107 protein-coding genes and 2 pseudogenes are annotated in these 114,254 nt (G+C 50.3%); 64 read left to right on the forward strand and 45 right to left on the reverse strand.

Annotated features, from left to right (window positions below):
• Positions 1-140: 140 nt before the first annotated feature.
• From I2G69_RS04200 to gdhA, 4 genes are all read right to left on the reverse strand, one after another.
• The gene (locus I2G69_RS04200; protein ID WP_087232477.1) at positions 141-1,703 is read right to left on the reverse strand and encodes an acyl CoA:acetate/3-ketoacid CoA transferase; all 1,563 of its coding nucleotides are present in this window, start codon (positions 1,701-1,703) and stop codon (positions 141-143) included.
• A gap of 148 nt (positions 1,704-1,851) precedes the next feature.
• Positions 1,852-2,439: a manganese efflux pump MntP gene (locus tag I2G69_RS04205; protein ID WP_087232474.1), complete on the reverse strand. Its 588-nt coding sequence runs from the start codon at positions 2,437-2,439 to the stop codon at positions 1,852-1,854.
• A gap of 128 nt (positions 2,440-2,567) precedes the next feature.
• Complete coding sequence (locus tag I2G69_RS04210; RefSeq protein ID WP_191395813.1) at positions 2,568-3,602, reverse strand: PTS transporter subunit IIC; 1,035 nt, start codon at positions 3,600-3,602, stop codon at positions 2,568-2,570.
• A gap of 235 nt (positions 3,603-3,837) precedes the next feature.
• Positions 3,838-5,169, reverse strand: coding sequence for an NADP-specific glutamate dehydrogenase (gdhA, locus tag I2G69_RS04215; RefSeq protein WP_087232468.1), 1,332 nt, complete (start codon positions 5,167-5,169; stop codon positions 3,838-3,840).
• Between the two features lie 463 nt (positions 5,170-5,632).
• Between gdhA and I2G69_RS04220 the strand changes: the two genes are divergently transcribed.
• From I2G69_RS04220 to I2G69_RS04280, 13 genes are all read left to right on the forward strand, one after another.
• Positions 5,633-6,964, forward strand: coding sequence for a glutamine synthetase family protein (locus I2G69_RS04220; RefSeq protein WP_087232465.1), 1,332 nt, complete (start codon positions 5,633-5,635; stop codon positions 6,962-6,964).
• Between the two features lie 330 nt (positions 6,965-7,294).
• Positions 7,295-8,131, forward strand: coding sequence for a diaminopimelate epimerase (gene dapF, locus I2G69_RS04225; RefSeq protein WP_195560269.1), 837 nt, complete (start codon positions 7,295-7,297; stop codon positions 8,129-8,131).
• A 56-nt stretch (positions 8,132-8,187) separates the two neighbouring features.
• Positions 8,188-9,408: an LL-diaminopimelate aminotransferase gene (locus I2G69_RS04230; protein WP_087232459.1), complete on the forward strand. Its 1,221-nt coding sequence runs from the start codon at positions 8,188-8,190 to the stop codon at positions 9,406-9,408.
• Between the two features lie 113 nt (positions 9,409-9,521).
• Complete coding sequence (locus I2G69_RS04235) at positions 9,522-10,598, forward strand: carbamoyl phosphate synthase small subunit (RefSeq protein ID WP_087232456.1); 1,077 nt, start codon at positions 9,522-9,524, stop codon at positions 10,596-10,598.
• Positions 10,595-13,813: a carbamoyl-phosphate synthase large subunit gene (carB, locus tag I2G69_RS04240; protein ID WP_191405575.1), complete on the forward strand. Its 3,219-nt coding sequence runs from the start codon at positions 10,595-10,597 to the stop codon at positions 13,811-13,813. Before I2G69_RS04235 ends, carB begins: the two co-directional genes overlap by 4 nt.
• Positions 13,814-13,897: 84 nt before the next feature.
• Positions 13,898-14,605: a phosphoribosylaminoimidazolesuccinocarboxamide synthase gene (purC, locus tag I2G69_RS04245; RefSeq protein WP_087232450.1), complete on the forward strand. Its 708-nt coding sequence runs from the start codon at positions 13,898-13,900 to the stop codon at positions 14,603-14,605.
• Positions 14,606-14,676: 71 nt separating this feature from the next.
• Positions 14,677-16,122 carry an amidophosphoribosyltransferase gene (purF, locus tag I2G69_RS04250; RefSeq protein WP_195560344.1) on the forward strand — a complete coding sequence of 482 codons (1,446 nt, stop codon included), beginning with the start codon at positions 14,677-14,679 and terminating at the stop codon, positions 16,120-16,122.
• A gap of 14 nt (positions 16,123-16,136) precedes the next feature.
• Positions 16,137-17,567 (forward strand): adenylosuccinate lyase, encoded by a 1,431-nt coding sequence (purB, locus tag I2G69_RS04255; protein WP_191362884.1) that lies wholly within the window; start codon positions 16,137-16,139, stop codon positions 17,565-17,567.
• A 110-nt stretch (positions 17,568-17,677) separates the two neighbouring features.
• Positions 17,678-18,955, forward strand: a complete 1,278-nt coding sequence (locus tag I2G69_RS04260; RefSeq protein ID WP_191521287.1) for an adenylosuccinate synthase — start codon at positions 17,678-17,680, stop codon at positions 18,953-18,955.
• 44 nt (positions 18,956-18,999) lie between these two features.
• Positions 19,000-20,826, forward strand: a complete 1,827-nt coding sequence (gene glmS / locus I2G69_RS04265) for a glutamine--fructose-6-phosphate transaminase (isomerizing) (protein WP_087232443.1) — start codon at positions 19,000-19,002, stop codon at positions 20,824-20,826.
• A gap of 33 nt (positions 20,827-20,859) precedes the next feature.
• Positions 20,860-22,395, forward strand: coding sequence for a glutamine-hydrolyzing GMP synthase (gene guaA / locus I2G69_RS04270; RefSeq protein WP_087232634.1), 1,536 nt, complete (start codon positions 20,860-20,862; stop codon positions 22,393-22,395).
• Positions 22,396-22,638: 243 nt separating this feature from the next.
• Positions 22,639-23,937: a glutamine-hydrolyzing GMP synthase gene (gene guaA, locus I2G69_RS04275; protein WP_191405574.1), complete on the forward strand. Its 1,299-nt coding sequence runs from the start codon at positions 22,639-22,641 to the stop codon at positions 23,935-23,937.
• Positions 23,938-24,493: 556 nt separating this feature from the next.
• Complete coding sequence (locus tag I2G69_RS04280; protein ID WP_195560270.1) at positions 24,494-25,492, forward strand: helix-turn-helix transcriptional regulator; 999 nt, start codon at positions 24,494-24,496, stop codon at positions 25,490-25,492.
• A gap of 92 nt (positions 25,493-25,584) precedes the next feature.
• Here I2G69_RS04280 and I2G69_RS04285 read toward each other — a convergent pair whose 3' ends face one another.
• Positions 25,585-25,920, reverse strand: coding sequence for a winged helix-turn-helix transcriptional regulator (locus I2G69_RS04285; protein ID WP_087235207.1), 336 nt, complete (start codon positions 25,918-25,920; stop codon positions 25,585-25,587).
• A gap of 311 nt (positions 25,921-26,231) precedes the next feature.
• Here I2G69_RS04285 and I2G69_RS04290 point away from each other — a divergent pair, with 311 nt between their 5' ends.
• The 3 genes from I2G69_RS04290 (at position 26,232) to I2G69_RS04300 (ending at position 28,499) form a co-directional block, all read left to right on the forward strand.
• On the forward strand, positions 26,232-26,861 hold the full coding sequence (locus I2G69_RS04290) for an NAD(P)-dependent oxidoreductase (RefSeq protein ID WP_087235208.1): 630 nt from the start codon (positions 26,232-26,234) through the stop codon (positions 26,859-26,861).
• Positions 26,862-26,889: 28 nt separating this feature from the next.
• Complete coding sequence (locus tag I2G69_RS04295; RefSeq protein WP_191395505.1) at positions 26,890-27,681, forward strand: hypothetical protein; 792 nt, start codon at positions 26,890-26,892, stop codon at positions 27,679-27,681.
• 203 nt (positions 27,682-27,884) lie between these two features.
• The gene (locus I2G69_RS04300) at positions 27,885-28,499 is read left to right on the forward strand and encodes a pyridoxamine 5'-phosphate oxidase family protein (protein WP_195560271.1); all 615 of its coding nucleotides are present in this window, start codon (positions 27,885-27,887) and stop codon (positions 28,497-28,499) included.
• 23 nt (positions 28,500-28,522) lie between these two features.
• Here the strand turns inward: I2G69_RS04300 and I2G69_RS04305 are convergent, their stop codons facing one another.
• The 6 genes from I2G69_RS04305 to I2G69_RS04330 all read right to left on the reverse strand — a co-directional run bounded on the left by I2G69_RS04305 (position 28,523) and on the right by I2G69_RS04330 (position 31,465).
• Positions 28,523-28,888, reverse strand: a complete 366-nt coding sequence (locus I2G69_RS04305) for a hypothetical protein (RefSeq protein ID WP_050006185.1) — start codon at positions 28,886-28,888, stop codon at positions 28,523-28,525.
• Between the two features lie 77 nt (positions 28,889-28,965).
• A complete protein-coding gene (locus tag I2G69_RS04310) occupies positions 28,966-29,136 on the reverse strand; it encodes a transposon-encoded TnpW family protein (RefSeq protein WP_430651171.1) in 171 nt (56 codons plus the stop codon).
• Positions 29,137-29,201: 65 nt separating this feature from the next.
• Positions 29,202-30,065 carry an ATP-binding protein gene (locus tag I2G69_RS04315; RefSeq protein ID WP_195560272.1) on the reverse strand — a complete coding sequence of 288 codons (864 nt, stop codon included), beginning with the start codon at positions 30,063-30,065 and terminating at the stop codon, positions 29,202-29,204.
• Entirely contained in the window at positions 30,062-30,796 is a 735-nt protein-coding gene (locus I2G69_RS04320) for a phage replisome organizer N-terminal domain-containing protein (protein ID WP_087989415.1), read from the reverse strand. The genes I2G69_RS04315 and I2G69_RS04320 overlap by 4 nt, the downstream gene beginning before the upstream one ends.
• Positions 30,797-30,909: 113 nt before the next feature.
• Positions 30,910-31,308, reverse strand: coding sequence for a cysteine-rich VLP domain-containing protein (locus I2G69_RS04325; RefSeq protein ID WP_087221679.1), 399 nt, complete (start codon positions 31,306-31,308; stop codon positions 30,910-30,912).
• A complete protein-coding gene (locus tag I2G69_RS04330; RefSeq protein ID WP_186278418.1) occupies positions 31,289-31,465 on the reverse strand; it encodes a hypothetical protein in 177 nt (58 codons plus the stop codon). The genes I2G69_RS04325 and I2G69_RS04330 overlap by 20 nt, the downstream gene beginning before the upstream one ends.
• A 106-nt stretch (positions 31,466-31,571) precedes the next feature.
• On the opposite strand from I2G69_RS04330, the gene I2G69_RS04335 reads away from it, so the two are divergent.
• Both I2G69_RS04335 and I2G69_RS04340 read left to right on the forward strand, forming a co-directional pair.
• Positions 31,572-31,850 (forward strand): type II toxin-antitoxin system RelB/DinJ family antitoxin, encoded by a 279-nt coding sequence (locus I2G69_RS04335; RefSeq protein WP_003509354.1) that lies wholly within the window; start codon positions 31,572-31,574, stop codon positions 31,848-31,850.
• Positions 31,847-32,137, forward strand: coding sequence for a type II toxin-antitoxin system YafQ family toxin (locus tag I2G69_RS04340; RefSeq protein WP_027642579.1), 291 nt, complete (start codon positions 31,847-31,849; stop codon positions 32,135-32,137). Before I2G69_RS04335 ends, I2G69_RS04340 begins: the two co-directional genes overlap by 4 nt.
• 107 nt (positions 32,138-32,244) lie before the next feature.
• On the opposite strand, the gene mobQ is transcribed toward I2G69_RS04340, so the two are convergent.
• The 10 genes from mobQ to I2G69_RS04390 all read right to left on the reverse strand — a co-directional run bounded on the left by mobQ (position 32,245) and on the right by I2G69_RS04390 (position 39,499).
• On the reverse strand, positions 32,245-33,690 hold the full coding sequence (gene mobQ, locus I2G69_RS04345) for a MobQ family relaxase (protein ID WP_195560273.1): 1,446 nt from the start codon (positions 33,688-33,690) through the stop codon (positions 32,245-32,247).
• 187 nt (positions 33,691-33,877) lie between these two features.
• A complete protein-coding gene (locus I2G69_RS04350) occupies positions 33,878-34,174 on the reverse strand; it encodes a DUF3847 domain-containing protein (RefSeq protein WP_148320268.1) in 297 nt (98 codons plus the stop codon).
• Positions 34,114-34,656, reverse strand: a complete 543-nt coding sequence (locus I2G69_RS04355; protein ID WP_195560274.1) for an RNA polymerase sigma factor — start codon at positions 34,654-34,656, stop codon at positions 34,114-34,116. The genes I2G69_RS04350 and I2G69_RS04355 overlap by 61 nt, the downstream gene beginning before the upstream one ends.
• Positions 34,653-35,114, reverse strand: coding sequence for an RNA polymerase sigma factor (locus tag I2G69_RS04360; RefSeq protein WP_195560275.1), 462 nt, complete (start codon positions 35,112-35,114; stop codon positions 34,653-34,655). Before I2G69_RS04360 ends, I2G69_RS04355 begins: the two co-directional genes overlap by 4 nt.
• Positions 35,115-35,124: 10 nt before the next feature.
• Positions 35,125-35,577 (reverse strand): RNA polymerase subunit sigma-24, encoded by a 453-nt coding sequence (locus I2G69_RS04365; RefSeq protein ID WP_195560276.1) that lies wholly within the window; start codon positions 35,575-35,577, stop codon positions 35,125-35,127.
• Between the two features lie 103 nt (positions 35,578-35,680).
• On the reverse strand, positions 35,681-36,094 hold the full coding sequence (locus I2G69_RS04370; protein WP_195560277.1) for an RNA polymerase sigma factor: 414 nt from the start codon (positions 36,092-36,094) through the stop codon (positions 35,681-35,683).
• 478 nt (positions 36,095-36,572) lie between these two features.
• The gene (locus I2G69_RS04375; protein WP_195560278.1) at positions 36,573-36,944 is read right to left on the reverse strand and encodes a metal-dependent transcriptional regulator; all 372 of its coding nucleotides are present in this window, start codon (positions 36,942-36,944) and stop codon (positions 36,573-36,575) included.
• Between the two features lie 20 nt (positions 36,945-36,964).
• Positions 36,965-38,194, reverse strand: coding sequence for an ABC transporter ATP-binding protein (locus I2G69_RS04380; RefSeq protein ID WP_330610125.1), 1,230 nt, complete (start codon positions 38,192-38,194; stop codon positions 36,965-36,967).
• 316 nt (positions 38,195-38,510) lie between these two features.
• Positions 38,511-39,242 carry an ImmA/IrrE family metallo-endopeptidase gene (locus I2G69_RS04385; protein ID WP_195560279.1) on the reverse strand — a complete coding sequence of 244 codons (732 nt, stop codon included), beginning with the start codon at positions 39,240-39,242 and terminating at the stop codon, positions 38,511-38,513.
• On the reverse strand, positions 39,239-39,499 hold the full coding sequence (locus tag I2G69_RS04390; RefSeq protein WP_004611994.1) for a hypothetical protein: 261 nt from the start codon (positions 39,497-39,499) through the stop codon (positions 39,239-39,241). Before I2G69_RS04390 ends, I2G69_RS04385 begins: the two co-directional genes overlap by 4 nt.
• 206 nt (positions 39,500-39,705) lie before the next feature.
• Between I2G69_RS04390 and I2G69_RS04395 the strand changes: the two genes are divergently transcribed.
• From I2G69_RS04395 to I2G69_RS04515, 25 genes are all read left to right on the forward strand, one after another.
• On the forward strand, positions 39,706-40,125 hold the full coding sequence (locus tag I2G69_RS04395) for a helix-turn-helix domain-containing protein (protein WP_195560280.1): 420 nt from the start codon (positions 39,706-39,708) through the stop codon (positions 40,123-40,125).
• Positions 40,126-40,170: 45 nt separating this feature from the next.
• Positions 40,171-40,680, forward strand: coding sequence for an ImmA/IrrE family metallo-endopeptidase (locus I2G69_RS04400; protein ID WP_195560281.1), 510 nt, complete (start codon positions 40,171-40,173; stop codon positions 40,678-40,680).
• A 10-nt stretch (positions 40,681-40,690) separates the two neighbouring features.
• Positions 40,691-41,515 (forward strand): hypothetical protein, encoded by an 825-nt coding sequence (locus I2G69_RS04405; protein ID WP_243254826.1) that lies wholly within the window; start codon positions 40,691-40,693, stop codon positions 41,513-41,515.
• Positions 41,516-41,543: 28 nt separating this feature from the next.
• Entirely contained in the window at positions 41,544-42,257 is a 714-nt protein-coding gene (locus I2G69_RS04410) for a hypothetical protein (protein ID WP_195560282.1), read from the forward strand.
• Between the two features lie 4 nt (positions 42,258-42,261).
• Positions 42,262-42,567, forward strand: coding sequence for a carboxylate--amine ligase (locus tag I2G69_RS04415; protein WP_195560283.1), 306 nt, complete (start codon positions 42,262-42,264; stop codon positions 42,565-42,567).
• 72 nt (positions 42,568-42,639) lie between these two features.
• Positions 42,640-43,158, forward strand: a complete 519-nt coding sequence (locus I2G69_RS04420; RefSeq protein ID WP_195560284.1) for a zeta toxin family protein — start codon at positions 42,640-42,642, stop codon at positions 43,156-43,158.
• Between the two features lie 67 nt (positions 43,159-43,225).
• Positions 43,226-44,212 carry an O-acetyl-ADP-ribose deacetylase gene (locus I2G69_RS04425; RefSeq protein WP_195560285.1) on the forward strand — a complete coding sequence of 329 codons (987 nt, stop codon included), beginning with the start codon at positions 43,226-43,228 and terminating at the stop codon, positions 44,210-44,212.
• Positions 44,213-44,221: 9 nt separating this feature from the next.
• Positions 44,222-44,746: a WapI family immunity protein gene (locus tag I2G69_RS04430; RefSeq protein ID WP_195560286.1), complete on the forward strand. Its 525-nt coding sequence runs from the start codon at positions 44,222-44,224 to the stop codon at positions 44,744-44,746.
• A gap of 24 nt (positions 44,747-44,770) precedes the next feature.
• Positions 44,771-45,154, forward strand: coding sequence for an MmcQ/YjbR family DNA-binding protein (locus I2G69_RS04435; protein WP_195560287.1), 384 nt, complete (start codon positions 44,771-44,773; stop codon positions 45,152-45,154).
• 26 nt (positions 45,155-45,180) lie between these two features.
• Positions 45,181-46,689 carry a Y-family DNA polymerase gene (locus I2G69_RS04440; protein WP_195560288.1) on the forward strand — a complete coding sequence of 503 codons (1,509 nt, stop codon included), beginning with the start codon at positions 45,181-45,183 and terminating at the stop codon, positions 46,687-46,689.
• Entirely contained in the window at positions 46,686-47,108 is a 423-nt protein-coding gene (locus I2G69_RS04445) for a hypothetical protein (RefSeq protein ID WP_004611981.1), read from the forward strand. Before I2G69_RS04440 ends, I2G69_RS04445 begins: the two co-directional genes overlap by 4 nt.
• A 96-nt stretch (positions 47,109-47,204) precedes the next feature.
• Positions 47,205-47,864: a vWA domain-containing protein gene (locus I2G69_RS04450; protein ID WP_044986821.1), complete on the forward strand. Its 660-nt coding sequence runs from the start codon at positions 47,205-47,207 to the stop codon at positions 47,862-47,864.
• Between the two features lie 261 nt (positions 47,865-48,125).
• Positions 48,126-48,455 (forward strand): plasmid mobilization protein, encoded by a 330-nt coding sequence (locus I2G69_RS04455; RefSeq protein ID WP_195560289.1) that lies wholly within the window; start codon positions 48,126-48,128, stop codon positions 48,453-48,455.
• Positions 48,416-49,783 (forward strand): relaxase/mobilization nuclease domain-containing protein, encoded by a 1,368-nt coding sequence (locus I2G69_RS04460; protein WP_195560290.1) that lies wholly within the window; start codon positions 48,416-48,418, stop codon positions 49,781-49,783. Before I2G69_RS04455 ends, I2G69_RS04460 begins: the two co-directional genes overlap by 40 nt.
• Positions 49,784-50,036: 253 nt before the next feature.
• A complete protein-coding gene (locus I2G69_RS04465) occupies positions 50,037-50,249 on the forward strand; it encodes a helix-turn-helix domain-containing protein (protein ID WP_113998538.1) in 213 nt (70 codons plus the stop codon).
• A gap of 80 nt (positions 50,250-50,329) precedes the next feature.
• The gene (locus I2G69_RS04470; protein ID WP_113998537.1) at positions 50,330-52,045 is read left to right on the forward strand and encodes a phosphoadenosine phosphosulfate reductase domain-containing protein; all 1,716 of its coding nucleotides are present in this window, start codon (positions 50,330-50,332) and stop codon (positions 52,043-52,045) included.
• Positions 52,046-52,062: 17 nt separating this feature from the next.
• Positions 52,063-52,956: a DUF4007 family protein gene (locus I2G69_RS04475; RefSeq protein WP_113998536.1), complete on the forward strand. Its 894-nt coding sequence runs from the start codon at positions 52,063-52,065 to the stop codon at positions 52,954-52,956.
• 14 nt (positions 52,957-52,970) lie between these two features.
• A complete protein-coding gene (locus I2G69_RS04480) occupies positions 52,971-56,576 on the forward strand; it encodes a restriction endonuclease subunit S (protein ID WP_113998535.1) in 3,606 nt (1,201 codons plus the stop codon).
• 12 nt (positions 56,577-56,588) lie between these two features.
• Entirely contained in the window at positions 56,589-57,734 is a 1,146-nt protein-coding gene (locus tag I2G69_RS04485; RefSeq protein WP_195560291.1) for an aminotransferase class V-fold PLP-dependent enzyme, read from the forward strand.
• A 12-nt stretch (positions 57,735-57,746) separates the two neighbouring features.
• Positions 57,747-59,969, forward strand: coding sequence for a DEAD/DEAH box helicase family protein (locus tag I2G69_RS04490; RefSeq protein ID WP_195560292.1), 2,223 nt, complete (start codon positions 57,747-57,749; stop codon positions 59,967-59,969).
• Positions 59,956-60,120 (forward strand): hypothetical protein, encoded by a 165-nt coding sequence (locus tag I2G69_RS04495; protein WP_195560293.1) that lies wholly within the window; start codon positions 59,956-59,958, stop codon positions 60,118-60,120. Before I2G69_RS04490 ends, I2G69_RS04495 begins: the two co-directional genes overlap by 14 nt.
• Positions 60,102-62,096 (forward strand): AAA family ATPase, encoded by a 1,995-nt coding sequence (locus tag I2G69_RS04500; protein WP_195560294.1) that lies wholly within the window; start codon positions 60,102-60,104, stop codon positions 62,094-62,096. The genes I2G69_RS04495 and I2G69_RS04500 overlap by 19 nt, the downstream gene beginning before the upstream one ends.
• Positions 62,097-62,108: 12 nt before the next feature.
• Entirely contained in the window at positions 62,109-62,642 is a 534-nt protein-coding gene (locus I2G69_RS04505) for a hypothetical protein (RefSeq protein WP_195560295.1), read from the forward strand.
• Positions 62,643-62,658: 16 nt separating this feature from the next.
• Entirely contained in the window at positions 62,659-63,801 is a 1,143-nt protein-coding gene (locus I2G69_RS04510; RefSeq protein ID WP_195560296.1) for a sigma-70 family RNA polymerase sigma factor, read from the forward strand.
• A 25-nt stretch (positions 63,802-63,826) separates the two neighbouring features.
• Positions 63,827-64,465, forward strand: a complete 639-nt coding sequence (locus I2G69_RS04515) for a hypothetical protein (protein ID WP_195560297.1) — start codon at positions 63,827-63,829, stop codon at positions 64,463-64,465.
• Between the two features lie 72 nt (positions 64,466-64,537).
• Here I2G69_RS04515 and I2G69_RS04520 read toward each other — a convergent pair whose 3' ends face one another.
• The 16 genes and pseudogenes from I2G69_RS04520 to I2G69_RS04595 form a co-directional block, all read right to left on the reverse strand.
• Positions 64,538-65,053: an SLOG family protein gene (locus I2G69_RS04520; protein WP_195560298.1), complete on the reverse strand. Its 516-nt coding sequence runs from the start codon at positions 65,051-65,053 to the stop codon at positions 64,538-64,540.
• A gap of 138 nt (positions 65,054-65,191) precedes the next feature.
• Positions 65,192-65,527, reverse strand: coding sequence for a helix-turn-helix domain-containing protein (locus tag I2G69_RS04525; protein WP_195560299.1), 336 nt, complete (start codon positions 65,525-65,527; stop codon positions 65,192-65,194).
• A gap of 494 nt (positions 65,528-66,021) precedes the next feature.
• Positions 66,022-67,779, reverse strand: a complete 1,758-nt coding sequence (locus I2G69_RS04530) for an antirestriction protein ArdA (protein WP_195560300.1) — start codon at positions 67,777-67,779, stop codon at positions 66,022-66,024.
• A gap of 13 nt (positions 67,780-67,792) precedes the next feature.
• Entirely contained in the window at positions 67,793-68,005 is a 213-nt protein-coding gene (locus tag I2G69_RS04535) for a transposon-transfer assisting family protein (protein WP_207740538.1), read from the reverse strand.
• Between the two features lie 2 nt (positions 68,006-68,007).
• Entirely contained in the window at positions 68,008-69,279 is a 1,272-nt protein-coding gene (locus I2G69_RS04540) for a hypothetical protein (RefSeq protein ID WP_195560301.1), read from the reverse strand.
• A gap of 5 nt (positions 69,280-69,284) precedes the next feature.
• Positions 69,285-71,114 (reverse strand): DUF3849 domain-containing protein, encoded by a 1,830-nt coding sequence (locus tag I2G69_RS14425; protein ID WP_195560302.1) that lies wholly within the window; start codon positions 71,112-71,114, stop codon positions 69,285-69,287.
• 15 nt (positions 71,115-71,129) lie between these two features.
• On the reverse strand, positions 71,130-71,885 hold the full coding sequence (locus I2G69_RS04550; RefSeq protein ID WP_195560303.1) for a phosphoadenosine phosphosulfate reductase: 756 nt from the start codon (positions 71,883-71,885) through the stop codon (positions 71,130-71,132).
• Entirely contained in the window at positions 71,882-73,951 is a 2,070-nt protein-coding gene (locus I2G69_RS04555; RefSeq protein WP_195560304.1) for a DNA topoisomerase 3, read from the reverse strand. Before I2G69_RS04555 ends, I2G69_RS04550 begins: the two co-directional genes overlap by 4 nt.
• On the reverse strand, positions 73,948-74,757 hold the full coding sequence (locus tag I2G69_RS04560) for a DUF4366 domain-containing protein (protein WP_195560305.1): 810 nt from the start codon (positions 74,755-74,757) through the stop codon (positions 73,948-73,950). The genes I2G69_RS04555 and I2G69_RS04560 overlap by 4 nt, the downstream gene beginning before the upstream one ends.
• Positions 74,750-74,995 (reverse strand): DUF4315 family protein, encoded by a 246-nt coding sequence (locus I2G69_RS04565; protein ID WP_004611956.1) that lies wholly within the window; start codon positions 74,993-74,995, stop codon positions 74,750-74,752. The genes I2G69_RS04560 and I2G69_RS04565 overlap by 8 nt, the downstream gene beginning before the upstream one ends.
• A gap of 17 nt (positions 74,996-75,012) precedes the next feature.
• Positions 75,013-77,217 carry a C40 family peptidase gene (locus I2G69_RS04570; protein ID WP_195560306.1) on the reverse strand — a complete coding sequence of 735 codons (2,205 nt, stop codon included), beginning with the start codon at positions 77,215-77,217 and terminating at the stop codon, positions 75,013-75,015.
• Complete coding sequence (locus I2G69_RS14170) at positions 77,217-78,137, reverse strand: DNA-methyltransferase (RefSeq protein ID WP_243254827.1); 921 nt, start codon at positions 78,135-78,137, stop codon at positions 77,217-77,219. Before I2G69_RS14170 ends, I2G69_RS04570 begins: the two co-directional genes overlap by 1 nt.
• Before the next feature lie 14 nt (positions 78,138-78,151).
• Positions 78,152-79,060, reverse strand: a pseudogene (locus I2G69_RS04580) (VirB4-like conjugal transfer ATPase, CD1110 family); the annotation flags it as partial.
• 314 nt (positions 79,061-79,374) lie between these two features.
• Positions 79,375-79,674, reverse strand: a complete 300-nt coding sequence (locus I2G69_RS04585) for a DUF6050 family protein (RefSeq protein ID WP_330610120.1) — start codon at positions 79,672-79,674, stop codon at positions 79,375-79,377.
• Positions 79,671-79,883, reverse strand: a complete 213-nt coding sequence (locus I2G69_RS04590) for a DUF5348 domain-containing protein (protein WP_195560307.1) — start codon at positions 79,881-79,883, stop codon at positions 79,671-79,673. The genes I2G69_RS04585 and I2G69_RS04590 overlap by 4 nt, the downstream gene beginning before the upstream one ends.
• Before the next feature lie 196 nt (positions 79,884-80,079).
• Positions 80,080-80,325, reverse strand: a pseudogene (locus I2G69_RS04595) (recombinase family protein); the annotation flags it as partial.
• Between the two features lie 101 nt (positions 80,326-80,426).
• Between I2G69_RS04595 and I2G69_RS04600 the strand changes: the two are divergent.
• Complete coding sequence (locus I2G69_RS04600) at positions 80,427-80,501, forward strand: 4Fe-4S binding protein (protein WP_442858883.1); 75 nt, start codon at positions 80,427-80,429, stop codon at positions 80,499-80,501.
• A gap of 820 nt (positions 80,502-81,321) precedes the next feature.
• Here I2G69_RS04600 and I2G69_RS04605 read toward each other — a convergent pair.
• A complete protein-coding gene (locus tag I2G69_RS04605) occupies positions 81,322-82,125 on the reverse strand; it encodes a LysR family transcriptional regulator (protein ID WP_195560309.1) in 804 nt (267 codons plus the stop codon).
• A 144-nt stretch (positions 82,126-82,269) separates the two neighbouring features.
• Here I2G69_RS04605 and I2G69_RS04610 point away from each other — a divergent pair, with 144 nt between their 5' ends.
• The 10 genes from I2G69_RS04610 (at position 82,270) to I2G69_RS04655 (ending at position 91,880) form a co-directional block, all read left to right on the forward strand.
• Positions 82,270-83,406, forward strand: coding sequence for a linear amide C-N hydrolase (locus I2G69_RS04610; protein WP_191395501.1), 1,137 nt, complete (start codon positions 82,270-82,272; stop codon positions 83,404-83,406).
• A gap of 18 nt (positions 83,407-83,424) precedes the next feature.
• A complete protein-coding gene (locus I2G69_RS04615) occupies positions 83,425-84,792 on the forward strand; it encodes a phenylacetate--CoA ligase family protein (RefSeq protein ID WP_195560310.1) in 1,368 nt (455 codons plus the stop codon).
• Entirely contained in the window at positions 84,789-85,544 is a 756-nt protein-coding gene (locus I2G69_RS04620; RefSeq protein ID WP_087233109.1) for an ABC transporter ATP-binding protein, read from the forward strand. The genes I2G69_RS04615 and I2G69_RS04620 overlap by 4 nt, the downstream gene beginning before the upstream one ends.
• Before the next feature lie 13 nt (positions 85,545-85,557).
• Positions 85,558-87,909, forward strand: a complete 2,352-nt coding sequence (locus I2G69_RS04625; protein ID WP_195560311.1) for an FtsX-like permease family protein — start codon at positions 85,558-85,560, stop codon at positions 87,907-87,909.
• 119 nt (positions 87,910-88,028) lie between these two features.
• A complete protein-coding gene (locus I2G69_RS04630; protein WP_087233112.1) occupies positions 88,029-88,799 on the forward strand; it encodes an SDR family NAD(P)-dependent oxidoreductase in 771 nt (256 codons plus the stop codon).
• A gap of 45 nt (positions 88,800-88,844) precedes the next feature.
• Positions 88,845-89,426 carry a cyclophilin-like fold protein gene (locus I2G69_RS04635; RefSeq protein ID WP_191405732.1) on the forward strand — a complete coding sequence of 194 codons (582 nt, stop codon included), beginning with the start codon at positions 88,845-88,847 and terminating at the stop codon, positions 89,424-89,426.
• A gap of 1 nt (position 89,427) precedes the next feature.
• Positions 89,428-89,676 carry a hypothetical protein gene (locus tag I2G69_RS04640; protein ID WP_191363060.1) on the forward strand — a complete coding sequence of 83 codons (249 nt, stop codon included), beginning with the start codon at positions 89,428-89,430 and terminating at the stop codon, positions 89,674-89,676.
• A gap of 20 nt (positions 89,677-89,696) precedes the next feature.
• The gene (locus tag I2G69_RS04645) at positions 89,697-90,563 is read left to right on the forward strand and encodes a DUF3737 family protein (RefSeq protein ID WP_087233118.1); all 867 of its coding nucleotides are present in this window, start codon (positions 89,697-89,699) and stop codon (positions 90,561-90,563) included.
• Positions 90,564-90,618: 55 nt separating this feature from the next.
• Entirely contained in the window at positions 90,619-91,224 is a 606-nt protein-coding gene (locus I2G69_RS04650) for a LysE family translocator (RefSeq protein ID WP_087233121.1), read from the forward strand.
• A 26-nt stretch (positions 91,225-91,250) separates the two neighbouring features.
• Complete coding sequence (locus I2G69_RS04655; protein WP_237966529.1) at positions 91,251-91,880, forward strand: cyclophilin-like fold protein; 630 nt, start codon at positions 91,251-91,253, stop codon at positions 91,878-91,880.
• On the opposite strand, the gene I2G69_RS04660 is transcribed toward I2G69_RS04655, so the two are convergent.
• From I2G69_RS04660 to I2G69_RS04670, 3 genes are read right to left on the reverse strand one after another with little or no spacing between them, the layout of a single operon-like run.
• Positions 91,877-92,956: a CotH kinase family protein gene (locus tag I2G69_RS04660; protein ID WP_195560312.1), complete on the reverse strand. Its 1,080-nt coding sequence runs from the start codon at positions 92,954-92,956 to the stop codon at positions 91,877-91,879. The genes I2G69_RS04655 and I2G69_RS04660 overlap by 4 nt on opposite strands.
• A 10-nt stretch (positions 92,957-92,966) precedes the next feature.
• Positions 92,967-93,638, reverse strand: coding sequence for a DUF4956 domain-containing protein (locus tag I2G69_RS04665; RefSeq protein ID WP_195560313.1), 672 nt, complete (start codon positions 93,636-93,638; stop codon positions 92,967-92,969).
• Between the two features lie 31 nt (positions 93,639-93,669).
• Positions 93,670-94,347: a polyphosphate polymerase domain-containing protein gene (locus I2G69_RS04670; RefSeq protein ID WP_195560314.1), complete on the reverse strand. Its 678-nt coding sequence runs from the start codon at positions 94,345-94,347 to the stop codon at positions 93,670-93,672.
• A 700-nt stretch (positions 94,348-95,047) separates the two neighbouring features.
• Between I2G69_RS04670 and glgB the strand changes: the two genes are divergently transcribed.
• Entirely contained in the window at positions 95,048-96,970 is a 1,923-nt protein-coding gene (gene glgB, locus I2G69_RS04675; RefSeq protein WP_195560315.1) for a 1,4-alpha-glucan branching protein GlgB, read from the forward strand.
• Positions 96,971-97,030: 60 nt separating this feature from the next.
• Here glgB and asnA read toward each other — a convergent pair whose 3' ends face one another.
• Together asnA and I2G69_RS04685 are read right to left on the reverse strand one after the other, a co-directional pair.
• Positions 97,031-98,044, reverse strand: coding sequence for an aspartate--ammonia ligase (gene asnA, locus I2G69_RS04680; RefSeq protein ID WP_087233136.1), 1,014 nt, complete (start codon positions 98,042-98,044; stop codon positions 97,031-97,033).
• A 115-nt stretch (positions 98,045-98,159) separates the two neighbouring features.
• Positions 98,160-98,342, reverse strand: a complete 183-nt coding sequence (locus I2G69_RS04685; RefSeq protein ID WP_195560316.1) for a hypothetical protein — start codon at positions 98,340-98,342, stop codon at positions 98,160-98,162.
• A 325-nt stretch (positions 98,343-98,667) separates the two neighbouring features.
• Here I2G69_RS04685 and I2G69_RS04690 point away from each other — a divergent pair, with 325 nt between their 5' ends.
• From I2G69_RS04690 to I2G69_RS04720, 7 genes are all read left to right on the forward strand, one after another.
• The gene (locus I2G69_RS04690) at positions 98,668-99,855 is read left to right on the forward strand and encodes an acetyl-CoA C-acetyltransferase (RefSeq protein ID WP_087233142.1); all 1,188 of its coding nucleotides are present in this window, start codon (positions 98,668-98,670) and stop codon (positions 99,853-99,855) included.
• Between the two features lie 20 nt (positions 99,856-99,875).
• On the forward strand, positions 99,876-100,652 hold the full coding sequence (locus I2G69_RS04695; protein WP_087233145.1) for an enoyl-CoA hydratase-related protein: 777 nt from the start codon (positions 99,876-99,878) through the stop codon (positions 100,650-100,652).
• Between the two features lie 91 nt (positions 100,653-100,743).
• Positions 100,744-101,583 carry a 3-hydroxyacyl-CoA dehydrogenase family protein gene (locus I2G69_RS04700; RefSeq protein WP_087233148.1) on the forward strand — a complete coding sequence of 280 codons (840 nt, stop codon included), beginning with the start codon at positions 100,744-100,746 and terminating at the stop codon, positions 101,581-101,583.
• Positions 101,584-101,622: 39 nt separating this feature from the next.
• Positions 101,623-102,762: an acyl-CoA dehydrogenase gene (locus I2G69_RS04705; RefSeq protein WP_087233151.1), complete on the forward strand. Its 1,140-nt coding sequence runs from the start codon at positions 101,623-101,625 to the stop codon at positions 102,760-102,762.
• 29 nt (positions 102,763-102,791) lie between these two features.
• Positions 102,792-103,574, forward strand: coding sequence for an electron transfer flavoprotein subunit beta/FixA family protein (locus tag I2G69_RS04710; protein ID WP_087233154.1), 783 nt, complete (start codon positions 102,792-102,794; stop codon positions 103,572-103,574).
• A 49-nt stretch (positions 103,575-103,623) separates the two neighbouring features.
• A complete protein-coding gene (locus tag I2G69_RS04715; RefSeq protein WP_087233467.1) occupies positions 103,624-104,640 on the forward strand; it encodes an electron transfer flavoprotein subunit alpha/FixB family protein in 1,017 nt (338 codons plus the stop codon).
• A gap of 96 nt (positions 104,641-104,736) precedes the next feature.
• A complete protein-coding gene (locus I2G69_RS04720) occupies positions 104,737-105,444 on the forward strand; it encodes a GNAT family N-acetyltransferase (RefSeq protein WP_087233157.1) in 708 nt (235 codons plus the stop codon).
• Here the strand turns inward: I2G69_RS04720 and I2G69_RS04725 are convergent.
• Together I2G69_RS04725 and I2G69_RS04730 are read right to left on the reverse strand one after the other, a co-directional pair.
• On the reverse strand, positions 105,429-107,168 hold the full coding sequence (locus tag I2G69_RS04725; RefSeq protein ID WP_195560317.1) for a sensor histidine kinase: 1,740 nt from the start codon (positions 107,166-107,168) through the stop codon (positions 105,429-105,431). The two genes, I2G69_RS04720 and I2G69_RS04725, sit on opposite strands and share 16 nt — an antisense overlap.
• A 1-nt stretch (position 107,169) precedes the next feature.
• Positions 107,170-108,678 carry a response regulator gene (locus tag I2G69_RS04730; RefSeq protein WP_191363054.1) on the reverse strand — a complete coding sequence of 503 codons (1,509 nt, stop codon included), beginning with the start codon at positions 108,676-108,678 and terminating at the stop codon, positions 107,170-107,172.
• Between the two features lie 164 nt (positions 108,679-108,842).
• Here I2G69_RS04730 and I2G69_RS04735 point away from each other — a divergent pair, with 164 nt between their 5' ends.
• Together I2G69_RS04735 and I2G69_RS04740 are read left to right on the forward strand one after the other, a co-directional pair.
• The gene (locus I2G69_RS04735) at positions 108,843-110,534 is read left to right on the forward strand and encodes an extracellular solute-binding protein (protein ID WP_195560318.1); all 1,692 of its coding nucleotides are present in this window, start codon (positions 108,843-108,845) and stop codon (positions 110,532-110,534) included.
• Between the two features lie 307 nt (positions 110,535-110,841).
• On the forward strand, positions 110,842-114,254 hold a 3,413-nt coding region (locus tag I2G69_RS04740), incomplete at its 3' end, for an alpha-amylase family glycosyl hydrolase (protein WP_195560319.1).

Here is a 114,254-nt window from a genome sequence, read left to right on the forward strand (position 1 = left end):
CAGCGCCACTTCACTTAATACAAAATATTTCCTACATAGGGGCTTTTTGTACTGTCCGCACTAATTGGGGCAGTTCATAAACGGCAATGCGTCTACCAGAGGGATTTTTTACTTGCTATTTTAATACATTCTAATGCAGTTTATTCGTTGACCAAGCCCATCTTTTCTTCGCGGAAAATGCGCGCGTCCATCTCTTTCAGATCCGGGGATACCAGCGGCTTCTTCGGCATATGGGCAAAAATGTCCTTTTCCAGATCGACGCCCGGTGCATATTCGGTCAAGACCAAGCCCTTGTCGGTCAGCTGGAATACAGCGCGCTCGGTGATGTACATGACCGGCTGCTGGTTCTTTTTGGCGGTCTCAGCGCTGAAGGTGATGTGCTCCAAGCCCGTCTTAAATTTATTGATGCTTCCATCCGACAAAATGTGCAGCTTACCGTCGGAAACTTCCGTCTTTAGCCCCTTAGCCGTGAAGGTGCCGCAGAAGAACACCTGCTTGGCGTTTTGCGAGATATCGATGAATCCGCCACAACCGGGCAGCTTTACACCAAATTTGGACACGTTTACGTTGCCCTCTTCATCGCCCTCTGCAAACCCAAGGAAGGCCTGGTCCAGTCCGCCGCCCTGGTAGAAGTCAAACATCGAAGGCTGGGACATGATGCACTGGGGATTTAAGCTTGCGCCGAAATCCAGACCGCTTTGCGGGCTGCCGCCGGTCAGTCCGGATTCCACCGTCAATGTGAAGCGATCCAAGATGCCCTCTTCCGTTGCAACCGAGGAGATGTACTCCGGAATACCGATACCGAGGTTCACAATCCCATTCTTTTTCAGTTCCATCGCCGCACGGCGGGCAATGATCTTTTTCGGGGACATGGGGGCCGGCGTGAACTCCGCAGCGCCCATACGGTGCTCGCCGGAGAAGCCGGGATTGTACTGCGTGCCGAAGGTCTGCATATGATTCTTCATGTCGCTGACAACAACCACTGCGTCCACGAGGATGCCGGGGACCTCTACTTTCTGCGGATCGAGAGAGCCGGATGCAACCACGCGTTCTACCTGTGCGACCACGGTACCGCCGGAGTTCTTGCACGCCTGCGCCACGACCAGCGCTTCTGCCTTAACGCCCAGATGCTCCATGGAGATATTGCCGTCTTCATCGGCATATGTGCCGGAAATGATAGCGAAGTTGACCGGCTGGTTTTTATAGAAGAGATACTCTTTGCCGCCGATCTCCATCAGCTCCACCAGATCTTCCTGCTGGCGGGTCAGCTCGTTCAGCTTGCCGCCCATTAGACGGGGGTCCACAAACGTACCGAGGCCCACATGGGTCAAGGTACCGGGCTTGTGAGCCGCCGCATCACGGAACATATGCGCGGTAACACCCTGAGGGAAATCATACGCGATGATCTTATTGTCGGCAACCATCTTGCCGAGTTTCGGGGCAAGGCCCCAGTGGCCACCGATGGCGCGGCGGACCATGCCGTCGTGTGCGAAGTGGTTGAGCCCTTTATCCTTAGAATCGCCCTGTGCGGCGCAGAAAAGCAGGGTTAAATCGTTCGGTGCGCCGGTCTCTAAAAAACGCTGCTCGATTGCAATTGCGATCTCTTCCGGAAAGGAAGCGCCGATGAAACCATTTGTTGCAAGGTTGACGCCGTTCGGAATCAGATCCGCAGCCTCTCTTGCAGTTAATACTTTTACAGACATGAGCAATCCTCCAATTTATATACATGATACTGAATTGTTAATATTATATCATACCCATGGGAAATTTCAAGTCCGTGAGGTGCAACAAAGAAGGCAGTGCTTTTCCGTCAAAACGGAGAAACACCGCCTTTTATATAGCAGCCACTTTTTAAGAAAAAAAGGTATGTTCCAAAAAGATTTTAAGCCCAATCCCGATGAGAACAATCCCACCGACAATTTCTGCTTTGCCGCAGCAAAGGGAACCAAATTTTTTGCCGATGCCTACGCCCACCAAGGAAAACAAAAAGGTGATCATCCCGATCGAAACGACGGAAGCCAGCATTAAGGGAAGTGTGGACGCTCCCACGGCGGTTGGTAAGATGATGCCGGTTGCCAGCGCGTCAATACTGGTGGCTACCGCGAAGGCCAAAATCGTTTTGAATCCTGGAGGTTCCTTTTGGCAATCCACAATGCCCTCATTGCGCTTCTTTTTCGCTTCCCGAAGCATTTGGATACCGATGTAACTCAGAAGGAGCAGGGCAATCCAATGGTCAATCTTACTGATAAACCCCTCGCCTGCCTTACCGACGGCCCACCCAATCATGGGCATGGCCGCTTGGAATAACCCAAAGCTTGCCGCAAGCTTTGTTGCAAATCCAAACGTCACATTGCGCGTTACAGCGCCATTTGTAATGGAAACGGCAAATGCGTCCATCGAAAGCCCAATGGCAATGCCGATCAAAGAAATAACGTCCATGCGCAACCCCTCAATATGTATAAAATACAGAATTTGACAAGAAGTTAGATTATTCTATATCCTTTTTAGCTGCTTGTCAATCCTCCTAAAAGGGTATGTGAAGGGAAGAGGAAAGATGCCGCTTGGCGTTAAATATTGATTTTCATATCGCCGTCTTTGACCCATCCAATTTTGCGCAGGACAAAATCAAAGAGGAGAGTGAGGGCGGCAGGAGCGATAAAATGTAGCAGAACAATTTCCAGGAGGATTTGCCACTGTGGTACGGTTCCAGACATAGCTGCAAAAGCGCCAAATTGCCCGACAAGGCCGCTGGTTCCCATGCCCGCGCCGGTGGCGGTATTGGTCATCTGGAACACGCAGGTGGAGATCGGGCCGAGGACCGCGCTGGCCAAAGTGGGAGCAATCCAGATCTGTGGCTTTTTCATGATGTTACTGAATTGCAACATGGAGGTACCGATTCCCTGAGAGAGCAGGCCGCCCCAACGGTTTTCCCGGAAGCTGGCGACAGCAAAACCGATCATTTGGGCGGAGCATCCGACCGCGGCCGCCCCGGCAGCCAAACCGCTCAGATCCAACATGATACAGAGTGCGGCGGAGCTAATTGGTGCGGTGAGCACCATGCCGACGATGACGGATACCAGGATACCCATGGGAAGCGGGGAGAGTTCCGTCGCTTGGTTGATGATAGCGCCGAGCCCATTCATAAATTCCTGGATATAGGGGCCAACAAACTGCCCGGCCACGCTGCCGGTAATGATGGTGACCATCGGCGTCACGACAATATCCACTTTGGTTTTGCCGCTTACAAGGCGCCCAAATTCAGCCCCAACGACAGCGGCCACATAAGCGCCCACCGGCCCGCCTGCCTGGTATCCGAAGGCGCCGCATACGACACAGGAGAACACCACCAGCGGCTTTGCCTTTAAGCCCCAAGCGATTGCCGCACCAATCGCAGAGCCGACCACCGGGGAAGAGGCGGCCGCCATTTCCGAATAAGGGGCCAAAAAGGTCAGGAAGGGAACTTGGCTCAATTGGGACATAATCAGCCCAATGATAAGGGAAGAGAAAAGGCCGAGCGCCATTGCGCTCATGGCATCTACGAAGTACCGTTGGAAGAGCTTTTTCAAAAGGGAACGGACGTTGTTTCCGGTTACTTTTTCCATATTCTACACCTACTCTATCTATTTTCGCATCAGACAAGCGGCAACGCCGCTCAGGGAGACAAAAAAATAGCGGCTGTGAGGAGGGGAGCGGTACTGCAATCCCAGTACCTATTTCCTAACCCACAAACCGCTATTTCTTCTTCAATATCGGATATTGTTGGCCAATCAAACCACACCGCCTCGCCAGCAGTGTGGCAATGTCCTATTTAAATCAGAGCTTGTTGCAAGCCGTCGATTAGATGACGCCTTCTGCCAGCATCGCGTCTGCAACCTTGACAAAGCCTGCGATGTTCGCGCCCATCACATAGTTCTTTGCGTGGCCATACTTCTCAGCCGCGTCAGCTGCATTCTTGAAGATGTTCTCCATGATGCCTTTGAGCTTTGCGTCGACCTCTTCGAAGCTCCAGGAGAGACGCATGCTGTTCTGGCTCATTTCAAGAGCGGAGGTTGCTACGCCGCCTGCGTTGCTGGCCTTGCCCGGTGCGAACAGAACGCCGTTTGCCTGGAAATACTCGGTTGCCTCGATGGAGGTCGGCATGTTTGCGCCCTCCGCAACAGCGAAGACGCCGTTTGCAACGAGTGCCTTTGCGTCGTCGATCAGCAGCTCATTCTGCGTTGCGCACGGCAGAGCAATGTCGCACTTGACACTCCAAACACCCTTGCCCTCGTGGTACTCAGAGTTCGGACGATAGTTCTTGTACTCGGTCAGGCGTGCACGCTTGACTTCCTTGATCTCCTTGATTGCAGCCAGGTCGATGCCTTCCGGATCATAGATCCAGCCGGTGGAATCGCTCATGGTGACAACCTTGCCGCCCATCTGCTGTGCTTTCTCACATGCATAGATGGCCACGTTGCCAGCGCCGGAAATCGCGATGGTGGAGCCAGCGATGCTCTTGCCGTTTGCCTTCAGCATCGCGTCTGTGAAATACAGCAGGCCGTAGCCGGTAGCTTCCGTACGAGCCAGGGAACCGCCGAAGTTCAGGCCCTTGCCGGTGAGCACGCCCTCATAAGCATTGCGGATTCTCTTATACTGGCCGAACAGGTAGCCGATTTCACGGCCGCCTACGCCAATGTCACCAGCCGGAACGTCGGTGTCCGGGCCAATGTGACGGTACAGCTCCGTCATAAAGCTCTGGCAGAACGCCATGATCTCGCGGTCAGACTTGCCCTTCGGGTCGAAGTCGGAGCCGCCCTTGCCGCCGCCGATCGGCAGGCCAGTCAGGGAGTTCTTGAAGATCTGCTCAAAGCCGAGGAACTTGATGATGCCAAGGTTTACGGACGGATGGAAACGCAAGCCGCCCTTGTAGGGTCCGATTGCGGAATTGAACTGTACGCGGTAGCCGCGGTTGACCTGCACCTTGCCGTTGTCGTCTACCCAAGCGACGCGGAATTTGATCTGGCGCTCCGGTTCGGTAATGCGCTCAAGGATACCGGCCTTCTCATACTGCGGGTTCTGCTCGATCACAGGCTCCAGGGAGTTGAGCACTTCTGTGACGGCCTGGATGAATTCCGGCTCGCTCTGGTTGAGGCGGACGACTTTTTCCAACTGTTCACTGACATAGGACATAATGATGAAGCCTCCTATACAAAATAGATTCTGTAAGCGTTTGCAACTGCGCGGCGGGCAACGGTCAAGGTATATATTCATACCGCTTTGGAACCGCTTCGGATGACGGAAAACGGCGCCAGCCTGCACACACAATTTTTTTACTTCAACAGTTTAGCATAGGAATACCAATATTTCAAGATTTTATGGCCGAAAAAATCAAATTTTTTGATTGTTTTGCAGGAACGGAAGATGAATATTGCAAAATCACTGCCGTTTCACCGGAAAACGACCGATTCCATCCGGAAATTTGTGCATAAATATGAATCGGGGACATCACGATGAAAATGATTGACACGACTTTGCAAATAGAATAAAATAAAGACAATAATTGTATGGCCGGGTGCGGCCAAATAAAGATGGGACAAGGAGGTTCTGTAAACAGGAACAGCCTTGTTATTTTTATTTTTAGGGGGATATGGTTTTGAGCAAATACACCAAGGAGGACATCATCCGGATTATCCGGGAAAATGACGTGAAATTTGTCAGGCTGCAATTTACGGACATTTTCGGCACCTTGAAGAATGTGGCCATTACGACCAGCCAGGTGGAAAAAGCACTGGATAACAAGTGTATGTTCGACGGCTCTTCCATCGAGGGCTTTGTGCGTATTGAGGAGTCCGATATGTATCTCTGGCCGGATCTGGACACCTTTGTCATCTTGCCCTGGCACACCCGGCACGGGAAGATTGCCCGGCTGATCTGCGACGTCTACAAGCCGGACGGCACGCCGTTTGAAGGGGACCCGCGCTACATCCTGCGCAAAGCGATCCAAGATGCGGCGGACATGGGATACAGCTTCAACGTGGGGCCGGAGTGCGAATTCTTCCTGTTCAACACCGACGAGTATGGCCATCCCACCACCATCACTCATGACACGGCGGGTTATTTTGATATGGGGCCGTCCGATTTGGGTGAGAGCTGCCGCCGCGATATTTGCCTGACCCTCGAGGACATGGGATTTGAGATTGAGGCTTCCCACCATGAGGTGGCGATCGCACAGCACGAGATCGACTTTAAATACAGCGAAGCGCTCTCTGCGGCAGACAACATCCTCACCTTTAAGATGGTGGTAAAATCGGCAGCCGATTCCCACGGCCTGTGCGCGACGTTTATGCCAAAGCCGGTCTATGGCCAGTGCGGTTCCGGTATGCATACCAACATGTCCCTTTTTAAAGATGGAAAGAACGCGTTCTACGACCCGGATTCGGAATCCGGCCTGAGCGAAATCGCCCATCAGTTCATCGCTGGCATCTGCAAGCATGTCAAGAGCATCAGCGCGATCACCAATCCGCTGGTCAATTCCTATAAGCGCTTGGTCCCCGGCTATGAAGCGCCCTGCTATATCGCCTGGACGACCTGCAACCGCAGCGCCCTGATCCGCGTTCCGGACACCCGCGGGGTGGGGACACGCGTGGAATTGCGTTCCCCGGACCCGGCGTGCAACCCGTACCTCGTCTTTGCCGTGCTGCTGCAAGCGGGCCTGGAGGGGATCCGCGAAGGGATGACCCCGCCCCCGCCGGTCAGTGCGAACATTTACGACATGAAAGAAGAGGACCGTAAGAAGCTGGGCATTGAGAACCTGCCCGCCGATCTGATCGACGCAGTGGAGTGCATGGAGGCCGATCCCTTTATCCGTGAGGTATTGGGCGATCATGTTTATACAAAATATGTGGAGGCCAAACGGCAGGAGTGGAAAGAATATACCACGCGTGTGTCCCAGTGGGAAATCGAGCGGTATTTGAACAAATTTTAATGTTTTGTAGCGGACGGCTTGGAAACGGGACGCAGTGAGCCATATAATGGTTGGAAATTTGAACCATGCCGGAAGGAGCAGTGGACCTGAGCCTGCGGCCCACTGGTTTCTGTAAATGCGGAGCATGTGCTCTGGAAATATTATCTGAGACAGCGATGACGGTGTTTGATGCATTGAATACGTGCTTCCAATTTGCATAAATATGTCTTAGTAAGAGAATGTGTCTCCAACGGTTTCTGATGAAGCTGCGCGGTGTTCCTGAAGAGAAGCGTCGTTCTGGAACGCAGTATCTTGAGTAATTGAAACTTTTCTTGCCAGGAGGACAGTCCCATGAAATTTACAAAAATGCACGGCACCGGAAACGACTATATCTATGTCAACGGCTTTGAGGAGAAGCTGGAAAACCCTTCAGAAGCGGCGGTTAAACTGAGCGACCGCCGGTTTGGAATCGGCTCCGATGGGCTGATCTTGATTTTGCCATCCGACGTGGCAGACTGCCGCATGGAGATGTTCAACGCGGACGGTTCCATAGGGAAGATGTGTGGAAACGGCATCCGCTGTGTGGCGAAATATGTCTACGACCGCGGGCTTGTGAAAAAGGACGTCCTGCGTGTGGAAACCCGCAGTGGTGTGAAAACCTTGCAGCTGCGTGTGGAGGATGGAAAGGTCGCTTCGGTGCGCGTCAATATGGGGCAGCCAGAGCTGGACCCGGAAAAAATTCCGGTCTTGTTTTCAAAGGACCGCATGGTGGACGAAGAGGTGTATACGCCCTCTGGAAACGTGTGGAGGGTCACCTGTGTTTCGATGGGAAACCCGCACGCAGTGATCTTTGTTGACGATGTGGAGGGATTGGATCTGCCCGCAATTGGCCCAGAGATGGAAAAGCACGCGATGTTCCCGGAGCGTGCCAATATCGAATTTGCACAGGTGACCGGTCCGCATGAAGTGCAGATGCGCGTCTGGGAGCGCGGGTCCGGCGAGACCCTCGCCTGCGGAACGGGCGCGTGTGCCTGTGCGGTGGCCTCTGTGTTGACCGGAAAGGCGGACCGTGATGTGACGGTGCATTTGCGCGGCGGCGATCTGCATGTTTTCTGGGATCCGGATACGGACGACGTTTATATGGAAGGCCCTGCCGCTTTTGTCTTTGACGGAACTGTCGAAATCTGATATAATATCGTATTGGACATTCTGTACGCTAAAACGAATTTTAGGAGGTTTTCGATTTGCTGAAAGTCAATGAGAATTTTGTCAAGCTTCCTGCCAGCTATCTGTTTGTGGACATCAACAATAAGGTGAACGCCTTTATGAAGGAGCACCCGGAGCAGGAGATCATCCGTCTGGGGATCGGCGACGTGACCCGTCCGCTGCCAAAGGCAGTCGTCGAGGCGATGTGTGCCGCTGCGAAGGAGATGGGCGAAGCGGAGACGTTCCGCGGCTATGGCCCCGAAGCGGGTTATGCGTTCCTCCGTGAGGCAATCGCAAAAAATGATTTTCAGGCCCGCGGGATTGATATTTCTGCGGATGAGATTTTTGTCAGCGACGGCGCGAAGAGCGACACCGGCAGCATCGGCGACATCTTTGGCGTGGACAATGTCGTCGCGGTGTGCGACCCAGTCTACCCGGTCTATGTGGACACCAACGTCATGGCCGGACGTGCGGGCGACTACGTAGAGGGCAAGGGTTGGAGCAAGATTGTGTACATGCCCTGCAAGGAGGAAAACGGCTTCTTGCCGGAGATCCCGCAGCAGCCGGTGGACATGATCTATCTGTGTTTCCCAAACAATCCCTCCGGAGTGGGAATTACAAAGGAAGCTTTGAAAAAATGGGTGGATTATGCGTTGGAGAATCAATCCATCCTTCTCTATGACGCGGCATATGAAGCATTTATCACCGATCCGGACATGCCCCACAGCATTTTTGAGATCGAAGGGGCCAAGAAGTGCGCAATCGAATTCCGCAGCTTTTCCAAGACGGCGGGCTTTACCGGCACACGCTGCGCATTTAGCGTGATCCCGAAGGAGCTCGAATACGACGGCGTATCTTTGAATAAGCTCTGGGACCGCCGCCAGTCCACCAAGATGAACGGCGTTTCGTATGTCGTCCAGCGCGGCGCAGAGGCGGTTTATTCCGAGGAAGGCAAGAAGGAAGTCCGTGAGAACATCGCCTATTACCTCAACAATGCAAAGATCATCCGCGAGGGCTTGAAAAAGGCGGGCTTCACAGTCTATGGCGGCGAGCACTCCCCCTATGTATGGCTCAAGACGCCGCAGGGGGTTTCCTCCTGGGAATTCTTTGACATGCTGCTGGAGAAGTGCGGCGTGGTCGGTACGCCGGGCTCCGGATTTGGTGCGAATGGGGAAGGCTTCTTCCGCCTGACCTCCTTTAATACAAAAGAAAATACGGAGAAGGCGCTGGCGAAGATCGTAGCAGCCTTTGCCGGCTAAATTATTGCTTTGTGGTCGAGCGCCCCGCTTAAATGTAAGTCGGGGCTGCTTGACTGTAAATATACAAGATAGGGATTTGGGAATTTATTATTTTAGAAACGGTTGGTGATTGAATGAAAGCACTCCTTATGCTCGAAAATGGCATGACATTTGAGGGCACGGGTTTCGGCTATGAGCACGACGTCCTGTGCGAAGTTGTGTTCAACTCGGCCATGTGTGGCTACACCGAGCTGCTCACAGACCCATCGTACGCTGGCCAAGGCGTTGTGATGACCTTCCCGCTGATCGGAAACTACGGCATCTGCTACGACGATGCGGAGTCCACAAAGCCGTGGCTGGGCGCGTTTATCGTTCGCTCCGTCTCCGGCATTGCCAGCAATTTCCGCTGTGATGTGGATCTGGACACCTATTTAAAGCAGAATAAAGTGCCCGGCATGTGCGGCATTGATACCCGCGCGCTCACCCGTGTTCTGCGTGAAAGCGGTACGATGCGTGGCATGATCTCTTATGGCGAGGCGATCGACCTGGCTGCGATGAAGAAGCAGATCGACGCGTTTGTGCTGAAGTCCTACGTGCCGGAGGTCAGCGACCGGGAGGGAAAGGTCTATGGCGACGGCCCCATCCGTGTGGCCCTGGCCGACTACGGCGTCAAACACAACATCATCCGCTGTTTGGTCAAGCGCGGCTGTACAGTTAAATGCTTCCCTTATGACGCCTCGATGGAGGAGATTCTGGCATTCTCCCCGGATGGCGTTATGCTGAGCAACGGCCCTGGCGACCCGCAGGCGTGTGTCAAATCCATTGAGGAGCTCAAGCGGTTGTATAACCACGGCCTCCCGATTTTCGGCATCTGCCTCGGCCACCAGCTGATGGCGCTGGCGCAGGGCTTCGACACCTATAAATTGAAATATGGCCACAGAGGGATCAACCATCCGGTGAAAGACCTCGAAGCCAACCGTGTATACATCACTTCCCAAAACCACGGCTTTGTCGTCAATGCGGACACCGTCGATCCCGCTGTTGCGGACGTCAGCTTTGTCAGCATGAACGACGGCAGCGTGGAAGGCCTGCGTTATAAAAACGGCCGGGTCTTTACGGTACAGTTCCATCCGGAAGCTTCTTCCGGCCCGCTGGACACCGGGTTCCTGTTTGACAAATTTATCGATCTGATGGGAGGGAGCCGTATATGAGCAAGAATCCAAATATCAAAAAGGTTGTCATCATCGGCTCCGGCCCGATTATCATCGGCCAGGCGGCGGAATTCGACTATGCGGGCACGCAGGCGTGCCGCGCGATCCGGGAAGAGGGCGTGGAAGTCGTCCTGATCAACTCCAACCCGGCGACGATCATGACGGACAAGCAGATCGCCGATAAAGTGTACATCGAACCGCTGACCGTGGAGACCATCAAAAAGGTCATTATCAAAGAAAAGCCGGACAGCATCCTGCCGACCCTGGGCGGCCAGAACGCGCTGAACCTGGCGGTAGAGCTGGAGGAATCCGGCTTCCTGAAGGAGCACAATGTCACGATGATCGGCACCAGCGCCGATACGATCCGCATGGCGGAGGACCGCGAGCTCTTCAAAGAGGCGATGGAGCGCATCCACCAGCCCTGTGCGGAGAGTGAAATCGCGGAGGACCTGGATCGCGCCTTGCAGGTGGCGGAGCGCATCGGTTACCCGGTGGTGGTTCGCCCGGCGTATACCCTCGGCGGCAGCGGCGGCGGCATTGCGTATGACCGCGAACAGCTGATTTCTATCGCGTCCTTGGGCCTGCACCGCAGCCGCGTGCATCAGGTTCTGATCGAGCGCTGCATCTCCGGCTGGAAAGAGATTGAATACGAAGTGATGCGGGATAAGAACGGCAACTGCATCACCGTTTGTAATATGGAAAACTTCGACCCGGTGGGCGTGCACACCGGCGACTCGATCGTAGTGGCGCCCTGCCAGACGCTGGCGGATAAGGAAACCCAGATGCTGCGCAGCGCGGCGCTGGATATTATCACGGAGCTGGGCGTCGAAGGCGGCTGCAACGTGCAGTTTGCCCTGAACCCCAATAGCTTTGAATACTGCGTCATCGAGGTCAACCCGCGTGTGAGCCGCTCCTCGGCGTTGGCTTCCAAAGCGACGGGCTATCCGATCGCAAAGGTGGCCTCCAAGATTGCGCTGGGATACACGCTGGACGAAATCCCCAATGCGATCACCAAGAAAACCTACGCCTGCTTCGAGCCGACGCTGGACTATTGCGTCGTGAAAATCCCGAAGTGGCCGTTCGATAAATTCCAAAATGCTAAGCGCCTGCTGGGCACCCAGATGAAGGCGACCGGCGAGGTCATGGGCATTGCCCCGACGTTCGAGGGCGCGCTGATGAAGTCCGTGCGCTGCTTGGAAGTCAACATGATGAGCCTGATCGATAAGAACCTCAAGGGCTTGAGCGACGATGCGATCGGTGAGCGCCTGCACGTCGTAGACGACCGCCGCCTGTTCGTCTTGGCGGAGGCACTGCGCCGTGGCTTTACGGCGAAGGAGATCCACGACATCACAAAGATCGACCTGTGGTTCCTGGACAAGCTGGTTTCCATCGTCAATGTGGAAAAAGCGCTCGCTTCCGAAGAGCTTGACCGGGCGTTGCTGTTCAGGGCGAAGGACTACGGCTTCTTGGATGAGACGATTTCGGAACTCAGCGGGAAGAGCATCGAAGAGATCCGCAAGTTGGAAGATGAATGGAACATCAAGCCCGTCTATAAGATGGTCGATACCTGCGCGGCGGAATTCGATGCTGCAACGCCTTACTATTATTCCAGCTACGGTTCGGAGAACGAGTCCATCTGCCAGAAGGACCGCAAGAAGGTGCTGGTCATCGGTTCCGGCCCGATCCGCATCGGGCAGGGCATCGAGTTTGACTTCTGCTCCGTCCACAGCGTTTGGGCGCTGCGCGACCTCGGCTATGAGACCATCATCATGAACAACAACCCGGAGACCGTCAGCACGGACTTCGACATTGCGGACAAGCTCTATTTTGAACCGCTGACCCCTGAAGATGTGCTCCATGTCGTGCAGTTGGAGAAGCCCGACGGCGCGGTGGTGCAGTTTGGCGGCCAGACGGCGATTAAACTGGCCGGCGCCATCGAAAAGATGGGAATCCCGATTTTGGGCACCTCGTTTGACAGCATCGACGCAGCGGAGGACCGCGAGCGTTTTGATGCGATCTTGAACGAGTGCGAGATCCCGCGCGCCGCAGGCCGCACGGTATTCACCTGTGCGGAGGCGCTTGCCGCTGCGAATGAGCTGGGATACCCGGTCCTGGTGCGCCCGTCCTATGTGCTCGGCGGCCAGGGGATGCACATCGCCTACAGCGACGAGGATGTGATCGAAGACATCGGCGCCATCAACCAGATTGCACAGGAGCACCCGATTCTGGTCGATAAATATATCATGGGCACGGAAGTGGAAGTCGATGCGGTGTGCGACGGAATCGACTCGGTGATCCCGGGTATCATGCAGCACATCGAACGCGCTGGCGTACACTCCGGCGACAGCATTTCGGTCTATCCCGCGGTGGATGTGAGCAAGGAAATGCAGGACATCATCGTCGAGTACACCCGCCGCCTGGCGAAGGCGCTCAAGGTCAAGGGCCTGCTGAATATTCAGTTTATTGTGAAGGACAACCAGGTCTATGTGATCGAGGCCAATCCGCGTTCGTCCCGTACGGTCCCCTACATCAGCAAGGTGACCGATATCCCAATCGTCCCGCTGGCGGTCGGAACCTTCTTCGGGAAGACCTTGCCGGAGATGGGCTATGAATATGGATTGCAGCCCGAAAAAGAGCTCATTGCCATCAAGATGCCGGTGTTCTCTTTCGAAAAGCTGTATGGAGCGGATGTCAACCTCGGGCCGGAGATGAAATCCACCGGCGAGGTCCTGGGCGTGGCCCGGACCTTTGACGAGGCGATGATCAAAGCATTCTACGGCGCGGGCACCCACATGATTAAAAAGGGCCGTGTCATTATCACGGTTAAGAACAGCGATAAACAGGAAGTCCTGCCGATTGCACGTGGCTTGTATGAGCTGGGCTGGACGATCTATGCCACGGCGGGCACGTCCGATTTCCTGAATGACAATGGCATTCCCACCATCCGTACCAATAAGATCGGCGCCGGGAAGCCGGACATTCTGGATGTGATCCTGTCCGGAAAGATCGACCTGGTCATCAACACGCCTTCGAAGGGCGTAGCGCATAACCGCGACGGCTATCTCATCCGCCGCAATGCAGTAGAGGCCGGCATCCCGTGCTTGACCTCGTTGGACACCGCGAATGCATTCCTGACCTGCGCGCAGCACGTGGAGACGACGCAACTGTCGGTCATCGATATTACGACGGTATCCAGCTTCTTAAACTTTATCTAAACCGGTCTGCGCCGGGGGCTTTTACCCCCGGCAATGCCTGTTTCCCGACTTTTTAAATTGAATCGAACTAGGAGGATTTTCATCATGAAAAAGTGTGAGCAGATTTATGAGGGAAAAGCAAAAAAGGTGTTTGCAACAGATGATCCGAATCTGTGCATTGTTGATTATAAGGATGACGCAACTGCGTTTAATGGCCAGAAAAAGGGCACGATTGTCGGCAAGGGCGTGGTAAACAACCGCATGTCCAACTTCATGTTCCAGCTGTTGGAAAAACACGGTGTTAAGACCCACTTTGTTGAGGAACTGAGCGACCGCGAGACCTTGGTGAAAAAGGTTTCGATCGTCCCGCTGGAAGTGATTATCCGCAACCTTTCCGCTGGTTCTTTTGCAAAGCGTTACGGCGTGGAGGAGGGCATCGAGTTTGCCCAGCCGACCATCGAGTTTTCCTATAAGAACGACGACCTCGGCGACCCGCTGATCAATGATTATCACGCTTTGGCGCTCGGCCTGGCCACCCAGGAAGAGATCGACACCATCAAGGCGATGGCGTTCAAGGTCAACGAGGTGATGAAGGAATACTTCAAGAAGCTCGATGTTATTTTGGTCGACTTTAAGCTGGAATTCGGAAAGACGGCAGATGGCGAAATTGTCCTTGCCGATGAGATTTCCCCGGACACCTGCCGCTTCTGGGATGTCCATACCCATGAGAAGCTGGATAAGGACCGCTTCCGCAGAGATTTGGGCGGCGTAGAAGAGGCGTATGCCGAGATGATGAAGCGCATCGGGCTTTAAGCGCTTGCCCGGCCGGTTCGTTTGACAATCCATAATTTGATTAGGACGGTGAGCTTTTGAACGGTTCTGTAATGGAGTTTGATTATTCGAAACCGCATGAGGAGTGCGGTGTATTCGGCGTCTATTCGATGGATGGCGCATTGAACCCTGCATATGCCACATACAACGGGCTCTTGGCCCTCCAGCACAGAGGGCAAGAGAGCTGCGGCATTGCCGTAAACGACCAGGGGGTCATTTCCTGTTATAAAGATATGGGATTGGTGACGGAGACCTTCAATGATAAAATTCTGCGGGAATTGAAGGGCCAGATCGCTGTCGGCCATGTGCGGTATTCCACCGCGGGCGCGAGCGTCCGGGAAAACTCCCAGCCGCTTGTCATGCGATACATCAAGGGAACGTTGGCGATTGCACACAATGGAAACCTGAGCAATGCCTATGAGCTCCGGCATGAACTGGAGCATCGCGGCTGCATTTTTCAAACCACGATTGATTCAGAAGTGATTGCCTACCTCATCGCGCGGGAGCGCGTGAAGGCCCCCTCCATAGAGGAGGCGGTCTACCGTGCGATGCCGAAGGTTCAGGGGTCCTATTCCATGATTGTGATGAGCCCCCAAAAATTGATTGCCGTACGCGACCCGAACGGGTTCCGTCCGCTCTGCATTGGCCGCGTGGAGAACAGCTATGTGTTTGCTTCGGAGACCTGTGCGCTTGATGCGTGTGGGGCAGAGTTCGTGCGTGATGTGGAGCCCGGTGAAATTGTCGTGGCGGATAAAGACGGCCTCCGCTCGATGACGCTCCCCAATAAAGCTGCAAAATCCCTTTGCGTGTTTGAATACATTTATTTTGCCCGTACGGACAGCGTGGTGGATGGCATCAGCGTCTACGAGGCACGCAAAGAGGCCGGGCGCCTGTTGGCTCGCCAGCATCCCGTGGAAGCCGATATGGTGATCGGCGTGCCCGAGTCCGGTATCGACGCAGCGATTGGATATAGCGAGGAGTCCGGCATCCCCTACCAGAAGGGCATTGTCAAAAACAGCTATATCGGGCGTACCTTCATCAAGCCGGATCAGGCTTCGCGGGAACGCAGCGTGCGCATCAAACTGAACGCCCTGGGCACGGCAGTCAAAGGGAAACGCGTCGTAATGCTGGACGACTCCATTGTGCGTGGTACGACATGCGCGCGGATTGTGTCCATGCTCAAGGATGCCGGTGCAAAGGAAGTCCATCTGCGCATCAGTTCCCCGCCGTTCCTTTGGCCCTGCTATTACGGGACGGACATCCCCTCCAAAGATGAGCTGATCGCCTGTAAGCATACGATTGAGGAGATCGGCAAGATGAGCTTTGCAGACTCCATTGAGTTCCTGGCGTTGGAAAATCTGCCGAAGATGTTGGGGGTAGAGAGCGATTGTGGGCATTACTGTGATGCCTGCTTCTCTGGGCGTTATCCGGCTGCTGTTCCAAGCCATTCCATGGCATCGAAAGAAAATAAATATTGTGTGCCGATCAGAAGAGATTGATGGAGGTTGTCAATTTGAAGAATACGTATGAGTCGCCGCTGTCCGCGCGGTATGCGGATGCCGAGATGAAGTTCCTATTTTCTCCCGATAAAAAGTTCCGCACGTGGCGGAAACTCTGGATTGCTTTGGCGGAAACGGAAAAAGAGCTGGGACTTCCCATCACCCAGGAGCAGATCGACGAACTGAAGGCCCACGCGGAGGACATCAACTATGAGGTAGCGGAAGCGCGTGAAAAAGTGGTGCGCCACGACGTGATGTCCCATGTCTATGCATATGGCGAGCAATGCCCGAAGGCGCGCGCGATCATCCATTTGGGCGCAACCTCCTGCTATGTGGGGGACAATACGGACGTCATCATCATGACCGAGGCATTGCAGTTGGTCCGTCAGAAGTTGGTGGGCGTGATCCGCGTGCTTTCGGATTTCGCAATGCAGTATAAGTATCTGCCAACCCTGGCGTTCACCCATTTCCAGCCTGCCCAGCCGACCACGGTGGGCAAGCGCGCTACGCTCTGGATCCAGGATCTGCTGATGGATCTGGAGGATGTGGAATACCAGCTGAGCAAGGCGAAGCTGTTGGGCTCGAAAGGGACCACCGGCACGCAGGCCAGCTTCTTGGAGCTGTTTGACGGCGACTATGAAAAGGTAAAGCAGCTGGATCAGAAGATCGCGGAGAAGATGGGCTATCGCGCATGTTTTGCCGTCTCCGGGCAGACGTATTCCCGTAAGCTGGACAGCCAGATCTTGTCCATCCTGAGCGGAATTGCACAGAGCGCGGCAAAATTCTCCAACGATATCCGCCTGTTGCAGCATTTGAAAGAGGTGGAAGAGCCGTTTGAAAAGAACCAGATCGGTTCTTCTGCCATGGCGTATAAGCGCAACCCGATGCGTTCCGAGCGCATCGCTTCCCTGGCGCGCTATGTGATTACGGACAGCTTGAATCCGGCGATCACGGAGGCAACCCAGTGGTTTGAGCGTACGTTGGACGATTCCGCGAACAAGCGCCTCAGCGTCCCGGAGGGATTCCTGGCGGTGGACGGTATCTTGAATTTGTACAACAATGTGGCGGACGGCCTGGTCGTATATCCAAAGGTGATCGAGCAGCATTTGCGCCGGGAATTGCCCTTTATGGCGACGGAGAACATCATGATGGACGCCGTCAAGCGCGGCGCCGACCGCCAGCAGCTGCATGAGCACATCCGTGTGCACTCCATGGCCGCTTCCAAGGTTGTGAAAGAAGAGGGCGGGGAGAACGACTTGCTTGCGCGCATCGCCGGGGACCCGATCTTTGGCGTTACGCTCGACGAACTGCATACGATTGTCAGCCCGGAGAAATATGTGGGCTGTGCGCCGATGCAGACGGAGGAGTTTATTCAGAATACAGTCCGTCCTATTTTGGACAAATATGCGTTTGTGCCAACGGAAAAGGCAGAGATTAACGTATAAACCACCGATGTGCGGAGTTTGGCCGCCGCCCCCTTGCGGGAATTTCCCGGGAGGCGGCGGACTTGGTTTTGCACGGATGTTTTTAGATTGAAAAGGCAGGTGTATTATTTATGGTAACAGCAATTGTGGGCGCCAATTGGGGCGACGAAGGTAAGGGGAAAATTACCGATGTAAAGGCAGCGGAATCCGATATTGTGGTTCGTTTTCAGGGCGGCAGCAATGCGGGCCATACCATCATCAACAACTATGGGAAATTTGCGCTGCACCAGCTCCCGTCCGGCGTGTTTTATGATCACATCACAAACATCATCGGCAACGGCGTGGCATTGAGTGTGGAGAATTTCATCAAAGAACTCCAGTCTTTGGAGGAACGCGGTGTTCCGAAGCCGAAGATTTTGGTTTCCGACCGGGCCCAGGTGGTCATGCCGTACCATGTGGAACTCGATTCCATGGAGGAAGCGCGTCTTTCGTCGAAGTCCTTTGGTTCCACGAAATCCGGAATCGCGCCGTTCTATTCCGATAAGTTTGCAAAAATCGGTTTTCAGGTCAGTGAGCTCTATGATGATAAAGCCAGTATCATGGAGAAAATCGCGCATGTTCTCGATCTGAAAAACGTATTATATAGGGATTTGTACCATCAGCCCGAGTTAAAGGCAGAGGACCTGTATGAGAAACTGATGGAGTATAAAGAGATGCTGGCGCCCTATGTGGCGGACACCTTCACGCTTCTGCACCAGGCGGTCAAGGATGGGAAGCACATCTTGCTGGAAGGACAGCTTGGCGCATTGAAGGACCCGGACTTCGGCATCTATCCGATGGTGACCTCCAGTTCCACGCTGGCCGGCTATGGGGCTGTGGGCGCGGGCGTGCCACCTTATTCCATCCAGGAAGTCATCACCGTGGTAAAAGCGTATTCCAGCGCCGTGGGCGCAGGCGAATTTGTCAGCGAGATCTTTGGCGAAGAGGCCGATGAGCTGCGCCGCAGAGGAGGAGACGGCGGCGAATACGGCGCGACGACTGGCCGCCCGCGCCGGATGGGATGGCTCGATCTGGTTGCGACCCGCTACGGCTGCCAGGCGCAGGGAGCCACCTGCATTGCGTTTACCGTGCTGGATGCGTTGGGATATTTAGATGAGATCCCCGTGTGCGTGGCCTATGAATTGGACGGCAAGCGGATCGATACCTTCCCGCCGACGGCGCAGCTGAAGCGCTGCAAGCCGATCCTGGAGACGCTGCCCGGTTGGAAATGCGATATCCGCGGCATCAAGAAGTATGAAGACCTCCCGGAGAATACCCGCAGATATATTGAGTTTGCGGAAAAAGCAATCGGTGTGCCGGTCAAGATCGTTTCCAATGGCCCGGCCCGTGAGGACATTATCTATCGGTAATTCCGCAGACGGCGGGGAGTTCCCGCGCATAAGGAGGTAACAGTATGTGTGGAATTGTAGGATACATCGGCGGCGATCCTGCTGCACCGTTCCTTTTGCAGGGGTTGGAAAAGTTGGAGTACCGCGGTTACGACTCCGCTGGGGTTGCTGTTTATGACGGTACATCCCTTCGGGTCGTCAAGGCAAAAGGGCGCCTCCAGGTCCTCAAAGGCTTGATTCATGACGGCAAAGATGTCCCGGGTACCGTGGGAATCGGCCATACCCGTTGGGCGACGCACGGCGCGCCTTCGGATATCAATTCCCATCCTCAGGTGAGCGATTCAGGGAAATTTGCAGTGGTACACAATGGGATCATTGAAAATTATCTCGCATTAAAGCAACATTTAATCCGCCGCGGTGTCTCCTTTGTGTCAGAAACAGACACAGAGGTGGTGGCGCAGCTATTGGAGTATTATTATAAGGGCGACATCATGGATGCGGTCATCAAAGTACTGCAAAAGGTAGAAGGCTCTTATGCGTTGGGAATCATTTGTGCGGATAAACCGGATCAACTCGTGGCGGTGCGCAAAGACAGCCCGCTGATCATCGGCCTTGGGCAGGGGGAAAATTTTATCGCCTCAGACGTCCCAGCAATCCTGAGTAGAACGCGCGACATTTACCGTTTGAATGACAACGAGATTGCGATCATCCAGCGCGAAGGGGTGCGCATCTATGACATGGATAAGGAGCTGATCCCCAAAGAACCAGTCCATGTGGAGTGGGATGTCACCGCCGCTGAAAAGGGCGGCTATGAGCACTTTATGGCAAAGGAGATCATGGAACAGCCCAAAGCGGTGCGCGATACCATTTCGCCGCGCATCAAGGATGGGCGGATTGTTTTGGACAACATCACGCTGACAGCGGACCAGCTCAAGACGTTTCGAAAGATCTTTATTGTGGCCTGTGGTTCCGCCTACCATGTGGGAATGGTGGCGAAATATGTATTGGAGAAGATGACCCGGATTCCCGTGGAAGTGGATGTCGCATCCGAATTCCGTTACAGGGAGCCGATCATCGACGAAAAGGTGCTGGTGCTGGTGATCAGCCAGTCCGGGGAAACCGCCGATACATTGGCTGCCATGCGTGAGGCAAAGCGCCTGGGCGCGCGAACTCTTTCGATCGTCAACGTGGTGGGGAGCTCCATCGCAAACGAGTCCGACGATGTGATCTATACATGGGCTGGCCCGGAAATCGCGGTAGCGACGACAAAGGCGTACAGTACACAGCTGGCTGTCGTATACTTGCTGGCCATTTACATGGCGGATCTGTTGGGGTGCCTTACCGCCGAAGAATATGCAGCCTATCTCACAGAGCTGCAGGCTCTGCCGGATAAAATTGAAAAGATCCTTCAAAATCGGGAAAACATCCAGTATTTGGCTTCCCAGCATTTTAACGCAAAGGATGTATTCTTTATCGGACGCAACCTAGACTATGCAATGTCCCTGGAGGGCTCCTTGAAGCTCAAGGAAATCTCCTACATCCATTCGGACGCCTATGCCGCAGGGGAGCTCAAACATGGCACCATCTCCCTTGTGGAGGATGGAACCCTGGTGATCGCGTTGGCCACTCATCAGAATTTGTTTGACAAGATGATGAGCAATGTGAAGGAAGTCAAGGCGCGCGGTGCGGTTGTGCTGGGAATGACGACGGAGAACAACACGCAGATCGAGCAGGTGACGGACCATGTGTTCTATATTCCGCAGACTTGTGATGTGATGTTACCGTCGTTGACCGTCATCCCGTTGCAGCTATTTGCCTACTATGTGGCGTCCATGAAGGGCTGCGACATCGATAAGCCGCGCAACCTGGCAAAGTCTGTAACAGTGGAATAGTTCTCAAAGACAAGGAAGGGAAAAGAAATCATGCTGAAAAACGAAGCGGTTCTCATTTTGGACTTCGGCGGACAGTACAGCCAGCTAATCGCACGCCGGGTGCGCGATTGCAACGTGTACTGTGAAATCAAATCCTATAAAACCCCGGCGGAGCAGATTGCCGGGGCGGGATATAAGGGGATTATCTTTTCCGGAGGGCCCAATTCCGTCTATGCAGAGGATGCTCCGGTTTGCGATAAAAAGGTGTTCGACCTGGGAATTCCTGTTCTGGGGATTTGTTATGGAGCGCAGCTGATGGCATACCTGTTGGGAGGAAAGGTCAGCAGCTCTGAGGTGCGCGAATATGGGAAGACGCCAGTACGGGCACAGGCCAATGCAGCGTTGTTTCAAAAGGTACCGGAAGAGTCCGTCTGCTGGATGAGCCATACAGATTATATTGCAGAACCGCCAGCAGGATTTACCATCACCGCGGTGAGCGATGCCTGCCCGGTTGCGGCAATGGCAAACGAGGCCCGGCGTCTTTATGCGTTCCAGTTCCATCCGGAGGTTGAGCATACTGTATATGGAACGGATATGTTAAAAAATTTCTTGTTCCAGGTGTGCGGCTGTTCCGGTAGTTGGAAGATGGATTCCTTTGCCGAGGAGACCATCCGTCAGATCCGCGAAAAAGTAGGGGATAAGCGCGTCTTGTGCGCGTTGTCCGGAGGTGTGGATTCTTCGGTTGCAGCTGTTTTGGTGCACAAAGCGATTGGAAAAAGTCTGACTTGCATCTTTGTGGACCATGGTATGCTGCGCAAGAACGAAGGAGACGAAGTGGAGCGCGTATTCCGCCAGCAGTTTGATATGAATCTGATCCGCATCAATGCGCAGGACCGCTTTTTAAGCAAATTGGCTGGAGTGACAGAACCGGAACAGAAACGGAAGATCATTGGGGAAGAATTTATCCGTGTGTTTGAGGAAGAGTCCCGTAAGCTGGGAAAGATTGAGTTCCTCTGCCAAGGGACGATTTACCCCGATGTGGTGGAGAGCGGCACCGGAGAAGCAGCGACCATTAAAAGCCATCACAATGTGGGCGGTCTCCCAGAAGATGTAGGATTTGAAGGGATTATAGAGCCTTTGCGCGACCTCTTTAAGGATGAAGTACGCAGGGTGGGCATCGAGCTGGGCATCCCCGCAAATTTGGTTTGGCGGCAGCCGTTCCCTGGCCCGGGCCTTGGAATCCGCATTATGGGCGAAGTGACGCCGGAAAAATTGGAGATTTTAAAGGATGCGGACGCTATCTTCCGCGAGGAAGTCGCAAAAGCGGGCCTTGACCGCGATATTAACCAGTATTTTGCGGTGCTGACCGGTATGAAGAGTGTTGGCGTTATGGGGGACGGCCGTACGTACGACAATACCATTGCTTTGCGCGCTGTCACAACGACCGACTTTATGACCGCCGATTGGGCGCGTATTCCCTATGAAGTATTGGAAACCGTCAGCACACGAATTGTCAATGAGGTCGAAAATGTGAACCGGGTAGTTTATGATATAACGAGTAAACCGCCTGCCACCATTGAATACGAATAAGGTGTAATCGATTCTGCTTTTATAAAGAACCTCATCATACTATCAAGAGAAAGTATACCGTTTTCTTGATAGTGCGGTGAGGTTCTTTCTTTGAAAAGGTAAAGGGAATTTTTCAAGGCGTGTTTGTATGACTGTACCGAAAGTCGCAAAATCTGACGAATGTCCAGAAAAAATGTCCAATCCGGTTGACGCGCTCCTTTTAAATATGATACGATGAAATTACTATAAGAAGGAGGGCTTGTGATGAGACAAGATATGCTTTTGGTTGTGGATATGGGCAGCACCCGTAACACCGATGTGGCGAGGGCGATCCGTGCATTAGGCGTGTATAGTGAAATCTGCAACTACGATGTTACAGCGGAAGAGATTGCGAAAATGCCAAACGTAAAGGGCATTGTAGCAAACGGCGGGCCAAACGATGTGGTAGACGGCCAGAAGATCGGCCTATCGGATGAAATTAAGAACTGCGGATTGCCGGTTTTCACGTTTGATTACGAAGATAATGGAACGGTTCATCCGATGCCAAAAGAGGATGAGGCGATCCAAGAAGACTTGCGCAGCTTTGTATTTGATACCTGCAAGGCGCAGGCTAACTGGAATATGGAAAACTTTATTGCGGACCAAATTGAACTCATTCGCAAACAAGTAGGCGATAAAAAGGTCCTCTTGGCTTTGTCCGGCGGCGTGGATTCCTCTGTGGTTGCGGCTCTTTTGCTCAAAGCAATTGGAAGCCAGTTGACCTGTGTACATGTGAACCATGGACTATTGCGCAAGGGAGAACCAGAGCAGGTCGTTCGCGTCTTTAAGGACGAGCTTTCCGCAAATTTGATCTATGTGGATGCGACAGAGCGTTTCCTCAGCAAATTGGAGGGAGTCGCTGATCCGGAGCAGAAAAGAAAGATCATTGGGGCGGAATTTATCCGTGTGTTTGAGGAAGAGGCCCGGAAGCTCGATGGTATCGAATTCCTTGCACAGGGCACGATTTACCCGGACATTGTGGAGAGCGGAACAAAAACGGCTAAGATGGTAAAAAGCCACCACAATGTTGGGGGATTGCCCGAAGACTTGCAGTTTGAACTGGTAGAGCCGTTGAAAATGCTGTTTAAGGACGAGGTGCGCGCCTGCGGTGTAGCATTGGGATTGCCAGCCAGTATGGTATATCGCCAGCCGTTCCCAGGCCCCGGCTTGGGAGTGCGTTGCTTGGGAGCAATCACACGCGACCGCTTGGAAGCCGTACGGGAATCCGATGCGATTTTGCGTGAAGAGTTTGCCAAGGCAGGGCTAGAAGGAAAAGTATGGCAGTATTTTACAATCGTACCAGATTTTAAATCTGTTGGTGTGCGGGACAATGCGCGTTGCTTCGATTGGCCAGTCATCATCCGTGCGGTGAACACCATCGATGCCATGACCGCTCAGGTGCCTCAGTTGGATTGGGCCGTCTTGCAGACGATTACTGCTCGTATTCTACAAGAAGTAAAAGGCGTAAATCGTGTGTGCTTTGACTTATCGCCGAAACCGACCGCCACAATCGAGTGGGAATAAGCAAAAAGTGGATATGAGGGCCTGCAAAGCCGCATAAACACTGGGCTTTTGATTTTTAAATTTCCCGTTTGATAGCAGATTGATAGCACTCGCGAAATCCCGATTTATTGAGTTTGAAAAGAAAAATCGAGTGGCTTGCGAGTAGCCTGAAAATCCTCATCTTTTTATTCATAGGTAAAAGGTCTAACTGATTTTTGCTGATCAGTTAGACCCTTTTTGTCATAAAGGAAACCACTCGCTGGGCGAGTGGTTGGTAGTGTCAAGGATTTTTCGCATAAGCGTATGTAGACTCTGGGATGAATGAAGTCAGCCAGCAATGGAGGCATCCTCCAAGTTCGCCTACAGGTGCTTCATGTTCATGTACTTCTTGTTGTATGATCGATTATATACTCTATGACTTTAGAATTTATATAAATGGATATTAATGAATAGAGACCAGGCGAAAAAATAATCAGTGCATCACAATCCTCTCAATCAAAGCAAGTATGATCAAGCGGCGATATCTATATGCTCTTATAATTGGAGTATATAGATATTAAAACGAGGTGAAGAAAGAATGTTTGAGTGGCAAAAACAGATCCAGATAATCGTTGATGAGATTGATAAATGTATAAAATATAATCATGACGAGGTATTGACATTGCAATACCTTTCGCATAAGTTGGGCTATTCTGAATTTCATACTACCAGGAAATTCAAAGAAATAACTGGGATGCAATTTAGGGATTATTTGCGGCATAGAAAGCTAGCCTTTGCATTAAAAGAGGTTCGTGATAGCGATAAGAGCATGTTGGATATTGCTTTCACATATGGTTTTTCATCCCATGAAGCTTTTACTAGAGCTTTCAAAAAAGCTTACGGTATAACGCCAAGTAAATATCGGAAAGACCCCAGACCGGTTGTTCTCCGGACCAAAATAAGTGCTTTTGACCGTTATTTTTTTGGATTAGGAGAAATCGGGATGATGCATTCTACAGACGGTATACAAATTTATTTTATAACGATCCCCGCACACAAATTTTTGCATATCAAAAATTATGAAAGTAACGGATATTGGGATTTCTGGCAGAAACAAAATCAAATTCCAGGGCAGGACCATGAAACAATTTGCGGCTTGCTCGACAGCATCAAGGGCAAATTAGACGATAGAGGCGGGAGCGAAATCAACTGTAGAAGCGGTCAGATTATGGCTTATATCAACGACCCAAAAGGTAGACTATGTGATTGGGGGTTTCTGCGTACAGAATGTTGGGGCGTACGGCTTCCTTCTAATTATAAAGGAGAAGTACCGCCACAAATGTTTTTAATTGACATTCCTGAAGCTGAGTATATTGTCTTTGAGCATGGACCATTTCAGTATGAACAAGAAAATTGCAGCGTAGAGCAAAAAATCGAAACGGCCATGGCTAATTTTGATTATGCGGCTGCTAATTGCTGTCTAGATACATCACCAGGCAGAATTATGTATTTTTATTATAACCCAGAACAATATTTCAAATATATCAGGCCTATACAGAATTTGAAGGAAAATGTTAGCACATCCAATGAAACATAAAAGTTCATTTTATACAGTAAACAGCCCCCATTTATCAGCCAATATAGCATACTGATAAATAGGGGCTGTTCGAAAATGAATACCCGCTTGTTTCAATTCATAGAGGCTTTATATCCTTCGCCCCAATTCCACATTGCATCAAGGATGGGTTTTAGACTTTGGCCGAGTTCCGTCAGCGAGTATTCTACTCTTGGCGGCACCTCTGCATAAACTTTGCGGTTGACAAGGCCACTTTCTTCCATATCCCGAAGCTGTGCAGTCAGCACTTTTTGAGATACGCTGCCGATGGACTTTTTCAACTCTCCAAAGCGTTTTTTGCCAGGAAGCAAATCACGGAGGATGAGTACCTTCCACTTATCACCGATAAGAGTTAATGTAGTTTCCACCGGGCAGGCTGGCAAATCTTTTCCCACAGTCCCTTTGCTCATACATAATCCTCCTTGTTTTAGTTTCTTTTTGCAATTTAGGATCTAATTCTACTATACGACTTAATTATATAGCAATATGCAAAAGTATACAATGGCAAAAAAGAAAAATTGTTGAGAAGTTTTTACTGTTTTAAAGTCATTAACTCCAGGCATCACGCAATAGTATCCTTTTGGTAACTACGGCACAATAAAGTGCTTACTTTACGAGAGGAATCTACATGCATATAATATAGTCAAGAGCTACAGAGAGCGGCCACTCTAAGACTCATAAGCAATGATAACAACTGAACAAATGCAAGGAGGAACATAAAATGAAAATCGCAGTTGTTTGTGCAAATGGAAAAGCTGGTAAGCTTATCGTGAAGGAAGCTGTGGATAGAGGTCTCGATGTGACTGCTATTGTGCGTGGAGAGAATCATACAGCAGCGAAACACGTTTTGAAAAAGGATCTGTTTGATCTGATGGCCGCTGATCTGGAGGAATTTGATGTCGTGATCGATGCATTTGGTACCTGGGCTGAGGAAACCCTTCCTCAGCACAGCACTTCCCTGAAACATCTGTGTGATGTGCTTTCTGGCACAAGTACCCGCTTATTGGTGGTCGGAGGCGCAGGCAGCCTGTACGTCAACCCAGAACACACCGCCTGTGTAGCGGATGGACCGAATTTCCCTGATATGTTTAAACCTCTTGCTGCGGCAATGGCAAAGGCCCTCGGAGAACTGCGTCAGAGAAAGGATGTCCAATGGACTTATATTAGCCCAGCCGGTGATTTCCAGGCCGAAGGCGATAGGACTGGAAAGTATATTCTTGGAGGAGAAGAACTGGTGCTTAATTCCAAGGGCGAAAGCGTTATCAGTTATGCCGACTATGCCATCGCCATGATTGATGAGGCAACCAAAGGAAATCACATTCAGGAACGTATCAGCGTTGTTGCGGAATAAGTGCTGTACCCATAAGGAGGATCTTCTCATGAACAAGAATACATTTCAAACTGTGAAGCTCGAAAAGGGCGAGTTCAATATTTATGATTTTGGCACAGTTAAATTGCATGCCTATAAGACCAACGATTTTATTGACGATGAAGTGTTCATTGTTGAAAAGATGGGTAAGGCCGTTGTCATTGAGTCGCCCTGCTTTTTTGAAAACATCTGGGAACTGACAGATTATCTGAAAAATCTTCAGGTGGAAGGAGTACTGGTGGCGTACCACGGCGCGGGCGCAACCTTCTTGCCGGATGTTCCCAAATATGCCACGCAAAATGCGGTGGATTACTCAAAGAATGGCGGCGGAAAGGCTCTGGTGGATCAATTCGCAGGGGCATTCGGTGAGATCTTCGACCATTCGATCCATCCGATTACGAATATCATCGGGGAAGGAAAGGTAACCATCGGCGGGATTGATTTCAACATCAAGCAGACGGGCGAGGCTTTTGATGTGGAGATTCCCGAGATCCATGCAGTGTATACCCATATGCTCGGCCACGCTTGCCATTCCATCGTAGCTGGGGCCGCACATGCCGATGCAATGATTGCAGAATTGAAAAAGTATATCCAAAAGGAGTATGACTTGATCCTGACTTCCCACTATACCCCGGAAGATTTGAAAGATGCGGACACCAAAATCGCTTATTTGGAAAACCTGAAAGCAATTGCAGCAGACTGCGGCAGCGCTGAAGAATTTAAGGCGGCTGTACAAAAACAGTATCCGAACTACAGCGGTGAAAATTACCTGGACATGACGGCAGGCTTTTTCTTTTCCTAAATATCTGCGCGCTGGCTATGAAAATATTTCCCGATCATACGTACAAGCTCGTTATTGATCGTTCAGATTAAAAAGATATGTCGGGAAGGAACTCCGGATGGCTTGTGGCGATGGGGTTCCTTCCCCATTTCCATCCAATCCTAGCAAAAGGGAAAGGATGGCTCAAAACTTTTACTTGATGCTTTTAACAGGAGAAAAGGAATATGGATAGCAGGGAATATTTGTATTTTGTACAAAAAGAGATCCATTCGACGGTGATGGCAACGGTGGATAATGATGGGTTTCCTGTGACCTGTGCGATTGATATAATGGACTGTGATGGCAAGAGTTTATATTTCCTGACCGCCCGCGGAAAAAGCCTTTACGGCCGGCTAAACAAGCAAGGTTATGTAGCATTGACCGGTATGAAGGGACGAGATACTCTGTCCTGTGTAGCGGTCTCGATCCGCGGTAAGGTGCGGGAATTGGGCGCGGAACCGCTCCCTAAACTGTTTGGGAAAAATCCATACATGAGCGAAATCTATCCTACGGAACAGTCCCGAAGCGCGTTAACGGTGTTTCAAATTTACGAAGGAACTGGCGAGTGGTTTGACCTCTCGCAAAAGCCTATTGAACGGGCGAGCTTTGTCTTTGGGAAAACCGAGGTGGAAAAAGAGGGATACTTTATTACAAAGGCCTGTACCGGCTGTCGCATTTGCGAAGCAGTTTGCCCACAACGCTGTATTGATTTTGCGGTTATCCCCGAAACGAGTTGTCAAGGACTTTTTAATCAAATTCACAAAAAAGCCACAAAAAAAGTGCCAGGAAGCAGATTTTAGCTCCTGACACTTTGGCGGATGGGTTATTTTCTCCTGCTTAACAGTTCGTCGCAAAGGTACGCATATTCCGGCAGTTGGTCGATATAGGGTTTCCAGCGCCGCTTAATCTCGGCCAGTTCCAGCGGATCGGCGTCCTCGAAGTCATGGTCGTTTCCGGTCATTCCAAAAACATCCAGTGCTATATCATTCAAGCACTCATTACAAAGACCGGCAGCGGACTCTATCCAGTTGCCGGTGTCAATATAGACCGGGTCGATAGATATTGCCAGCCACACATAGCCGACCTTATCCGACCAAACCAAATCATAAGCGGTCATCTGCCGGATATGTTTCTCAAACACTTTGCGGACGCGCTCAATCTCATTTTTCTCTTTTTCTGTGTACAGCATTTTCATGTCCTCCTTGGCTAAAGTTTTGGTGTGTACCATCATCAGTTTAACACAAGGCGGCTGGCTTTATCAGCCGGTCACATCTGCTGTATCTCGTTTTTGAGCATACGCTTGATTTTGTCGCTCATGGTTTCGGTGCTGGTATTGCTGAAATGGACGCGCACCTTGTAGGTGGTCTTGCCGATTTTCTTTACCAGCGCGGGGGCGTCCTCCGGCGCTCTGGCGGGGGTGGTGCCTGCGGTCTGCATGGTACGGGTTTCTTTGTTCATGGCGCTCCTTTCTCCGGGCGGGGCTGCGCCGTCCGGCAAAACAATCAATCGCTCTTACGGTTTACAATGTCTTTCGCCGCCTGCTTAGTGGCCCCGGCGTTTTCCTCCCGGAAGTTCTTCCCGGCAAAGAGGATCGGGGCGCACCGTTCCAGGATGCGGTCATAGATACGGGCATGGGCCAGGTCGGGCGGGTTCTTGAGTTCGGCCAGCTTCAGGTTGGTGGTGATTATCATGGGCCTGCGGCTGCGGTAGCGGCTGTCAATGACGAAAAACATCTGCTCCATCGCATACTCGGTGCTGCGCTCCACACCCAAATCGTCAATGATGAGCAGGTCGTACTCGTCAAAGCTGGCGATAAAGTCGGCCCTGTCATCGGAGAACATCCCCGTCAGGCGGTTCAGGATGGTGGGAAAGTTCGTCATCAGCACCGGCACATCCCGGTCAAGCAGGGCGTTGGCGATACAACCGGCGAAAAAGGACTTGCCGGTTCCCACATCCCCAAACAGCAGCAGGCCAGTGTTGTTTCGGTATGCCTCCTTCCAGTTCTCCACATAGGCGCGGGCCTTGTCCATCAGAGGATTTTGGCCGTTGTCGTTGGCAAAGGTGTAGTCGTACAGATAGCGGTCTTGCAGGCCCTGGGCCTTCCGGCGCTTGATACGCTCCATGCGGCGCTGCCGTTCCTCGGCGGCTTTGCGCTGTTCCTCGGCCTCCCGCTGGCACTGGCAGATACAGCGGGGCATGAAGTAGCCGGGTTTCCCAAAGCATGGCACAACGGTCTGCCTCTGGCCGCCGCACCTCTTACAGTGAATGAGGCCGTCTGCCGGGTCTATGTACTCGTCCCCGGCCAGTTCCACACCGGCGGCTGCCTTGTCGATCAGCGCCCGGATTTCTGCGGTAATCTCCATCATACGGTTTCATCCTCCTTTACGCTGTAATCCCGGTTGCGGGTGGGCGGGGCCGCCTTTTTCGCGTCCTCACCGGCCCAGCGCCGGATGGTGGCGGCATGGCTTTGATACCGCTTGCCGGTAGAAGCCATATACTCGGACAGCTTTTCGATGTACTGGCCCCATACGGTGGGAAAACTGGCCTGCAAGTCCGCCAGTTCCTCGTCCGTCAGGAAAACATTCTGGTAACGGCCATAGGCGCGGGCGGGGCGTCCCTTCTCTATCTCTCTCTTTATCTCTATCTCTTTCTCTAACTCTATCTCTATCTCTGGTGGACGAATGTCGGACAAATGTCCGCCGTTTGTCCGAGGCGCGGAAAGAGCCTTGTTTTGAAGCCTCGCTGCCCGCTTTCGCTCGGCCTCGGTGGAGGACTGTCCGATCAGCAGTTCGATATTGCTCATGTAAAAAGTGCCGCTGTCCAGCACTTCCACAAGGCCCAGCTTCAGGAAGATTTGCAAGGCCCTCTCCACAGTGCCAATCTGCTGGCGGGTGATGGTGGCGATCATCTGCGCTGTGTAGGGGATATTCTCGTCAAGCTGGAGCCGCCCGCCGTGTTTCAGGGATTTCAGATACAGCTTGAGCAGGATATTGGAGTACAGCACACCGTCCTGCATACTTTCCAGCAGCACGATGGAGTCATCGTCAAAATAGTTTTCTTTGAGTTTCAGGTAGTAATATTTTCGATTGTCTGACATGGGTTCCTCCTTGGGGTTCGTTTTGGGCTTCTGTACGCATTTAGAGGGCCGTTTTGGGGGGCAGAGGATAAATCTATCAGGCCCCCGCCGACACCCTCGAAAAAGTCCTTGATTTACAAGGGGTTTTCGGCCCCTAAAGCGTGACACTTAGCCCTCTGTTTGCGCTTGCGCTGGGCGGCCTTGATACGCTTCATGCGCCCGGCACATTCCGGGCAGTATTTGGCCCGGTTGGAGCCGGGGGTGAACAGCGCCCCGCAGACGGCGCACCGCTTGGCGTCCAGGCGGTGGAACAGGGCCGTTTCCAGTTCTCTGTCCAGCGGCAGCACCGCCGCCCGGAACCACCGGCACAACAGGGAGTAGGAAATGGACTGGACGCAGACACATTCCTCCCCATCGTCCAGCGCGATACAGTTGCCGCCGTCATAGTTGCAGCACTCATGTACCAGCCGCCGCGCTCTGCGGTACTGGCGGTAGTCCATGACGGGGATGGGTTCAGGCTTGCTTTTCTTCATGCTGGCACTTCCCACACCCGCCGCAGTTGTCGCAGCCGTGGCAGGCATGGGCCTCCGGCTCCGGGCCGGTGGGCGCGTCTGCCGGTTCCGGCTGCAAGAGGGCAAGGGGCAGGCGAATATTCAGGTGGACAGTGACGGGTAAAATAATCTGCTTCATACAGTGACCTCCTTCCATGAATTTACTGTTAAATATTCGTGCAAAGTATTGCTTTCTTCGTGCAAATGGCATATACTAAAAGTACCAGCAGAAAGGGGTTGATGATATGGCTGGAAATACCACAAACATCAGTATCCGCATGGACGCGGATTTGAAGGCACAGGCCGACGCCCTGTTTGCGGAACTCGGCATGAATTTATCCACGGCGTTCAACATCTTCGTGCGCCAGTCGCTTCGTGAGGGCGGCATTCCCTTTGAAGTGAAGCTGGAACAGCCCAACAAGGAAACGATTGCTGCCATGCTGGAAGCGGAAAGGATTGCAAAAGACCCGTCTGTAAAGGGCTACAATGACCTTGACGAGTTGTTTGCCGACCTGAAAAAATGAGGAAAACAAAGTACACCGTCAAGTACACAACCGGCTTTAAGAAGGACTACAAACGGGCGATCAAGCGCGGCCTGAAGATTGAATTGCTGGAGCAGGTCGTGGCGCTGCTGGCGATGGGTGAACCGCTGCCGGAGAAGAACCGCGATCACGATCTGTCCGGCGATTGGGTGGGCCATCGGGAATGTCACATCCTCCCGGATTGGCTGCTCATTTACCGCATCGAGGATGATGTGCTGGTTCTGACGCTTGCCCGCACCGGGTCGCACAGCGACTTGTTCGGCAAATAAACCGTCTGCCGCCGTATGGGTGAAACCTGTACGGCGGTTTTTCTGTGTGTAAAAGGGTGTCGTGAAACGCGACGCACCTCAAAGGGGTCGCCAAAACGCCGTACCCTTTACCGCTCCGGCCCCCGGTCGCGGGGCTTGTCCCGTTCCTGGCGGGCCAGTTGGTCGGCGGCCTTGCGGAGCCGTTCCACAGCTTTCAGCTCCTCCCGCATGGCTTTCATGTCGATGCTGTCTACCTGTTTCTGGGCGGTCAGCAGGTCGATCTCACGCCGCCATTCCTTCGGGTTGATTTCTTCGCCGCTGGCTTTCAGTTCTTTCAGATACCGGGCCGCCGCGTCATAGAGGATCAGTTCCCGGCTGTGGCGCTGCTCGAACAGTTCCCGTTTCTCCGGCTTCACCTTGGCAAACTGCTTATGGACGGTCTTGTACTCGTTGTACTGCGCCCACATCTCCCCCCGCTCCGTGAGGACAGCGATCCGGCGCTCGGCCTTAACGATCTCTCGCCGCAGGTCATAGTAGCGGGTATTCATGTCGGCAATTTTTTCATGGAGCTGCTGCATGGATTGGATGCCGTTGGCATTCAGGAAATTGAACAGGGCGGCGCTCTCCTGCAAAGCCCGTATCTTGCCGGTGCGGGTGTCAGGCCGCTTGAGCTGCTGCTGGGTCTCCCACAAGTCAACCATGCTGGGCTGCTGGCCCTCCGGCTTCTCGGCCTCGGCCTTAGACCAGTTGTAGAGGCGGGTAATGCGGGCCTTGATTTCTTTCAGCAGCTTGTTGTCGGCGGCGATCTGCCGGTTGACTTCCCCCTTGTCTGTGCGGATACCGCGCTTCTCCATCTGGCTGGCCGCTGGCCCCAGGTGGACAGAGGGGATTTTATCAATGCCACGGCGCTTGTAGCTGCGGTGGTCTACCAATGCAGGCTGACCGGCGGCCTCCAATGCCCGGTTGGTATAGGCCGCCCATGCCGCCCGCCAAATCTCCACATTCCCTTTGTCGTTCCAGTCGGTGGTGTCCTCCCGGTGGTTCTTCCAGCCGCCTTTCCCATCCGGGATACGCTGGCCGTTCTCGTCCAGGTCGTATGCCTTGCGGCACTTTGCGCCCCATGCGCCATTTTCTTTCAGGGGCCGGACGGTCAGCATGATATGAACATGGGGGTTGCCGGTTCCCTTGTCATGGATGGCGAAGTCGGCGCACATCCCCTTGTCCACAAAGTTGTCCTTTACATAGGCCCGGACAAGGGCAAGCTGCTGTTCCCTGGACAGTTCGCGGGGCAGGGCCGCCTCAATCTCGCGGGCAAGCTGGCTGTCCCTGGCTTTCTCGATCTGCTCCACACTGTTCCAGAGGGTGGAGCGGTCTGCAAACTCCGGCGGGGCGTGGGCGGGCAGCATGATTTCCGCATGGACAACGCCGCCTTTCCGGGTGTAATCATGGGTCAGGCCGTCCCATTCATTCGTCAGCTTGGTTCCGCTTCGGTAGGCGGCTGCGGCAACAGCGGAACGGCCCTCGCTGCGCTTGATGATACTGACGGGGATATGGCAAAAATCTATGAGTGGCACCTCCTTTCGGCGGGGATATTTCAGGCTCCGTGGAGCCGAACAGACGCGAAGCGGGTGTTTGGCTGCGCGGGGCGCACAAGGGGTTTGGGGAGTGTAGCTCCCCATCGCGGACGAAGTACGCAACAGCCCCCGGCAGGGCGCACGACACCGGCAACGGTGTATAAGTGCGCCCTTGTAAACAAGGGACTTACGGCTTGTCCCCGGATTTCGGCAGTTTTGCGGCCAGTTCCGCCGCCCCCGGAAGATGGGACAGGGCAATCAGGAACGCCTTGACCTCTACGCCGGGAAGGTCGGAGGCCAGAGGAAAAATGCCCTCCAAAATGGCCCCGCGCTCAATTAGGCGGCGGGTGCGGGCCTTGCGTTCCTCATTGCGCTGCTTGTTCTCCAAAATCTTCTGGCGGTTCTCAAGCTGCCGGATCTCCTTCAGGACTTCTTCGCGCTCGTCTTTTTTCTGTTTCGCTTGGGCGGTAATTTCTTTGTGCATATCGCGTCCTCCTTCAGCGGCTCCATCCAGCCGCGCTTGATAAAATATTTCCGTAGTTTCAAAATGGCGTCCCGGACGGTATTGGTAACAAGGCTCACACTGGCAATCCCCTCGTCCTCCGCAATCTCCCGGTACTTCTTGCCCTCCACAAAACGGGCGTGCAGGCGGCGGGCCTGCGTGGGCGTTAAGGTGGCAAGGGCCTCCCGGAGCCGCTGCAACATCAATTCATGGGCTTCTTCTTGTTCCCGGCGTGTTTCTTCTTCCAGCAGAGTGTCCTCAGCGGAGAGGGCATGAGAGAGCAGGTGGTATTCCAGACCGGGGGAATAGTCCATCGAGTAAGTATGGCTCCATAGCCGCTGCTCGGAGTTGTGGTCGGTGCGCCATTCCTCCGCGATGGCGTCGGCGATCTCGTCCGGCAGTTCGATGAAGGTGTCTGTTTCGTAGAGGGGGTAATAATACTTTTTCAGGTTGATGGTTTTCATAGGCCGCTTGTCCATTTCCGGCGCATGAAGTACCGGCGCAGCCGCCGGAGCGCCGCATGGATGGACTTCCCCGCCTGGGATGGAGTGATACCTTCCATCGCGGCAATGTCCTTCACTTTCATCCCCAGCATATACCGGGCATGGACGCGGCGGGCCTGCGCTGGGGTCAGAGAGGAAATGGCCTCATAGAGCCGCCGGAGCAGTTCAGCATATTCGGCCTGCGCCTCCTTTTCCATCAGGCAATCCTCCGGCGATGGCTGCGCCCAGCCGATGGCGGCATTCTCAATCCCATCATCGCAGTCAAGGGAGTAAAACGCCTTGTAGCGGTACATCTTGCGCTCCCTGGCGGCCTCGGCCCGCTTGTCCAGCAGGAACGCTTCAACGATTTCATCTGACACCTCCACAAAAGTGTCCTCGGTGCAGAACGGGTAATACTGTTTGAGGTTGATCGTCTGCATAGGCCCGCCCTCACTCTGCCGGGAAAAGGCAGTCATAGCAGCGGCGCATATTCCGCAGGCCCCGCCGGATGGCAACGCTGACCTTGCTGCTGTCTACGCCCTCCCTCCGGGAGATTTCCGGCTGGCTGATACCGGCGATGTAGTAGGCCCGGACGCGACGGGCCTGTGTCGGGGTGGCATGGGCCAGGGCTTCCGGCAAGGCGGCCAGCAGCCGCAGATGGGCGGCCCGTTCCTCGCGCTCCAAAAGGATTTCCTCCGGCGATCTGCCGTGTTCCAGCGCGTAGTTCTCCGCCCAGCTATATGCGTCCAGGGAGTACCAGGCGCGGTGGTAGACCTTCCGGCGCTCATAGTTGTTCATCTCGCGCTGGGCCTGCCGCATGGCCTCCCAAACCTCGTCACTGACCTCTACAAACTCGTCGTGCCGGTAGTGGGGATAAATCCACCGCAGATTGATGGTTTTCATAGGCTTACCTCCTGAAAATGGGAGAGGCGGGCAGCTTGTCCGCTGTCCGCCTCCCGCTGGGATAAGGGAAACAATCCCTTTCACCTGGTAGCCCGAAAAGGGGTCATTCGTATGGGTGGTTTCTCAAAATTTTTTTGAAAATTTTTCTGACCGCTTCAATGGAGCCTTGCACCGAACTCTTGGAGCAGCCGCACAGGGCAGCGATCTCCGAAAAAGTCAGCCCGTCCAGGGCATAGAGCAGGAACCGGCGGCGCTGTGCCTCGGTGCAGGTATCCAGGACGGCCATCAGCTCGCCCAGCGTTTCCATGCGGCAAAGGTAGTCCTCCAGCGTTTCGCCGTAGATACCCGCGCCCTCGGTGGCAACTATGTATTCGTCAAACTCCCGGCCATCCCAATGCCGCCGCTGCTCATGGGACAGGTTCTCGGCTTTGTGGTCAGCCCGGTCAAGAAATTCATAGACTTCCAGCGTGACCTCCACGGCCACAGCTTGTCCGTTGTAATGGATGGTGACTTCCATCGGCCTTTCCTCCGTTCAGATTTTTGCGGGAAAATCTGAACGGAGCGGCGGGGAGCGGCACCGGGGACAGGGTTCAGGCCATGTTGACCCGATGTTCCATCCCCACAGGTATGAAAAAGCGCCCGGACAGCATGAAGCTATTCGAGCGCAAAAAATACGGTATTCAGTTACATTGTGACAATTTTCGCACTGGCTGCCAGACGGGGCCTGTTCGGTGGCCGGGCTTTTTTTGACGATAGTGCAAACATCGTCTGAATTTGTCGGCGGTCAGTGTGCTTCATGGCGGCTCCCTCCTAAAGCCGCCGTGTCAGCGTGTAGGCGTCACTCCTTTGTCGAGGGCATAAGGAACGGCGGCCTTGATGTTACTCAAAACCGCCGCAGTACCCTGAAAATCCATTATGGGCGCACGAAGCTGCCTGCCCTGCAACGGTTTTTTCTTTCCCCGTCTGGCGGGGCAGGATAGCTTGTCTTATTCGGTTTATTCTTGGTCTTGTGCGGCTGCCTCTTTCAGCCGCGAAAAGCTCTCATCGCTGATGATGTGTTCAATCCGGCAGGCATCGGCCTCCGCAGTTTTTGGGTCAACGCCTGCCGCGATAAGTTGCTCGGTAAAAAAGCAATGGCGCTCATAGATTTTTTCGGCAACCTCGCGGCCCACATCGGTCAGATGGAGAAAGTGATCCTTGTCCATCGTGAGAAAGCCGCCGTCCCGCAGGGTCGCCACCGCATGGCACACGCTGGGCTTTGACACCTCCATGTGCCGGGCCACATCTACGGAGCGTACCATACCGAGTTTCTTTTGGAGAACAAGGATGGTTTCCAGGTAGTCCTCCCCGGACGCATGAAGTTTCATCAGTACCTCCTTATTACGAATTAAACGCTTAACTTCCAATTTGCAGAAGCTGTCTGTAAATCGACCAGTCTATGATAGAGGCCATTTTCTTTCATAAGTTCTTCGTGAGTCCCGTTTTCGGCTACAATACCATCTGACAATACAACAATGTTATCGGCAGCCTCCACCGTCCTCATTCGATGAGCGATAATAAGAACCGTCTTGCCTTTTACCAGCCTGGATATTGCGTTTTGAATTTCAGTTTCGTTATCTACATCAAGAGAAGCAGTAGCTTCATCGAGAAGAATAACAGGAGCATCTTTCAAAAGAGCGCGTGCGATGGAAAGCCGCTGGCATTCACCGCCTGATAGCGTAGAGCCGTTTTCTCCAATCACTGTCTGATAGCCGTCAGGTAATTTTGAAATAAATTCATCACACTGCGCTGCTTTAGCTGCGACAATCACTTCCTCGTCCGTAGCGTCCTTTTTGCCAACGCGAATATTTTCCATGATGGTGTTATTAAACAGCACAACATCTTGAAAAACGATAGAGAAGTTTTTCATCAACATGGTTGAATTTAGCGGAGCAATATCGGTTCCACCCAACAATATTCTTCCTCCGTCCAGAGGATAAAATTTGGCTGCCAGTTTTGCGACTGTACTTTTGCCGCCGCCGGACGGGCCAACCAATGCCGTGACCTGTCCCTGTTTTGCAGTAAACGAAACATCCTTCAGTACCGGTTTGCCCTTTTCGTAAGAAAACTGGACATGATCGAATGTAATATCGTACCCGTTTGTATGGATATTCTTCTCGCCGGTTTCTTCCGGGTATTCCTCTATTTCTTTCAAACGGTTTACCTGAAGCTGTACAGAGAACAGCTCCGCCATATTTGACATCGCCCCGGAAAGCGGATCATAAAGGCGGGAGGCAGCAATCAAAAACAGAATATAGGTAAACAGAGAGGTACCTCCACTTACCACAAGACCGTTACCTACTACAATCACCGTTGCCAAACCGAGCCGTAAAAACATCTGGCCGGTTGTCAGCAGACTTGCCGTTGTCATTTCGGATGAAATTTGTGCTTTTTCTGCGGCATCCATCTTTGCGTCCAATTTGCGAAGATAATCTTCTTCCTGATTGCAGGCTTTTATATCCTGTACAGTTTCCAAACACTCCTGAATACCCTCTGCAAGCTCCAGTCTGGCGTTCATGTGTTTTTGGTTGAGTTTTTCCTGCCATTTCCGTGACAGAATAACGATTGCAAATGAAATCGGAGCTAGGAAGACTCACCAATCAGCGGCTCCACAGCACAGCTATCATATATTGAATTGTATTTGTTATCTCCTTACCTTCTGTGAAGGTGGAGCAATAACCGTCTCATACTGATCACATCGAACACGGTTTCCCGGCCACAGGCTTTGCACTTGGCCTGTATGTGACCACGGGAATCCTCGAATACGGCGATAGCGTTATGCCCACAATAGGGACACTTCACCATACGCATCTTCTGGTTTACAATGGCGCTTCGCGCCCTGCGGATTTTCTCCTGCATCTCAGGTGAAGGCTCTGAGACACGAATGCTTTTCTTCATGCCCATACCTCCAACGGATCGCTATACTCACTGTATGGCCGGGTTTCCAAGTGGCCGAGCTGTTTCAGCCGGATGACGGCGGCTGTCTTGGAAACGCCGAACTGCTGGCAGATCATATCAAGGGCAACCTTATCCCAATAGGCATAGGTGCCATCATAGCTGATGAGCTTCCGCCCCCTGGCATAGTATGCAACGGCAAGATCGATTTCCCGCTGGGGCATCAGGATGGCCGCGCCTAAGACATTGGCTTGCCATTCATTCCAGTCCTCGCGGGTCTTTAGTTCCCGGAGCGAATAGGCTGTCCGGGCGGAGTATTTCCGCCGACAAGCTTCCCGGATTTTGTCTGTCTCCATCTGGAACAGGATTTGATGAGCGCACTCATGGGCAAGTGTAAACCGCCGTTTCCCGCAGAGCTTGCGAACCTGTGAAGGCTCGATAAAGTTCCTATCCATCAGGACTTCGTTTCGGTGCAGCGGGATTTTGCGCTGAAAGCCTCTGTCCTCCACGATGTACTCGGTATCGGTGTAAGCTGTCAGTCCGCAGATGCTTCCGTCCTCAGACAGATAAGCGAACGAAACATTCAGGTCGAGATATTCACGGGCAAACTGGTCAATCGGCGTACCGCGAGGCAATCGCCTCCCATCCGTATCGGGTCCGAAAAAGAACTCGTTAAAATCTTTTGTAACCGCCGCAGCGATTTCTTCAATCTCTTTGTGCGATAAAATCATCTGGCTCCCTCCTTTGCTTCTACAAACCATTTTGTTCCCTCCTGAAAGAGGTACGATTCCCTCCCACGGATCATCACAGTATAACGAATACCGCCGCCTCCAACTTTTTTAGAAGCTGCACGGCATTTGTACAGGATTTGGTCAATCTGAAAAATCAGGCCGTTTTCCCAGCGGATGAACCGGGGATGACATACTCCTTCTTCGTCAACATCCAAGTTGACCGAAACATACGCCTTCCGGCAATGTGTGTTCGTCATAGCCTACCTCCTATTGTCCTGAAAGTTACGCAAAACCGCGCATAACTCGTTTGTTTCTGTTGACACCCGCACTGTTCGTGTGGTATCATTAACACGAACGGTACTTTCGTGTTTGCAAAGAGTATAGCACGAACGAAATTTTCGTGTCAACCACTTTAGCGAAACTTCTGTTCGTGTTCACAAAAATTTTTAGAAAGAGGTGCCTTATGAGCTTCAAGGACAGACTAAGGGAAAAAAGGTTGGAAGCGAATCTCACACAGGTGCAGCTTGCGGAAAAAGTGTCGATAAGCGCAAGGACTATTCAGAATTATGAGTTGGGTACCCGCAAGCCTACGAAGTACGAGGTTGTCGAGAAATTAGCGACGGTTTTAGACACCACTCCTGAGTATCTGCTTGGGCAAAGTGGAATGCTTGTTGTCGCGGCGCATGAGAAGGGTGGCTCCAAAGCAGCCAAAGATATAGATGAGCTTGTCAGTGAAGTGACTGGTATGTTCGCCGGTGGTCGGCTCAGTGACGAAGCGCTCGATGGCGCGATGAAGGCGCTGAACGAAGCCTATTGGATTGCCAAAGAGAAAAACAAGAAATACACTCCAAAGAAATACCGTAAGGGGACAAGCGAACAGTGAGGCTATTCGCTGTTTGCGATGCCCCCATCAGCGGGAGGTGAGACGATGAATGCTGAAAATTTCTCGAAGGTCGGCAGCAGGCTTGTAAAGCGCTGCGGAACGCGAGATCCATTTAGCATAGCGCGGCAGCTTGGCATTGAAGTCCTGTTCTGTGAGGACTTCGGCCCTCTGAAAGGGATGTATCGGGTGATCAAGCGCAGCCGTTTTATCTTCATAAACGAAAACCTAAGCGGTCAGATGCAACGGATCGTCTGCGCTCACGAGCTTGGGCATGACCAGTTGCACCGCAATCTGGCGAAAGGAAGCGCAATACAGGAGTTCATGTTGTACGACATGACCACAAAGCCGGAGTATGAGGCAAACATCGTCGCAGCAGAAATCCTGCTCGACACTGATGAGATCCTTGAGTACATCTATGGCTATGGCTATACATCCGAACAGATCGCACGGGCGATGGAAACGGACATTAACCTTGTCGCATTGAAAATCGCCCACTTGGCGGAAACCGGGTATGACCTCCGGCGCATTGAACATAAGAGCGACTTCCTGAAATAAAGACTTTACGATGGAGGCGACGAACGATTTGAACTATGACTCCTATCTTGCCCGTGCCATAGAGATTTTTAACGACAGGATGGATGCTGATTTCACAGGGGATAACATCATCCTTACCTGTTTCATGACAGAGGATCAGAAGGAAATTTTCGAGCAGTTCTGCTCCAAGTATTTTCCTTACCGACTGAACGACCGGTATCAGGAGGAAGGCTATTTTGATTTCCGGGCATCCTCTTTTATCGGGATAGATAACGGCGGTAAGGACGGCATCCTGCTCCGCACGGACATACCCTATCATCCAGTTGAACTGCTCCATATCTTCCTGCATGAGCTGGCGCACATCTACTGCGCTCACCACGAATTGGACGGGAAGAGCTTCTATGACGAATACTGTGAAGACTACGCGCAGACCAAGGAAGAAGACGGCATCATCAACGCGGGGTACGCTGTTTGGCGTGAGTGCATTGCGGAGGTTATCGCCATTGAGCTTGACGATAGCTGCGAAATCGTCCCCCTCAAGGAGAAGGCAGATGTACTCCGGCAGCTCAAAGGCGAAATTGAGCCGGTAGACGGGAAACTGGCGGTCAGTGAAATTCTGGCGGCTGTTATGACCAGCTCAGAGATTGAGGCTTCTCAAACATGGGAGGAAGCAGAAACAGCCATCCTTAGCCTGAACCTGTTTGATACCCCGCCGGAGATGGATCTGTTCCGCCTTGTCTATACACAGCTCCGCACCACCTTCCTTGAGATTGATGTGGACTTCATCCATGAGCTGGGCTATCTATACTTAAATATTCTTTCTCTGGCTGTCATCCGCAATTTGCGCCAAAACTGATTTGTTAAAGTTGGGAGTGAGTAAAACGATGGAGAAAATGGAGAACATTGTGTTCGACCGTAACTATGAAGAAGACAAGCCTGACCCACTGGCTCAAGCAATTTTTGACCGGGTAAACGCCCCCGGTGGCTTTTTAGAAGAGTTTTCAAAGAAGATGGATGCTATCCCAAAGGTGATAGTCCCGAAGGATAAGGAAAACTACGAGTATTTGTTGGAAAGATGCGATGAGTTTGCAAAGCGTCATCACGGCAAGATTCATGGTGTCGTTGACTTTGAACATTGGGATGCTCACATCGACCTGACGCTGCCTATGCTTGAGTTTGATGATTCGGAGGATATGTCGCTCCTAAAAGACATCGGGGAAAAGGCGCATTATTGCTGCATTACCACGCAGGAAGACAGCAAGTTCCGTTTTCATGTTATGATCAATTATTTTGAGGAAATCATGTCGGAGGAATACGGCGACTATCTGAAATTTGAAACGCTTGCTGAGGACGAAGAGCTGGCGGCTATGCTCAATATGGGTATCAGCGAAGAAGATGAAGCCGTTGTCCGTTTGATTGGGGAAATCCTCGACCGGTTCGACAATGAAACTCATGTGGACAAAACAACCGCATTTAAGGCAGTAGCCAGCTACTTAATTCAGAAAGACCCTGACGCAATCAGTTATGAACTGATTGCCGCCACGCTCACCGCCTTATTGGAAAAAGTTTTGGACGATGAAAAACACAAGGAGGACTGAACCCATGAAATATCTTCTCTACCGCTCTTTTGGGAATCTTGAGAAGGATGTCAAGAAGCACGAATTGGTTGCCGTTGAGTACGGAAAAGACATTGACGATGTGACCGATGTGCTGATTAAAGCGGCAGCGGATGACCTTGCCGGTATGCCGGAATATGAGCGCTGCGAGACAGCGGCTTATGCACCGGAGCCGATCAAAGACTTTCGGAAGGTGCGCCGCTATCAGTACGAAATGACGGGCATCGTCTATCCACCGAATGCTGACAAGAACATTCTGATCGACTTTGGCATTGTAGAAACACAAGAATAAATAAGCGTGCTTGCTCTTCTAAAGATCTGATATAAAGAGCAGCAAGCCCTATATAGGAGCAGTGAAACAAAAGTGATTATTTTGATTACCGGTGCGTCTCACACAGGAAAAACTCTGTTGGCTCAAAAACTCCTCGAAAAATACAACTATCCGTATCTGTCGATTGACCATTTGAAAATGGGGATGATTCGCAGTGGAAACACACAGCTTACACCTGTGAGCGATGATACCGAATTGACGATGTTTTTATGGCCGATTGTCCGGGAAATAATTAAAACCGTGATTGAAAATCGGCAAAATTTGATTATTGAGGGATGCTACATTCCATTTGACTGGAAAAAAGATTTTACTGACGAATACCGCAAAGATATACGAGGCTATTGCCTTGCGATGAGTGAAAACTACATAAGAATGCATTTCGATGACATAAAACAATTTGCAAATGTTATTGAAAACCGTTTAGATGATGAGGATTGTACTTTAGATAATGTGTTGAAAGATAATGCGCGTACCTTGTCTCTTGCGAAAGAAAATGATCTGGACTATATACTGATTGATGGTGAATACAAAATAGATATAGCGTTATTTTGATGACTTCCCATTGTAAAGTTGACAATGAAGATGGGTGATTTTGAAAAGTTGAAAGGCGGGTGGAATTGTGCCCCTTCAAATTGTACGAAACGACATCACAAAGATGAAGGTTGATGCTATCGTTAACGCGGCAAACAGTTCCCTTCTGGGAGGCGGCGGTGTTGACGGCTGCATCCATCGGGCTGCAGGACCGGAGCTGCTTGCCGAGTGTAAGATGCTGGGCGGCTGCGAAACCGGCAGCGCGAAAATCACAAAGGGATATAGGCTTCCCTGCAAGTATGTGATCCACGCCGTCGGCCCGCGCTGGCGGGACGGCAAGCACGGAGAACGGGAAAAGCTTGTCTCCTGTTACCGCACTTCTCTTGCACTGGCGAAGGAGCACGGCTGTGAGACGGTTGCCTTTCCGCTAATCTCATCGGGCATCTATGGCTACCCGAAAGACCAGGCGTTGAAAGTCGCCATAGACACGATCAGCGACTTTCTTCTGGAAAATGACATGACGGTCTATATCGTCATCTTCGACCGCAAGGCATATCAGATCGGCGAGAAGCTGTTCTCCGACATTGCCGCATACATAGACGATACTTATGTGGATGCGCATACGGATAGCCGCGCTTCACAGCTTCGCCGGATGCAGATGCTTTCGGAGGAAGCAATATGTGGCGCTCCAATGGCGGCAAGCACGAAAAGTCTTGACGATGCTCTTTCGCAGATCGACGAGAGCTTTTCTGAAATGCTGCTTCGGAAAATCGACGAGAAAGGCATGACCGACGCGCAGTGCTACAAGAAAGCGAACATCGACCGCAAGCTCTTCTCGAAGATCCGCTCAGACAAGCTGTATAAGCCGTCGAAGCCCACGGCGCTCGCCTTTGCGATTGCCTTGGAACTTCCGCTGGATGAAACGAAAGAAATGCTCATGAAGGCAGGTTTTGCCCTCTCACACTCCAACAAGTTTGACATCATCATTGAGTATTTCATTGAGCACGGGAACTACAATGTCTTCGAGATCAATGAGGCTTTGTTCGCCTTTGACCAGAGTTTGCTTGGAGCGTAAGGAGAAACTATGTGGCTGAAACTCAATTTAAGTGGCATAAGGCTGTCCATGCAGATCAGGAATTATCGTAGGACATCCGAAGAGGACTGGCTTTCGGTGTGGTGTAAAACCGATTTCTCTTTTGTAGCCGACAAGTGGCTCAATTATTGTGAAGATGATAGTGAGGTTTTCCTTGCCCGCGAAATTGAAGACCTTGCAAAATCGCTGGATGATCTGTTAAACGACCGGCTTACTGCCCCGACTGAGTTTAACTGCATTGAGCCGGATTTCAATTTCATCCTCAACCCGAAGAAGGATTTGCGGCTTGATCCTAAGGTCCTATATGTCAGACCAGGCTGTGAAATTGTCGATATTGATATGGAGTGGAAAATCTCATTCTGGCACGATGGACTGACCGCCAACTACCTATCCGTCACTCTAAATAGAACGGATATAGAGAGTTTATTGCTATACCTACGGCTTGTTATGGGTGAGGTACGGGAAAGTTCCCCTGAGATAAAAGCGCTCATAAGCAAAGGTGTCATATCGTCCTAAGTCATAAAGGAGGATCAGAGAGCAATGAACCGCGAACAGTTCATACAATATATTTCAGATGAATATGGCGTTGATGAGGAATACCTCTTCGCAAAGCATCCACTCTTCTGTGTGTTCCGGCATTCAAATAACCGTAAATGGTTTGCGGTTGTGATGGATGTGCCTAAAAACAAGCTGGGATTAAGGGGTGCAGATGCTCTTGATGTGGTAAACCTCAAATGCGACCCCATCCTCATCGGCTCGCTGCGGAAAGAACCCGGCATCTTCCCGGCTTACCACATGAGCAAAGCGAACTGGGTCTCAGTCGCCTTAGACGGCAGTGTGCCGGACGAACAGATAAAAATGTTGCTGGATATGAGCTATGACGCAACCGCGCCCAAGATAAAGAGAAAAGCCAAACAAAGCTGATACCGTTGAAAGGAGGCAGCCGGAGCATGAAGCAGCGCACCTATATCGCAATCGATCTGAAAAGCTTTTATGCTTCGGTTGAATGCCGCGAGAGAAACTTAGACCCGCTGGACACAAACCTCGTCGTTGCGGACGAGAGCCGGACGGACAAGACCATCTGCCTTGCGGTCACACCCTCTCTCAAGAGCTACGGTATCTCCGGGCGTGGGAGGCTGTTTGAAGTCAAGCAGCGCGTCAAGGAAGCAAACGCCGGACGGCAGCATGACGCGCCGGGGCGAAAGCTGGAAGGCTCGTCGTATCTCTTCTCCGAGCTGCAAGAGAATCCGTCCCTTGCCATTGACTTCATCATCGCGCCGCCGCGCATGGCTTACTACATGGAGCACAGCACCCGCATCTATCAGGTTTACATGAAGTATGTTGCGCCGGAGGACATCATCGTCTACTCCATCGACGAGGTGTTCATGGATGTCACCGACTACCTCGCCACCTACAAGCTGTCTCCCCATGACCTCGCCATGAAGATCATTCTGGATGTCCTCTCGACAACCGGTATCACGGCAACAGCGGGGATCGGATCAAACCTCTACCTCTGCAAAGTGGCGATGGATATTGTCGCCAAGCACATTCCAGCAGATAAGAACGGAGTCCGCATTGCCGAGCTGGATGAGATGAGTTATCGCAAGACGCTTTGGTCACACCAGCCCCTCACCGATTTCTGGCGGGTAGGCAAAGGATATGCCAAGAAGCTTGAAGAGAACGGGATGTTCACGATGGGCGATGTTGCCCGTCGTTCCATCACAGATGAAGACTTGCTTTACAAGCTCTTCGGCAAGAATGCGGAGCTGCTGATTGACCACGCATGGGGCTGGGAGCCTTGCACGGTTGAAGCTGTCAAGGCGTACAAACCGGAAAGCAACAGCTTGGGATCGGGACAGGTGTTGCACCAACCTTATGAGGCAGACAAAGCGCGGCTCGTTCTCCGGGAAATGGCAGACCTTCTCTCGATGGACTTGGTTGACAAAGGCTTTGTCACTAACCAGCTCGTTGTCACGATAGGCTATGACATTGAGAACCTGACCGACCCGGAACGCAGGAGGAAGTATCGCGGCGAAGTCGTGAAGGATCACTACGGGCGGCAGATACCGAAACACGCCCACGGCACAATCAATCTGGAACGCTACACCTCTTCCACGAAGCAGATCATGGATGCCGCCGGGGAATTATTCGACCGGATTACAGACAAGAGCTTGCTCATCCGGCGGCTGAACATCACAGCGACCCATGTGATTGACGAAGCCTCTGCTCCTTCTTCTAAGGACAATTATGAGCAGCTTGACCTCTTCACCGATTATGCTGCGCTTGACGCGAAGCGCAAGCAGGAAGACGAAGAGCTGGCACGGGAAAAGAAAGTACAGCAAGCCATGCTCACCATCAAAAAGAAATTCGGGAAAAACGCCATTCTCAAGGGGATGAATCTTTCGGAGGGAGCGACGGCAAAGGACCGGAATGAACAGATTGGAGGTCACAAGGCATGAGCGATGATTACAAGGACATCATCAATCTCCCTCACCATGTCTCATCAAAAAGACCGCAGATGCCGATGCTGGACAGAGCCGCGCAGTTCTCTCCTTTCGCCGCTCTCACCGGGTACGATGACGCAATTCATGAAACAGGACGGCTGACAGATGAAAAGATCGACCTCAGTGAAGAGGAAAAAGAGGCGCTGGACAGAAAGCAGCAGATCCTCATGGAAAGGCTTGGCGACCATCCTGCGCTGACCGTCACCTACTTCGTCCCGGACGCAAAGAAGTCCGGCGGGGCGTATGTGACAAAGAGCGGAAACCTCAAAAAGATAGACGAGTTTGAACGCCTGATGATGCTCATGGACGGGACGAAAATCCCGCTGGATAATGTCGCTGACATCGAGAGCGAATTGTTCCGCGATATGTTTTGAATGTCGCTTTCCATGCGACCAAACCGAAGACGATTTCTCCTATACTGTGACTGTAAGCAAAAGCAGTCACAGTTTTTCTATATGGGAGGATTCATCATGAAAAAGAACTTAACCGAGATCGTCTTTATCCTTGACCGCAGCGGCTCTATGAGCGGGCTGGAAGCCGACACCATCGGCGGCTTCAACTCCATGATCGAGAAGCAGAGAAAGGCAGACGGCGAAGCGCTTGTCTCCACAGTCCTCTTCGACAATATGAGCGAGGTGATCCATGACCGCGTGAACATCCACGACATCAAGCCGATGACAGACAGGGACTATACCGTCCGGGGCTGCACGGCTCTTCTGGATGCCATCGGCGGTGCGATCCATCACATCGGCAATGTCCATAAGTACGCCCGACCGGAGGATGTCCCGGAGCATACGCTGTTTATTATCACCACGGACGGAATGGAGAATGCGAGCCGGTTTTACAGCAGCGACCGGGTGAAGCAGATGATCGAGCGGCAGAAGGCAAAGTATGGCTGGGAGTTCCTGTTCCTCGGCGCAAACATTGACGCGGTGGAAACGGCGCGGCACTTTGGGATCGGAGCTGACCGAGCCGTCAATTACCACTCTGACAGCGCCGGGACGCAGCTCAACTATGAGGTGCTGAGTGAGGCAATTTCCGCCGTCCGTTGCAGCGCCCCGCTCGGCGCAGATTGGAAGCGCCGGATTGACGAGGACTACGAGAAACGCGGTAAAGGGAAAAAGAAATAAGCTGCACAAGCATGAGGGAAGGCGCTTTCGAGCGCCTTTTTTCTCTTCCATACCGCTAATTTCCTTATAAAATGTCCGTTGTAAAGTGAAGGGGATTTTTACGGGGAGAAGCACCGGGAATACGATTTTGAGAGAATAGCAAGCACAGCCGGTGTCCGTACACACGGCGATTTTCGAGTAAGGGAACCCTCCCCTTACTCTTCAAAATGCTTGTTGGGATGTCTCCCAAACCCTCTATCTTTACGAAAGGACAGATTGCCTATGGCAAATAGAACAAGGCCAATCCGCATTGAGTTCTGCGTGTCAGAAAATGAGCATCGGATCATCAAATCAAAGATGGCGCAGCTCGGAACAAAGAATATGGGAGCGTATCTCAGGAAGATGGCGATTGACGGCTACATCATCAAGGTGGACTACACGCAGCAAAAAAAGCTCGCATCCGCTGTCAGCCGTGCAGCGTCAAATATCAACCTGATTTGTCGCCGCATCAACTCAAAGGGAAACCTCTATGAGGATGATGTTGTGGAGCTGAAAGAGAGGCAAAAGGAAATATGGCAGTTACTAAAATCAAGCCAATCCGAGGAACTGTAAACAAGGCACTTGCCTACATCCTCGACCCGGCGAAGACTGACGATCAGCTCTATGTATCCTCTTTCGGCTGTGCTGCCAGCGACGCAGCGGCAAAGGAATTTGAGTGGACGCGAAATCTCGCTGCTCAGCAAGGAATGCAGATGCCGAAGGTGATTGCCCGACACCTGATTCAATCCTTCGACATCGGAGAAGTCACGCCGGAGATGGCGCATGAAATCGGAAAGCAGTTTGCCGACGAATGGCTGAAAGGCAAGTATGAGTATGTGATCGCCACCCACATAGACAAGGGGCATTGCCATAATCACATCATCTTTAACGCTATCAATTTTGTAGACTACCATGCCTATCGGAGTAACAAGCGGACATATCGGGAAATGCGCCAGCTCAGCGATGAAATCTGTAAGGAGCACGGACTTTCCGTGATCCCGCCATCACAAAGCAAGGGCATGGACTACAAGGAATACACAGAGGCTAAACGCGGTACGAGCTGGAAGCAAAAGCTCAAACAGACCATCGACCGCTGCATCATCACAGCGAAGGATTACGATGAGTTTTTGAAGCTCATGCAGGAAGCCGGATATGAAATCAAGACCGGAAAATACATCTCTTTCCGTGCTGAGGGACAGGAGCGTTTTACCCGTGCAAAGACCATCGGCGACAACTACACCGAGGAACGGATCAAAGAGCGCATTCAGGGGCGCGGGAACCGCAAGCGCCAGATGCAGACCTCTCGCCGTGGTATCTCCCTCATCAGCGATATTCAGGAGCGCATCCAGCTCATCGGCAGCAAAGGTTACGAGCATAAAGCGAAGCTCACAATTCTCAAAGAAGCTGCGCGAACACTCAACTATCTCACCGAGAACAACCTTCTCCAATATGCCGACCTTGAAGCAAAGGCTGAGGACATTCACAGCTCCTATGACCGCATCAGCAAGGAGCTGAAAGGTGTCGAAGCCAGACTTCGGGAGATACAGCCGCTAATCAAAAATATCGGCAACTATCAGCGGCTCAAGCCGGTCAATGAAGCCTATCAGAAAGCCAAAGACAAGACCGCATTCCGGGCAAAGCATGAAGCCGAGTTAGTGATCTTTGAGGCAGCAAAGAGTACGCTCCTTGCCGTTCAGGGTGATAGAAAACTTCCCAGAATGAAGGCTCTACAAGCAGAACAAGAACGACTGACCGAAGAGCAGCAGCGGCTCTATGACAAAAGAGCCAAGCTCAAGAAGGAAGCCAAGCAAATCGACACTATCAAGGCGAATGTCGATAGTTATTTGAGGCCCGTTGCATCTCAGGAGCAGAAAACCAAGAGAAGAAGCGAACTGGAATAATGAAAAGCTCATCAATCCATCAAGAGTAACGGATTGATGAGCTTTTTCATATTGAATTAAGGCTTGACCAGTGTTATAGCTCTTCGTCTAATATGTTCAGACATTTCCCACAGACGATACGATTATATAGCTCGCGTTCTTGAAACTTTTTTGTGAATTATCAGAGGAACTAATTGAAAACACCGAATATGTATGCTATAATTTAAGCTGTATATCTGTATCCACACTGGTGCATGAAAGCTTGAGGTGTAATATGAAGATAAGCTATAAACGGCTATGGGTACTGCTTATTCAAAAAGACATTACGAAAGTTACACTAAAAAGGGATGTCGGCATCTCTGCCGGAACAATGTGTAAGCTTAACAAAGGAGAGGAAGTAGCTCTTTCTGTCCTTCTGCGCATTTGCGATTACTTGGACTGCGACATTGGCGATATTTGTGAGGCTGTAAAAATTGAAGGGGAATAAGTCCATTTTTTTGTACTTTGTATTTGCTATACTTATGTTGAGAAGCTGTAAATCTAATTCCACGAAAGGAGGGGTCATTCATGTGGTGCAACAACTGTAATATTGAAACTAACGATAGCATTTGCCCTCTTTGTGGTGCTCAAACTATTGAGGACCTCCCCGTGGAAATATATTGGTGCGACCATTGTCACACGCCAATAATTCAAACGGCGTCTCAAGCGGATAAAGGTACTTGCCCCCTCTGCAAGGGTAAAACAAAATATATGACCGCTGACCTTCGTCCTGTATTTCCCGAGGAGCGGTTACTTGTTGAGCTTCTTCTGAAAAAAGAACCGCATCAGTATATTGAGAACTCGGTATGGGCAAGCAACAATCGTTATTACATTGATGGCAAATCTATTTCAATTCCTAACGGGCTATACCAAAATGTTGACACTGATAAAATCGCAGAGCTGCTGCATCAGTACCAGAGTGAGAATACATACAAGTTTTTTGATAAGCACATGGCGACCTTCGTCTCGGCTAACCGTGACCGGTTAAATTATCTCATAGATGAAGCACATAACTTCATTCGTAAAGCTGCCAAAAACTTCCCCGAAGAAAGAATCGTTTTGTCTTTCTCAGGAGGCAAAGATTCGACAGTTACAGCAGATTTGGCGGTTAAGGCTTTGAGCAACCCGTCGCTTGTTCATATATTTGGAAACACGACATTAGAGTTTCCAAGCACAATAGAGTATGCTCAGCGTTTTCGGGATAACCATCCTGATGCAATTTTTCAGGTAGCCAAAAATGACGATCAGAACTTCTATGATGTCTGCGAAGATATAGGACCACCTGCAAGAATGATGCGCTGGTGCTGTTCTATGTTCAAAACAGGACCAATTACAAGAGTAATAAATAGTTTGTACCGTAGTCAGCAAATACTCACATTCTATGGAATTAGGAAATCGGAGTCTGTAAGCCGGAGCAAATATAATCGAATTGAAGATAGTGCCGATGCTGTAAAGATTCAGCAGCAAACAGTGGCATCTCCGATTTTCTTCTGGAAAGACATAGATATTTGGCTCTACATAATCGCAGAAAATGTAGACTTCAACGACGCTTATCGTCTCGGCTACGATCGTGTAGGCTGTTGGTGCTGCCCTAACAATAACCAACGCGCTCAGTTTTTGTCAAAAATCTATATGCCTGAGCAATCCAGAAAATGGCGTAACTTTTTGTTGGAGTTCGCAGAGAAAATAGGAAAACCAGATCCCGAAGTATATGTAGATACTGGAAAATGGAAAGCTCGTCAAGGCGGCAATGGTCTTGCATCAGCAAGTGATGTAAAGATTAGATTCACAAACTGCACAGCCGAAGATCATGCCAAAATATACCGGCTGGTCAGACCATTTGATGATGAGCTTATAGGGATGTTTGTACCGTTTGGACGAGTAGCACCTGAACTGGGTAGAAAGTTGCTAAGAGAAGTTGTTGTTCTCGATCACAAAACAAAAATCCCAATTCTCTCTCTCCAACCTTTTAGTCAAGACGGTTATGAATATGCCGTAAAAGTTAGAACAATGAATGTTGCAGACCATGACGATTTACAACGCATGGTTGGGTATCAAATAAGGAAATTCAACGCTTGTAGAAAGTGCTTGAAATGTGAGTCGCTTTGTCGAGCTGGTGCCATTACTATTAGCAGTTTCGGTTACTTCATCGACCCGGAAAAATGCGTCCATTGTAAGGCTTGTATGACTGCAAAGTATCTTGACGGCGGCTGCATGATGGACAAATATCTTAGGACAAAGTAAGCAATGGAGGTTTTTTTATGGCAATGAAGTTTCGTGCCCATGATACATTTTTTATAAGAAAAGGTTGGCTTAGCAAGGGCATGAAGTATGTCCAGAAGAAACCAGATGTGTTCGTTGCTAAAGACGAAAACCCTATGGATGTCCTCGGAATAGGCGCAAACATGGTTAAAGCTCTCCGCTATTGGCTTCAAGCAGTGGGCTTAACCGAAGAGCCGAGCAGCGGCAAGCGCGTTCAAACCTTTACTTCTCTCGGAAATAGTGTCTTTACAAATGATCGCTACATAGAAGAATTGGGTACGCTATACCTACTCCATTATCGGTTATCTTCAAATAAAGATGAGGCAACTGCGTGGTATTTTTTCTTTAATGAGTTTAATATGACGGAGTTCTCAAGAGATGACTTCGTAGAGTTTTTGCAGAGACGCATCCGCATGGAAGAAGGCGAGGTAAGTGTTGCAATACGATCCCTCAACGATGATTTCTCGTGTATCATAAATACTTATTTACCGCGATATAAATCCAACCCCAATCGCATAGCACCAGAGAGCAACATTGATTGTCCATTTGGAGAACTCGGACTGATCGACACACTCAGCAAAGAAAAGAAAACATATCGGAAAGCGATACCTCTCGCAAACTCAATCGATCCATGGATCGCTTTAGCTGTAATTGTTGATCAGGCAAAAGGAGCTAAAGAAATTAGCCTCAATGAATTACTAACTGCTCCCTGCAACATTGGCAAGACCTTCAATCTCGATGCAATCTCCATGCTTGATGTTTTATATCAGGTTGAGAGAATTGGAAAAATTAAAATTAACAGAACTGCCGGTTTGGATGTTATTCACATTTTAGAAGACCTTACATTCCAGGACTGTGTTGATGCGTATTATACAGGCATAAACAAGCAGTGACAGGAGATAGAACTATGAGCAAAATGATCTCTGTTGCATCAGGTTTCCAGTATTCGGTTAATATTGGATATGACCTGAGCAGCAATGAAAAACTGAAAAACTTCATACCTACAAAGTCATCACTCGGTCTCCTTGAAGAAATCCTTCTAAGCACTGCTGAGACATCCACTGAGCGTTCTCGTGTTTTGATCGGGGCATATGGCAAAGGAAAGTCACATATCGTTCTGACTATCCTCTCAATCCTGATGAAACGCGACTTGCGTTTATTTGAAAAACTTCTCCCTAAACTGGAAGAACACCCAAAGCTAAAACAGTGTGTTCTCAATTATTATGAGAGTCCAAATAAAATACTTCCGGTTGTAATAACAGGTAGCAACACAAGTTTGTCCCAAGCTTTCCTACTGGCATTGCAAAGAACGCTCTCGGATAACGATCTTCTTGATGTCATGCCGGAAACGAATTACAAAGCTGCTATCTCTGTTATTGAAAGATGGGAAAAAGATTTTCCCGAAACCTATACGGCATTTGAAGCAGCTATTGATATGCCGGTTGCTGCATTTATAAATGCGCTTTCTACTTACGACATCTCTGCTTATGAGCAGTTTGAACGGGTTTATCCGACACTGACCGCAGGAAGTGTTTTCAATCCCTTTCTTGGTTTTGATGTTGTTGAACTATACGAAAGTGTAGCTAAGGGTTTGATGTCCAAAGGCTTCACCGGAATGTATGTGGTTTACGATGAATTCAGCAAATATCTTGAAGCAAATATTACGGAAGCATCTTTGAGTGATACTAAGATGCTCCAAGACTTTGCTGAAAAATGTAATCGAAGTGGCAAGATGCAGCTCCACTTGATGCTTATTTCCCACAAAGAAATTGCGAATTATATTGACAAACTGCCCAAGCAAAAAGTTGATGGGTGGCGTGGGGTGTCAGAGCGTTTCAAGCATATCCACTTGAACAACAATTTCTCTCAGACATATGAAATCATCTCATCCGTAATTCAAAAAGATGAGACTTTGTGGAGCGCCTTTATCAAGGAACATGAAGATGATTTTGGAGCAATTTCCCAGCGATATGCTACCCATCCGCTATTCTCTGAGAACAGCGATGAATTGAATATCGCATTATATGGCTGCTACCCTTTACACCCTGTTTCGACATTTATTCTGCCGAGACTATCTGAGCGCGTTGCGCAGAATGAACGCACTCTATTCACTTTTCTCTCCGCAGCGGGAAGTGCAACACTACCGTCTTACTTGGCGTGTTCAGACGATAGGTTTGAGTTTATTACCCCGGATGTCATTTATGACTACTTCGAGCCGCTTTTCAAGAAAGAAGTTTATGCCGGTGAGATACACCAGAACTATCTTTTAACTGCAAACATACTGTCACGGATTTCCAAAGAGTCTTTAGAGGCAAAAATCGTAAAGACGCTTTCTCTGTTCTATGTGCTTGGGCAATTTGATAGGCTAAAGCCCACAAAGGATGAGATCGTTGGCGTTTTCTCTTCTGCTTATACGGTGCCTGAGATCACGACTGCCATAGATAATCTTATTGAGCGTGATTATGTTATCTACCTCAAGAGAAGCAATGATTTTTTGAAACTGAAACAAACCTCTGGCGTAGATATTAAGCAGAAAATACACGATTATGCTGAATCTCACGCAAAAAAGGTTTCCGTAAAAGAAACCCTCAATGCCTCGAACTTCGACAACTATATGTATCCTTCCCGATACAACGATGACCGAGAGATGACTCGCTTCTTCTCTTTTGTGTTCATTGACGAAAGCGAGGTAAGACCCGATACAAACTGGGTTATTAAGAGCGAATCCATTGATGCAGATGGCGTGATTTACGCTATCATCCCACATAGTGAGGACTCCATAAAAAAATTAAAGGAAATCCTCCTCGATACAAGCAGAGAATGTGATAGGCATATCTTTATTTTGCCTAATCATTTCACAAGCATTGACGAGGCTGCGCATGAATATGAAGCTGTTTCTTTCTTGCGAGAGACTGCTTCTGACGATCCAGTATTGTTCGATGAGTACGATGTTGTGTATGAAGATTTGCGTGAAGTGATTAGTAACTTTATGTCTATTTATACACACCCTGAAAAATACAAGGCAAGCTATATTTTCAATGGCAGGATTCGCAATATACAACGGAAAGCTGCTCTAACAGAACTAATGGCTGACATATGTGATGATGTTTACTCCCTCACCCCAATTATTTGCAATGAGGCAGTAAATAGAGATGTCATCACAAATATTGCAAGCAATAGCCGGAGTAAGTTAGTTGCTGCACTGCTCCGTAACCAACTTGAAGCCAACTTGGGACTTTCTGGTACTGGGCAAGAGGTTTCTATCATGCGAAGCACATTGCTCAGAACAGGTATATTGGTGGAGCAAGGAGGAATGCCATCGCTTGACTTGCGTCCGGGCGATCCTAACCTTGCGAATATGTTAGAAACCATCGAGAACTTTGTCCTGAGTGCAAGACATAATGAGCGAATTGGATTTGATGTCCTGTACGATACTCTTACTCTTCCAGAGCATCATATTGGATTACGCAAGGGCTTGATTCCGATTTACTTAGCTGTTGTCCTCCATGAGTACAAACAACAAGTCGTGATATTGGATAAGTTTGGACAAGTTCCTACATCAGCAGATGTTCTTCTCCAAATCAATGCCGATCCCAAATCTTTCTCCCTATCTTATCTTGACTGGGATCCTGAAAAGGAGAACTTTGTAGAGCTGTTGGCTCAAGCATTTGCAAATCATATCATAGATGCAGAAAAAGGTGCAAACACATACGATTACATCGCAAATGCAATGAGACGCTGGGTGATGTCTCTGCCAAAGTATGCGAAAGAAATCAAATGTCAGCCTAACGGGAAAAAAATTGATAGCAGGCATTTGTCATTGTTAAAGCTATTGAAGCAAAATACGAGTAGCTACGAACTGCTTTTCGATAAGCTTCCCAAAGCATACGGATATGCTGAGACTTTTTCGGCTGGATTGGCAGAAAATATTATTGCATCGAAAAACTTCATTGACAGACTTATTTCTGATTTGAAGAAGTCTCTGATTGCTCAGACCAAAGAGATTTTCATGCTGCCTCAGAACGAGCCACAGGCTAATAAAATGTCCTTAGCATCTACCATTAAGGAGTGGTGTGACTCTCTAAGTCCTTCCGTATTCAATCATATCTTTGCTGATGGCACGGATAAATGCCTTGTCTTGTTTAGGACTGTCACGAACGATGAAGATTCTTTCATTGTCCGTCTTGCAAAAGCTTCGACCGGCTTGAGGATTGAAGACTGGGATGATGGCACTTGCAAGACATTCACCAACAAACTCCAACAATATAAGCAAACCGCTGAAAGCTATGAAGGCGAAGCTGTACAAGAAAGCGCCGATTCTTCTAACTACAAGGTAACATTTGTAAATGCTGATGGATCCGCCACTACTAAGAGTTTTGAACGAGTAGCATACAGCAATCGTGGCAAACTTCTCTACAACCAAATCACTCAATCGTTGGATTCCATGGGACACGCCATTTCGGAACAGGAAAAGCGTCAGATCATCATGGAAATATTGCAAAAACTATGTTAAGGAGGTGAGCTGATGGCTTACTTTGATAATGCTGCAACTACTTACCCGAAACCTGAAATCGTTTATCAGAGTATGGATCAGTTTCAGCGTCATACCGGTGGCAGCTTTGGACGGGGCAACTATGGATTTTCAAGTTCCGCAAAGAGCATAGTTGACGATACAAGGGCTGCCCTCCAACAACTTCTTCATTGCCCTGCAAAACAGGTTATCTTTGAGCCATCAGCTACCATCTCTCTTAACATTATCATTCAGGGAATTATCGAAAAAGGCGCAAGGAACATATACATAAGCCCCTTTGAACACAATGCGGTAACGCGCACCCTTCACCATTATGAAACGATGGGTTTGGTTAAGGTAGTTGAATTAACGGTAAACAAGGATCTTTGCTATGATATTCAACGGATCAGATTTCAGTTTGAGAATACGAAGCCTGATTTAGTCATAGTCAGCCACGCAAGTAATGTGATTGGTCTAGTTGCACCGGTCGAGGAAATATTTACGCTTGCAAAAGAGTTTCACTCGCTTACTCTTTTGGATATGGCTCAAACAGCAGGTCTTGTTGACTGTGATATTGGGAAAGACATTTTTGATTTTGCGGTATTCGCTGGTCACAAAACTCTGCTGGGTCCGACTGGTATATCAGGGTTTGTAATGAAACCAACCATTGACCTTGAACCGGTTTTCTTTGGAGGAACAGGGTTCGATTCTGCAAATCAAGATATGCCGGGATCGTTGCCAGAGAGATTTGAATTTGGTACGATGAACACCATTGGAGTAGTTGGACTAAATGCGTCAGTTAAATGGATATTGCAACAGGGAATAAACAATCTTGCCGCAGCAGAGTTGAAAAACAGAGCAAGACTAATTGAGATCCTGAACGAATATGACTTTATTTCTGTTGTTGGAAACTGTGACGGACGAGATTATGTCGGAATTGTCTCTTGTGTGCTTAATGACATAAGCAGTGACACCGCAGGACAGTTATTCAGCGAAAGAAACATTTCAGTTCGTACTGGATTGCAGTGCGCCCCTGCTGCGCATAGGTTCCTTAATACCTTCCCAGCAGGAACGGTACGGTTTAGTGTGAACTGCTTTACAACTGATGAGGACTTTGATGTTTTGAGAGAAGCACTTGATGACATCAATGATAATCTATAAGGAGATCGCATCATGAGCTTACAGGATGTTAGTGTAAAAAATGAATATCGTTCCCTTATAGACAATGTTGTTCAAGAGTTCTATATCCCATTGCTGGAACAGGCAAAGGTCTACAAAAGAGCAGTCGGTTTCTTTTCTTCGTCCTCTCTTGTAGAGATCACAAAAGGAATAGCAACTATGGCTTCAAATGGAGGTAAAATACAGATTGTTGCTTCTCCGTACCTCTCTGATGAAGATATAGAAGCCATTCAGAAGGGTTATGCAGAACGCAACAGCATTATCGAAAGGGCTATTCTGCGCCAAATAACCGGGGAGCAAGTTGATTACTATTCCATGCAGAGACTCAATCTTCTTGCTTGCCTGATTGCAGATGGGATTTTGGACATTCGCATTGCATACACAGAGGGGAAAAACGGTATTGGAATGTACCATGAAAAAATGGGACTTATCGAAGACGGTGAAGGAAATATTGTAGCCTTCTCCGGATCGATGAACGAATCTGCAACTGCAATGTCCATCAATTACGAAACAATAGATGTTTTTAGAAGCTGGGGCGATCAAAACGAAACTGACCGCGTAAGGCTAAAAGAGAACGCATTTTTCTCTATTTGGAATGACAGTGAACCTAACATCAAAGTCTTGGAGTTTCCCAGCATATCACAAGCTCTTATTGATAAATACAGGAGGTCCCCGCCAAACTTTGACTTGGATAAGGAGCAGTTTCCATCGAAAGATTCAAAGATTCGCACACTGAAAGACGGAAATATTGAAATCGTAACGAGAGCCATAGGACCCCGCATACCTGAAAATATCTCTTTACATGATTATCAAAAAGAGGCTATTGCTTCGTGGGTAGGAGAAAATTATCACGGTATATTTGATATGGCAACAGGTACAGGCAAGACATTTACCGGACTTGGTGCAATTTCAAAGCTTTCCGAAGACTTGAACGACAAACTTGCAGTTGTAATCGTTTGCCCTTATCAGCATCTTGTTGAGCAATGGGTAGAAGATATTGTCCGCTTTAATATGAAGCCCATCATCGGATATAGCAGCTCACCACAGAAAGACTGGAAACAACGATTATCGAAAGCTGTGAGGGACCAGAAGATTCGAGTAGACAAAAGTTTCTTCTGTTTTGTATGTACTAATGCTACATTCACGAATAGTTATGTTCAGGAACAAATAAGTAAAATACATTCACCCGTCTTGCTTGTCGTTGACGAAGCACATAATTTCGGTGCAGCTTCCTACGCAAGATTATTAGACGATCGTTTTACATACCGGTTGGCTCTGTCGGCTACCCTTGAAAGGCATCGCGATGAGGAAGGCACCGCGCTCCTATATGCCTTCTTTGGGAAAAAGTGCATTGAGTATTCTTTGGATCGAGCAATAGAAGAAGATAAGCTCACACCGTATAAATATTATCCTGTTGTTGTTCACCTAAATGATGACGAACTTACAGCTTATGAGCAATTATCCTATGAAATGTCGAAGTGCGTCATTAAAGGTAAAAATGGAAAGTATAAACTCAACAAGCATGGCGAGATTCTGGCACTGAAACGGGCAAGGATTGTAGCTGGTGCGTCTGAAAAGCTTGATGCTCTCAGGGAAGAGATCAGACCTTATATTCACGACAATAATATACTGGTGTACTGTGGTGCAACCAATGTGTTGGACGAGAACGCCGATTATACATCCTCTGATACAGGAGATATTCGGCAAATCGAGGCAGTAACTCGTATTCTCGGTAATGAGTTTGGTATGGATGTAGCTCAATTTACATCCAGAGAAAATATGGAAACGAGAGCAGCAATCAAGGAGCAATTCCAGCGTGGAGATCGGCTTCAAGCAATAGTGGCGATCAAGTGCTTGGATGAAGGCGTCAATATTCCTGGTATTCGGACTGCTTTTATCTTGGCAAGCACAACAAATCCCAAAGAGTATATTCAGCGTCGGGGGCGTGTACTAAGGAAAGCGCAAAACAAACCTTATGCAGTGATTTATGACTTTGTGACCTTGCCCCGACCTCTTGATTCAGTGTCATCGCTAACAACTGAACAGGCTCAAAGAGATCTAACCCTTGTGAAGAATGAACTGGCAAGGATAAAAGAATTTGGACGCTTATCTCAGAACTCAATGGACGCAAACAACTTGATCTGGGATATTCAGGAGGCATATCATATTACCGACGAAGAATCGGAGGAAGGTGGTTTCGAGTATGGAACAGATTGAGATAAACGAGAAGGCTGTTGAGCGCCTGAAACGCAAAATCATCCTTCAAGAAAATCAGAATCTCAAAACAAGGGCTATGACCGATCAGCAGATGGTCGCATGGATTAAGAAGCAGATCGAGGAGGAAGCGCAATGTTACTCGAATCGATAACACTGGAAAACTTTAGACAGTTCCGTCATGAATCCATCGACTTTGCACAGGGCGATAACGGGAAAAATGTCACGATCATAATTGGTGAAAATGGCACGGGTAAAACAACCTTCGCCCAAGCATTCTTTTGGTGTATGTATGGAGAGACAGAGTTTTCCGATAAGAATATGCTTAACAAACTTGTCGCAGCGGAGATGAAACCAGGTCAAGAAAGCAAAGTTCAAGTCATTCTCAAGCTGCGTCACGGAACTGTAAATTATACGCTCATGCGGGAGCAGACTTACCGTAAAGACTACTCAAATCGTGTCAAGGGCGATAATACGGTCTTCGATATTGCAATTAAAGACGCAAATGGCAATACATCCTATGTCAAAAAATCGCAATGTGAAAGTGAAGTTAAAGGAATCCTCCCGAAAGAATTGTCCAGATATTTCTTCTTTGACGGCGAAAGAATCGAGAAGATGAGTAAAGACATTTCAACCGGAAAGAAAGCCACTGACTTTGCAGAAGCAGTAAAAGGGCTTCTTGGATTGAATGCTATGTACAGTGCTATTCAGCATTTTAATCCGAAATCCAGACTTGGCGTTATCGGCAGTTATGAGAGTAGCTATGACTCCCACAGCAACTCAAAAATACAAGAGTACACTCAGACTATCGAACGATGCAAAGCTGAAATAGCTAAAATTGATGCAAGATTGGAAGAACTGGAAGGTCAAATCGAGCAAGCAAGTGCGCGGAAGGCTGAAAAGACTGAGGAAATCAAGCAGTACGCAGAAGGTGAAGAATTACAACGCCAAAAGGAACGGCTTATCCAAAAGATAGCAAGAGCGAAGGACTCTAAAGCAAATGTTGTTAAAGCAATTTGCAAGGACTTTAACAGCAACATGAGTTCCTTTTTCTCGGTTGCACTGATGTCTCGCGCACTTGAGCTTCTGTCCGACAGAGACTTCACTGGCAAGGACATTCCGTATATGCACGCAAAGACTATTGAATATTTGCTGAACCAGAAAGTCTGTATTTGCGGGACACATTTGGATGAAGGCTCAGTGCCATACACTAAAGTTAAGGCGCTTATCGACTTTTTGCCCCCTCAGTCCATCAGCAATATGATTAGCGACTTCAAAAAGGAAGCTAAGCGCCGTGCCAACGCTCAGCAGGATTTGTTTTCCCATATAAGTGATAATCTTGCTGTGATAAGCCAGCAGGATGAAGAAGTCACTGATCTTCAAGATGAACTACATACTATCGAAGGGAAACTTAGCGGTGGAGATGTTCGGAGCAAAGTCCGGGCAATCAACAGTGAGATTCAACTGTGCGACAAAGTTATCAGAGAAAGTGGAGCCGAAAAGGACCGTATCCTTTTAAGAAAAGGCGGTTATGAGTCTGAGGCTGAACGAGCAGACACAGAGCGTCGTAATCTTACCTTGTTGGATGATAAAAACAAGAAGATTGAGATCTACAAAGCATACGCCGAACGCATTTACCAAGAACTTCTTGAAGTTTATGCCACCAGCGAGGCTGAAATCCGCAGCAAATTGGAGACTACCATCAACGAAATATTCAAGCAGATTTATGAAGGTGGATTATACTTAACCATTGATGAGAAATATCATATTTCTGTATATGCAAATGACTATGATGGGGATGTCGAAACATCCACCGCTCAAAGCATCTCGGTAATTTTTGCCTTCATCACCGGCATTATAAAGATGGCTCGTGATAACAGAAACGCTTCGGATGATGATGCCAAGCTCCTGTCTTCTGAACCTTATCCTCTGGTGATGGATGCTCCCCTATCTGCTTTCGATAAGCGGCGTATCAAGACTGTTTGTGAGGCGCTTCCCAATACAGCGGAGCAGGTTATTATCTTTATCAAGGATACTGATGGTGAACTTGCAGAAGAGTACATGGGCGACAAGATCGGCTGTCGGCATTACTTTGATAAGAAAAATGAATTTGAAACTGTGTTGGTGTAAGGGGGTGGGCAAATGTTTGATAAACAATATCGCTTTCGTGGCAGACACGCTGTTCGTGTGGATGCTTTAACAAGCGTCTTTGACAGCAACAGCAAAGCCAAGTTATTTGATCGGAATGTTGATGTGTACGCAAATGCTCCGTTAGTCGGTTTCCTCTATGGCAGAACCGCTGAGCAAGATGATACTCGGAATCCTGAGACAAATCAGGTCTACAACCAAAATGTTATGGGCGATCGTGTTATCTATTCTCAGGAAGAACTCCAATTCAATTTTAGATTGATCATGTTGCTTGACAAAGATTATGAGCCTAACGAAGATGCGCGAATCGACAAGGCATTTAAGCACATGGGAGAAAATCCTGATGATGAAGCTCGTTTTGACAGTTATGTTCGCGGCGGCGTAGATGTCCTTTATGAAAAACTTATTGAAGGAGTATCATCGCCGGATGAGTATGTAACAAGACTTTATGACTTTATTGAAGAGTTTCAAGAGAAGTTCAACGATGAAATATCAAGTGACGATATTTTGAAGCTTTGTTCTAAGTGAAATGTGGTGAATAGGGATGGAAAACCGTCAAACGGCATATGAAAAACTGATAGAGCTTGCCGAAAAGCAGGGCTATGTGACATTTGATAATATCATGGACTGTGCTGACGAATATTCCCTCCCTATTCAAGACTTTGATTGGCTCAGCAACTCTATTACAACTCGCGGAATCCTCGTTTATAGCGAAGCTCCTACTCGTAATGTTCCTTCCGATGAAGATGATTTTGATGATTTTGCACAGAGTGATTATGATGCAGTATATACTCGCATCATCGAACTGAGTCCTTCTCTTGAATCCTTCGTATCTTATGTGAGAATGGTGATACCTCCACAAAGGGGGGAAATCAGGCAACTCAAATATCAAATTGTTGATGGCAATACATATGCACGAGAACGAATGATTGAAATGCACTTGCGATTAGCTTTGCGAGTGGCATTGCAGAGAGCGGAAACATATGATATGGACATAGAAGATGCCATAGGATATGCTTGTATAGGGCTTGTAATTGCGGTTGATAAATATGATCCCGATACATCAGGAGCGTTTGCTTCATACGCATCTCTCTGGATGATTCAAAACATTTCTCGTGTACAAAGTACACAGCGGCCTTTAATTTATTATCCCGTTCACCAGAAAGAGGGATATTTCGCTATGTACCCCGTGCTGAAAGCGCATGATTGCATAGGTTGTGAGCGGTTAAATGAATGCGCTTATGCCATTTCGATGGTTCAAGAAAAAATCGAATGCTCTCCGGATGAAGCAAAAAAGATCCTTGACCAGATGATACCCGATGCCCAAATAGAGGATCTTCTTGAATTATTTGAGAAGTACGATGAGAAAGACACTCCCAGAGACACACTCATTGACGCATTATTAAGCAATCTCTCCGAAGAAACCATTCTCTCTGATGAAGATGCACTGTCCACTGTTCAAAAGAATGCTCTTAAAGAGGAAGTCGCTTCTGTTCTGAGCAAACTAACACCAAAAGAGGAAAGAGTTCTCCGTTTAAGATATGCGTTCGATGGGCACGAACGAACACTTGAAGAAGTGGGCGCTGAGTTTAATGTCACCCGTGAGAGAATCCGTCAAATCGAGGGGAAAGCACTCCGCAAACTAAGACACCCATCAAAAGCGAAAAAACTCAAGGAATATTATTAGAGCAATCACTCGAAAGGAGTCAGACTTGGACTGGGATCAATATTACGAAAAGTTCTACGACTGGACTACGAGTACACAGATCAGCCGGATGTCATCCCTGACTTCTTATGGTGCATCCTCAGAGGTTGCCGAGGTTGCTCAGGAATACATGGACGAAAAGGCTGCATCCCGTCTCATCAAAAAAGCAGTGGCGTATGGAGTTCAGTTTACGCCGGAAGAGATTTATGACCTATCCGGTTGCTGCAACACAGAAGCTATGAATGTACTTCTTGATTCCTCGAAATGCAGATTCACAAAGGAGCAGTTAGAAGACCTTTACGGTGCAGTTGATGATGAAGTCCTTGGAAGAGTAGCTGCGAGGAACAAGATACGCCTCTTTGAAGATGACGAGGACGAAGAAATTGAAAATGAGACTGGCGAGGAAGAGTTCTTCGATGAGCCGGTTGCTTCTGCCCCTAAAATTGGCTTCTTTGCAAAGCTTTTCGCAGGAATCGGAATTGCTGATGCACTCTCATCCTCTCATGCTTCTCATCCGGGACATTGTACCGGCGATTGTGCGAACTGTCCTCCCCATTATGGCTATCGCTATGGACGATGGTATTATGGTCATGGTCATGTGCATGGCTGTGAGTTCGGCGGTAACAAAGGCGACGGAAGCCTCTAACAGAGCAATACATATTGGGCTATAAGAAAAAGCCTCAAACGCAATCAAAAGGAGCATTTGAGGCTTTATTACTCATTCAACAAGCATTGTTCTCGGATTGATAATTGTAACCAGCTTGCCTTGTCGTTGGGCATACTGGACTGTCTTGCCCGTCCCGCTGGGTCTGCCGTCCCATACAGCAATGATAAAGTCTGCCTGATCTACCATGTAGCGGTTCCTCTTGTGCATACAGTCAGAGGTGTAGTGATGCTGGATCAATGTCTCCTTGTCACACTTAGAGGCAATCTCAAAATAACGATCTCGCTGTTTCTCAGTCCACTTCTCAGCCTGACTTTCACATGGAATTGCGCTTTCAAGAGTGATGCCTTCATAGCTTGATTTCAGACCAAGTACAATTTCCGCTGCGTACATATCAACGCCGAGTGCCATGCCGCTGATGAAATGGGTAACGCCTTCCTGTTCGATGAGTCTGATAATCTCCGCACGGAGCGTTTGCTTGAGGGCAATGCAGCGTTCATCCGATTCGTTAAATCCGAACGGAAGGCTCTGTGGTCTATGACCGGTAAAAGCACATTTCTTCACTTTCATCTTTTTTCTCCATCTATGTATTAGCGCGTGTATCTCATTCGCTTATACATAGTATAGCACATGATTGTGAAGAATTATGTCGATTGATGTCAGAAAAAAACGAACCACACAATAAATTGCGTAGTTCGTTGAAGGAAGTCATTTGCCGTTGTTCTTTTCCTGCTCAATCATCAACTCTACCATCTGAATGATCCGCTTTTGGGCATCGAGTGGCAAGGTCTCAAGCTCTTCGGAGAGCTTATTCGCCTTGTACTTCGTAGAATGGTCAACCACATCACAGAAGATTGCATCCGCTGAAACCTCAAGTGCATTGAGCAGGGTGATCAGTTTTTCGCAGCGTGGGAAGGAGGCCCCGCGCTCAAGGGTAGAAATGTAGTTTGCTGTAAAGCCGGTCTTTTCGGCAAATTGTTCCTGCGTCAGTCCAAGACGCTCACGGCATTGCTTTATTCGCTTGCCTATTCTATTATCGATCATGACACATACCATGTCCCTTTCCATGTCTTTCATAATAAGTATATGGATTAGCGACACAGCTATACAGAAACGCTAATACATTGACTGTGGATTAGCGTTTGATTTTCGGAGATTATTTACGAAAAAGACACGAAAAAAGAGCCTCAGCCGACACTCGAACGAGCATCGACCGAGGCTCTTTGCAGTAATAAGATTATGGCTGAAAACCGACCTTTATTCTCACATTGGCGGCGCTTGACTGCCACATGGGAAAACATACGGGGCTACATTTTCGCGCGGCTCTAGGAGGCTAAAAGCCGTCATTTTCGACCTTTATCCTGACAGTTATATCGCTTTCTCCGACCGCTTTGAGATATAGTGCGGACAAGCGAGGATCATAGTGCGAAGACTCTGCTTGCAGTCATGAATACAGCGTCGGCATACTTCATTGTACTTCCGCCGTCCGTCCGTGCCTAAGAAGAAGCTCCACTCCACCTTCCATTTCTTACTCTTACTCATAAATCACGCTCACTCTTTTTCTCTTTTGAGGGCGCTGACTTGACCTGCGGCTTGCTGGACTTGGCGGCTTTCAGCCTGTCCATGATGGAAGACTTCTCTCGCTTTTCGCTGCTTTCCTTCTCTTTGGAACCGTTGTTGATGATACCGTCAATCATGCCGTAGTCATCCTCGACGGACATCTCAGCGGTCTTGAGAGGATTCTGCCGTTCCAGCATCGCTTTCCACTCAGACTTTTCAACGCCAAAGATACCGCCTTTCGCAGCGTGATCCGGGACTTCCTTTGCATCCAGAACCAGCCCCTCGGTATCATCACCGTACAGCCGGTAAATCTGGCACGACTTCATGACCTCAGCCGCAGCCTCTTCCCGCATGGGCAACATTCCGCCCCATTTGTAGCCGTACTGCTTCATTTCCTCGATGCTGATGCTGTCATCCGGCATCTTTTCGACCGGCATGACCTCCTGACGGAGCAGATCAACCGTGTTCTCATCGAAGCCGTCGTAGATATGGGACAGCACCAAGTCACCGCGCTCATCGACTATGATGCAGGAGGCATCGTCACCAAAGGTATCATGCTCCATCAGCCAGAAAGTGTGACCGTCGATTTCCTTGTGATCAATCGTGTGCCATGTGCCGATATGGCCATCCACCGCCATACCGAAAGTGTTCTCATTGACAATGGAGCTTTTCTCTTCAAGGACAGTCTGCTTCTGCTGCTCTTCGGAGATCATCGGGATAGCAACGATCCTGTCGCCGATTTTTGCAAACTGCTCCGGCATTTTGAACTCCGTCATGAACTGGCGCAGCAAATCGGGAGAGAGCGAGCCGAAGCTGTCATCCGTCAGACCTGTGACCAGAAATGTACCGGCAACAATATCATAGATTTCTCCATCTTCATCCCGCAGGGCACGGTTGAGCGGCAAGCCTTCCAGCTTGCCCTCTTCATTGCAAATAACGGCAACCGGCTCCGCAAAGGGATAGACGGCCTGAATACTCCCGCCGACTTCATGCTGCAAGGACTCAAGGCCGGAAGGGATTTCTTTCACATAGGGCTTTTTGTCCGGCTCGACCACAAGCACAGTCATTGTAGTTGGCTGTTCCAATTCCTCGCCGCTTCCGGTGACGCGGTACTCATCGGGAATATCTTCAAGAGAGCCGTCAAAGTAGCGGTTCCAGCTATCGCCGGTAGGACGGATGTACCCGGCGTCGGTCAGTGTGCCGCCTTCATTGATTGCGCAGTCTTCGCCGTATCGCTCAAAGTCAATGTAATCCACAAAGCTGCCGAACTTGTTGTCTATGTTGTACCCGCCCTCAAAGAAGTAGTAACGACCGAGATCGTCATAGTCCTTGATGTCGGGGATAAAATCATAGTTGTCGAGATTGTAGGTCAGGTTGATCAGATCGTCGAGGTCATTCACTTCATCGCAGCCGCTATCCATGATTGCCACGAAATGCTCAAGCTCAGAGCGGGACATCTCATCCAGCCGCGCGGCGAGGTAGTTGAGCTTATCGAGGTTTTCATATTCGCCAAGGAGATTGCTGACTCCATGAATGGAGCAGTCATAATCCGTGATAAACCATTCCTCATAAACCTGACCGAACTCGTCCTTCGAGCCGATGCCGATCCGCTCGAAGACCTTCTTCATTTCTTCTTCGGTGGTCGGGAAATGCACCCATTCACCGACAAGCTCGCCTTCGTTGTACTTGCCAAGATTGGTCACGAAAGCTTCAAAACTGCCATCCAACACGGGCATAGGCATCCTCCTTTCAATCGTCAATCATACTGTCCGGCGCGATGTAGAGCTGGGCAAACGCCTCGCCGGTGATGCCCTCAAGCTTCCGAACGGTATGGAAAAGCAGCTCCGCCATCTCATCGTCCAGCTCGTCGATGGGCAGCGACTTCATTTCAGCAATCAGCCTCTTGCGGCTGGAAGTGTCGAAGCAGCACATCAGATTCGTCTCTTCCACGGTAAAAAACATAATCACATCTCCATTTCCTTTGATTTCGGTTTCTTTGTATGCTCAGGCTTTTTAGCGCCTTTGTCCGGCGCAGTCTGGGCGTGTTCTTTGAGCTTTGCGAGGACAGAGGGTTTCTTCTGGGAGGTATGCTCTCTGCGATCCATTGCTTTCCAGAGGCTTTCTGCCGGAGCATCCTCCACATAGGAACGGACAATAGACAACCGCTCACGGAATGGAACGGGATTTTTCCTGTCCGTAATGTCCGTCAGGCTGACTTCTTCATTTGGAAAATCCACTTTGTCAACGCGAACGGTTTTGCCGTCCATATCCATCACCATGCCAACAGGGATATAGTCCTCAGCGATAAGGTGTTTGACGGTTTCCTGTCTGCCGTCTTCACCGGGCTGCGTAACAAGGACATCGTTTCCTTGCCCCCACAGCGCCTTTGCCTTGGCAACCCACTGATCTTCCCGAAAGCCGGTCACGGCTACCTGTCCGCCGCCTTCCAGCTCTTTCATCAGGAGCTTTGTGCCGAGCGCGGGCGCTGCCTTCTTCGCATCTTCGCCGTAAATTTCAAAGTAGCCATTCTGGGCAAAGCAGACAATCGCTTCGGGATAGGCTTCCTTGACGGCATTATAGGCGGTCTGCGCTTCAAGGGGCAATATGCCCAGCTTTTCGGTCACGCCATGCTGAACGGCAAGCTTGTGGATGTGATCCTCAATACTGCCGGTTTTCGCATGGTAGCTCGTTTTGAAGCGCTCACGGCGGAGAATCATGTCAAGCTCAACCGCATTCTCAGGCAGATAGCTCACCGACACGACCTCGCCATGCTTTTCTTCCAGCGGGATCGCTTCGCGCCGGTAGCTGCGGAAAGGCAGATAAAAGGTGGCATCGTCCTTAAAAGTGACTGCCACTGTCTCAATCGGAACGGTGAGCTTTTGCATCCGCTCCACATGGGCGGCATAGTCCAGCTCAATGAGGTTGCCTCTGACGGTATCGCCCTCTACGCCCTTGATCTCGACTGCATAGGCAAGGATGGGATCGCGGGTTTGCTCATGGTAAAATTCCCACACTTTGTTTTCGTAGGAATCCTCCACATAGACTTCACGCTCAGGCAGGAGGTAAGTGCCGTTCGGACGGGACATCCAGAGAAGGTGCTTGTCCTCGGGGGATTGGGAACCGGCAAGGCTGTGAAGCAACCCGGCGTCCAGCTCAAAATCCTCTTTGTAGTTCTGGGTATGGATGTCCATAATCCGGCGAAGGGCATCCACAAGATCGATGTTTTCAAACTTCATAGCCATCACTCCAAACCGACATCGTGGGACTTCTGCTTGACCGGCGTTTTCCGCTCAGGCTGGCTCTTTGCCGCAGCACGGAGATGTTCCCGGATAGAAGGCTTTTCACGCGCTGCTTCCTGAGTCTTCTCTTTGCCGATATATTCAAGCGTCGGTGTCAGCTCTCGATAGCAGCCTTGCACCTTCTTGGCAGAATGGCGGCGGTGAATGGCGAACATCGGCTCGCCGTCCCGGGTAACGGTGTTGCCCTCAATCCTGACCTTGTACTCCATCATCACCTTGAAGGACTGATTGGACGAACGGTAGGTAGCCAGCATCCCGTCGTTGCGACCGGCGATCTGCGCTTTGAGCGTGTCCATGACAGCTTCCTTGATTTTCTTTTCCTCCGGTGTGAGGCGATGCTTCACCGGTGCCGCCTGTTCCGGCTCTTTGGGAGCCGGAGCTTCGGGAGCCTTCTCCGGCACAGCCGGTTTGCTCTGTTCAGCCGGTGCCTGTTCCTGCGTTCTACTGATGGCAGTCTGCCGGACAAACTCTTCGGTGAAAAGGCTGACAAGCCCCGGATTTACGCTGTCAATGATGAGATGAGCAGCATGATCCGGGCTGCCATCCATGCCCTTTGCCCATTCCTTGCAGTCCGGGGAAATGCGCCCATCATGGTCTTTCTGCTGGATGGTTTGCGCGAGGACATAGGCGACGCGCTCAGGCGAGAATTTCTCAAGGATGCTCTTAACGGCGGACTCCGCCGCAAGTCGGTTGTTGCCGTAGTAGTCGTTGATGGTCTGCTCAATCGCCTCTTTACAGTCCATGTTCGCTTGCATCGAAGTACGGTAAGCATCCAGCTCACCTGCTTCAAAGGCATACATCGCAGCTTCCCGGTAAACCGGAATAGCCGCATCCCGCAGCGGCGTAGGGGCTTCCTGTTCTTTCACGGCAAGCCGCTCTTTGAGCTTTTCATCAATGCCGGTGATCATCTCAGCCGCCGTTTTGCGGATGGTTTCCAGCGAGCCTTTCAGCTCCTTGGTCTCCTTATCGGAGGACCAACCGGCGATATAGCCGAAGGAATAGTCAGAGGTCTCAATGCCGTACCGCTGGCAGACGGTATAGGCGACGCTTTCTGCCTCGACCTCCTTAGTGCGCCGGTCTTTCTTGTCTTCGGGAGCGACCTTTTCGCCCGGAGTGACGGCATGGAGCTTGGCATGGGCAATCTCATGGATCGCCGTCTTGATGGTCTGGATTTCGCTCATGCCCTCCTGAATGGCAATCCGGTTTTCTACATGAGAGAAGTAGCCTTTTGCGCCATCGGTGATGTTTTCAAAGGCAATGGGGACCGGAGATAGCTCTTTGAGAGCATCAAAAAAGGCGGCGTAGTTTTCCACGCTGCCTGTCAGCTCGTCTACGGCAATATCGGGAAGTTCTTTGCCGTCCGTCTGGGACACATCGAAGACGCTCACCACCTTGAAGGCGGGACGGGTCACTTCAACCGTCTCGGTGACCGGCTTGCCGTCCTTGTCGAGAACGGGCTTCTGCGTTACCGGGTCGAGTTTTTCCCGCTCTTCCTGCACCTTGTAGGGCGCAGGAGCAAGGATTTTGATGCCCTTTTCGCCCTTCATCACATGGCGGTCGAAGTTGCGCTGCCATGCCGTGTAACCGGCGATCAGCGTCGCACCCGGCTTCTGCATGGCGATGAGAAGCGTATTGTTAAACGAGTAGTTGTAGAACTTGGACATCGTTTTCAGGTACTCTTTGAAGCGTTCGGATTCAAACAGTTCCTTGAGTCCCTGTTCCAGCTTGTCAGTGATTTCCCGGACTTGCTGGGCGTTTCTGTTTTCAGCCATTTCTTACCTCCAATCTTACTGATTTGAAATAGAAAACTCCGGCTGAGATTTGCCCCAAAGACGGGCTTTTACCTCAGACGGAGTTTCCGTTCTGGTCAATCTGCGATGATACAAATTATCTGTATGTTCCCATTCAATCAACTTCTCAAATAAGTCAGGGTGACGGTTGACCATGTGGGAAAGCTCAAAAGTCGATGCGTTTGGGCAGAACCAACAACCGTTGCGTTTGGAATGTTGATAACAGGGAGAGAGCATATCGTATTTCTCGCATAGCCGCCAAGCATCCGCTTCCGTCATGCCATACTTTGCAAGAAGGCTGATGTCCTTCTCCTTATTCAGTCTGGCAAGACGCTTTGGCTCGTCCAATGCAATACCTACATAGCTGCGGGTGTCATCAGGTTGAGCCTTATGGTACTTGCGGAGCGGAGGCATTTTACAGTCCCGATTTACCGCGCACTTTCCCGGCCAGACAAAACCTCGGATCAGCCCTTTATAAGGTCCTCTTGTGATAATGTGATGGAACACATCATCGTAAGTTTTGTCACTTCGCAGAACCGTGAATTTGCATCCGAGTTCATTTTCAACGAACGGTTTGAGCTTTTGGTGGATAAAGTCCCGATGCTCCGGGACCTCGCCGCTTGTATCCTGATCAAACATCACCTCACTGTATATGACCTCATCCAGCGGCTCATTTTTCTCCGCAGCAAGAAGAATTGTTGCTACGCTGTCCTTGCCTCCGCTGCATGAGGCAATGTATCGCGGGCGCGTCATCGGTCAAACTCCATCTTGAAGCTGACATACTTGCCGCCAGTGTCATCCAGACGGATCACCGCATCATAGAGCTGCGGGCGCTTTGGCGTATAAAGCCCGGTGACCCTGCACCAGCCCTTGTCCAGCAGCTCGGCGGCGATCTTCTTGGTCAGCTTCTTTTTCTTGCTCGTAAAGAACTTATTGTCCTCCCACATACAGAAGGAACATTCCTTGTTCGAGCAGTAATAGTTTCCCTTGCCCACATAGACCGGCGAGCCGCAGCGCGGACATTTGCCAATGGACTCTCTGCCGGTATCGAAGCGGTTTGCCTCGGCGTCAGAGAGGAAGGGATAGGCTTTGACCAGCTCGGAGGTCATCCCCACAATGCCGGAAAGGAACTTGTCCGCATCCGCATTGCCGCGCTCAATCTGCATCAGGGTATTTTCCCATTCCGCCGTCATGGAAGGAGAAGTGATCTGTTCGGGCAGGACGCATACAAGGTTGTTGCCGTCCTTTGTAGGCACGAGAGATTTGCCCTTGCGCTCAACGAAGCCGCCTTTGACCAGCTTTTCGATGATACCGGCGCGGGTGGCGGGAGTGCCAAGCCCTTTCTTTTCGGTATCATCGTCGAACTCAGCATTCCCCGCAGTCTCCATAGCCGACAGAAGGGAGTCTTCGGTGTAGGGCTTCGGTGGGGATGTGTAATGTTCGGTGACGCTGGAATCGACAGAAGAGAGAATATCCTTCTCATTCAGAGAAGGCAGCGAGCGTTCCGGCTCGTCCTTTTCCTTGCTCTTGAGCGTTTCCTTGAAGCAGCGCTCAACCGACTTCCATCCATCCTGCACGACCGTTTTGCCTTTTGCCTTGAACTCGTAACCCTCACAGGTGAGCGTGACCGAAGTCTCATCATAGATGTGTTTCTCACCGGTAGCGCTCAGAAGGCGCATGGCGATAAGCCGGATGATTTTCTGCTCCGACTCCGGCAGCTCGGCGAGGTCCTGCTTTTCAAACTGGACGGTGGGGATAATGGCATGATGGTCAGTGACCTTGGCGTTGTTGGTAATTTGCCCGATGTCCGGCTCGTGGATGATGCCTTCAAAGAGCGGCACCTTGCGGGAGACAATGCCGATCACCTGACGGGCGGTGCTCTCCATATCCTCAGTGATGAACTGACTGTCCGTTCGGGGATAGGTAAGCAGCTTTTTCTCATAGAGGGACTGCACCAGATCGAGCGTCTGCTGGGCGGTAAAACCATAGTAGCGGTTGGCCTCCCGCTGCAAGGTGGTCAGATCATAAAGCTTCGGCGGGGTGACCGTCTTCGTCTCCTTCTTGAGAGAAGAAACGACGGCTTGCATTTTATTGCAAGCCGCCGCAATCGCCTTCGCCTCGTCTTCGGTTTTGACCTTTTCCATGTCCGCCGTCAGGCTGTCTTGGCTGATATGGACATTGAAGTATTTCTCCTTGTGGAAGGTGGAAATTTTGCCTTCACGCTCCACCAGCATTGCCAGCGTAGGCGTTTGCACGCGTCCGACCACCAGCTTCTTATGATAAAGTGTCGAGAACAGCCTTGTGCCGTTGATGCCAACAATCCAATCTGCCTTGGAACGGGCAAGCGCGGCTTCATAGAGCCGGTCATAATCGCCGCTGGCTCGCAGACGGGCAAAGCCCTCTCGGATTGCGCTGTCTTCCAATGAGCTGATCCACAGGCGCTTGAAAGGCTTCGTGCAACCGGCTTTCTTGTAGACCAACCGGAAAATCAGTTCGCCCTCGCGCCCCGCATCGGTGGCGCAGACAAGCTCGGTTACACGCTTATCGCGCATAAGGTCACGCAGCACCTTGAACTGCTTCTGTTTGTCCTTCGGGACTTCAAACAGCCATTCCTCCGGGACGATGGGGAGATCGCTGTACCGCCATTTGGCAAAGCGTTCATCGTAGGAGCTTGCGTCCGCAAGCCCCACAAGATGACCAACGCACCATGAGACGATGTAGTTGTTTCCTTCGAGATAACCGTCCTTACGGGAGGAAGCGCCCAGCACCTTCCCGATAGCGGCTCCAACACTCGGTTTTTCCGCAATCACTAAGATCAAATCGTTTCCTCCGTTTCTTTGGTTTCGGCCTCGTCATCCTCGTCGTCAGCAATGACAGGCTCTTCGTCCTCGTTGATATACGGCTCTTCCTCATAACCCTCGTCATCGAAGAAATCCAGATCCTCGTCCTTCTGCTTCTTGCCGCGCACGAACTTGAAGTAGTAATACGCACCACCGCCGATGCCGACCAGCGCGATGATGCCGATGATCAGGGCAATGTTCGGGGAAGCGTTTTCCGGCTCTTCGGGCGCTTCGGCTTCCGCGTCCTCGACCGGCTCTTCCGGCTCAGGTACAGCGCCGGTACACTCGCTCATGTTTGTTTTGCAGACAGGGCATTCCGTATTGACAGCTCCGGCCTCGCAGCGGGTATCGCAGTTACAGATAGTAAGCGAAGATGCCGTTTCCTCATCCAACAGGGCAAGCAGATCGGCTTCGTCCACCATGTTGAGGAAATAGGTCTGGTACTGTTCCTCTTCCTCGTTGATGGGCGCATCATAATCGATCACGACATAGAAGGTGTTGCCGGTCTTGGTCTGTACTGTGATGAACTGCTTATTCGTCGCCTTGTCATAGAGCAGATCGCGGGTATAAGCGTTGCCTTCACCGTCAATCGGCTCGCCCTCATACGGTTCAGGCTCTTCGGGTGCTGCGGTTTCCGGTGTTGCTTCGGGCTGGGTCGCCTCCGTGACCGGAAGCTCCTGCTCGGTATCATCCGCATAGGCGAATGCGGGTACAGTGAACGAGATACAAAGCGCGAAGCACAGTGCAAGTGCCGCCAGAGTGCGGATTCCTTTTCTCTTAGTCATTGTCCGTCACCTCCTGCTGGGTAGTGGTAGGCTTTTCCGCCTTGCCGTCCTTCATCGCGGCAAGGAACGCCATAATCTGATCCTTGTCCATGACCATCGCACGGACGGTGTTGACGATTTCAAGGTTTTCCAGCTCGGTTTTCTTGTCGTACAGCTCCTTGAGCTGCCCCTGCAGGTCCTCGACCTTCTTCTCGGTTTTGGCGATTTCCGCGCAAACCTTCTGATATTTCGGGTTCATTAAAACGCTCCTTTCAGTTAATAGTTGGGTCTTCCAAAGGCGTAAAAGTGAGACTGCCAGTAGGAAGTGTTGATGGATGTGTACTGGATGGGATCGCCGCAGTGCAACATCACATTGTCGCCCACATAGATGCCCACATGGGAAACGCCCGGTGTGTCGTATGTGCCGACAAAGAAGACAAGATCCCCCGGCTTCACATCGGCGCTGGAAACAGGCGAACAGACATTGTAAAGTCCCTGCGCACCCAGCCGCCCGGTGTTGATAAGTCCGCTGTTTGTGAGGACATAGCTGACGAATCCCGAACAGTCAAAGGAAGTGGACGGGTTTGAACCGCCCCAAACATACGGGTAGCCGAGATATTTTTCTGCCTCTGCGATGAGGGTGGCGAACTTCTCGTCTGTCAGATACGCCGCATTGACCGTGTAGTCATCGGGTGGGTTTTCAATGTACTTGTCCACATAGCCGGAGCCGGGGAACAAATCCTCACGGTTGCCCAGCGTTGACATATAGGCTGAGTACATGGAGAGCTGGTCTTCATTCATGATGTACACAGGTAAATGGGAAAGGTCAAAGTTTTCCAGCGTAACGGTACAGATGTAGTAGTTGTATGGGACTTCGACCTCATAGGTATAAGTTTCTGTGCTGGTTTCACCGGTTTCGGGATCGGTGACAGTCGTTGTCCCGGTACGGGTCTCTGTCCGGTAGCGTACCTCAACCTCCACATCTTCGGTGAGGATGTATTGCCGGTCAAAGAGCGTTTGAAGAAGCCCCTGAACTTCGTCCAGCGTGAACTCTCCCTCATTGAAGGAGGATAGAATGGAGATCAGCACATAGGGATCGTGCTCAATCGTATCAAGGTCAAAGTGGTACTCATCGTAGTCGTGCGTGCTCTCGTAGTTATCCAGATACGATTGCAGCTCCGCCTCCATCTGACAATACTGCGCCTCCGCGCCGGTCATGGCATCGTCCTCACTGAGGTAGGAAGTGGCGATGACAGACGAAGTGGTAGAGGTGAACATTGCCGTGCAGGAGCTAATCCCAGCAGACAACAGGATCAGAATCATCAAGCCAGCTCCCAGCCAAGCAAAGACCTTTTTGTTCTTGGCGATAAAGTCCTTGACCTTATCCGACGCTTTCTCTCGGACGGTTTTAGCGGTGGACTTGGTGGCGGTGGAGGCCGTTTGCGCCCCGGCCTTGCGAGCCGCAGCGTATTCCTTCTTGATGTGCTGCTTCTGGTAGTGCTTATTCATATTGGCACGGGAAGTCTTCATCTCAGGGTTTTCGGCGACCGTCTTCTCAAAATGGAGCTTCCGATCAGCGGCCTCGGCCTTCTGCTCCAGCTTGGACACCTTCTCGAACGGCTTGTTTGCACTGCGCTCTGTGTGATGCTGGTAGTGGCGGACAACGGACTCGGCGGCAATCTCTGTCTTATGGGAGGCTTCCACACCGGAGTTTTCCTGCTCAACCTCATGGATTTTGCCGTGAATGCCAGAGGCAAGAGTATCGCCGACCTTACGGACGGTCTTGTCTGCCTCAAACTGCAATTTGCTCTGTCCCTTGGGGACTTTCAGCTCGTCTTCAAAGTAGAGGCGGGTTTTGCCTTTACCGGTTTCCTCGTCAAAGACGCGCTCTTTTTTCAGCACCTTCTTGGTGGGCAGCTTCTCACGGGCGGCATCCAGACGCTCATGCGCCTTCTGAGATTTTCGCTCCAACCGTTCAATCCGCCGGGAAGCTGGGGCATCGCCGTCAAGGTCCGGCATCTCTGCGGAGGTTTCCGCCGCTCTTTCCAGAACGGACTCTCCATCAATCTGCCTTTCAGCGCGAGGCCTGCTGACCTTGCCGGTGACAGCGGTATCGGCAAATGCTTTTCCGTAGTCAACGGAATGGGTGCGGTATGTCTCAGAGTACAGAGTGTGAGATGTGGGATCATCGCTGACGGGCAGATCACCCGGCTTGTACTCTTGCGCCGCATCTGCGGACTGTGTTTCGGCCTGAGCCTGACTCTCTGCGTCTTCCAGCTCATCAGGACGAAGCTGCCGCCGCTTCCTGACCTCTTCGGTCAGATCACCGGTTTCTGCGTCATGAGGCGCGACAAGCTGGGCATCTTCAAGGCGCTTCGACACCTTTTCCGAAGTGCCTTCCGTGAGGTTTTCTTCCACAGCGCCGTCTCTGGTCATCCGCAGGACAACCCGGTCTTTGGGCTTCAATTCATCATGAGGCATCAGATTTCACCTCCAATCCGCGCCTCGGCAAGTTCTTTGTATTCAGGGTTTAACTCAATCCCGACATAGTGCCGGTCAAGCTGCTTTGCGACCATACCGGTTGTACCGCTGCCCATGAAGGGATCAAGGACAACGCCGCCTTTTGGGCATCCGGCGAGAAGACAGGTTTCCACCAACTTCGGCGGATAGGCGGCATAGTGACCGCCTTTGAAGGGGACAGTATTGATAATCCAGACATCCCGCTTGTTACGCAGCGGGTTTATCATGTCATCGGTGATCTCGCCATGTTCCCGGCATAGATTGATGGTCTGCTGCTTCGCCTGTCCGGGAATCGGTTCCCCGTATTTGTTGCTTCCTTTAACTCCGCGCTTGAGCCTGCTCGCTGTTCCGGGAGCAATCGGCTCGGAGATTGCCCGGTAGGCGGCATAAGCAGGGATGAACTTGCCAAACTCCTGAATGGTGCGGACATCCTTGGTGCGCATATCCGATACCATGTCAATCAGCTCGGCCATCGTCAGCAGATCCTCAATCATGCTGTCATACTTCTCCTTGGGGATGGTGACAAAATCGTCCTCATCCTCGTCTTCCTCATCCATATCAAAGGCGGAAGGCGTGCCGGACACACGGTAGATGTGCTCTTTCTCCTGAATGGAGTCGAGAATACCGGCGATAACCTCCGTTGCCTCATCGGCGCACTCGGCGATTTCCTCGCGGACATGGAGGTAAGCGCGGTGGTGCTTTTTCAGCTCGTCCTCCTTGCGGATCAGGTTGACCAGCTCCACGGTCAGCCCCATCAAGCCAAAGAAGCTGTCCATGCCATCCTTGACCTCACGGAAGCTCATCTCAACCGGCGTATCGCCGAAAATCTCGGTCATCTCGTCAACGGTGATCTCAAAGTTCTCGTTCATATTCTTTTTCATAAAGGTAGTCCTCCTTAGTTCTGCAAGGTTTCTTCGGGTTTGGTGGTCATGTAACGATAGAGCATCGTGTCCTTCGGGAAGTCATCCTTGAAGGGGACGATGGTGGAGCCGTAGAAGATCAAACCTTCACCGGCGTTGGAATTGGTGATGTAGTTCTGCTGGCTGGGCGAGATGTTCAGCGCCTTGGACAAAATCTGCCGGTCGCCGCTTGCCTGGTTCAGAAGGTAAACGAAGTCGGAGTTCTCAAAGATGTTTTCAATCTCACGGGAAGCCAGCAAATCCTTGACATTCTGCGTGATGCCGGTCGGAATCCCGCCCCATTTTCTGAACCGCTTCCAGATTTCGACGGAATAGGCGGCTGTCTGCTCTTCCTTGAGCAGAAGGTGGAACTCGTCCATGTAGTAGCGCGTCGCCTTGTGCTGGGCGCGGTTGATGGTCACACGGTTCCAGACCTGATCCTGTACAATGAGCATCCCAAGTTTCTTGAGCTGCTTTCCGAGCTGCTTAATGTCATAGCAGACGAAGCGGTTATTCACATCCACATTCGTCCGGTGATTGAAGACATTCAGCGAGCCATGCACATAGATTTCAAGGGCAGTGGCAATCCGCTGTGCCTCCGGCTCACTCTGACTGCGCAGGATGTTGTAGAGGTCTTCGAGAATAGGCATCTTCTCAGGAACCGGATCGGCAAGATAGTCCTGATACACCTTGCGAACGCTGCGGTCGATGATGGTCTTTTCCACCGGTTGCAGCCCGTCCTTGCCGCCCACAATCAGCTCACACATGGAGAGGATGAAATCAGACTTCAAAGTCAGCGGGTTTTCCTCTTCCGAGTAGTTCACATTGATGTCCAGCGGGTTGATGTAGTCGGTGCTCACCGGCGAGATGCGGATGACCTGACCGCCAAGCTTCTGCACAAGGGGATAGGGACATTCCTCGAAGACACAGGTTTGATATTTCCAGTAGGGACGATGGAAGCAGCACGACCGACATTCCGGGCAGATCCCGTCGCATCCGCTGTCATAGTGATTGTGGCCGGGAACCTCCTTCATGAGGGCTTCAAAGGCTTGCAGCTTACCGGCTGTCATGTAGCTCATTTTGTTTTCTCTCCTTTCCTCGCCGCACCGCCGTCATCTGCAAGAGGCAGATTGTTCCAGCTTTCGGGCAACAAAAAAAGAGGGTTTGCTTCATGCTCCGAATTGGAGAATGAAACAAACCCTCTTAGCTTTTCAGATATTCAGATGATTTCTCGGATGGTATGGATGATGCCGAGCAGCAGCCCGACAATCAGGGCGAGTCCTCCGATAAGACCGCCGATGATGATGTTGAGTGCGAAGATTCCTACCGTACCGGATATGCCGTACCCGAAAGGAACGAGCCAGAGACACATCCTGCGGATGCCGAACGGGAAGCCGACGCAAAGCCACATCAGGAAGTAGTCACACACGCCGTCCGCCATATAGATCGGCTTGAAGAATGCGGCAAGGCAAAGAGCAATCAGAAGAGGAAGCAGCACTTCCTTGAGAAAAGTCTTCACATCCTCACCCTCAATCCCTGCAAATCGTCCGTGCGGATGCCGACGAGATACCAGTCCGCAGCCATCTCGATCCGGGTGGGTTTCCACTTGCCCCCGACCATGACATCGAAGCATTCCCCGCAGTGCAGACCGCCGTAGTAGCAGTCAAGGTCAAAGCGAATGTCGTATCGATCCGTTGCGTTGTCATAAACCAAAGTTCCCTGTTTCATGTTGGACTCCTTTCGTTGTGGACAGCGCAACGGGAAGGGCTTATGCAGTGTACCTCCATAGCCACCGCCAGCCGGTTTTGATCCGGTGCGCCGATTGTTGAGCGATTGTTCCTCTTTCAGGTCAAAAAAGAAGGGACTAAGCCAGAATCCCTTGATTTTCAAGGTCTTTCTGATTTAGTCCCATTATCTCACAACAATCTTTGATAACAATGGCCTCCACTCGTCCGGCCTCGACTTCCTCCATCATCGCCAGAAAGCCGGGACGGTCAAAGCGGGTTCCCGATACGCCGTCATCGGTGAAGTGGGTAGGGTTTGGCAGCCCATTCCTGCGGGCAAACTCCTCTAACATCTGCTTTTGATGGCTTATGGAGTTGCTCTCGCCCTGTAATTCATCATCGCGGCTCAACCGCTCATACAGTGGGGTGATTTTCTCGTTTCTCATGGCTGTACCTCCTGAAATGAAAATACTCTAAGTGACTGCTTCACTAACCATGACAAAAACCATGATTAAGAAGTCACTTAGAGCATACATCTCCTGCTGCGATTTGGCAAGAGCACTGCCTGCATTGCGGAAATTGCTTGTCGAGTTGTCCGCAAAAGGCGATTATCCGGAGGTGAAATGGCGTAGCCCGAACAAAGCTGTATGTCATGAAGTTCCTTGCCTTAAGAGTAGGGGATGGATTCGGAACAAAGGATTCCCATAAGGAGGAATAAACAGCGATTGTTTTTCCCGTTTTTCATATCTGCACGGAAAATATGCCTACGCGGAATTTTTAAAGGTGCAGGATACTTACTTGAAGAAAGCCTTCGAAAAAAGATCCTGGAGCTCGCTGGGGGAAGGCCATCCAAGGGGATTTTTGGGAAGTGTTACACCCTGTAATGTAATGCGATCTGCAACGGCAAGAACAGCCTGAGATACAGTGGTTTCTGTTCGGATTATGGCAAATGGCTGACTCGCCATGCTTCAAAGCATGGTAAGGGCCTAATACACTTTGTGCTTGCTTTTCCCAAAGCCCCCTTATGGCCCCCATTCCACAGGCAGTTTATGCGTTCTGGTAGGCAAAGTTTTTTCCAAGCAAAATATACTGGGGTATTTGGTTTTATGCGAAGCATCGGAGTTATTTGGAAATTATAGAACATCATGTTGTTAGAAGGAAGTGCGCCACAATGACACATGAAGAACAGAGGGTCTATCTGATTCAAGAGTTATTGGCAGAAGAAAGATATAAAAATATATCTATCCCTGTGGACGAGAAAGAGCAGAAAGATTTGCTACGTAGTTTGATGAATGTGCGTATGCCAAAGCCCCTTAGTCAGGATTTTTTTAAAATACAAGATAAATACTTGCAAACAGAGCGGGACATGCGGGGGATCATTGAAAGCGAAGAGTTGCCTTCTATCCCTGGAGATCCCCGTATGGTTTTGTGGCAGGGGGATATTACAACGCTAAAGGTGGATGCAATTGTAAATGCTGCAAATAGTGCGTTACTTGGCTGTTTCCGCCCTCTCCACACCTGCATTGATATCCTAATCCTTCATCGACCAAAAGGGAAGCGTTGAATACCAGGTTATAGGTGGCTACAATGTTCAATTTGGAGGCCTCCCGTTTTAGCCAACCGCCTAAATAGGTATCATCGCCTTTTTGATGGGAAGTAATCAAAGGCTTGTCCCACAAATCCTCTGGGGAAATGCTTTCTTTTTGTGCCAAAGGAGAATCCTTGCGCATCAGTACGCCCCATGTATCCTTTACAGGGACCGGAATGGCCTCATATTTCTGTGAATCAACTTGGCTGAACAATAGCCCAAAGTCAATCAGCCCCTTATCCAGATATTCGAGCACATGTTCTGCATTGCCGCTGGTAATGTGATAATGAATATCCGGGTGCGTTTCTTGTAGCTTTTTTGCAGCTTGGGCGAGCAGGCGCATGACATCTGTTTCACCTGTGCCAATATATACATCCCCCACAATGGTTTCACCAGAGCGGATGATTTCTTCTTCTGTACGCCGCATCAGTGAAAGCATTTCTTCGGCCCGTTTGCGAAGGATCATTCCTTCTTCCGTCAATACGACTTTCCGGGAACCCTTTACGCCGCGGATAAGCAATTGCTTTCCCAATTCCATCTCCATCGCTTTGAGCTGAGTGGATAAAGCTGGTTGTGAGATGTGCAGGGATTCTGCTGCTGCGGTAATATTCTGTTCCCTTGCTACAGCTAAAAAGTATTCCAATAAACGAAATTCCATGTAAATCGCCTCCTATACAAAAGTATAACGTTAAATAATATAAAAATTAATTATGAAAAATAATAAAGAATAAATATTTGATATATAATTAAAAGCTCCGTATACTTGAGTTGTAGAAATGAATTTGAAAAGGAGGCATTTCAGATGAATAGCAGTTATACCCCAAAAAGCTGGATTTTCTGCGTTTCCTTCTTCCTCAGCATAGCAATCCTTTTGACAGGATGTTCAGGGAGGTCAGAAGATCCCATGAAAGATTCGGAAAACAGCAGCACAGCACAAATCATATCGGATACAGAAGAATTAAATCTGGTCTCTCCTACTTCGGAGATTGTTGAGTTGGAGGATGGCTTTTCGACTGTCCGATACGATGGGGATTATGGTTTTGATGGCTTCCTTGCCCAAGGCGGAGCTTCTTCCGATGGAGAAGTAATAGAATATCTTGCCAGCAACCTGCTTTCTGATTTGAATTTGGGGGACTTGCTAGGAGGGCTTTTTGGATGCAGTACCATTGCCGTGCAAAGCCCAGAAGGCAACGCCTTGTTTGGCCGCAATTTTGATTGGGAAAACTGTGCAGCTATGGTTGTGGAATCCCATCCTGAAAATGGGTATGCATCCCTTTCTACCGTGAACATGGATTTTATCACCCAAAATGTAGGAGGTGGCATGGTAGGTATGGCCCTAAATATGGATGCGGTCAAAACACTTGCCGCCTTGTATGCTCCGCTGGACGGGATGAATGAAGCTGGCTTGGCAGTTTCGGTGAATATGATTCAAGATCGTTCCACCATTGAGCAGGATACGGACAAGCCGGACATTACCACCACAACGGCGATCCGCTTGTTATTAGACCATGCCGGGAGTGTGGATGAAGCATTGGAACTACTAGAGCAATATGACCTGCATGGTTCTATGGGGATGATGATCCATTTCGCGATAGCAGATTCTGCGGGCCGAAGCGTGGCGGTAGAGTATGTGAATCAAGAAATGGCCGTTACAGAGACGCCGGTGCTGACAAATTTTTATCTAGCGGAAGGGGAGAAACAAGGCATTGGAACCCAACAATCCCATGAAAGGTATGATATCCTGCTGGATCAGTTGGAAGAAACCCCTCGGATGGGGATGGAAGACGTTCGGGATGCCTTAGACAGCGTGAGCAAGGATAATTTCGGTGAATTTGAATCCACCGAATGGAGCATCGTCATGAACTTGTCTGACGGGGAAGCCCGGTATTATCATCGGGAAAACTACAGCCAAAACTACACGTTCCGGTTGGAAGCTTGATAAAAAGGAGCAATGAATATGGACTATCTGAAAACACTGAGGGATTTGTTTGCCTTTATGAAAAATACCCGTTTGTCAGAAACACAAATGAGGGAGCTGCAAAATCAAAAACTCCGGGCATTGCTCCATTTTGTTTGGGAACGTTCCGCTTTTTACCGGCACACCTTTGAAGAGGCAGGCATCACAGAAAAACAGCTGGACAGGCTGCCCCTATCCGCGTTCCCCACTATAGACAAAACCATTTTGATGGAGCATTTTGAGGAGCTCATCACGATACCGGGGCTGAACCAAGAGCAACTGCGGAAATTTGATGCAGAAAACACGGCGGACCGCCGCCCCTATTTAGGGAAATACCATGTAGTTCATTCTTCGGGCAGTACAGGAAAACCCGGATATTTTATTTATGATGAAGCTGCTTGGCATACGATGTTGCTTGGTATTATCCGAGGCGCCTTGTGGAATATGACCATCCTACAGATCCTAAAATTGTTGGCGGGAAGGCCCCGGATTATTTACATAGCTGCCACAGATGGACGTTATGGAGGGGCTATGGCGGTAGGGGATGGCATTGACGGCGTGGGGGCAAAACAGATGTATCTGGATATCAAGACCCCCTTGGATGATTGGATCGATAGCGTACATAAATTTCAGCCGAATATAATCATCGGCTATCCGTCCGCTATTAAGATTTTGGCGGAATTCGTAGAGGATGGAAAGGTACAGGTGCAAATCAAACGGGTTATCTCCTGTGGGGAACCTTTAGGCAGCGGCTTGCGGAAATTCCTTGAAAGAAGCTTTAAATGCCCCGTCATCAATATCTATGGGGCCAGTGAATCCCTGGCCCTTGGCGTAGAGACCGGGACGGAAGATGGTATGCTGCTGTTTGATGACCTGAATATTATTGAAGTGGAAAATGGCGTTATGTACCTTACAAGCCTTTATAATTTTGCGCAGCCGCTTATCCGCTACCGGCTTTCAGATCATCTAGTGCTTAAAGAGCCCATGCCGGGCAGCCCGTTTAGCCGTGCTGAAATTCTACTGGGGAGAAATGAAGATCTGCTGTGGTTCGAAGATACCGCTGGGCGTCGGGATTTCTTGCATCCCCTAGCAGTAGAAGGATTCTGTATCGAGGGTTTGCTTGATTATCAATTTCGACAAACAGCACCGGATGCGTTTGAAATGCTCGCGGAGGCCGCTTTCGAAGAGCGAAAGCCTGCTATTGAAGCGGAAATCCTCCGGCAGATGAAGGGAATCTTGCAAGGGAAACATCTCGGGTATGTACAATTCTATGTGCGGTTTGTAGACGCGATCCTGCCCAATCCTGAAACAGGGAAAAAGTCCATGATTGTCTCAACCATCCAAACGGAAATGGAGGAGGCCGTATGAAAGAAGCGTTGCTCACAGCAAAGGAAATCGTAAAAACTTATCCCGATAGGCAGGAACCGATACTCAACCGGATTAGCATAGAAATCTATCAGGGAGATTTTACCATCATTATGGGACCGTCTGGGGCCGGCAAATCCACCCTCCTCTATGCTCTTAGTGGCATGGATACGCTTAGTAGCGGAAAAGTGCTGTACCGGGATCAGGAACTGGGAACCCTTTCGGAAAAAAGGATGGCCTCATTGCGGGCCAGGGAATTTGGCTTTGTGTTTCAACAGACATATTTGGTGAGTAACCTGACCTTGTTTGAAAATGTAGCGGTAGCCGGATACCTGGAGAAAGGAAAGACTGACAAAGAGGTAAGGGAGCAGGCAGAATCCCTACTAGCTCGGATGCATGTAGAAAGTGCCAAAGACCGCCTGCCCGCCCAAGCTTCCGGAGGCGAGTCCCAGAGGGCGGCCATTGCCAGAGCGATGGTTAACCGGCCGGGATTGCTGTTTGCGGACGAACCCACTGGTGCGCTTAACCGGAGAAATAGCGAAGAAGTCATGGAGCTGCTTACTTCCTTAAATCGGGAAGGGCAAAGTATCCTTATGGTGACCCATGATGTGAAAGCGGCTATCCGGGGAGATCGCATCCTCTATCTGGAAGATGGAAAAATCCTGGATGAAATGCCCTTGCCGCCCTTTGATGCACAAATAGCCAAAGAACGGGAAGAAACAGTCAGCACATGGCTGCGCTCGCTTTCCTGGTAAGGAGGGATGGGAGATGGAAATCAGAACATTACTGAAAGCGAATCTCAAATCCCACCGGGGAACTGTGCTGGGCGTGTTCATTTTGATCCTTTTGGTTTCCTTATCTTTAGGAACCGTCCTGGCAGTAGCCCTAAATTCCAGCCGCTATGTAAACAGCGAAATGAGCCGTCTGGGTTACGGCAATTTGACGGCTTGGGTATCTGGGCTCCCAGATGCCGCCCCTTTGGTGGACGAAATTTCTGCCTTAGATGAGGTGGATTCCGTAGGGGTACAATCCCTTATCTTCTCTGAATATGAAATAGGGACCCAGGAGTCAGATAGTGAAGGGCAGCTGATCACTTATGACCCGGTGCAGTATCCATATAAATTTTTCATGGATAGCTTGTCCAATTATAGCGATGCCCCCATGGGAATCGCACCGGGGGAAATATATGTCCCTGCCTCCATGGCATCCATGTTTGACATCCAGGTCAGGGATACGATTACCTTTCCTATTGCCCGCAGCGGGGGAGATATGGCTTTCACGGTCGCTGGCTTTTTTGAAGACCCCTTTATGGGTAGCTCGATGATCGGGATGAAAGGCTTTCTCATCTGTAGGCAGGACCATGAAGAGATCGCAGGGATGATTCGTGATGCTGGCGCGGACGGCCTGGCGCGTGAAGGGTTTATGCTGCATATTTTCCAGTCAGAGGGAAGCGATTTGGCAGCTTCGCAGTTTAATGCAGTCCTCAATGAAAAAACAAGCTTGCAAGGCTATGTAGAATTCACCCACAGCCGTGAAGCCATTTCCGGTTTTATGCTGACACTACAGAATGTGTTCGCCAGCCTGCTGCTTGCCTTTGTAGCGATCTTGCTTTTGGCATCTATGGCGGTGCTTTCCCACAGCATTGGCAGTACTATCGAACAGGACTATACCAATATGGGGGTTCTCAAAACCTTGGGGGCCACCAGTGGGAAGCTGCGAGGAATACAGCTTTTGCAGTACCTTATTACAGCCTTATGCGGTATGGTGGCGGGGATGCTGCTCTCGCTCCCGGCAACTCGGCTTACTTCCCAGATGACGGTGACAACTACGGGCCTATTGCTTCCTTCCTCACTGCCCATAGGGGACTGCTTAGCGGCTTTGGCAGCGGTCCTTTTTCTGCTGATGGGTTTCGTTTGGCTCTACACCAGGCGGATCAGCCGGATTTCCCCTGTCAGCGCTATCCGGGGGACTTGGAAGGAAGCCCAAAAAAGCAAAAAGGCGGCTTTCCTCATTCAAAAAGAAGGGCTTCCTTTCTGGCTTGCCCTCCGACAGCTTTCCAGCGGTAAGCGCCGGTATATTGGGGCGTGCCTGGTGGCATTGTTGTTGGCCTTTTTCGCCTCTCTTACCGGCCGGGTGGATGCTTGGCTGGGGCCGAATGGCGAGGGATTGATGGATGCATTTAACCCGGCTGATCTGCACATTGCTGTCCAACCTATGGGGGAAACCGGGATGGAAGAGATTGAACAGACCATTGCCAGCTATACAGCTATTACGGATTCCTACATGCTAGGGATGCCCAGCGTTTCTATAAACGGTGTGGATGTAACAGCGAATGTTATCACAGATGCAGAACGGTTCCATCTGCTTTCAGGGCAAACCTGCCGGCAGGTAAATGAAGTAACGCTCACAGAATTTGTAGCCGCAGATTTAGGCGTCTCTGTAGGGGATACGGTTACCATTACAGGCGGCTTGGACAGCAGGGAGTATGTGGTCAGCGGCATTTACCAGTGTGCCAACGATATGGGAGCCAATATCGGTATGAACCGGGCTGGATATGACCTGATTGGAGAGGAATCTCCCACTATGTGGTGTACCCATTATTTCCTGGAAGATTCCTCCCTCCAGCCGGCAATCATGCAGGCCCTTCAAGACACTTATGGCGGGGATGTATACCTGCATGAAAATTCCTGGCCAGGACTTGCAGGAATCCTTACGGCTATGCAGCTTTTGATGATTTTCCTATACGCCATGGTGACCCTTTTCGTGTTGATTGTCACGCTTTTGACCACTGAAAAGCTCCTGCGGGCTGAGAAAAAAGATTTATGCATTTACCGTGCATTGGGATTCTCTACCGTGCAGCTTCGACGCTCTTTTGCCTTGCGTTTTGGAATGATTGCCCTGCTGGGCAGCTTTTTGGGAACCATCTTCAGTGCTTTTCTTACCGACCCGTTGGTGGCAGTGCTCATGCGTCTGGAGGGGATCAGTAATTTTTCTTCTCGTCCAGGAATCTTTACTATATTGCTGCCGGGGGCAGTTGTGGTTATATGGTTCCTTCTGTTTGCTTATCTCGCAGCGGGAAGGATTCGGAGAACGCCTCTCACTTCTTTGATGGAGGAATGAAGGCGTTTCCATTCTATTTTATTATGGAAATCGATAAAACATAAGTATTTGATATTTCTCTTTCCGAACGTTACACTATAGATAGAAAGGGAAACGCAACAAAGAAAAGAGGCTTTTTTATGGAACAACAGATGCTTAAAGATAAAGTCGCCATTATTACTGGTGCAAGCTATGGGATGGGCCGGACGATGGCAGAACTATTTGCAGAAGAAGGTGCGGCGGTAGTTATCACCGCCCGTGGGAAAGAAAAGCTGGATGCTGTTGTAGAAGGTATTCGCGAAAGGGGCGGAAAGGCGGTTGGAATAGTGGCCGATGTCTGTTCCACCGAGGATACCAAGCGGGTATTTGAGACTGCCCTCAAAGAATTTGGGGATGTAGACATCCTTATCAATAATGCCGGGATTGGGGAACAGAAGATCATCGACGAAACCGACGATGACTGGATGATGTACGTGATGAATACCAATTTGGGCGGCCCTATCCGATACATCCGCGAAGCGTTGAAGATTTTCCTACCTAAAAACGATGGGGTCATCATCAATGTATCCTCCGTCAATGGCACTCGCCCCTTCTGTGGGGCTGCTTACACCTCCACCAAAGGAGCCTTGAACACACTGACCAAGAACGTGGCAATCCGCCTTATTGATACCAATATCCGTTGCAATGCGGTGGCACCAGGCGCTACAGTGACTCCGGCACACTTGACAAATAAAGCAGGGGAGCAACCTGGCGGGGCGGAAATGCTCAAGTATAGCGGCCATTTTGTTTACTTCCCTGGTCCAGAATGCGACCCTATGGATCAGGCCTATGCCTGCCTGTATTTGGCTAGCAAGATGGGTTGCCATGTGAAAGGGCAGGTATTGCAGGTTTGTAATGGAGCGTTTCTATAAACAGTAGAATGTTTAAATTTCAATAGAATAAGGAGCTGAAACAGTATGAAAAAACAGTTTGTGGCTGTAATAAGTCTGCTGCTGGTACTCAGCATGGCGATGGCCGGATGCAACAGTTCCTCCGGTTCATCCAATGCGGATTCATCCACAGGGGACAATCGCGTTTCTTCATCTCAGGCGAATAATGTATCCAGTGAGGAGAACGAGAATCCGCCAAGCTCGGATGTCACAGAATTGACGGTTCAGTTTGGTGATCAAGGGGAGCCCTTTGTGATGCATTTGGAGGATAATTCCACAGCTGCGGCCATCGCTGGTTATGTTGGCACTTCTGATTGGCGGCTTCCAGTATATAGCTATGATGAATCCGACGTTATGGAATATTACGATATTCCCAGCCGGTATGAGATCCCTGACAATAGTGAACTCGTAACCCAGGCCCATGCGGGCGATGTGTTTTACTCTGACCCTAACCGTATAGTGCTCTATTATCATGATGCTGTCATCGACGAAGAGTACACGCGGATTGGTACATTTGATCCCACAGAAGAGTTTGTGGATGCCGTAGAGAATAACCCCGTTTTGGAAGGATGGGGAAATCAGATCGTTGTGATCAGCAATGGTGGTTAAAATGCGTAAGGAAAAAGAGAACTCCTCCGATAATCCATACCAGTACAGTTTGAAACAAAATTTGGAAGACGCCGGTTGCAGTGATGAAATGGTACAACAATTTATGGAACTCCGGGACAAAGGCGAAGAAGAAAAACAATTGCTCCTTCTCTCTGGCCATAGAAAAAGCCTGTTAGACCGGCTTCACAGGGAAGAAAAAAAGATAGACTGTTTAGACTATTTAGTTTATCGATTGCAAAAAAGACAATAAGATTTTTAGGAGGTTATCCTATGAGAACCATTCAAAATCAGACTTTTGATGAAGAACGTGCCCTGTATGGCAGCAACGATATTCTGGTGAAAGACTGCTCCTTTGATGGCCCTGCTGATGGGGAAAGTGCTTTTAAAGAGTGCAAAAATGTAGAAGTGGCCCATGGCTTCTTTAATCTGCGCTATCCATTTTGGCATGACCATAACCTTACGATCCGGGATTCAGAGATGACGGAACATTGCAGGGCAGCGCTGTGGTATTCCGACCATATTTCCATTAGGAACACCAAACTTCATGGCATCAAAGCCCTGCGGGAGTGCGCCGATGTAATAATGACAGGATGCGATGTAAATTCCCCGGAATTTGGCTGGTCCGTCCACAATATGGAAATGAAAGACTGCACCGCCGAGAGCGAATATTTTATGATGCGTTCTACAGGCCTACACTTTACAAATGTACGAATGAAGGGCAAATACTCCTTCCAATATATCGAAAATTCTATTTTTGAAAATTGCATCTTCGATACCAAGGACGCTTTCTGGCATGCAAAAAATGTCACCGTCCGCAACAGTATTGTGAAAGGAGAGTATTTGGCTTGGTATTGCGAGAATGTTACCTTTGAAAATTGCAAAATCATCGGTACACAGCCTCTGTGTTATTGCAAAGGATTGAAGCTCATTCATTGCGAAATGATCGGCTGTGATCTGGCCTTTGAACGCAGCGAGGTGGAAGCTACGATTACAACGCCAGTTCTCAGCATAAAAAATCCTTTGTCCGGTCATATCACTGTGCCAGAGGTAGGCGAAATTATCCGGGATCTTGAAGAAGCAAAAGGGACAGTTCAGGTGCAAAAGCCGGGGGCTGGCGGCATCTGTGCCTGTGCGTAATGGAAAGGAAAGGGAGGCCTCATAGTCTCCCTTTTCTGCATAGAGGAGGTATGGTATGGAATATTTGCTGCGGGGAATTTTGATTGGCCTTTTATTTGGACTTCCATTTGGAGCAGTTGGCGCCCTAACCGTCCAAAGGACCTGGAGCTCAGGAGTGAAAGCCGGCCTTTTGACAGGCTTCGGTTCCTCTGTGGCAGATTGTGCCTATGCCTGTATTGGGGCCTTTGGGCTGACTCTTATCTCAGACTTTCTGCTCCGTTTCCAGGGGATTATTACCGCTTTGGGCGGAGTGCTGATCTTGGCCATGGGGCTAAAAACGATGCTCTGTCCACAGAAAGAACTCCCCCAGGAGGAACCTTTGGAAGGGGGCAAATTGTTCCTCACTTCCTTCGCGATTGGTATTACCAATCCGGCGGCTATTTTGACTTTTCTATTTGCGTTTTCTTACTTCGGAATTTCGGAAATAGCTGGCTGGATAAACGGCATCCTACTGGTGGCGGGTGTGTTCCTAGGGACCTATTTTTGGTGGGGGGCTCTTTCAACTTTCACACAATTTGTCAAAAGAAGAGCAGCCAAATTCCAACTGCATACGATGAACCGTATTTTTGGAGGTATCCTTTGTGCCTTTGGAATCAGTGTTTTTATTAAGCTATTTCTATAAATTTTCTGTATAAGAGAGTGGTGAATATGATGAGGAAAGCGATATCCTTACTGTTTATTACCGTTTTTTCCTTGGCACTGTTGCTTGCAGGTTGTGGGAATAATGAACAAGCAGCAAGCGGTCTGGAAGACCTCCCTTCCACTCCAGTGGAAACATCCTCGGAAACCGCAGTGTCTGCGGTGCTGGGAGTATCCGGATCGGAGCAAGAATCTGCCGGGCCCGAGTTGGACAGGGCTTCTCCTTCCAGTTTAGCGCAGGAATCCGAAGCAGTAGGAAATGAAACCAACGAGGAGGAAAACAGCGGCATGCAGATGTATGTACAGATCGGGGAGAGCACCTTTACCGCCACTTTGGAGGAAAATACAGCAGTTGATGCTCTGATAGAAATGATGGAGCAGGGGCCTGTTACCATCGCAATGAGCGACTATTCGGGTTTTGAAAAAGTGGGGCCGCTAGGAACGAGCCTCCCTACCAGCAATCAGCAGACTACTACGCAAGCTGGGGACATTGTGCTGTATCAGGGAAATCAAATAGTGTTGTTTTATGGCTCCAATTCTTGGAGTTATACCCGTTTGGGCCATATCAATGACCTGGCAGGCTGGGAAGAAGCCCTTGGTAGTGGGGATGTGACGGTCACCTTTGCGCTGGAAGGCTAATGGTAGCGCTCAAGATACGTATCCTCTTCAAAAATCCAGGAAAGCATGGGGCGATCCTCCATCTGTCCGCTCAGAAGCGGGTCGTCGATGGGATAGTTGACCAGGGAGGTTGCGCCGCCACCGGAAGAGAATCCTCCAAACGCCAAATTGTAGTCCCAAGGGATCATGGAGAGGACGCCGTCATCCTCGTAGAGATAGTAGTTGTGGATCATATTCCCGGTGTAGCTATCCCCATTGAGCACGAAATTGTGGACGACAAAGTATCGGATCACGGCGTCGATGTCCAGGACTTCCTCCAGATTTGCTCCTTCGTTTAGTTGTTTTATGGAGGCGATGAGCCGGTCCTTATCGGCATCGGTGATGGAAAAAGTAGCATTGTCAAAAATATGGGAATAGCTGTCATAGTCGTCACCCAGATAAAGAAGCTTGGTATCGTCGGAATTGCTCATACCGCCACCCTGCCCGTTCATGCTGTCGGGCTTGTAAAGCAGGCCATAATCGGAGCCGAAATTGCGTTCCGCAAAGGCCTCTTCAATCCCTTCGACGGCCATATAGAAGCCGAAGTATGTCCCGTTTACGGTCAGCGTTGTGTAGCTGCACAGCGGCGCGGCGACGCCTATGGAGCGGAACATATCATAACAGATATAGTCTTTTAGGTAGGTGTTGTCCTGGATGAGGTTGTTTAGGCAGAGTTTGTCCAGGCCATAGTAGTTTTGGGCGTCGTAGTGGTCAAATTCGACCTTAAAGCTATACCGGTCCGTAGTGACCTGGCTGAGAGAGGAATTTCCCTTGGTGCGAATCCCGACATTATTGAGCGCGGTTCCATCGATCACGATGCTACACGTGATGTATTCCTTTTCCTGGGCATTGTCCAGAAGGTTTTGCCAGTCATCCTCGTCTACGACAATATCGATGCTATGCACCATATTGGTGTCGAACAGTTTCTCTACATAGGGCATCTCTGTCCGGCTGATCGTGATTCCCAATTGATCCGCATTTACAAAGACAACGGCCGCCAGCAGCGTGAGCGCAACGAGGACCCAGCACACCACATCGGTATATGGATGCTTTGTCATAGTTTCACCCCTATCCCATATAGTCTCCGTTGTAACTGACCAACACGGCGCTTTGGACTCCTTCCATTTCAGAAAGGACATTGATAAAATCGGTGTTGTCGTCCTTGAGACGCACCTCAAAATTGACCTCTATGGCGTTTTTCTGAGCCGTCTTTCCCTTGATAACCATGCGCTGCGTCTGCGTTTTGAGATATGCGGCGGCCCGCTGTTCGGCTGCATGGTCGGAACAGTTTACAACAGCAATGTATGGATTGGTGTGCGGCTTACGGTTGACAAAGATCAGCAGCACCAGGCCAATCCATACGCTTCTGATCACGGCCAGGGGAATCATACCGGCGGCCAATACGATGCCGACCGCGATGGCCCAGAACAGGAAGGCGATGTCCAACGGCTCTTTGATGGCGGTGCGGAAGCGGACGATGGACAGCGCGCCGACCATGCCCAGGGAAAGCACCACATTGCTCGTGACCGCCAAGATCACCAAAGTGGTAATCATGGTCAATGCAATCAAAGTCACCCCGAAGCCGGCGGAGTACATGACGCCGTTGTAGGTCTTCTTATAAACCAGGAAGGTGAAGATGCCAAGCCCAAATGCAAGGAGCAAGGCGATTGCCATATCAAAAAGAGAGACACTGGTCACGTTTTCAAGAAAACTGGATTTAAAAATATCGGAAAATGTCATTGCAATATCCTCCTTTAAAATAAAATCAATCTTAACCATAAAGACGGCAGGCGGCGTATTTTGAAAAGGCTGTCACGCGCCGGTTTGGAATTTGGACGAGATCCTGCACCAGTGTGGGGAGGAATTCGTCCCATTTCACCTCCAGAATGACAGAGGGATCTCCTGTGGAAACCAGAGGACACTCGGGATTCAGAAAATCAACGCAGCGGATTCCTGTGCGCAGGTGATGGTCCAACGTGATGCGCACGTTTCCGGCCGGATAGAGGAAGGGTTCGCGGAGGTATTCCACGATGGTCTTAGGGCGCAGTCCTTGATAGAGCATCTTTTGGTATAATTCCGTCAAGAGAGGCCGGCCGGCCGCATCCTTCATCCATGCCCATTTCCCTTCCACAATGGACTGCGCTTCTGCTTGGGTGAGTGGCGCGGTCAGCTTGCTGCATAGGCCGCCGGTTTTCTGCTTTTTTTCCAAGCGCAGAAACGATGGATCGTCCTTGTAATAGCGAATGCGAAATTTTTCCCGGTTGTTTACCCCGTTCAACTTTTCCCGCAGCACCTTATCACAGACGTTGTCAAAATACAAGCTGCGGACAGAATATGTTCCGCTGGGCTCTGCGTGGGGGTCGGGGGAGAGGACCGCACACAGGCGTTGTTTCAGTTCGATATGGTCTCCATAATTGATGAGATGCTTCCATTCGTGCCGGAATTGCATTTGGCAACGCTCCTTTCCGGAACCCTTTCGCATCTGTGGCGGGGTTCCCTTTCTTTTTACCCAATGGGGAGATTTAACCTGCTTTTTACAATAGAATACAGGATCAGACTGAAATAAACCTGAAATGACAAAAATTTGCGAGCATTCCCCGCTTGATTTTGCCAACATACTTTGACATTTTGTGGGTATGCGGCGGATTTTACGTTTCTATCTATGGAAAAACATTCGTTGGTTTGCGAGGAAAAACGAAAGGCGCAGATTGCTCCTCCTTTTTGATCAAGATCATTGTGGGACGCTTGCCGTACAGCAGATATGATTCAAACAATCATGGTGCTTTTTCCAGGAAAGCAAGCGACGCTCCTTGTTAGTTCAAGCTAATTAAAAGGGAGATTCTATCCGTCCCATGGGGTGTCGATAATCAATCCATGAGGATAAAAGCTGCGTCTAGCAAGGAGAAATTGTCGGTGATATTGCGGCTGGTTTCTGCCATCATAGGTTGGCTCCCTGGCGCTCGCCACAGGGGCTACCGGCAACAAGGGCCGGGGAGAAATTATTCGCCTTGCTTCATCTTTTATCAATTACTTGTTGAAAAAACAAATGGGATATAGATTTTTTTTGTGGAATATGATATATTAGGGACACAATAGATTGAAACTTGCAAAGGGGAATTTGCGAATCCCCTGAGAGAGGAGAAGAGCGGATGGATATCAACAGGATTGACGCATATTTGCAGGGGGCGTCCCTGGACGGCTATCAGGAATTTGGCGCGCATTTTAGCCATGAATACGACCAGGATGGCGCACGGTTTACGGTCTATGCGCCGAATGCCTCGCGGGTCATGTTGATCGGGTCGTTTAACGGGTGGACAGGCTACGATATGGAGCGATTGCCCTCCGGCGTTTGGACGATCTTTGTACAGGGAGTCCAGGAGATGGACATGTATAAATACCGGATCTTTACTGCTTCAGGGGAAGCCTATGACCGGGCGGACCCGTTTGCCTTTTACAGCGAGCTGCGGCCAAACACAGCCTCCTATGTCTACAACCTGAACGATTTTCCCTGGACGGATGGAAATTGGATGCGCACCCGAAACAAGAATTATAACCGGCCGCTGAGTATCTATGAAGCACATGCGGGCTCCTGGCGGATCAAGGACCAGCCGGAGGACGAACGCTTCTATCAGTACGATGAGCTGGCGGAATTGCTGATCCCCTATGTAAAAGAGATGGGATACACCCACATCGAATTGTTGCCTTTGACGGAGCATCCGTTTGACGGTTCCTGGGGATACCAGGTGACCGGCTATTTCAGCGCGACAAGCCGGTATGGAAATCCGAAACAACTGATGCATTTTGTGAACCGCTGCCACGAGCAGGGGATTGGCGTGATTATGGATTTTGTCCCGACCCATTTTGTCTCCGATTTTTATGCGCTGCACCAATTTGACGGCGGATTTGTCTATGAGAGCGAGTATGAGGATCAGCGCTACAGCGAGTGGGGAACGGTGCTGTTTGACTTCTCAAAGCCACATGTCATCAGTTTTTTGCGGTCGGCGGTGGACTTTTGGCTGACATATTATCATTTTGACGGCGTGCGGTATGACGCTGTTGCAAATTTGATTTACCGCAACGGCAATACCAATGACGCGGTAAACGAAAGCGGCATATGGTTCTTGAAGACGTGCAATTATGCCATTCAAAAGCGCCATCCAAATGTTATGCTCATTGCAGAGGACTCTTCGAATTATTTGAAGGTGACGGCGCCGGTAGAATATGGAGGCTTGGGCTTTGACTACAAATGGGATCTAGGCTGGATGAACGATACACTCGATTATCTATCGGTGCCCCCCGCGCAGCGTCCGGGCGTGCATACAAAAATCAGCTTCTCTATGAGCTATTTTTACAACGACATCTATCTATTGCCGTTCTCCCACGATGAAGTGGTACATGGGAAAAAGACCATCATCGATAAAATTGCAGGGAATTACGAGGAGAAATTCCATCAGCTCCGCACCCTCTATCTCTATATGTTTACCCATCCGGGGAAAAAGCTCAATTTTATGGGCAATGAGCTGGCGGAGTTTAAAGAATGGGATGAGAAGAAGGAACTCGGCTGGAATCTTCTGACCTATCCCGCGCACGATGCATTTTGGAACTATTTCCGGGTGTTGCAGCATCTCTATTTGGAGGAGAGCGCCCTCTATCAGGAGGATTACAATGCACAGAGCTTCCAGTGGCTGGATGTCAACGATGCGAGCCGGTGCGTGTTTGCCTATAAACGTAGCGACCTGGCGAAAGAAGAACTGTACATTGCCATCAATTTTTCGAACCGCATGCACATGCATTACCCGCTGATGGTCGATCATTATGGCGTCTATGCGGAGATGCTGAATACCGATGCAATGCCGTTTGGCGGGAAGGGCAAGACGAATGAAGGCGAGCTTCGTGCCCAGATGCGGGGCGGCAAATACTGCTTGGACATCACGTTGGCACCGTTTGCTTCCTGCATCTTCAAACGGATTGCAACCACCGTGCCGCCGACCCGTGCAGCGAGGCCAGGTGAGCGGCCCGCCAAGAAAGTCCCCAAGAAAAGTCCTCCAGAGGAATTGGAGAAAACGGAATAGAACGCAAAAAAGGAGCGGTACAGCCGCTCCTTTTTTATAAGGTTCTTTTTTGATTGGCTTTTAAAGAAGATGGATTCCATAACCTTCACAGGCATTGCGCATGCTGTCCGGCCAGACAGAAGCCTGGACCTCGCCGATGTGTGCCTTCTCCAGCAACGCCATGCAAATGCGGGATTGCCCAATACCGCCGCCCATGGTGAGCGGCAAGCGGCCCTCCAACAGCATGCTGTGGAACGGCAGCTGTGCGCGTTCTTCGCAGCCTGCCGCAGCAAGCTGTTTGCGCAGCGCCTCCGCATCGACGCGGATTCCCATGGAGGAGAGTTCCAGCGCACGGTTCAGGATGGGATACCAGATGATGATGTCCCCGTTCAGGGACCAATCGTCGTAGTCCGGAGCGCGGCCGTCGTGCGGCTTTCCGGATTTCAATGCGCCGCCGATCTGGGAGATAAAGACCGCGCCGTATTCCTTGGCGGCGGCGTCCTCCCGCTGCTTCGGCGTCAGATCCGGGTAACGGTCTTCCAGTTCCTGGCTGGAGACAAAGGTGATTTCCTCGGGAATATAGGAATCGAGAACCGGGAACCGCTCCGTCAGGACCGCTTGAGTTTTATGCAGAACCCCCATAATGGCATGGACAGCGCTTTGAAGCGTCTCCATGGTGCGCTCTTCCGCAGTGATGACGCGCTCCCAGTCCCATTGGTCCACATAGACGGAGTGGAGATTGTCGAGCTCTTCATCCCGGCGGATGGCATTCATATCCGTATAGAGGCCGGTATCGGCGCGGAACCCGTAGCGGGCGAGCGCCATGCGCTTCCATTTGGCAAGGGAATGGACAATTTGAACGTCGGCATGGATGTCTGCCACATCGAATTGCACTGGCCGCTCCACTCCGTTGAGGTCGTCGTTGAGGCCGGTCTCCGGCTGTACGAACAAGGGGGCGGATACACGTGTGAGGGAGAGGGCGGAGGCTAGCTCGCGCTCGAAGGTATCCTTCGCGAGCTTGATTGCGATTTCGGTCTCTATAATATCGAGCTTCGATGTGTAATCTTTCGGTAAAATCAGGTTGCTCAAAGCCATGCTTGGTTCATCCTTTCTCAAATGACAGCGCGGAAGTTGGAATAAAGAGAGATACCGCGGCTGAACGTGCAAAATTTACGCCTTATTATAAACCAAAATGGGATTTTTTGCAATCCTAAAGGGAAGAAGTTTCATTTTCAGGTTCTAATAATAAGTTTATATAGGACACATAGGGCTTTGTATACGGTGTGGCCGGAATACTGCCGGACATGGCGTTTTGTAGCGGTTCGGGGAGGGACATGAAAAAGCGTTGTACTTCTCGGTTTTCCTTCAAAAAATCATACAAGGCGTCTTCCAAAAGTAAAGCCTCCTTTCTGAAAGGGATTCAGGGCAAAGCATGGGCGTCTTTTATCTTTTACAAAATCGTTATACACATGCAGAAAATGCTTCACAATGCGGTTTGTAGCGGTAGTTTCGGCAATTTGAACGAAGCTGGGCGGAAGAAATACAGAAAGTGGCGAATTTGTAACAAGAATGATTTTTTTCTTCGAAATCGCAATAGAATCCCTTGCATATTCGGATTGATTGTGATATATTTAACATGCAATGATTCATTAGAAGATTGACCCGTGAAACATTTGGTTGGAGCGGGTTAGTGAATTATGAAATGGAGGAACAAAATCATGTCTAAGAAAATCGTGTTAGCAGGTGCTGTACGTACTGCAATCGGCAAGATGGGCGGCGCTTTGGCAAACGTTCCGGCTGCCACGCTTGGCTCCATCGTGATCAAAGAAGCTCTCAAGAGAGCAAATGTTGCGCCTGACCAGGTGGATGAAGTTCTGATGGGTTGCGTTCTGCAGGCTGCCCAGGGCCAGAACGTTGCGCGCCAGGCTGCTGTTAATGCAGGTATCCCGATCGAAGTTCCGGCTTTGACGCTGAACAACGTCTGCGGTTCCGGTCTGAAATGCGTGAACATGGCTGCTGCGATGATCGAGGCTGGCGAAGCGGATATCGTGGTCGCTGGTGGTATGGAGAACATGTCCTCCGCTCCGTATGCGCTGACCAAAGCTCGCTTTGGCTATCGCATGAACAATGCTACCATGATCGATACTATGGTCAACGATGCACTTTGGGATGCATTCAACGGCTACCACATGGGCATCACCGCTGAGAATGTTGCTGAGAAGTATGGCCTGACCCGTGAGATGCAGGACGAGTTCGCTGCTTGCAGCCAGCAGAAGTGCGAAAAGGCACAGGCAGAAGGCCGCTTTGATGATGAGATTGTTCCCGTTCCGGTAAAGATGAAGAAGGAGACTGTTATGTTCGCAAAGGACGAGGGCCCGCGTGCCGGTGTTACCGCTGAGAGCATCGCAAAGCTCCGTCCGGCATTCAAGCCCGATGGCGGCACGGTCACCGCTGCAAATGCTTCCGGTATCAACGACGGCGCAGCTGCAATCGTTGTTATGAGCGAAGAGAAGGCCAAAGAGCTGGGCGTTACCCCGATGGCTGAGTGGGTCACGGGCGCTTCCGCAGGCGTTGAGCCGTCCATCATGGGCATTGGCCCGGTTGCTGCTACCAAGAAGGCAATGGCTAGAGCGAACCTCACGGTCGAGGATATGGACCTGATCGAGGCAAACGAGGCGTTTGCGGCGCAGTCCCTGGCGGTTGCGAAGGACCTCAACTTTGATATGTCCAAGGTCAACGTCAACGGCGGTGCAATTGCTCTGGGCCATCCGGTCGGCGCTTCCGGCTGCCGTATCCTGGTTACCCTGCTGCATGAGATGAAGAAGAGAGGTTCCAACTACGGCCTCGCGACGCTGTGCGTCGGCGGCGGCATGGGCGTTGCCTCCATCGTAAAGAACTACAAATAAGAGCAGGGAGCGTTTAAACGATGAGCTATATTAAATATGAGCAGAACGGCTTCGTCGGCGTGCTGACGATCGACCGTGAAAAAGCTTTGAACGCGTTGAATTCCGAGGTTTTGGCGGATCTCGACGCAGCATTGGATGCAATTGATCTGGATTCCACCCGTTGCCTGATCATCACAGGCGCAGGCCAGAAGTCCTTCGTTGCCGGCGCGGACATCGGCGAGATGAGCACGCTGACAAAGGCGGAAGGCGAGGCCTTCGGCAAGAAGGGCAACGATGTATTCCGCAAGATTGAGACGCTGCCGATCCCGGTGATCGCAGCGGTCAATGGATTCGCCCTCGGCGGCGGCTGCGAGCTCTCTTTGAGCTGCGACATCCGTCTTGCCGCGGAGAACGCCGTATTCGGCCAGCCGGAGACCGGCTTGGGTATTACCCCCGGCTTCGGTGGCACGCAGCGTCTTGCCCGTACAATCAATGTGGGCAAGGCAAAGGAAATGATCTATGCCGGCACGAAGGTCAAGGCGCCGGAGGCGCTCAGCCTGGGCCTGGTTTCTGCCGTGTATCCGGCAGAGGAGCTCATGCCCGCTGCGATGAAGCTGGCAGAGCGGATTTCCGCCAATGCACCGATCGCGGTCCGCGCTTGCAAGAAGGCGATCAACGACGGCCTGCAGGTCAACATGGACGAGGCGATCGTCATCGAGGAGAAGCTCTTCGGCAGCTGCTTCGAGACGGAAGACCAGAAGAACGGCATGACGGCTTTTGTTGAGAAGCGGAAGCCCGAACCCTTTGTCAATAAATAAGTTTTATTTATCATCCGCACCGGTATTGCGTTCGAAAGAGGGCGATACCGGTGCGGGCCAACATAAAGATTACTATAGGAGGTTTCTTATTATGAAAATTGGTGTTATCGGCGCAGGAACCATGGGCTCCGGCATCGCACAGGCATTTGCTCAGACAGAAGGTTATGAAGTAAAGCTCTGCGACGTGAAGGCAGAGTGGGCAGAAAACGGTAAGGCAAAGATCGCAAAGGGACTCAACAAGAGAGTTGCGAAGGGCAAGATGGAGCAGGCCGCTGCGGATGCAATCCTGGCGAAGATCACCACTGGTACGAATGAAATCGTTGCAGATTGCGACCTCGTTGTAGAGGCTGCGCTGGAAAAGATGGAGCTGAAGAAGGAAATCTTCAAGCAGTTGGAAGGCATCTGCAAGAAGGATTGCATCTTTGCAACCAACACTTCCTCCCTCTCCATTACAGAAATCTCCAATGGCCTTGACAGAGCAGTTGTCGGCATGCACTTCTTCAATCCGGCTCCGGTTATGAAGCTGGTGGAAGTCATCGCAGGCGAGACCACTAGCCCGGAGACCGTTCAGAAGGTGATCGAGGTTTCCGAGTCCATCGGCAAGACCCCGGTTCAGGTCAACGAGGCAGCTGGCTTTGTTGTAAACCGCATCCTGATCCCGATGATCAACGAGGCAGTTGGCATCTATGCAGACGGTGTTGCTTCTGTTGAGGGCATCGACACCGCGATGAAGCTCGGTGCAAACCATCCGATGGGCCCGCTCGCTTTGGGCGATCTGATCGGCCTGGACGTTTGCTTGGCGATCATGGAAGTTCTGCAGGCTGAGACGGGCGATCCGAAGTACCGTCCGCATCCGCTGCTCAGAAAGATGGTCCGCGCTGGCAAGCTCGGCCAGAAGACTGGCAAGGGATTCTACGATTACACCAAATAAGAAACGATTTGGCGTAAATTTTGATTTGGAGGAACAGGTATGGATTTCGTACTGAGCAAAGAACAGGAAATGGCCCGCACGCTCTTTAAAGAGTTTGCGGAGAATGAAGTAAAACCTCTTGCACAGGAAGTCGACGAGACGGAGCACTTCCCGAGAGAGACCGTTGAAAAGATGCAGAAGCTCGGTTTCATGGGAATTCCGCAGCCGAAGGAGTACGGCGGCCAGGGCTGTGACACGCTCACCTATGTGCTGTGCGTGGAAGAGCTCTCCAAGGTCTGCGCGACCACGGGCGTTATTGTTTCCGCGCATACTTCCCTGGGCACGGACCCGATTAAGAAGTTCGGTACCCCGGAGCAGAAAGAAAAGTATCTGCGTCCGCTGGCTTCCGGAAAGATGCTGGGTGCGTTTGGCCTGACCGAGCCCGGCGCAGGCACGGATGCTTCTGGCCAGCAGACCAAGGCTGTTTTGGAGGGCGATCATTATGTCCTCAACGGCAGCAAGATTTTCATCACGAACGGCGGCGAGGCGGATGTCTACATCATCTTCGCGATGACCGATAAGAGCAAGGGTACGAAGGGCATCTCCGCGTTCATCGTAGAGAAGGACTTCCCGGGCTTCCGCATCGGCACCAAGGAGAAGAAGATGGGTATCCGCGGTTCTTCCACCACAGAGCTGATCTTCGAGAACTGCATCGTTCCGAAGGAGAACCTCTTGGGACAGGAAGGCAAGGGCTTCAGCATCGCTATGGCGACGTTGGACGGCGGCAGAATCGGCATCGCAGCACAGGCTTTGGGCATTGCTGAGGGCGCGCTGGAGGAGACCATCGCTTATGTAAAGGAAAGAAAGCAGTTTGGCCGTCCGATCGCGAAGTTCCAGAATACGCAGTTCCAGATCGCAGATATGGCGACGAAGGTAGAGGCTGCCCGTTATCTGGTGTACCGTGCGGCAATTGCAAAGGATACCAAGAAGCGTTTCTCCGTCGAGGCGGCAATGGCGAAGTTGTACGCTGCTGAAGTTGCGATGGAAGTAACCACCAAGGCGGTACAGCTCTTTGGCGGCTATGGTTACACGAGAGAGTACCCGGTTGAGCGCATGATGCGCGATGCAAAGATCACGGAAATTTACGAAGGCACCAGCGAAGTACAGCGCATGGTTATCTCCTCGAATGTAATTAAATAGTCGATAAAGGCCAAAAGGAGTGAAAATCTTTGAATATCGTAGTTTGCATTAAGCAAGTTCCGAATACCAATGAAGTAAAGCTGGATCCGGTGACCGGTACCCTGATTCGTGAAGGCGTGCCGAGCATCATCAATCCGGACGATAAAGCAGGTCTCGAAGCGGCTCTCCGCTTGAAGGACTCCATGGGCGCGCATGTGACGGTCCTCTCCATGGGCCCGCCGCAGGCGGACGCAGCGCTGCGCGAAGCGCTGGCAATGGGCGCAGACGAAGCCATCTTGGTTTCCGACAGAGCGTTTGGCGGCGCAGATACGTGGGCAACCTCCACGACGATTGCTGCTGCTATTAAGAACCTGGATTATGACCTCATCATCACCGGCCGTCAGGCGATCGACGGTGATACGGCGCAGGTTGGCCCGCAGATTTCCGAGCATCTCGGCATTCCGAACATCAGCTATGCGGAAGAGATCAAGGTCGAGGGCGATTCTGTGATTGTAAAGCGTCAGTATGAGGATCGTTATCATATCGTCAAGGCAAAGATGCCCTGCCTGATCACCGCATTGACCGAGCTGAATAAGCCCCGCTATATGACGCCCGGCGGCATCTTTGATGCTTACAGAGAAAAAGAAGTTAAGGTTTGGGGCCTGAAGGATATTACCGTTGACCAGGCAAATATCGGCCTGAAGGGCTCACCCACCAGAGTGTTCCAGACGTTCACGAAGAGCTTGAAGGCAGCTGGCACAGTTGTCCAGCTCGATCCGGAAGAGTCCGCCAACTACATGATCGAGAAGCTCAAGGAAAAGTTCATTATTTAATTTGTAGTTTGTGATGACAACTGAGAATATTGAAAGTGGTGAGCAAAAAATGAATTTACAGGATTATCAGGGCGTATTTGTATTCGTCCAGCAGGTGGATCATAAAATCACTGGCGTTTCTTATGAGTTGCTCGGCAAAGGCAAGGAGCTCGCTGCGGATCTGGGAACAGAAGTGACCGCAGTTTTGCTCGGTTATCAGGTAGAGGACCTCTGCCCGAAGCTTGCCCGCTATGGCGCGGACAAGATCATCCTGGTCGACAACGAGGCTTTGGAGCCGTATACCACGGAGCCGTATGCACACGCGATGTACAGCGTGATTGAGAAGTACAAGCCCGCAGTCGTCCTCTATGGCGCAACGGCAATCGGCCGCGACCTGGCGCCGCGCGTGTCTGCTCGCGTGCATACCGGCCTGACCGCCGACTGCACGAAGCTGGAGATCGATCCGGATACGAAGAATCTGAAGATGACCCGTCCGGCATTCGGCGGCAACATCATGGCGACCATCCTCTGCCCGGAGCATCGTCCGCAGATGGCGACGGTTCGTCCTGGCGTTATGCAGAAGATTAAGCCGATCGACGGCGCAGAAGCTCCGGTTGAGAAGTACGATCCTGGATTTGAGAAGAACAACAAGTATGTAGAAGTGCTTGACGTTGTAAAGAAGGTCAGCGACAAGATCGACATCCAGGATGCCAAGATTCTGGTTTCCGGCGGCCGTGGCATGGGCTGCCCGGAGAACTTCAAGCTCCTGCGTGATCTGGCGGACGTCCTCGGCGGCGAGGTGAGCGCGTCCAGAGCGTGTGTCGATGCAGGCTGGGCTGAGAAAGATGTACAGGTTGGCCAGACCGGTAAGACCGTTCGCCCGAACCTCTACATTGCCTGCGGCATCTCCGGCGCTATCCAGCACTTGGCCGGCATGGAGGATTCCGACGTGATCATTGCGATCAATAAGGATGAGAACGCGCCGATCTTCGAAGTAGCGGATTACGGCATTGTTGGCGACGTGACCAAGATTCTGCCGCTCTTCACAGAGAAGCTCAAGGAAGAACTGGCTCTGCGCAACGCGTAAGGGTTTCTTTCTGGATAAAATTGGCCCCTGGGAAATCCCAGGGGCTTTTTTGTTGGGTTATGTCATTTCAGGATTAAAGTGGGGGGAACGATACAGATGAAACAATTGGAACAGGCCGTCCGTTTTTTGGAAAAGGACCCGCTCCTTCACATCGATATGCTGGAATGCATCCGGCGTGGGAATGCAGAGTGCCTTTATGTGTCAGAGACGGGGGTTCTCTTGCGCGATCAACCGTCCGGGACGTGTCAATTGAGTGTGGAAACAGAAGGCGCCCTTCGGGAATGTCTGCCGCTTCTACAGGGGACAGATCTGTTGGTTTGCCATCAGGATTTTTATCGAGAGTTCCTATCGACGGCTTTGAACCTTTCCTTCGGGGAACGGTGTTACCAAGCCGCTTATTTAAAATCGGAAGCGCCGCATCCCAACCGCGAAGCAGGGTGGGACATTCATTCTTTGGATGAATCGGCCCTTCCGTTTGTGCATCAGCACTATAAGATGGTGACGGACGAGGACTACCTGCTCCAACGCCTGCATTCCGGAGAAATGTATGGCATCTTTGTGGAAGGAAAGCCGGCGGGGTTTATCGGCATGCACGCAGAGGGATCGCTCGGCATGTTGGAGATTTTGCCGGAGTACCAGCGGAGAGGGTTAGCCTTCGTACTGGAATCGTACGCCATTTATCGGATCAAGGAGAAGGGATGGACCCCTTACGGGCAGGTCATTGTGGGCAATCTCGCCTCTATGCATTTGCAACAAAAGATTGGGATGACCTTCTCTGAAAAGACCTGCTACTGGTTGAGTTGAGATTCAAAATTTTTTCTGCGCGCAGGGATTGTCAGGGTGGCGCGTGTTCCAACCGATAATTTGCTCTCCAGAGTAAGGCCAAACTCTTTGCCGTAATAGAGTTGAATACGCTCATGGACATTTTTGATCCCATACCCGCCGGAATCCTGTGTCAACAGGTTCGGAAGGGCCTGTGGATCGATTCCGACACCATTGTCTTCTACCATGAAGACAATGGTGTCCTTTTTATGTGCGGCAGTGATCCGGAGGATTCCCCCGCCGTCCGGACGCTGGTCCAAGCCATGGACAATGGCGTTTTCCACCAAAGGTTGTAGGAGAAGATTCAGCATCAGATATTCGCCAAGCCCTTCTTCGATTTGATAGATTGCTTCGAATTGGCCGCTATGCATGATCCGCTGGATATCGATATAGGAGCGCGTATTTTTCAGCTCGTCTGCTACAGATGTAAGCTGTTTTCCCTTATTCAACGTGGTTCGGTAGAATGTAGACAGGAGCTGCGCCATTTCGCTGATATCAGGGGCGTCTGCACGGATGGCCCTCCAATTGATGAGGGACAGGCTATTGTATAAAAAATGGGGATTGATCTGCGCTTGAAGAGCACGCATTTCCGCTTCTTTTTGTGCAAGCTTCCCCGTATAGACCTCATTGATCAGGGCGTTGATCTTATCCAGCATCTTCTGAAAGCTCCGAATTAGATCCCCAACTTCGTCGTGGGATTCGCTGGTGATCGTTACCCCCATGTCGCCTCCCTCAACTTGCTGCATGGTCTTTTGGAGTTTTTCAATCCGGCTGACCACCGCATGGGAAAGCAGCCATCCGATCAAGACCACCAGGATTAAGCAAAGCATAATAATGAAAGCAACGGTCAAAACGATGGGGGTGGCTGCATCTGTAATAAGATGGATTGGCTTATACAGGTAAACATCCCAGCCACAGGAAGGAATGTTTGCTTGAATTACGGTGTAATCAGAAGAGTTCCAGGTAATGGAAGAAGAATCGGAATCTAAAAGAGTCTCCAACGGTGGAACTTCACTCACATCGAGGCCGGCAAAGATTTCAGAATATACAGCGCTTCCATTGGAATCGGCCAGATAGATTCCACAGGAATTTTTGGATAGCTCCAAAAAGGAGGAAAAGAGTTTTTGAGAGTCGATTTCGATATACAAAAGATTTTTTGCAGTTCCGCCGCTGTCTGGTTCAGGCATACGCCGGACAGCGCAGACAATGTCCTCCGCCGGCACAAACCAATTGATTTTAGAAGATTGGATACTGGGTTCATACCAGATCTCCCCTTCGGCATCTTGTAGGGGGATCACCATATTGCCGTGTTTTTCCATATTGGTGCCAGAATATAAAGTGATTCGCTCCACATCGTCATGAAGGTTTTTCATAGATAAAAATAGAGGGCTGATTGTTTTGCTATAGGCATCATAGAGTTCCATGTAATTGGTATAGATACGATTGGCTGATTCGTTTAGATCAGAGTCAAAGGCCAAATAGTCCGAGAGGTTGTTATAGATCTGGATCTGGTTGTCCAGGGAGTCGGCAGCCTGTTGCAAGGAGGATTGCAGGTTAGCCTCTTCTTGTGAAACCAACAAAGCCTTTGTTTGTTGATAGCAAAATAGCCCGAGGATTGCCACGGGGATAATACTAACCAGCAAAAAGCACAGCATGATTTTTTTTCGGAACGTGAGGTCCTTCAATAAGTGGATAGGAGACTTCATATCAATCTTCCTTTTGCCGGAATTTTTCAGGGCTGCTTCCAAAATATTCACGGAAGCTCTGGATGAAATAGGATACATTGGAATATCCAACGGCATTGCAGATAGTTACAACTTTCATGTGGGTGGTTTCCAAAAGCTCTTTTGCTTTTTCCATGCGGAATGCCTTTATATATTTATTAAGCCCATATCCCGTCTCTTTTTTAAAAATGGAGCTCAGATAACGGGGAGACAAATAGACGATTTCTGAGAGGTTTTCCAGATTGAGCTCTTGGTCATAATGTTTGCTGATATATCGCTTGACGGTTTCAACGTAGTTGGATGGGGCATGGGATTCCATGTTAGGATGTTCTAAATTCTGTTCTAGAATATTGGCTATTTCTTGGTAACTGTTGCTTTGGTAGATGGATTCTACTTTCCGAAACAGTTCTTCTTCGGAGAAATGGGCCCAATGGATAGAAACATCCCGTAGCAAATTGGAAAACACAAATTTTACATATAAGTGAGAAAGATTGGTTTGACCAGCATATGCGTCGCAAAGCAGTTGTATGTTTCTATGAACGGCATCCAAATTGTGCTCTTGCAGGGCCGCTTCCAAAGAAGTAAACAGGGAAGAGACATCTTGATAACCGCTGTTTAATTTTTGAGAGGAGGCATAAGCAGAGAACACATAGGTGTCTGGGAGAAAAAAGCGGTTTTCCAACGCCTGTTCCAGGGATTCAAAGGCCGTCGGGATCTCAGAAGCTCCTGAAAAATCTTCGCTGAAGGCCAGATAACCATCCACACGATAGCGCTGTTGGATAAACCGCCGGATGTCAGCGGACAAAGAAGCCCAATCGGTCCGATTGGCAGCATTGGAAAAGAACAACAGGCTTTCACAGGGGTTTAAGTTGAGATAGTCAAAGGGAAGGGGAAGCAGTTGCGAAAGTTCCTCAGAGAATTCTTGCCCAGCGTGATCGAAAAAATTCCGGTTGAACTCTAGCAAGACCATGTTGGTATATTGATTCAAAAAGCCTAGATCGAACAGGGCCCCGGCTTCCGCAGTCAATGTTTCCAAGGGAGTACCGTTGACTAAGGAATAGAGAAGATGTTCCCGCGCGTAAGCAATCCGGCGGTTGTTCCGTTCTTCTTCCGACCGGCGGGAAAGGATTTCTGCGGAAACCCGTTGCATAACTGTGCAGAATTCCTCGACGTTTACTGGCTTAAGGATGTATTCCCGGACCCCCAGCGAAATAGCGGTCTTGGCATATTCGAATTCGCTAAACCCACTAAATAGGATCACCCGGATGTTGGGTTGTAGCAACAGCGCTTCTTTAGCGAGAGTGAGCCCATCCATAAAGGGCATCCGCACGTCTGTAAACAGGATGTCGACGGCGCGGTTCTTTAGGTAGTCGAGTGCCGCTTTCCCATTGGGGGCTTGGCCGGTTTCCATATTGAAGCCATATTTGTGAAGCAGAAAGAGAATCCCTTCCCGTTCCTCCGCTTCATCATCCACAACCAACATATGTATCATAGAAGGAACTCCTCTCTTATTAAAATAATCCATCTATTTTAATTTTATCCCATTAAATCCAAAGGAATCTTGAAAGTTTTTTATTAAATTCCATGAGAAAATTTTGAAGGCAAGGGACTCTTTATATAATAAAAACATTGAAACCCAAGAAAGAGGTGTCCGGAGTGAAACAGACCAAAAAGATACACCAAATATGCGCCTGGTTCCTAATCCTAATGGTGGGGATTCTACAAGGATGTGACCGGACAACGAAAGAGACAGAAAAAGTTGCAGAAGCTTCGCTGTATCAAGAGCAGGAGGAAGAAGGCCTTTCCTGGGAGACTGCCGCGCATACCCCGTTTGGCAAATATCCGGAGCCGGTAGCCTGTACCGTAGGGAGAAAGAGCAACGGGTATACATTGGAACAGGCGTTACAGGATGACGTCTGGACGTATCAACGCTTTTTAGCAGACTTCCTAAATATTGAATTTACCAACGCCTTTGATGTCCAAAGTGAAGAGGATTTCCAGCAGAAAGTTTCAATGGCCATTGTCAGCGGGGATATTCCAGATATTATGACGGTCAATGGGCAACAGCTTCTGCGGTTGTATGAATCTGGGCAGATCGCAGATTTAACAGAGGCCTATGAGAATTGCGCCAGTGACCACATCAAAGAAATCTATGACTCCTATGGCGGCGCATGCCTGGATGCGGCGACATTTGATGAGCGGTTAATGGCCTTGCCCACGACCGAAATGTCGCATGGGCCGGGGGTATTGTGGTTGCGCAAGGATTGGATGGAAAAGCTGAACCTTCCAGCCCCGGAGACGATGGAGGACATTGAACAGATTCTCCGCCGCTTTATACAAGAGGACCCGGGAGGGAATGGTCCAGGCAAGACCATTGGCCTTGTGTGCAGCCCGGAAATTGCGGGGGATTCCGGCGGATTATATATGCTCAACAGTGTGTTTACCCTTTATGGGGCGTTTCCGAAACAGTGGATGGAGCAGGAGGACGGCTCGGTTGCCTATGGTTCCATTCAGCCGGAGATGAAGAATGCGTTGGCGGAAGTCGCTAAATTGTATCAAGAAGGGCTTCTCGACCAGCAATTCCTTTTGCGGACGGAAGAGGATTGCCAAGAATTATTGGCCGAAGGCATCAGTGGGGCCTTCTTTGGAAACTATTGGAGCAGTGAAGTCCTTCCGGAATGTTTATTGAAAAATCCAGAAGCCGATTGGACGCCGTATATCGTGCCAAAAGATGAAAATGGATATATAACGATGTTCGAGGGCAACCCCAATAGCAGCTACATTGTTGTCCGCAAGGGCTATTCGCATCCAGAAGTTGCCATCAAGATGGCAAGCGTGCAGTTCGATTACGTGCAGGACGTGGAACCAGAATTTAAAAACCAGTTAAACCGGGATGGAATGCTGCTCAATATGCATATTGGATATGATGATTCGTTTGCCCGCTCTGGTGCCACCTTGGATCAAGCGCTCCGGGGAGAAATACAGGTGGATGAATTGAATGCAACCCACAAGTCAAACTTTCAGAAAATAACCGCATATTTGCAGGCCTTGGAAGAAGGAGAAACGCCTTCTCCGTGGGATTGGCAGCAATATAAATCTTATATCGAGGCCTATCAACTCTATATGGAGACACCCATAAAGAAGGTGACACCTGTATTTGTGCGAGAGACGAACATCATGCGGAAATATTGGCCGGCCCTTGAAGAAATGGAGCAGGAAATGATGCTTCGTATTGTTACGGGAGAAGCCCCTTTGGAAGCATTTGATGCCTTTGTAGAAGAATGGCTGGATGCAGGCGGAGACCTCGTGACAGAAGAGGTCAACCGGCTTCATGCACAAGATAAATGATTCCTTTAGCAGGCGAATGGCTTTGGCCGTTCGCCTGCTTTCTGATTCTTATCATAGCATGAATTCGAAGCATAAAAAAGGATGGTATATAAAATACATGAAATTTCAATGTGTATCGTACTTTTTTTATATTTACTGGCGAACCTTCCCGTTTTACAATAAAATTACCGAAAAACAAATGAATTCGTTGAACGAAGATGATGACGAATTCAAAGGGCAAGTCCAACTATATCTTTAGAAAAAAGAAGAAAGGAGTGACAAGAATATGGACTTGCAAAAGGGACGATTGAGACAAGGAGGGTTAAACATGTCAAAAATGGGCAGAAAAATTACCGCCCTAATGCTTGCGTTACTAATGGCAACTTCTACCTGTAGCGTCGGACTCGCTGCGCAGGAACAGGTTGGCAGTATAGGAACGGCCGTTTCAGCCTCGGCTGGAGATACTGTCACAGTAACATTTGATTCACAAGGGGGGGCCGAGCTGGCCCCAATCGAGACCACCGCGGGAAGCACAGTCCTGCTGCCGGAGAATCCATCGAAGCCCGGTTATGCGTTTAAGGGCTGGTATACGGAGCCGAACGGAGAAGGCAGCCTGTTCTATATCGATACCCCGGTGACAGAGAGCATCACCGTGTATGCCTACTGGGAGGAAATCCCGACCGGCCTCATCGATGAACAGCCTTCGGACAATTTCTATGAGATCTTTGTCCGCGCATTCTGCGATTCCGACGGGGATGGCATCGGTGACTTTAACGGCCTGGCCAGCAAGATGGATTATTTGCAGGATCTGGGTATCACGGGAATTTGGCTGATGCCAATTACCGAGTCTGGCAGCTACCACGGTTACGATACGGTAGACTACTACAGCGTGGAGCAGGACTATGGCACGATGGAAGACTTTGAGAATATGCTGGATGAAGCGCATGCGCATGGGATCAAAGTCATTATGGATCTGGTGGTAAACCATTGCGGCAGTGGCAACCCGTGGTTCCGGGATGCAATTACCAATCCGGAGACGAGCCCGTACCGCGACTATTTCAAGATTGAGAAGAGCACGGACTACGACGAAGATAAAGACAACAACGCGACGGACGACGCACATTCTGGCAATAAACGCGTATGGCAGCAGTGGAGAGCAACCCCGGGTTACCGCTATCTGGGCTTGTTCGGCGGCGGAATGCCGGACCTGAACTATGATAATCCGGCGGTACATGAGGAAATGATCAATGCCGGCCAGTTCTGGCTGGAAAAGGGCGTGGATGGCTTCCGTCTTGACGCAGCCCGCCACATCTATGGCGACTACCTCGATACGATGTACACCCCGGAGATCGCGGACAAGAACGCGGCCTGGTGGAAGGAATTCCGCGCAGGAATGGAAGAGGTCAATCCGGATGTATTCCTGGTAGGCGAAGTCTGGGAGCCGAACACAGACCGTATGGTTCCGTTTGTACAGGACGGCGCCCTGCAGAATACCTTTGATTTCAGCCTTGCCAGCGAACTGCTGGAAGTAGCGCAGAGCGAACATAATGGAGGATTTGTCTCCGAACTGTGCGAAGTATTCGATAAATTCGGCTTTGCTTCCAACGGCAAGTTTGAGGACTGCACGTTCCTGACCAACCATGACCAGAACCGTACCATGAGCGTGATGGAAGGCAACGAGGACCATGCGAAGACGGCAGCTTCCCTCTATCTGACGTTGCCGGGCAACACCTTCATCTATTACGGTGAAGAAGTTGGCTTGCAGGGCATGAAGCCGGACCAGAACATCCGCGAGCCCATGCCGTGGTATGAGAGCAACGAGGGCGAGGGCCTGACCGACTGGCTGAATGGTAAAAATAAGTACAGCTTGGGCGGCGAAACCTCTGTAGAAGCACAGGTTGACGATCCGGATTCCATGCTGAACCACTACAAAGAGCTGTTGAGCTGGCGCAATGAGCTCCGCGCGCTGAAAGACGGCGACGTGGCAGAATATGACACCGGCAATGACGGTGTAGCTTCCTACATCCGTATGACACAGGATCAAAGTGTGCTGGTGGCGACCAACTTGACCGGCGAAGCTGTGACGGTTGAAGTGGAAGCAGACAAAACCTTTGGTTCGTTTGACGAGATCCTGAGAAAGTTTAGTGTTGACACGGAATCCAAGCTGGAAGGAACGACACTGACCATCGCCCCGTATAGCACCGTAGTTCTTGGAAAAGAGGACCAGGTTGTGGTAACACTTGATTCCCAGGGCGGTTCTACATTGGCCCCCATTTGGACCACCGCAGGAAGCACCGTGCTCCTGCCGGAGAATCCGTCTAAGCCTGGCTATGCGTTTAAGGGCTGGTATACGGAGCCGAATGGAGAGGGCAGCCTGTTCTATATCGATACCCCGGTGACAGAGAGCATCACCGTGTATGCCTACTGGGAGGAAATCCCGACCGGCCTCATCGATGAACAGCCTTCGGACAATTTCTATGAGATCTTTGTCCGCGCATTCTGCGATTCCGACGGGGATGGCATCGGTGACTTTAACGGCCTGGCCAGCAAGATGGATTATTTGCAGGATCTGGGTATCACGGGAATTTGGCTGATGCCAATTACCGAGTCTGGCAGCTACCACGGTTACGATACGGTAGACTACTACAGCGTGGAGCAGGACTATGGCACGATGGAAGACTTTGAGAATATGCTGGATGAAGCGCATGCGCATGGGATCAAAGTCATTATGGATCTGGTGGTAAACCATTGCGGCAGTGGCAACCCGTGGTTCCGGGATGCAATTACCAATCCGGAGACGAGCCCGTACCGCGACTATTTCAAGATTGAGAAGAGCACGGACTACGACGAAGATAAAGACAACAACGCGACGGACGACGCACATTCTGGCAATAAACGCGTATGGCAGCAGTGGAGAGCAACCCCGGGTTACCGCTATCTGGGCTTGTTCGGCGGCGGAATGCCGGACCTGAACTATGATAATCCGGCGGTACATGAGGAAATGATCAATGCCGGCCAGTTCTGGCTGGAAAAGGGCGTGGATGGCTTCCGTCTTGACGCAGCCCGCCACATCTATGGCGACTACCTCGATACGATGTACACCCCGGAGATCGCGGACAAGAACGCGGCCTGGTGGAAGGAATTCCGCGCAGGAATGGAAGAGGTCAATCCGGATGTATTCCTGGTAGGCGAAGTCTGGGAGCCGAACACAGACCGTATGGTTCCGTTTGTACAGGACGGCGCCCTGCAGAATACCTTTGATTTCAGCCTTGCCAGCGAACTGCTGGAAGTAGCGCAGAGCGAACATAATGGAGGATTTGTCTCCGAACTGTGCGAAGTATTCGATAAATTCGGCTTTGCTTCCAACGGCAAGTTTGAGGACTGCACGTTCCTGACCAACCATGACCAGAACCGTACCATGAGCGTGATGGAAGGCAACGAGGACCATGCGAAGACGGCAGCTTCCCTCTATCTGACGTTGCCGGGCAACACCTTCATCTATTACGGTGAAGAAGTTGGCTTGCAGGGCATGAAGCCGGACCAGAACATCCGCGAGCCCATGCCGTGGTATGAGAGCAACGAGGGCGAGGGCCTGACCGACTGGCTGAATGGTAAAAATAAGTACAGCTTGGGCGGCGAAACCTCTGTAGAAGCACAGGTTGACGATCCGGATTCCATGCTGAACCACTACAAAGAGCTGTTGAGCTGGCGCAATGAGCTCCGCGCGCTGAAAGACGGCGA

This window comes from Anaeromassilibacillus sp. D41t1_190614_C2 (assembly GCF_015558525.1).
GTDB lineage: Bacteria > Bacillota > Clostridia > Oscillospirales > Acutalibacteraceae > Anaeromassilibacillus > Anaeromassilibacillus stercoravium.

Coding starts and splice junctions, on each gene's coding strand:
- I2G69_RS04200 (WP_087232477.1), bottom strand. CDS start 1,703: ATGTCTGTAAAAGTATTAACTGCAAGAGAGGCTGCGGATCTGATTCCG.
- I2G69_RS04205 (WP_087232474.1), bottom strand. CDS start 2,439: ATGGACGTTATTTCTTTGATCGGCATTGCCATTGGGCTTTCGATGGAC.
- I2G69_RS04210 (WP_191395813.1), bottom strand. CDS start 3,602: ATGGAAAAAGTAACCGGAAACAACGTCCGTTCCCTTTTGAAAAAGCTC.
- gdhA (WP_087232468.1), bottom strand. CDS start 5,169: ATGTCCTATGTCAGTGAACAGTTGGAAAAAGTCGTCCGCCTCAACCAG.
- dapF (WP_195560269.1), top strand. CDS start 7,295: ATGAAATTTACAAAAATGCACGGCACCGGAAACGACTATATCTATGTC.
- I2G69_RS04235 (WP_087232456.1), top strand. CDS start 9,522: ATGAAAGCACTCCTTATGCTCGAAAATGGCATGACATTTGAGGGCACG.
- carB (WP_191405575.1), top strand. CDS start 10,595: ATGAGCAAGAATCCAAATATCAAAAAGGTTGTCATCATCGGCTCCGGC.
- purC (WP_087232450.1), top strand. CDS start 13,898: ATGAAAAAGTGTGAGCAGATTTATGAGGGAAAAGCAAAAAAGGTGTTT.
- purF (WP_195560344.1), top strand. CDS start 14,677: ATGGAGTTTGATTATTCGAAACCGCATGAGGAGTGCGGTGTATTCGGC.
- I2G69_RS04260 (WP_191521287.1), top strand. CDS start 17,678: ATGGTAACAGCAATTGTGGGCGCCAATTGGGGCGACGAAGGTAAGGGG.
- glmS (WP_087232443.1), top strand. CDS start 19,000: ATGTGTGGAATTGTAGGATACATCGGCGGCGATCCTGCTGCACCGTTC.
- guaA (WP_191405574.1), top strand. CDS start 22,639: ATGAGACAAGATATGCTTTTGGTTGTGGATATGGGCAGCACCCGTAAC.
- I2G69_RS04280 (WP_195560270.1), top strand. CDS start 24,494: ATGTTTGAGTGGCAAAAACAGATCCAGATAATCGTTGATGAGATTGAT.
- I2G69_RS04285 (WP_087235207.1), bottom strand. CDS start 25,920: ATGAGCAAAGGGACTGTGGGAAAAGATTTGCCAGCCTGCCCGGTGGAA.
- I2G69_RS04290 (WP_087235208.1), top strand. CDS start 26,232: ATGAAAATCGCAGTTGTTTGTGCAAATGGAAAAGCTGGTAAGCTTATC.
- I2G69_RS04295 (WP_191395505.1), top strand. CDS start 26,890: ATGAACAAGAATACATTTCAAACTGTGAAGCTCGAAAAGGGCGAGTTC.
- I2G69_RS04300 (WP_195560271.1), top strand. CDS start 27,885: ATGGATAGCAGGGAATATTTGTATTTTGTACAAAAAGAGATCCATTCG.
- I2G69_RS04305 (WP_050006185.1), bottom strand. CDS start 28,888: ATGCTGTACACAGAAAAAGAGAAAAATGAGATTGAGCGCGTCCGCAAA.
- I2G69_RS04310 (WP_430651171.1), bottom strand. CDS start 29,136: ATGCAGACCGCAGGCACCACCCCCGCCAGAGCGCCGGAGGACGCCCCC.
- I2G69_RS04315 (WP_195560272.1), bottom strand. CDS start 30,065: ATGATGGAGATTACCGCAGAAATCCGGGCGCTGATCGACAAGGCAGCC.
- I2G69_RS04320 (WP_087989415.1), bottom strand. CDS start 30,796: ATGTCAGACAATCGAAAATATTACTACCTGAAACTCAAAGAAAACTAT.
- I2G69_RS04325 (WP_087221679.1), bottom strand. CDS start 31,308: ATGAAGAAAAGCAAGCCTGAACCCATCCCCGTCATGGACTACCGCCAG.
- I2G69_RS04330 (WP_186278418.1), bottom strand. CDS start 31,465: ATGAAGCAGATTATTTTACCCGTCACTGTCCACCTGAATATTCGCCTG.
- I2G69_RS04335 (WP_003509354.1), top strand. CDS start 31,572: ATGGCTGGAAATACCACAAACATCAGTATCCGCATGGACGCGGATTTG.
- I2G69_RS04340 (WP_027642579.1), top strand. CDS start 31,847: ATGAGGAAAACAAAGTACACCGTCAAGTACACAACCGGCTTTAAGAAG.
- I2G69_RS04350 (WP_148320268.1), bottom strand. CDS start 34,174: ATGCACAAAGAAATTACCGCCCAAGCGAAACAGAAAAAAGACGAGCGC.
- I2G69_RS04355 (WP_195560274.1), bottom strand. CDS start 34,656: ATGAAAACCATCAACCTGAAAAAGTATTATTACCCCCTCTACGAAACA.
- I2G69_RS04360 (WP_195560275.1), bottom strand. CDS start 35,114: ATGCAGACGATCAACCTCAAACAGTATTACCCGTTCTGCACCGAGGAC.
- I2G69_RS04365 (WP_195560276.1), bottom strand. CDS start 35,577: ATGAAAACCATCAATCTGCGGTGGATTTATCCCCACTACCGGCACGAC.
- I2G69_RS04370 (WP_195560277.1), bottom strand. CDS start 36,094: ATGGAAGTCACCATCCATTACAACGGACAAGCTGTGGCCGTGGAGGTC.
- I2G69_RS04375 (WP_195560278.1), bottom strand. CDS start 36,944: ATGAAACTTCATGCGTCCGGGGAGGACTACCTGGAAACCATCCTTGTT.
- I2G69_RS04385 (WP_195560279.1), bottom strand. CDS start 39,242: ATGATTTTATCGCACAAAGAGATTGAAGAAATCGCTGCGGCGGTTACA.
- I2G69_RS04390 (WP_004611994.1), bottom strand. CDS start 39,499: ATGACGAACACACATTGCCGGAAGGCGTATGTTTCGGTCAACTTGGAT.
- I2G69_RS04395 (WP_195560280.1), top strand. CDS start 39,706: ATGAGCTTCAAGGACAGACTAAGGGAAAAAAGGTTGGAAGCGAATCTC.
- I2G69_RS04400 (WP_195560281.1), top strand. CDS start 40,171: ATGAATGCTGAAAATTTCTCGAAGGTCGGCAGCAGGCTTGTAAAGCGC.
- I2G69_RS04405 (WP_243254826.1), top strand. CDS start 40,691: ATGGAGGCGACGAACGATTTGAACTATGACTCCTATCTTGCCCGTGCC.
- I2G69_RS04410 (WP_195560282.1), top strand. CDS start 41,544: ATGGAGAAAATGGAGAACATTGTGTTCGACCGTAACTATGAAGAAGAC.
- I2G69_RS04415 (WP_195560283.1), top strand. CDS start 42,262: ATGAAATATCTTCTCTACCGCTCTTTTGGGAATCTTGAGAAGGATGTC.
- I2G69_RS04430 (WP_195560286.1), top strand. CDS start 44,222: ATGTGGCTGAAACTCAATTTAAGTGGCATAAGGCTGTCCATGCAGATC.
- I2G69_RS04435 (WP_195560287.1), top strand. CDS start 44,771: ATGAACCGCGAACAGTTCATACAATATATTTCAGATGAATATGGCGTT.
- I2G69_RS04440 (WP_195560288.1), top strand. CDS start 45,181: ATGAAGCAGCGCACCTATATCGCAATCGATCTGAAAAGCTTTTATGCT.
- I2G69_RS04445 (WP_004611981.1), top strand. CDS start 46,686: ATGAGCGATGATTACAAGGACATCATCAATCTCCCTCACCATGTCTCA.
- I2G69_RS04450 (WP_044986821.1), top strand. CDS start 47,205: ATGAAAAAGAACTTAACCGAGATCGTCTTTATCCTTGACCGCAGCGGC.
- I2G69_RS04455 (WP_195560289.1), top strand. CDS start 48,126: ATGGCAAATAGAACAAGGCCAATCCGCATTGAGTTCTGCGTGTCAGAA.
- I2G69_RS04460 (WP_195560290.1), top strand. CDS start 48,416: ATGGCAGTTACTAAAATCAAGCCAATCCGAGGAACTGTAAACAAGGCA.
- I2G69_RS04465 (WP_113998538.1), top strand. CDS start 50,037: ATGAAGATAAGCTATAAACGGCTATGGGTACTGCTTATTCAAAAAGAC.
- I2G69_RS04470 (WP_113998537.1), top strand. CDS start 50,330: ATGTGGTGCAACAACTGTAATATTGAAACTAACGATAGCATTTGCCCT.
- I2G69_RS04475 (WP_113998536.1), top strand. CDS start 52,063: ATGGCAATGAAGTTTCGTGCCCATGATACATTTTTTATAAGAAAAGGT.
- I2G69_RS04480 (WP_113998535.1), top strand. CDS start 52,971: ATGAGCAAAATGATCTCTGTTGCATCAGGTTTCCAGTATTCGGTTAAT.
- I2G69_RS04485 (WP_195560291.1), top strand. CDS start 56,589: ATGGCTTACTTTGATAATGCTGCAACTACTTACCCGAAACCTGAAATC.
- I2G69_RS04490 (WP_195560292.1), top strand. CDS start 57,747: ATGAGCTTACAGGATGTTAGTGTAAAAAATGAATATCGTTCCCTTATA.
- I2G69_RS04495 (WP_195560293.1), top strand. CDS start 59,956: ATGGAACAGATTGAGATAAACGAGAAGGCTGTTGAGCGCCTGAAACGC.
- I2G69_RS04500 (WP_195560294.1), top strand. CDS start 60,102: ATGTTACTCGAATCGATAACACTGGAAAACTTTAGACAGTTCCGTCAT.
- I2G69_RS04505 (WP_195560295.1), top strand. CDS start 62,109: ATGTTTGATAAACAATATCGCTTTCGTGGCAGACACGCTGTTCGTGTG.
- I2G69_RS04510 (WP_195560296.1), top strand. CDS start 62,659: ATGGAAAACCGTCAAACGGCATATGAAAAACTGATAGAGCTTGCCGAA.
- I2G69_RS04520 (WP_195560298.1), bottom strand. CDS start 65,053: ATGAAAGTGAAGAAATGTGCTTTTACCGGTCATAGACCACAGAGCCTT.
- I2G69_RS04525 (WP_195560299.1), bottom strand. CDS start 65,527: ATGATCGATAATAGAATAGGCAAGCGAATAAAGCAATGCCGTGAGCGT.
- I2G69_RS04530 (WP_195560300.1), bottom strand. CDS start 67,779: ATGCCCGTGTTGGATGGCAGTTTTGAAGCTTTCGTGACCAATCTTGGC.
- I2G69_RS04535 (WP_207740538.1), bottom strand. CDS start 68,005: ATGTTTTTTACCGTGGAAGAGACGAATCTGATGTGCTGCTTCGACACT.
- I2G69_RS04540 (WP_195560301.1), bottom strand. CDS start 69,279: ATGAAGTTTGAAAACATCGATCTTGTGGATGCCCTTCGCCGGATTATG.
- I2G69_RS14425 (WP_195560302.1), bottom strand. CDS start 71,114: ATGGCTGAAAACAGAAACGCCCAGCAAGTCCGGGAAATCACTGACAAG.
- I2G69_RS04550 (WP_195560303.1), bottom strand. CDS start 71,885: ATGACGCGCCCGCGATACATTGCCTCATGCAGCGGAGGCAAGGACAGC.
- I2G69_RS04560 (WP_195560305.1), bottom strand. CDS start 74,757: ATGACTAAGAGAAAAGGAATCCGCACTCTGGCGGCACTTGCACTGTGC.
- I2G69_RS04565 (WP_004611956.1), bottom strand. CDS start 74,995: ATGAACCCGAAATATCAGAAGGTTTGCGCGGAAATCGCCAAAACCGAG.
- I2G69_RS04570 (WP_195560306.1), bottom strand. CDS start 77,217: ATGCCTCATGATGAATTGAAGCCCAAAGACCGGGTTGTCCTGCGGATG.
- I2G69_RS14170 (WP_243254827.1), bottom strand. CDS start 78,137: ATGAAAAAGAATATGAACGAGAACTTTGAGATCACCGTTGACGAGATG.
- I2G69_RS04590 (WP_195560307.1), bottom strand. CDS start 79,883: ATGAAACAGGGAACTTTGGTTTATGACAACGCAACGGATCGATACGAC.
- I2G69_RS04605 (WP_195560309.1), bottom strand. CDS start 82,125: ATGGAATTTCGTTTATTGGAATACTTTTTAGCTGTAGCAAGGGAACAG.
- I2G69_RS04610 (WP_191395501.1), top strand. CDS start 82,270: ATGAATAGCAGTTATACCCCAAAAAGCTGGATTTTCTGCGTTTCCTTC.
- I2G69_RS04615 (WP_195560310.1), top strand. CDS start 83,425: ATGGACTATCTGAAAACACTGAGGGATTTGTTTGCCTTTATGAAAAAT.
- I2G69_RS04620 (WP_087233109.1), top strand. CDS start 84,789: ATGAAAGAAGCGTTGCTCACAGCAAAGGAAATCGTAAAAACTTATCCC.
- I2G69_RS04625 (WP_195560311.1), top strand. CDS start 85,558: ATGGAAATCAGAACATTACTGAAAGCGAATCTCAAATCCCACCGGGGA.
- I2G69_RS04630 (WP_087233112.1), top strand. CDS start 88,029: ATGGAACAACAGATGCTTAAAGATAAAGTCGCCATTATTACTGGTGCA.
- I2G69_RS04635 (WP_191405732.1), top strand. CDS start 88,845: ATGAAAAAACAGTTTGTGGCTGTAATAAGTCTGCTGCTGGTACTCAGC.
- I2G69_RS04640 (WP_191363060.1), top strand. CDS start 89,428: ATGCGTAAGGAAAAAGAGAACTCCTCCGATAATCCATACCAGTACAGT.
- I2G69_RS04645 (WP_087233118.1), top strand. CDS start 89,697: ATGAGAACCATTCAAAATCAGACTTTTGATGAAGAACGTGCCCTGTAT.
- I2G69_RS04650 (WP_087233121.1), top strand. CDS start 90,619: ATGGAATATTTGCTGCGGGGAATTTTGATTGGCCTTTTATTTGGACTT.
- I2G69_RS04655 (WP_237966529.1), top strand. CDS start 91,251: ATGATGAGGAAAGCGATATCCTTACTGTTTATTACCGTTTTTTCCTTG.
- I2G69_RS04660 (WP_195560312.1), bottom strand. CDS start 92,956: ATGACAAAGCATCCATATACCGATGTGGTGTGCTGGGTCCTCGTTGCG.
- I2G69_RS04665 (WP_195560313.1), bottom strand. CDS start 93,638: ATGACATTTTCCGATATTTTTAAATCCAGTTTTCTTGAAAACGTGACC.
- I2G69_RS04670 (WP_195560314.1), bottom strand. CDS start 94,347: ATGCAATTCCGGCACGAATGGAAGCATCTCATCAATTATGGAGACCAT.
- glgB (WP_195560315.1), top strand. CDS start 95,048: ATGGATATCAACAGGATTGACGCATATTTGCAGGGGGCGTCCCTGGAC.
- asnA (WP_087233136.1), bottom strand. CDS start 98,044: ATGGCTTTGAGCAACCTGATTTTACCGAAAGATTACACATCGAAGCTC.
- I2G69_RS04690 (WP_087233142.1), top strand. CDS start 98,668: ATGTCTAAGAAAATCGTGTTAGCAGGTGCTGTACGTACTGCAATCGGC.
- I2G69_RS04695 (WP_087233145.1), top strand. CDS start 99,876: ATGAGCTATATTAAATATGAGCAGAACGGCTTCGTCGGCGTGCTGACG.
- I2G69_RS04700 (WP_087233148.1), top strand. CDS start 100,744: ATGAAAATTGGTGTTATCGGCGCAGGAACCATGGGCTCCGGCATCGCA.
- I2G69_RS04705 (WP_087233151.1), top strand. CDS start 101,623: ATGGATTTCGTACTGAGCAAAGAACAGGAAATGGCCCGCACGCTCTTT.
- I2G69_RS04715 (WP_087233467.1), top strand. CDS start 103,624: ATGAATTTACAGGATTATCAGGGCGTATTTGTATTCGTCCAGCAGGTG.
- I2G69_RS04720 (WP_087233157.1), top strand. CDS start 104,737: ATGAAACAATTGGAACAGGCCGTCCGTTTTTTGGAAAAGGACCCGCTC.
- I2G69_RS04725 (WP_195560317.1), bottom strand. CDS start 107,168: ATGAAGTCTCCTATCCACTTATTGAAGGACCTCACGTTCCGAAAAAAA.
- I2G69_RS04730 (WP_191363054.1), bottom strand. CDS start 108,678: ATGATACATATGTTGGTTGTGGATGATGAAGCGGAGGAACGGGAAGGG.